The organism is Phycicoccus avicenniae, from assembly GCF_018139485.1.
In the GTDB taxonomy this organism is placed as follows: domain Bacteria; phylum Actinomycetota; class Actinomycetes; order Actinomycetales; family Dermatophilaceae; genus Phycicoccus; species Phycicoccus avicenniae.
In genome coordinates, this window is record NZ_JAGSNF010000004.1 from 1 (window position 1) to 113,040 (window position 113,040).

Annotated in this window: 107 protein-coding genes and 1 tRNA gene (1 of these 108 only partly in view); 54 read left to right on the forward strand and 54 right to left on the reverse strand. The window is 74.5% G+C overall.

All coding sequences use genetic code 11. The features are described 5' to 3' along the window. Both KC207_RS04015 and KC207_RS04020 read right to left on the reverse strand, forming a co-directional pair. The coding region (locus KC207_RS04015) for a chaplin family protein (protein WP_249138547.1) at positions 1 to 408 on the reverse strand (408 nt) is incomplete at its 3' end. Between the two features lie 84 nt (positions 409 to 492). Beyond that, complete coding sequence (locus tag KC207_RS04020; protein ID WP_211601629.1) at positions 493 to 1,692, reverse strand: hypothetical protein; 1,200 nt, start codon at positions 1,690 to 1,692, stop codon at positions 493 to 495. Between the two features lie 367 nt (positions 1,693 to 2,059). Here KC207_RS04020 and KC207_RS04025 point away from each other — a divergent pair, with 367 nt between their 5' ends. Beyond that, complete coding sequence (locus KC207_RS04025; protein ID WP_211601630.1) at positions 2,060 to 2,758, forward strand: dienelactone hydrolase family protein; 699 nt, start codon at positions 2,060 to 2,062, stop codon at positions 2,756 to 2,758. A gap of 24 nt (positions 2,759 to 2,782) precedes the next feature. Here the strand turns inward: KC207_RS04025 and KC207_RS04030 are convergent, their stop codons facing one another. Genes KC207_RS04030 through KC207_RS04040 form a run of 3 tightly spaced genes read right to left on the reverse strand, consistent with a single transcriptional unit; the run spans position 2,783 to position 4,758 of the window. After that, positions 2,783 to 3,064, reverse strand: a complete 282-nt coding sequence (locus KC207_RS04030) for a MazG nucleotide pyrophosphohydrolase domain-containing protein (RefSeq protein ID WP_211601631.1) — start codon at positions 3,062 to 3,064, stop codon at positions 2,783 to 2,785. 41 nt (positions 3,065 to 3,105) lie between these two features. Continuing rightward, complete coding sequence (locus tag KC207_RS04035) at positions 3,106 to 3,771, reverse strand: LON peptidase substrate-binding domain-containing protein (RefSeq protein ID WP_211601632.1); 666 nt, start codon at positions 3,769 to 3,771, stop codon at positions 3,106 to 3,108. A gap of 36 nt (positions 3,772 to 3,807) precedes the next feature. Next, positions 3,808 to 4,758, reverse strand: a complete 951-nt coding sequence (locus tag KC207_RS04040) for an N-acetylglucosamine-6-phosphate deacetylase (RefSeq protein WP_249138548.1) — start codon at positions 4,756 to 4,758, stop codon at positions 3,808 to 3,810. A 72-nt stretch (positions 4,759 to 4,830) separates the two neighbouring features. On the opposite strand from KC207_RS04040, the gene KC207_RS04045 reads away from it, so the two are divergent. Together KC207_RS04045 and KC207_RS04050 are read left to right on the forward strand one after the other, a co-directional pair. Beyond that, positions 4,831 to 5,538, forward strand: a complete 708-nt coding sequence (locus KC207_RS04045) for a M50 family metallopeptidase (RefSeq protein ID WP_211601633.1) — start codon at positions 4,831 to 4,833, stop codon at positions 5,536 to 5,538. A gap of 234 nt (positions 5,539 to 5,772) precedes the next feature. Beyond that, positions 5,773 to 7,311 carry a DEAD/DEAH box helicase gene (locus KC207_RS04050; RefSeq protein ID WP_211601634.1) on the forward strand — a complete coding sequence of 513 codons (1,539 nt, stop codon included), beginning with the start codon at positions 5,773 to 5,775 and terminating at the stop codon, positions 7,309 to 7,311. A 62-nt stretch (positions 7,312 to 7,373) separates the two neighbouring features. Here the strand turns inward: KC207_RS04050 and KC207_RS04055 are convergent, their stop codons facing one another. Then, positions 7,374 to 10,433: an ExeM/NucH family extracellular endonuclease gene (locus KC207_RS04055; protein WP_249138549.1), complete on the reverse strand. Its 3,060-nt coding sequence runs from the start codon at positions 10,431 to 10,433 to the stop codon at positions 7,374 to 7,376. A 269-nt stretch (positions 10,434 to 10,702) separates the two neighbouring features. Between KC207_RS04055 and KC207_RS04060 the strand changes: the two genes are divergently transcribed. Both KC207_RS04060 and KC207_RS04065 read left to right on the forward strand, forming a co-directional pair. Further along, positions 10,703 to 10,909 carry a hypervirulence associated TUDOR domain-containing protein gene (locus KC207_RS04060; RefSeq protein WP_211601635.1) on the forward strand — a complete coding sequence of 69 codons (207 nt, stop codon included), beginning with the start codon at positions 10,703 to 10,705 and terminating at the stop codon, positions 10,907 to 10,909. Then, positions 10,906 to 11,217, forward strand: a complete 312-nt coding sequence (locus KC207_RS04065; protein ID WP_211601636.1) for a hypothetical protein — start codon at positions 10,906 to 10,908, stop codon at positions 11,215 to 11,217. The genes KC207_RS04060 and KC207_RS04065 overlap by 4 nt, the downstream gene beginning before the upstream one ends. Positions 11,218 to 11,230: 13 nt before the next feature. Here the strand turns inward: KC207_RS04065 and KC207_RS04070 are convergent, their stop codons facing one another. Beyond that, positions 11,231 to 12,043, reverse strand: coding sequence for an alpha/beta fold hydrolase (locus KC207_RS04070; protein ID WP_211601637.1), 813 nt, complete (start codon positions 12,041 to 12,043; stop codon positions 11,231 to 11,233). Between the two features lie 83 nt (positions 12,044 to 12,126). Here KC207_RS04070 and KC207_RS04075 point away from each other — a divergent pair, with 83 nt between their 5' ends. Then, positions 12,127 to 12,744 carry a TetR/AcrR family transcriptional regulator gene (locus tag KC207_RS04075; RefSeq protein WP_249138550.1) on the forward strand — a complete coding sequence of 206 codons (618 nt, stop codon included), beginning with the start codon at positions 12,127 to 12,129 and terminating at the stop codon, positions 12,742 to 12,744. Between the two features lie 9 nt (positions 12,745 to 12,753). Here KC207_RS04075 and KC207_RS04080 read toward each other — a convergent pair whose 3' ends face one another. Further along, positions 12,754 to 13,653 carry a DeoR/GlpR family DNA-binding transcription regulator gene (locus KC207_RS04080; RefSeq protein WP_249138551.1) on the reverse strand — a complete coding sequence of 300 codons (900 nt, stop codon included), beginning with the start codon at positions 13,651 to 13,653 and terminating at the stop codon, positions 12,754 to 12,756. Between the two features lie 21 nt (positions 13,654 to 13,674). Here KC207_RS04080 and KC207_RS04085 point away from each other — a divergent pair, with 21 nt between their 5' ends. The 6 genes from KC207_RS04085 (at position 13,675) to KC207_RS04110 (ending at position 18,982) form a co-directional block, all read left to right on the forward strand. Then, positions 13,675 to 14,550, forward strand: coding sequence for an SIS domain-containing protein (locus tag KC207_RS04085; RefSeq protein ID WP_211601638.1), 876 nt, complete (start codon positions 13,675 to 13,677; stop codon positions 14,548 to 14,550). Next, on the forward strand, positions 14,550 to 15,452 hold the full coding sequence (locus tag KC207_RS04090) for an ROK family protein (protein ID WP_211601639.1): 903 nt from the start codon (positions 14,550 to 14,552) through the stop codon (positions 15,450 to 15,452). Before KC207_RS04085 ends, KC207_RS04090 begins: the two co-directional genes overlap by 1 nt. Then, positions 15,449 to 16,411, forward strand: a complete 963-nt coding sequence (locus KC207_RS04095; RefSeq protein WP_211601640.1) for a 1-phosphofructokinase family hexose kinase — start codon at positions 15,449 to 15,451, stop codon at positions 16,409 to 16,411. Before KC207_RS04090 ends, KC207_RS04095 begins: the two co-directional genes overlap by 4 nt. Continuing rightward, complete coding sequence (locus tag KC207_RS04100; RefSeq protein WP_211601641.1) at positions 16,408 to 17,253, forward strand: class II fructose-bisphosphate aldolase; 846 nt, start codon at positions 16,408 to 16,410, stop codon at positions 17,251 to 17,253. Before KC207_RS04095 ends, KC207_RS04100 begins: the two co-directional genes overlap by 4 nt. Next, the gene (locus KC207_RS04105) at positions 17,250 to 17,981 is read left to right on the forward strand and encodes a hypothetical protein (protein WP_211601642.1); all 732 of its coding nucleotides are present in this window, start codon (positions 17,250 to 17,252) and stop codon (positions 17,979 to 17,981) included. The genes KC207_RS04100 and KC207_RS04105 overlap by 4 nt, the downstream gene beginning before the upstream one ends. 134 nt (positions 17,982 to 18,115) lie before the next feature. Next, positions 18,116 to 18,982 (forward strand): aldo/keto reductase, encoded by an 867-nt coding sequence (locus KC207_RS04110; RefSeq protein WP_211601643.1) that lies wholly within the window; start codon positions 18,116 to 18,118, stop codon positions 18,980 to 18,982. Between the two features lie 6 nt (positions 18,983 to 18,988). On the opposite strand, the gene KC207_RS04115 is transcribed toward KC207_RS04110, so the two are convergent. The 5 genes from KC207_RS04115 to KC207_RS04135 are packed head-to-tail and all read right to left on the reverse strand — an operon-like array spanning position 18,989 to position 24,202. After that, a complete protein-coding gene (locus KC207_RS04115; protein WP_211601644.1) occupies positions 18,989 to 20,083 on the reverse strand; it encodes an ABC transporter ATP-binding protein in 1,095 nt (364 codons plus the stop codon). After that, positions 20,080 to 20,928 (reverse strand): carbohydrate ABC transporter permease, encoded by an 849-nt coding sequence (locus KC207_RS04120; protein WP_211601645.1) that lies wholly within the window; start codon positions 20,926 to 20,928, stop codon positions 20,080 to 20,082. Before KC207_RS04120 ends, KC207_RS04115 begins: the two co-directional genes overlap by 4 nt. Next, a complete protein-coding gene (locus KC207_RS04125; protein ID WP_211601646.1) occupies positions 20,925 to 21,845 on the reverse strand; it encodes a carbohydrate ABC transporter permease in 921 nt (306 codons plus the stop codon). The genes KC207_RS04120 and KC207_RS04125 overlap by 4 nt, the downstream gene beginning before the upstream one ends. A gap of 3 nt (positions 21,846 to 21,848) precedes the next feature. Continuing rightward, positions 21,849 to 23,174 carry an ABC transporter substrate-binding protein gene (locus tag KC207_RS04130; RefSeq protein ID WP_211601647.1) on the reverse strand — a complete coding sequence of 442 codons (1,326 nt, stop codon included), beginning with the start codon at positions 23,172 to 23,174 and terminating at the stop codon, positions 21,849 to 21,851. 11 nt (positions 23,175 to 23,185) lie between these two features. Further along, positions 23,186 to 24,202, reverse strand: a complete 1,017-nt coding sequence (locus KC207_RS04135) for a Gfo/Idh/MocA family protein (RefSeq protein ID WP_211601648.1) — start codon at positions 24,200 to 24,202, stop codon at positions 23,186 to 23,188. A gap of 184 nt (positions 24,203 to 24,386) precedes the next feature. On the opposite strand from KC207_RS04135, the gene KC207_RS04140 reads away from it, so the two are divergent. Beyond that, on the forward strand, positions 24,387 to 25,556 hold the full coding sequence (locus KC207_RS04140; protein WP_211601649.1) for an ROK family transcriptional regulator: 1,170 nt from the start codon (positions 24,387 to 24,389) through the stop codon (positions 25,554 to 25,556). Here the strand turns inward: KC207_RS04140 and KC207_RS04145 are convergent. The 7 genes from KC207_RS04145 to KC207_RS04175 all read right to left on the reverse strand — a co-directional run bounded on the left by KC207_RS04145 (position 25,530) and on the right by KC207_RS04175 (position 33,433). Next, complete coding sequence (locus tag KC207_RS04145; RefSeq protein ID WP_211601650.1) at positions 25,530 to 26,828, reverse strand: acyl-CoA dehydrogenase family protein; 1,299 nt, start codon at positions 26,826 to 26,828, stop codon at positions 25,530 to 25,532. The genes KC207_RS04140 and KC207_RS04145 overlap by 27 nt on opposite strands. 2 nt (positions 26,829 to 26,830) lie before the next feature. After that, the gene (locus tag KC207_RS04150; RefSeq protein ID WP_211601651.1) at positions 26,831 to 28,390 is read right to left on the reverse strand and encodes a long-chain-fatty-acid--CoA ligase; all 1,560 of its coding nucleotides are present in this window, start codon (positions 28,388 to 28,390) and stop codon (positions 26,831 to 26,833) included. Between the two features lie 100 nt (positions 28,391 to 28,490). After that, positions 28,491 to 29,831 carry an ABC transporter substrate-binding protein gene (locus KC207_RS04155; protein ID WP_211601652.1) on the reverse strand — a complete coding sequence of 447 codons (1,341 nt, stop codon included), beginning with the start codon at positions 29,829 to 29,831 and terminating at the stop codon, positions 28,491 to 28,493. Further along, a complete protein-coding gene (locus KC207_RS04160; RefSeq protein ID WP_211601653.1) occupies positions 29,828 to 31,036 on the reverse strand; it encodes a branched-chain amino acid ABC transporter permease in 1,209 nt (402 codons plus the stop codon). The genes KC207_RS04155 and KC207_RS04160 overlap by 4 nt, the downstream gene beginning before the upstream one ends. 1 nt (position 31,037) lies before the next feature. Further along, positions 31,038 to 31,916, reverse strand: a complete 879-nt coding sequence (locus KC207_RS04165; RefSeq protein WP_211601654.1) for a branched-chain amino acid ABC transporter permease — start codon at positions 31,914 to 31,916, stop codon at positions 31,038 to 31,040. A 1-nt stretch (position 31,917) separates the two neighbouring features. Next, on the reverse strand, positions 31,918 to 32,622 hold the full coding sequence (locus KC207_RS04170) for an ABC transporter ATP-binding protein (RefSeq protein WP_211601655.1): 705 nt from the start codon (positions 32,620 to 32,622) through the stop codon (positions 31,918 to 31,920). A 1-nt stretch (position 32,623) separates the two neighbouring features. Next, complete coding sequence (locus KC207_RS04175) at positions 32,624 to 33,433, reverse strand: ABC transporter ATP-binding protein (RefSeq protein WP_249138552.1); 810 nt, start codon at positions 33,431 to 33,433, stop codon at positions 32,624 to 32,626. A gap of 158 nt (positions 33,434 to 33,591) precedes the next feature. Between KC207_RS04175 and KC207_RS04180 the strand changes: the two genes are divergently transcribed. Further along, positions 33,592 to 34,857, forward strand: coding sequence for a PucR family transcriptional regulator (locus tag KC207_RS04180; RefSeq protein ID WP_211601656.1), 1,266 nt, complete (start codon positions 33,592 to 33,594; stop codon positions 34,855 to 34,857). Between the two features lie 145 nt (positions 34,858 to 35,002). Beyond that, complete coding sequence (locus KC207_RS04185) at positions 35,003 to 36,421, forward strand: L,D-transpeptidase family protein (protein WP_211601657.1); 1,419 nt, start codon at positions 35,003 to 35,005, stop codon at positions 36,419 to 36,421. A gap of 97 nt (positions 36,422 to 36,518) precedes the next feature. On the opposite strand, the gene KC207_RS04190 is transcribed toward KC207_RS04185, so the two are convergent. Beyond that, a complete protein-coding gene (locus tag KC207_RS04190) occupies positions 36,519 to 36,893 on the reverse strand; it encodes a PH domain-containing protein (protein WP_211601658.1) in 375 nt (124 codons plus the stop codon). 67 nt (positions 36,894 to 36,960) lie between these two features. On the opposite strand from KC207_RS04190, the gene KC207_RS04195 reads away from it, so the two are divergent. Further along, positions 36,961 to 37,515, forward strand: coding sequence for a YdeI/OmpD-associated family protein (locus tag KC207_RS04195; protein WP_211601659.1), 555 nt, complete (start codon positions 36,961 to 36,963; stop codon positions 37,513 to 37,515). A 6-nt stretch (positions 37,516 to 37,521) separates the two neighbouring features. On the opposite strand, the gene KC207_RS04200 is transcribed toward KC207_RS04195, so the two are convergent. From KC207_RS04200 to KC207_RS04220, 5 genes are all read right to left on the reverse strand, one after another. Next, positions 37,522 to 38,301: a MerR family transcriptional regulator gene (locus tag KC207_RS04200; RefSeq protein ID WP_211601660.1), complete on the reverse strand. Its 780-nt coding sequence runs from the start codon at positions 38,299 to 38,301 to the stop codon at positions 37,522 to 37,524. Positions 38,302 to 38,318: 17 nt separating this feature from the next. Continuing rightward, a complete protein-coding gene (locus KC207_RS04205; RefSeq protein WP_211601661.1) occupies positions 38,319 to 39,080 on the reverse strand; it encodes an ABC transporter permease in 762 nt (253 codons plus the stop codon). Next, entirely contained in the window at positions 39,077 to 39,874 is a 798-nt protein-coding gene (locus tag KC207_RS04210; RefSeq protein WP_282958950.1) for an ABC transporter ATP-binding protein, read from the reverse strand. Before KC207_RS04210 ends, KC207_RS04205 begins: the two co-directional genes overlap by 4 nt. 109 nt (positions 39,875 to 39,983) lie before the next feature. After that, positions 39,984 to 40,328: a YtxH domain-containing protein gene (locus tag KC207_RS04215; RefSeq protein WP_211601662.1), complete on the reverse strand. Its 345-nt coding sequence runs from the start codon at positions 40,326 to 40,328 to the stop codon at positions 39,984 to 39,986. A gap of 103 nt (positions 40,329 to 40,431) precedes the next feature. Further along, on the reverse strand, positions 40,432 to 41,256 hold the full coding sequence (locus tag KC207_RS04220) for an arginase family protein (protein ID WP_211601663.1): 825 nt from the start codon (positions 41,254 to 41,256) through the stop codon (positions 40,432 to 40,434). A gap of 106 nt (positions 41,257 to 41,362) precedes the next feature. Between KC207_RS04220 and KC207_RS04225 the strand changes: the two genes are divergently transcribed. Next, on the forward strand, positions 41,363 to 43,009 hold the full coding sequence (locus KC207_RS04225; RefSeq protein WP_211601664.1) for an ABC-F family ATP-binding cassette domain-containing protein: 1,647 nt from the start codon (positions 41,363 to 41,365) through the stop codon (positions 43,007 to 43,009). 14 nt (positions 43,010 to 43,023) lie between these two features. On the opposite strand, the gene KC207_RS04230 is transcribed toward KC207_RS04225, so the two are convergent. Further along, positions 43,024 to 43,956: an NAD-dependent epimerase/dehydratase family protein gene (locus KC207_RS04230; RefSeq protein WP_211601665.1), complete on the reverse strand. Its 933-nt coding sequence runs from the start codon at positions 43,954 to 43,956 to the stop codon at positions 43,024 to 43,026. A 198-nt stretch (positions 43,957 to 44,154) separates the two neighbouring features. Here KC207_RS04230 and KC207_RS04235 point away from each other — a divergent pair, with 198 nt between their 5' ends. Then, positions 44,155 to 44,799 (forward strand): GPP34 family phosphoprotein, encoded by a 645-nt coding sequence (locus tag KC207_RS04235; protein WP_211601666.1) that lies wholly within the window; start codon positions 44,155 to 44,157, stop codon positions 44,797 to 44,799. 38 nt (positions 44,800 to 44,837) lie between these two features. Here the strand turns inward: KC207_RS04235 and KC207_RS04240 are convergent, their stop codons facing one another. The 8 genes from KC207_RS04240 to KC207_RS04275 form a co-directional block, all read right to left on the reverse strand. Then, entirely contained in the window at positions 44,838 to 46,070 is a 1,233-nt protein-coding gene (locus KC207_RS04240) for an acyl-CoA dehydrogenase family protein (RefSeq protein ID WP_211601667.1), read from the reverse strand. Positions 46,071 to 46,286: 216 nt separating this feature from the next. Continuing rightward, complete coding sequence (locus KC207_RS04245; RefSeq protein WP_211601668.1) at positions 46,287 to 47,384, reverse strand: phosphotransferase family protein; 1,098 nt, start codon at positions 47,382 to 47,384, stop codon at positions 46,287 to 46,289. Beyond that, positions 47,381 to 47,833, reverse strand: coding sequence for a MaoC family dehydratase (locus tag KC207_RS04250; RefSeq protein ID WP_211601669.1), 453 nt, complete (start codon positions 47,831 to 47,833; stop codon positions 47,381 to 47,383). Before KC207_RS04250 ends, KC207_RS04245 begins: the two co-directional genes overlap by 4 nt. A 58-nt stretch (positions 47,834 to 47,891) precedes the next feature. Next, positions 47,892 to 48,647: a 3-oxoacyl-ACP reductase FabG gene (gene fabG / locus KC207_RS04255; RefSeq protein WP_211601670.1), complete on the reverse strand. Its 756-nt coding sequence runs from the start codon at positions 48,645 to 48,647 to the stop codon at positions 47,892 to 47,894. A 65-nt stretch (positions 48,648 to 48,712) separates the two neighbouring features. After that, positions 48,713 to 49,708: an NADPH:quinone oxidoreductase family protein gene (locus KC207_RS04260; protein ID WP_211601671.1), complete on the reverse strand. Its 996-nt coding sequence runs from the start codon at positions 49,706 to 49,708 to the stop codon at positions 48,713 to 48,715. Further along, a complete protein-coding gene (locus tag KC207_RS04265; protein ID WP_211601672.1) occupies positions 49,708 to 50,505 on the reverse strand; it encodes an SDR family oxidoreductase in 798 nt (265 codons plus the stop codon). The genes KC207_RS04260 and KC207_RS04265 overlap by 1 nt, the downstream gene beginning before the upstream one ends. Further along, entirely contained in the window at positions 50,505 to 51,284 is a 780-nt protein-coding gene (locus KC207_RS04270) for an SDR family oxidoreductase (protein WP_211601673.1), read from the reverse strand. The genes KC207_RS04265 and KC207_RS04270 overlap by 1 nt, the downstream gene beginning before the upstream one ends. Beyond that, positions 51,281 to 52,501: an acetyl-CoA C-acetyltransferase gene (locus KC207_RS04275; RefSeq protein ID WP_211601674.1), complete on the reverse strand. Its 1,221-nt coding sequence runs from the start codon at positions 52,499 to 52,501 to the stop codon at positions 51,281 to 51,283. The genes KC207_RS04270 and KC207_RS04275 overlap by 4 nt, the downstream gene beginning before the upstream one ends. Before the next feature lie 170 nt (positions 52,502 to 52,671). Between KC207_RS04275 and KC207_RS04280 the strand changes: the two genes are divergently transcribed. From KC207_RS04280 to KC207_RS04360, 16 genes are all read left to right on the forward strand, one after another. Then, on the forward strand, positions 52,672 to 53,280 hold the full coding sequence (locus tag KC207_RS04280; RefSeq protein ID WP_249138553.1) for a TetR/AcrR family transcriptional regulator: 609 nt from the start codon (positions 52,672 to 52,674) through the stop codon (positions 53,278 to 53,280). Between the two features lie 60 nt (positions 53,281 to 53,340). After that, on the forward strand, positions 53,341 to 54,369 hold the full coding sequence (locus KC207_RS04285; protein ID WP_249138554.1) for an RNA polymerase subunit sigma-70: 1,029 nt from the start codon (positions 53,341 to 53,343) through the stop codon (positions 54,367 to 54,369). A 95-nt stretch (positions 54,370 to 54,464) separates the two neighbouring features. Next, complete coding sequence (locus KC207_RS04290; protein ID WP_211601677.1) at positions 54,465 to 54,890, forward strand: DUF1801 domain-containing protein; 426 nt, start codon at positions 54,465 to 54,467, stop codon at positions 54,888 to 54,890. Then, a complete protein-coding gene (locus KC207_RS04295) occupies positions 54,887 to 55,549 on the forward strand; it encodes a DUF2461 domain-containing protein (RefSeq protein WP_211601678.1) in 663 nt (220 codons plus the stop codon). Before KC207_RS04290 ends, KC207_RS04295 begins: the two co-directional genes overlap by 4 nt. Before the next feature lie 35 nt (positions 55,550 to 55,584). Beyond that, entirely contained in the window at positions 55,585 to 58,419 is a 2,835-nt protein-coding gene (locus tag KC207_RS16850; RefSeq protein WP_249138555.1) for a DEAD/DEAH box helicase, read from the forward strand. Between the two features lie 204 nt (positions 58,420 to 58,623). After that, positions 58,624 to 61,215 carry a class III lanthionine synthetase LanKC N-terminal domain-containing protein gene (locus KC207_RS04310; protein ID WP_211601679.1) on the forward strand — a complete coding sequence of 864 codons (2,592 nt, stop codon included), beginning with the start codon at positions 58,624 to 58,626 and terminating at the stop codon, positions 61,213 to 61,215. A 205-nt stretch (positions 61,216 to 61,420) separates the two neighbouring features. Next, positions 61,421 to 62,107, forward strand: a complete 687-nt coding sequence (locus KC207_RS04315) for a P-loop NTPase family protein (protein WP_211601680.1) — start codon at positions 61,421 to 61,423, stop codon at positions 62,105 to 62,107. A gap of 60 nt (positions 62,108 to 62,167) precedes the next feature. Beyond that, a complete protein-coding gene (locus KC207_RS04320) occupies positions 62,168 to 63,322 on the forward strand; it encodes a sensor histidine kinase (protein WP_211601681.1) in 1,155 nt (384 codons plus the stop codon). Beyond that, positions 63,319 to 63,927, forward strand: coding sequence for a response regulator (locus KC207_RS04325; RefSeq protein ID WP_211601682.1), 609 nt, complete (start codon positions 63,319 to 63,321; stop codon positions 63,925 to 63,927). Before KC207_RS04320 ends, KC207_RS04325 begins: the two co-directional genes overlap by 4 nt. A gap of 201 nt (positions 63,928 to 64,128) precedes the next feature. After that, positions 64,129 to 65,091, forward strand: coding sequence for an ABC transporter ATP-binding protein (locus KC207_RS04330; protein ID WP_249138556.1), 963 nt, complete (start codon positions 64,129 to 64,131; stop codon positions 65,089 to 65,091). 14 nt (positions 65,092 to 65,105) lie between these two features. After that, positions 65,106 to 65,861: an ABC transporter permease gene (locus KC207_RS04335; protein WP_211601683.1), complete on the forward strand. Its 756-nt coding sequence runs from the start codon at positions 65,106 to 65,108 to the stop codon at positions 65,859 to 65,861. A 233-nt stretch (positions 65,862 to 66,094) separates the two neighbouring features. After that, complete coding sequence (locus KC207_RS04340) at positions 66,095 to 67,606, forward strand: multicopper oxidase family protein (protein WP_211601684.1); 1,512 nt, start codon at positions 66,095 to 66,097, stop codon at positions 67,604 to 67,606. 3 nt (positions 67,607 to 67,609) lie between these two features. Beyond that, complete coding sequence (locus KC207_RS04345) at positions 67,610 to 69,190, forward strand: ANL family adenylate-forming protein (RefSeq protein WP_211601685.1); 1,581 nt, start codon at positions 67,610 to 67,612, stop codon at positions 69,188 to 69,190. Positions 69,191 to 69,192: 2 nt separating this feature from the next. Continuing rightward, on the forward strand, positions 69,193 to 70,041 hold the full coding sequence (locus KC207_RS04350; RefSeq protein ID WP_211601686.1) for a 2-amino-3,7-dideoxy-D-threo-hept-6-ulosonate synthase: 849 nt from the start codon (positions 69,193 to 69,195) through the stop codon (positions 70,039 to 70,041). Continuing rightward, positions 70,010 to 71,122, forward strand: a complete 1,113-nt coding sequence (locus KC207_RS04355) for a 3-dehydroquinate synthase II family protein (protein WP_211601687.1) — start codon at positions 70,010 to 70,012, stop codon at positions 71,120 to 71,122. Before KC207_RS04350 ends, KC207_RS04355 begins: the two co-directional genes overlap by 32 nt. A 47-nt stretch (positions 71,123 to 71,169) precedes the next feature. Then, positions 71,170 to 71,604, forward strand: coding sequence for a DUF6069 family protein (locus KC207_RS04360; protein ID WP_211601688.1), 435 nt, complete (start codon positions 71,170 to 71,172; stop codon positions 71,602 to 71,604). Between the two features lie 67 nt (positions 71,605 to 71,671). On the opposite strand, the gene KC207_RS04365 is transcribed toward KC207_RS04360, so the two are convergent. The 3 genes from KC207_RS04365 to KC207_RS04375 all read right to left on the reverse strand — a co-directional run bounded on the left by KC207_RS04365 (position 71,672) and on the right by KC207_RS04375 (position 74,093). Next, a complete protein-coding gene (locus KC207_RS04365) occupies positions 71,672 to 72,844 on the reverse strand; it encodes an FAD-dependent monooxygenase (protein WP_211601689.1) in 1,173 nt (390 codons plus the stop codon). A 1-nt stretch (position 72,845) separates the two neighbouring features. Continuing rightward, entirely contained in the window at positions 72,846 to 73,589 is a 744-nt protein-coding gene (locus tag KC207_RS04370) for a response regulator transcription factor (RefSeq protein ID WP_211601690.1), read from the reverse strand. A 345-nt stretch (positions 73,590 to 73,934) separates the two neighbouring features. Then, on the reverse strand, positions 73,935 to 74,093 hold the full coding sequence (locus KC207_RS04375) for a thiazolylpeptide-type bacteriocin (RefSeq protein ID WP_211601691.1): 159 nt from the start codon (positions 74,091 to 74,093) through the stop codon (positions 73,935 to 73,937). A gap of 471 nt (positions 74,094 to 74,564) precedes the next feature. Here KC207_RS04375 and KC207_RS04380 point away from each other — a divergent pair, with 471 nt between their 5' ends. Genes KC207_RS04380 through KC207_RS04400 form a run of 5 tightly spaced genes read left to right on the forward strand, consistent with a single transcriptional unit; the run spans position 74,565 to position 84,168 of the window. Next, positions 74,565 to 75,686 (forward strand): hypothetical protein, encoded by a 1,122-nt coding sequence (locus KC207_RS04380; protein WP_211601692.1) that lies wholly within the window; start codon positions 74,565 to 74,567, stop codon positions 75,684 to 75,686. Beyond that, entirely contained in the window at positions 75,683 to 78,262 is a 2,580-nt protein-coding gene (locus tag KC207_RS04385; protein WP_211601693.1) for a lantibiotic dehydratase family protein, read from the forward strand. Before KC207_RS04380 ends, KC207_RS04385 begins: the two co-directional genes overlap by 4 nt. Beyond that, positions 78,259 to 81,693, forward strand: coding sequence for a TOMM precursor leader peptide-binding protein (locus tag KC207_RS04390; protein ID WP_211601694.1), 3,435 nt, complete (start codon positions 78,259 to 78,261; stop codon positions 81,691 to 81,693). The genes KC207_RS04385 and KC207_RS04390 overlap by 4 nt, the downstream gene beginning before the upstream one ends. After that, entirely contained in the window at positions 81,690 to 83,258 is a 1,569-nt protein-coding gene (locus KC207_RS04395) for a nitroreductase family protein (protein WP_211601695.1), read from the forward strand. The genes KC207_RS04390 and KC207_RS04395 overlap by 4 nt, the downstream gene beginning before the upstream one ends. Before the next feature lie 4 nt (positions 83,259 to 83,262). Further along, entirely contained in the window at positions 83,263 to 84,168 is a 906-nt protein-coding gene (locus KC207_RS04400) for a thiopeptide-type bacteriocin biosynthesis protein (RefSeq protein ID WP_211601696.1), read from the forward strand. A gap of 47 nt (positions 84,169 to 84,215) precedes the next feature. Here the strand turns inward: KC207_RS04400 and KC207_RS04405 are convergent, their stop codons facing one another. Then, a complete protein-coding gene (locus KC207_RS04405) occupies positions 84,216 to 85,673 on the reverse strand; it encodes a SagB/ThcOx family dehydrogenase (protein ID WP_211601697.1) in 1,458 nt (485 codons plus the stop codon). Then, a complete protein-coding gene (locus KC207_RS04410; RefSeq protein ID WP_211601698.1) occupies positions 85,670 to 86,302 on the reverse strand; it encodes a hypothetical protein in 633 nt (210 codons plus the stop codon). Before KC207_RS04410 ends, KC207_RS04405 begins: the two co-directional genes overlap by 4 nt. Before the next feature lie 343 nt (positions 86,303 to 86,645). Between KC207_RS04410 and egtB the strand changes: the two genes are divergently transcribed. The 4 genes from egtB to KC207_RS04430 all read left to right on the forward strand — a co-directional run bounded on the left by egtB (position 86,646) and on the right by KC207_RS04430 (position 90,653). Further along, complete coding sequence (gene egtB, locus KC207_RS04415; RefSeq protein ID WP_211601699.1) at positions 86,646 to 87,953, forward strand: ergothioneine biosynthesis protein EgtB; 1,308 nt, start codon at positions 86,646 to 86,648, stop codon at positions 87,951 to 87,953. Then, complete coding sequence (egtD, locus tag KC207_RS04420; protein ID WP_211601700.1) at positions 87,950 to 88,945, forward strand: L-histidine N(alpha)-methyltransferase; 996 nt, start codon at positions 87,950 to 87,952, stop codon at positions 88,943 to 88,945. Before egtB ends, egtD begins: the two co-directional genes overlap by 4 nt. A gap of 77 nt (positions 88,946 to 89,022) precedes the next feature. Continuing rightward, on the forward strand, positions 89,023 to 89,865 hold the full coding sequence (locus KC207_RS04425) for an SDR family NAD(P)-dependent oxidoreductase (RefSeq protein WP_211601701.1): 843 nt from the start codon (positions 89,023 to 89,025) through the stop codon (positions 89,863 to 89,865). Beyond that, positions 89,862 to 90,653, forward strand: a complete 792-nt coding sequence (locus KC207_RS04430) for a 2-oxo acid dehydrogenase subunit E2 (RefSeq protein WP_211601702.1) — start codon at positions 89,862 to 89,864, stop codon at positions 90,651 to 90,653. Before KC207_RS04425 ends, KC207_RS04430 begins: the two co-directional genes overlap by 4 nt. Positions 90,654 to 90,739: 86 nt before the next feature. Here KC207_RS04430 and bfr read toward each other — a convergent pair whose 3' ends face one another. Together bfr and KC207_RS04440 are read right to left on the reverse strand one after the other, a co-directional pair. After that, on the reverse strand, positions 90,740 to 91,234 hold the full coding sequence (gene bfr / locus KC207_RS04435; protein WP_211601703.1) for a bacterioferritin: 495 nt from the start codon (positions 91,232 to 91,234) through the stop codon (positions 90,740 to 90,742). Continuing rightward, a complete protein-coding gene (locus KC207_RS04440; protein ID WP_211601704.1) occupies positions 91,221 to 91,454 on the reverse strand; it encodes a (2Fe-2S)-binding protein in 234 nt (77 codons plus the stop codon). The genes bfr and KC207_RS04440 overlap by 14 nt, the downstream gene beginning before the upstream one ends. Before the next feature lie 358 nt (positions 91,455 to 91,812). Here KC207_RS04440 and KC207_RS04445 point away from each other — a divergent pair, with 358 nt between their 5' ends. Continuing rightward, positions 91,813 to 92,886: an alpha/beta hydrolase gene (locus KC207_RS04445; RefSeq protein WP_211601705.1), complete on the forward strand. Its 1,074-nt coding sequence runs from the start codon at positions 91,813 to 91,815 to the stop codon at positions 92,884 to 92,886. Between the two features lie 12 nt (positions 92,887 to 92,898). On the opposite strand, the gene KC207_RS04450 is transcribed toward KC207_RS04445, so the two are convergent. Beyond that, positions 92,899 to 94,221 carry a condensation domain-containing protein gene (locus KC207_RS04450; RefSeq protein WP_211601706.1) on the reverse strand — a complete coding sequence of 441 codons (1,323 nt, stop codon included), beginning with the start codon at positions 94,219 to 94,221 and terminating at the stop codon, positions 92,899 to 92,901. 48 nt (positions 94,222 to 94,269) lie between these two features. Between KC207_RS04450 and KC207_RS04455 the strand changes: the two genes are divergently transcribed. After that, positions 94,270 to 95,211 (forward strand): alpha/beta fold hydrolase, encoded by a 942-nt coding sequence (locus KC207_RS04455; protein ID WP_211601707.1) that lies wholly within the window; start codon positions 94,270 to 94,272, stop codon positions 95,209 to 95,211. On the opposite strand, the gene KC207_RS04460 is transcribed toward KC207_RS04455, so the two are convergent. Beyond that, positions 95,143 to 96,594 (reverse strand): DNA polymerase IV, encoded by a 1,452-nt coding sequence (locus tag KC207_RS04460; protein WP_211601708.1) that lies wholly within the window; start codon positions 96,592 to 96,594, stop codon positions 95,143 to 95,145. The genes KC207_RS04455 and KC207_RS04460 overlap by 69 nt on opposite strands. A gap of 89 nt (positions 96,595 to 96,683) precedes the next feature. Between KC207_RS04460 and KC207_RS04465 the strand changes: the two genes are divergently transcribed. Continuing rightward, positions 96,684 to 98,150 (forward strand): hypothetical protein, encoded by a 1,467-nt coding sequence (locus KC207_RS04465; protein WP_211601709.1) that lies wholly within the window; start codon positions 96,684 to 96,686, stop codon positions 98,148 to 98,150. A 39-nt stretch (positions 98,151 to 98,189) separates the two neighbouring features. Here the strand turns inward: KC207_RS04465 and KC207_RS04470 are convergent, their stop codons facing one another. From KC207_RS04470 to KC207_RS04490, 5 genes are all read right to left on the reverse strand, one after another. Continuing rightward, positions 98,190 to 99,050: a DUF427 domain-containing protein gene (locus KC207_RS04470; RefSeq protein ID WP_211601710.1), complete on the reverse strand. Its 861-nt coding sequence runs from the start codon at positions 99,048 to 99,050 to the stop codon at positions 98,190 to 98,192. Positions 99,051 to 99,156: 106 nt separating this feature from the next. After that, positions 99,157 to 99,606 (reverse strand): DoxX family protein, encoded by a 450-nt coding sequence (locus tag KC207_RS04475; RefSeq protein ID WP_211601711.1) that lies wholly within the window; start codon positions 99,604 to 99,606, stop codon positions 99,157 to 99,159. 23 nt (positions 99,607 to 99,629) lie between these two features. Next, positions 99,630 to 99,878, reverse strand: coding sequence for a hypothetical protein (locus KC207_RS04480; RefSeq protein WP_211601712.1), 249 nt, complete (start codon positions 99,876 to 99,878; stop codon positions 99,630 to 99,632). Positions 99,879 to 100,124: 246 nt separating this feature from the next. After that, positions 100,125 to 100,207, reverse strand: a tRNA-Leu gene (locus tag KC207_RS04485). A 78-nt stretch (positions 100,208 to 100,285) separates the two neighbouring features. After that, positions 100,286 to 101,281 carry a pirin family protein gene (locus KC207_RS04490; protein WP_211601713.1) on the reverse strand — a complete coding sequence of 332 codons (996 nt, stop codon included), beginning with the start codon at positions 101,279 to 101,281 and terminating at the stop codon, positions 100,286 to 100,288. Between the two features lie 109 nt (positions 101,282 to 101,390). On the opposite strand from KC207_RS04490, the gene KC207_RS04495 reads away from it, so the two are divergent. From KC207_RS04495 to KC207_RS04525, 7 genes are all read left to right on the forward strand, one after another. Continuing rightward, the gene (locus KC207_RS04495; RefSeq protein WP_211601714.1) at positions 101,391 to 102,251 is read left to right on the forward strand and encodes an FHA domain-containing protein; all 861 of its coding nucleotides are present in this window, start codon (positions 101,391 to 101,393) and stop codon (positions 102,249 to 102,251) included. A 10-nt stretch (positions 102,252 to 102,261) separates the two neighbouring features. Then, a complete protein-coding gene (locus tag KC207_RS04500; protein ID WP_211601896.1) occupies positions 102,262 to 102,762 on the forward strand; it encodes an FHA domain-containing protein FhaB/FipA in 501 nt (166 codons plus the stop codon). A gap of 3 nt (positions 102,763 to 102,765) precedes the next feature. Then, positions 102,766 to 104,139 carry a PP2C family protein-serine/threonine phosphatase gene (locus tag KC207_RS04505; RefSeq protein ID WP_211601715.1) on the forward strand — a complete coding sequence of 458 codons (1,374 nt, stop codon included), beginning with the start codon at positions 102,766 to 102,768 and terminating at the stop codon, positions 104,137 to 104,139. Then, positions 104,136 to 105,518, forward strand: a complete 1,383-nt coding sequence (locus tag KC207_RS04510; RefSeq protein WP_211601897.1) for an FtsW/RodA/SpoVE family cell cycle protein — start codon at positions 104,136 to 104,138, stop codon at positions 105,516 to 105,518. The genes KC207_RS04505 and KC207_RS04510 overlap by 4 nt, the downstream gene beginning before the upstream one ends. Next, a complete protein-coding gene (locus tag KC207_RS04515) occupies positions 105,515 to 106,969 on the forward strand; it encodes a peptidoglycan D,D-transpeptidase FtsI family protein (RefSeq protein WP_211601716.1) in 1,455 nt (484 codons plus the stop codon). Before KC207_RS04510 ends, KC207_RS04515 begins: the two co-directional genes overlap by 4 nt. Before the next feature lie 12 nt (positions 106,970 to 106,981). After that, positions 106,982 to 108,898, forward strand: coding sequence for a Stk1 family PASTA domain-containing Ser/Thr kinase (gene pknB / locus KC207_RS04520; protein WP_211601717.1), 1,917 nt, complete (start codon positions 106,982 to 106,984; stop codon positions 108,896 to 108,898). A gap of 73 nt (positions 108,899 to 108,971) precedes the next feature. After that, complete coding sequence (locus KC207_RS04525) at positions 108,972 to 109,628, forward strand: aminodeoxychorismate/anthranilate synthase component II (RefSeq protein ID WP_211601718.1); 657 nt, start codon at positions 108,972 to 108,974, stop codon at positions 109,626 to 109,628. Positions 109,629 to 109,656: 28 nt separating this feature from the next. Here the strand turns inward: KC207_RS04525 and KC207_RS04530 are convergent, their stop codons facing one another. The 3 genes from KC207_RS04530 to KC207_RS04540 are packed head-to-tail and all read right to left on the reverse strand — an operon-like array spanning position 109,657 to position 111,267. Continuing rightward, positions 109,657 to 109,812, reverse strand: coding sequence for a hypothetical protein (locus KC207_RS04530; RefSeq protein WP_211601719.1), 156 nt, complete (start codon positions 109,810 to 109,812; stop codon positions 109,657 to 109,659). 4 nt (positions 109,813 to 109,816) lie between these two features. Then, complete coding sequence (locus KC207_RS04535; protein ID WP_211601720.1) at positions 109,817 to 110,518, reverse strand: class E sortase; 702 nt, start codon at positions 110,516 to 110,518, stop codon at positions 109,817 to 109,819. Then, a complete protein-coding gene (locus KC207_RS04540) occupies positions 110,515 to 111,267 on the reverse strand; it encodes a DUF881 domain-containing protein (protein ID WP_211601721.1) in 753 nt (250 codons plus the stop codon). The genes KC207_RS04535 and KC207_RS04540 overlap by 4 nt, the downstream gene beginning before the upstream one ends. Before the next feature lie 72 nt (positions 111,268 to 111,339). Here KC207_RS04540 and KC207_RS04545 point away from each other — a divergent pair, with 72 nt between their 5' ends. Then, positions 111,340 to 111,594, forward strand: a complete 255-nt coding sequence (locus tag KC207_RS04545; protein WP_211601722.1) for a cell division protein CrgA — start codon at positions 111,340 to 111,342, stop codon at positions 111,592 to 111,594. Between the two features lie 115 nt (positions 111,595 to 111,709). On the opposite strand, the gene KC207_RS04550 is transcribed toward KC207_RS04545, so the two are convergent. Together KC207_RS04550 and KC207_RS04555 are read right to left on the reverse strand one after the other, a co-directional pair. Continuing rightward, positions 111,710 to 112,630: a rhomboid family intramembrane serine protease gene (locus tag KC207_RS04550; RefSeq protein ID WP_249138557.1), complete on the reverse strand. Its 921-nt coding sequence runs from the start codon at positions 112,628 to 112,630 to the stop codon at positions 111,710 to 111,712. 25 nt (positions 112,631 to 112,655) lie between these two features. After that, positions 112,656 to 113,040: the 3' portion of a peptidylprolyl isomerase gene (locus KC207_RS04555; RefSeq protein WP_211601723.1), read on the reverse strand. It continues 137 nt past the right edge of the window; the window shows 385 of its 522 coding nt (coding positions 138–522); its start codon lies beyond the right edge, outside the window — the gene reads right to left on this strand; its stop codon occupies positions 112,656 to 112,658.

Genomic DNA, 113,040 nt, shown 5'->3' on the forward strand with positions numbered 1-113,040 from the left:
CGAGCCGGAACCCGTCGACGCAGCAGCCTGCGAGTCCGAGCTCTTCGAGTCACCGACCACGGACACGGCGTTCCCACCGGCCGTCACCGGCGCCTGGACGACCGCGTCGGCATCGTTCCCGCCGGCCACGCTGTCCTCACCCGAGGTGGCGTCACCACCGGACGACCCCGAGCCGGAACCCGTCGACGCAGCAGCCTGCGAGTCCGAGCTCTTCGAGTCACCGACCACGGACACGGCGTTCCCACCGGCCGTCACCGGCGCCTCCACGACGGCTTCGACGACATTCCCTCCGAGGAGGCTGTCCGTTCCCGACATGGACTCGTCGGCCCACGCCGATGCGGAGAAGAACACTCCGCTTCCGATCACGAGGGCTGCGGTTCCGAGCCCTCTGCGAATGCATGCACGCATGATTCGACGTCCTTTCCTGACTGAATGTGTCCCGCGACGACCGCGGGTGGGCGCCCACGCACCTCGACGGTGCGCAGGGGCCGTTCAACCAGGGCTGGTGCCGGGGATGAGGGCAGGGGACGGTGCAGGGCGCACCGTCAGCTCCCGCACGAGGTCGCTGAGCGCCTCGGGGAGCGCCGGCCAGACGACGGGGAGGGCCGCGACGTCCGGACCCGGTCCGGCGCCCCCCTTCCCGCGGTTCGCGCCGGACGAGGAACCCAGGGCCCCCGCGGCCGCGGCGACTCCGAGGAGCGACAGCGGCTGCAGGGGAGCGGGGGCCCCGGGAAGCTGAGGACGAACGCCGTCGGCGACAGCCGCGGCGACGACCGCCGAGGTCGCGGCGGCGGCAGCGACCACGGTGGCCGGCTGCACGACGGACCGAGCATGCTCGGCGAGGCGGAGGCTCGCGGCCTCCGCACGGAGGACCCCGGGCGCTGCACCGAGCACCGGACGGGCCGAGGGATCGAGGTCACGAAGGACGCCCGGAGCCGGGTCGACGACGTCACGGCCCGAGGTCGGCGCCCCGACCGGGTCGAGCACGTCGCCCACCGGCTCGTCGACGACGTCGTGGGCGGCGCCCGGGGCGCCGCCGGCCACACCGTCGACGACGTCGGTCACAGGGTCCACGCCGCCGACGACGGTCTCGACGACCTCCGTGACATCACCCACGGCCCCGTCGGCGACGTCCGTGACGGGGTCGAGGGTGCCGGTCACCGCCCCGCCGAGTGCCTCGTCGGCCACGTCGGTGACCGACGTGACGGCGCGGTCCGCGACGCGGGTCACCGTCCGGGCCGACTCGGTCGCCGTCGAGGTGGTGCTCCGGACGGCGGTCGTCGCGCTCTTGCCGGTGCGCTGGACGGTGGTGGTCGTGGTCTCGACGGTGTCAGCGGTCTTCGTCGTCGTCGACCGGACGGTGGCATCGACCGCGGTGGACGCCGAGTCGACCACCGGCTCGACGACCGGCGCGGCGGGCGTCGCCGCCTTCACGGTCTCGGTGGTCTTCGTGACCGTCGCGGCCACGTCGTCGGTCGTCGTCCGCGCGGTCGAGGCCACGGCCGCGGTCGTCGACTCGACGACCTCGTCGACCGGCTCGGTCACGGCCTTCTCGACGACGGTGTCGGCGTTCTCGAGGACCTTCCCCGCGCTCCCGAGGAGACCCTCGTCGGCCGATGCGGAGCTCGCGAAGGCGACGGTGAGGAGGAACCAGGTGAGCCCGAGGACGGCAGCGCCGAGCACGACCCTCACGGGCCCCCTCAGCACCACACGGTCGTCCACCACGGCTCCCATCGGTTCTCTCACCTGGAACTTCGTTTCACTAGACCACGCCGGATTGCATTCCCTCAAGCATTTCTCCGAATTCGTTCGCGCAACTATTCGCCGACTGAGGAATAGCGCAATTCGCCGCCCGGAGAGCCGTGTCGACCGGACGGTCGGTCATTGCCATTTCAATCACAGGTGTCTACGCCGGAAATGACAACGTTGACGTCGGTCCGTCGCCGTCGCCGGGCTCGCCTCCCGGGCGTCGCCGCTGATCGGTTGCGACACAGCGGATCCCGGGCGCTCAGCGCGTGACGTTCGGACCCTGCGCGGCAGGGTGCGCGATACTGGCCGGATGAGCACCGTGATCGAGGTCGCGACCCCTGACGGACCCATGCCGACGCACCTGTGGACCCCCGCCTCGGGCACCGGTCCGGGCGTGCTCCTGCTCCAGGAGATCTTCGGTGTCAGCCCCTACGTCCGACGCCGGGCCCAGGACCTCGCCGACCTCGGATACGCCGTCCTCGCCCCCGAGATCTACTGGCGGATCGGCGTCGGCGAGGTGGCCGACGGCCCCTCGATGCTCGACGAGGGACTCGCCGCCGCCGGCCGGCTGGACTGGGACCTCGCCGTCGCCGATGCGCGCACGGCCCTGGACGCGCTGGCCGCCCGCGACGACGTCACGGGCGGCGTCGCGGTCGTCGGGTTCTGCTTCGGTGGGGGCCTGGGGTACGCGGCCGTCGCCGAGCGCCCGGCCGACGCCCTCGTCTCGTTCTACGGCTCGGCCCTGCCCGACCTCGTGCAGGCGGTCCCGTCGGTGTCCACCCCCTCGCTCCACGTCTTCGGTGAGGCGGACTCCTACATCCCCATGGACGTCGTCGCCCGCATCCGGGACAGCGTGACCTCCGGTCCCGCCCCGGCCGACGTCGTGACCTACCCCGGCGCCGACCACGCCTTCGACAACCCGGACTTCGTCAACCACGACCCGGACGCGAGCCGCGACGCCTGGGCCACGGCGACGCGCTGGCTCGGCCAGCGGCTCCCGACCGGCTGACCGCCCCGTCGCTCAGGGCGGACGTCAGGGGCAGGCGCACGGGGCGCAGCCGCACCGCGGACACCCCTGGGCGTAGCGGGCGACCGCGGCGTCGAGGTCGACGCCCATCTGGTTCGCGAGCGAGGCGACCCAGGCCACGACGTCGCCGAACTCGTGCTCGCGCTGCTCGTGGGTGCCCTTGCGCACCGCCTGCGCGAGCTCACCGACCTCCTCGGCCAGCCACGCGACGGTGCTCGGCACCCCTCGGGCTCGGTCCCGCTCGCCGTAGGTGTCCTCGATGACCCGCTGCAGGTGTGCCAGCTCCATCCCCGCAACGTACCCGCGAGGCGACGCGGGGCCCCGCGCCGTCAGTTGAGCGACGGCCCCTCGGGCTCCGGCACCGACGGCAGCGCCCCGAACTCGCCCACGATCGCGGTCTCCCGGCGCAGCAGCGACAGCACCGTCCGCAGGCGCGTCGCGGGGTCGGGGCCGTCGAGGACCCGCTGGCGGTCGGCGACGTCGAGGACCATCCGTTCCGCCACGCGGTACGGCACGTCCTTCGCGAGCGCCTCGAGCGGCTCGGCCGTCGCGCCGACGGTGTCGAGGTACTGCTCGTGCGCCAGGCGCACCCGCGCCGCGAGGGCCTCGAGGGGCGCGTCCTCGGGAACGGGCTCGTCCTCGAGCCAGGTGACGTCTCCGGTGACGTACGGGGTGCCCGCGGCGTCGTCGACCCGGTCGAGACGGAACCGCCGCGCACCGCGTCCGACGAGGTGCACCACCGTCCCGGAGGGTCCCTCCGCGAGCGCCATCGCGTCGACGACGGCCTCGCACCCGATGCCCTGGAGGTCGGCGGCACGTCCGTCGCCGACCTCGTGCCCCTGACGGATGAGGAGGACCCCGAACCGCCGCTCGCCCTCGGGCAGCTCGGCGAGGTCCTGCGCGAGCCGCAGGTAGCGCGGCTCGAACAGCTGCAGCGGCAGCCTGCCCCCGGGCAGCAGGACGGTGCCGAGCGGGAACAGCGGCAACGGACTCACCCCGCCACTGTAGGCGCGGCGGCCGAGGGCCAGGAGTCAGCCGAGCCCGACGGCGCGGGCGGGGGTGAGGGTCGCGGCCCGTAGGGCGTCCGCCCTGTCGATGCCGGCGACCTCGACGGCCCAGCGGACGGCGCCGGGCAGCGTCGTCGTGCTCCCCGCGATCGACCCGCCGTCGACGAGGCGGGCCGTCCCCTCGGACACGGTGACGGCCAGCCCCCCGAGCTCGTAGTCACCGTCACCGAGTCCGGTCGCCGTCATCGCGTCGGAGACGAGCGCCACGTGGTCGGGTCCGACGACGTCGAAGACCATCCGGACCACCTCCGGGGCGACGTGCACGCCGTCGGCGATGAGCTCGACGACCGCCTCACCGCGCGCCGCGGCGGCGAGCGCCGCCGCCACCGGGCCGCCCGCGCGGTGGTGCATCGGGGGCATCCCGTTGAAGAGGTGCGTCACGAGGGCCGGGGTGCCCTGCAGGTCGGCCACCGCCGCGAGGGTCCGCGCCGTCGTCTCCGCGTCGGCGTCGGTGTGGCCGACGGACGGGCGGATGCCGTGTGCGACGAGGGTCCGCACGAGGGCGTCCGCCCCCGGCAGCTCGGGGGCGAACGTGAGGTGGCGCAGCGCCCGGGGCGCTCCGCCGGCCGCGGCGGCCTCGACGAGCCGCTCGACGAGGGCCGGGTCGGGTGCGCGGAGGGCATCCGGGTCGTGCGCCCCACGGCGCTCGACGGACAGGAATGGTCCCTCGAGGTGGATGCCGGCGAGGACGCCCTCCGCGACGAGGGGCGCGAGGACCCCGACCTGGGCCACGAGGTCGTCCGGACGGGCGGAGACCAGGCTCGCGACGAGTGTCCCGACACCGTCGGCGGCGTGGTGGGAGGCCGCGCGGCGGCTGCCGTCCGCGCTCGTCCCGAAGGCGTCCCCGACGGCACCGTGGCAGTGGACGTCGACGAGCCCTCCGGGTGGCAGCAGGTCGGTGGGTGGGGCGCTCACGACGGGTGACGCTACCGGGGTCGGCCGGGGCGGTGGGGTCCGGGCACAGGTCGCGCCAGTAGCGTCGCGCCCGTGGACCGGCTCGACCAGGCGTGGGACCGGGTGCAGCCCGTGGGCGAGGTGACCCTGAGCGGCACCCCGCTCCTCGTCGTGCTCGGCGCCGCCCTCGTCGTCGTCGGGGTCCGTCCGCTCTGGTCGGTGCTGCGGCTCGCGGTCACCCTGGTCCACGAGCTGGGGCACGCGGGCGTGGGCGTGCTCTCCGGGCGGCGCTTCACCGGGTTCGTGCTGCGCGGGGACATGTCGGGCCACGCCGTGACGGTCGGCCCGGCGCGGGGGTTCGGCCGGGTCGCCACGACGTGGGCCGGCTACCCCGCTCCCGCCGTCGTCGGTGCGCTGCTCGTCGTGCTGGCCGTCGCGGGCTGGGGTCCCGCCGTGCTCGCCGTCGTGCTCCTCGTCCTCGTGCTCTCCCTCGTGCGGGCCCGCTCGGTGCTCACCGCCGCCGTCGTCCTCGCCGTCGGCGCCGCGACGGCCACCCTGTGGTGGTCCGCGGGCGACCTGCTCCAGGCACAGGTGCTCGTCGGCACCGGCCTCGTGCTCCTCGTCGGGGCCTGGCGCCACCTCGGCGCCGTGGCCGGCAGCCGGGACGGGCAGAGCGACGCGGCCGTGCTCGCCCGGCTCACCCCGCTGCCTCGGACCGTCTGGCTGCTCAGCTTCGTCGTCGTGTGCGCCGGGGCGACGTGGGTCGTCGCGGGCGCCGTCCTGCCGGCGCTGCGCGGCTGACCCGCGGCCACACCGGGCGGCACGTCCCCCGCGGTGTCGGGTCGGGCCCCGGGGGTGCCGTAGTCTTGACCCATCGGGCCGTCCAGTTCTGCCCCGGACCCGATCCTTTGATGTCGATGCCGATGTGACGAGCACGTCACGGCGCCGCGGCCCCGAAGCCCGCCCGGCAGAACATCCGACGCCGACGCCGGTGACCGCACCCGCGTCGAGCCAGACCGCCTTGGAGAACCCTCCGTGTCCGACGACACCTTCGGCACGCTCGGCGTGCCCCCCGTCCTCGTCGACGTCCTCGCCTCCGCGGGGATCTCGACGCCCACCCCCATCCAGCAGGCCACCCTGCCCGACTCTCTCGCCGGCCGGGACGTCCTCGGCCGGGGACGCACCGGCTCGGGCAAGACGCTCGCGTTCGTGCTGCCGCTGCTCTCCCGGGTCGCCGCCGACAAGGGAGGCCGCGCCCCGAGGCGCCCCCGCGCCCTCGTCCTCGCCCCCACCCGCGAGCTCGCGGCGCAGATCGACGAGGTGGCCGCACCCCTGGCGGCCGCTCTCGGGCTGCGGACGACGACGGTGTTCGGCGGCGTCGGCCAGGGCCCCCAGGTGTCCGCGCTACGGCGCGGGATCGACCTCCTCGTCGCCTGCCCCGGCCGGCTCGAGGACCTCATCGGCCAGGGCCACGCCGACCTGTCCCGCGTGGAGGTCACCGTCATCGACGAGGCCGACCACATGTCGGACCTCGGGTTCCTCCCCCAGGTCAAGCGCCTCCTGGACGCCACCCCGCCGGGGGGCCAGCGGATGCTGTTCTCCGCGACCCTCGACTCCGGGATCGGCGTGCTCGCGAAGCGGTACCTGCACGACCCGGTGAAGCACGAGGCCGACTCGGACCGCTCGCCGGTGTCCGCGATGGCCCACCACGTGCTGCACGTCGCGCCGACCGCCCACCTCGCCGTCCTCACCGACCTCGCCGCCGCGCCGGGACGCACGGTCGTGTTCACCCGGACCAAGCACCGCGCCAAGCGGATCGCCCGGCAGCTCAACGCCGCCGGGGTCGCCGCGGTCGAGCTGCACGGCAACCTCAGCCAGGGCCAGCGGACCCGCACGATGGAGGCCTTCCACAGCGGTGCCGCGGGGACCCTCGTCGCGACCGACATCGCGGCGCGGGGCATCCACGTCGACGACGTCGCCCTCGTCGTCCACGCGGACCCGCCGGTCGAGCACAAGGCGTACCTGCACCGCTCCGGGCGCACCGCCCGGGCCGGCGCCTCCGGCACCGTCGTCACGCTCATGACCGACGACCAGGTCCGTGACGTGCGCGACCTCACCCGCAAGGCCGGGATCCGCCCCACCGTCACCCGCGCGCACGAGACCCACCCCGTCCTCCTCGAGCTCGCTCCCGGGGACCGCTCGTTCGAGGGCGGGCTGGTCCCGTCCGGGCCGGGCGGCTCGCGTGGCGGTTCCGGTGGCGGCGGCCGGTCCGACGGCGGCCGGTCCGGTGGCCGTTCCGGCGGCGGCCGATCCGGTGGTCGCGCCGGCGGCGGCCGATCCGGCGGCGGCCGGTCCGGCGGTGGCCGGTCCGACGGTGGCTCTGCGGGCGGTCGACGGTCCGGTGGGACACGCTCGACGGGCGTCCCCGCCGCCGCGGCCTCCGGTGACGGGGGCGGTCGGCGCGGGAACGGTCGCCGCCGCGGCTCGCGTAGGGGTGGCGCCGCGTCGCCGACGTCCCGCCCCGGCGGTGCCGCGGCCTTCTCCGAGCGCGCGGGCGGACGCCGCACCCGCTGAGCCACCGCCACGACGAGGGCCCCACGGCAGGATGCCGTGGGGCCCTCGTCGTGGCTCGCCGGTCAGCGCAGGACGAAGCCGCTCGTCAGCGTCTGACCGTTCCACGGCACGACGACGGTGACCTCGTAGGTGGCGCCCCGCTCGGGGAGGCCCCGCGTGCGGAGGAGGTAGACCCACTCGCCGTCCTCGAGGCGCATCTCGCCCTCCGCGACGACGTCCCCGTCGAGGGTGACGACGACCTCGGGCTGCAGGCCCTCGGGCACCGAGCCGTCGGCCAGGGTGAAGGAGGCCTTCACCGGGACCGTCGAGTTCTGCTTCACCGAGCGCCCGGCCTTGGCGAGCGGGCCGGTGATGCCGTCCGTCTCCAGGGTCGCGTTCGGCGCGAGACCGACCATGACGGGGTCGTGGTCGGAGACCCGGAACTCGTCCGGCGCGAAGAGGGTGTCGATCTGGCCCGCGGACTTGAAGTCGGTGTTGTAGTCGAGCACCGACGGCTCGTCCGCGTTGACGTGGTAGTCCGCGACCCCGGTGACCTGCCCGAGCAGCGTCTCCGAGGAGAGCGCGTGGTCGAGGTAGCCCCACTGTCCGTCGAAGACGTAGGAGTAGGCGTCCTCACCGAGGTACTCCCGGACGAGGTTGGTGAAGCCACCCTCCTCGAGCGTCGTGATCGGTGTCTCCATCGCGTAGGAGTTGTAGTCGCCGACCATGAGGACGTCGAGGTCGCCGGTGCCCGTCGGGTCGGTGCCGAACCAGTCGAGCAGGTCCCGCACCGCGTTCGTCCGCACGACCGCGCAGTTGCCCTGGCCGTCACCGAGGTCCGGCGTCTCGCACGCCGAGCCCTTGGACTTCAGGTGGTTGACGTTCGTCGAGAAGACACCACCGGTCGCATCGACCTCCCACGCCTGGAGCAGCGAGGCGCGGTTCTTCGGGGACGCATCGCCGCCGGTGATGAACTCGTCGGTGTTGAGCACCGCGGTCTCACCGACCGGCGTGACGGTGCCGGGCCGGTAGATGGCCCCGACCTTGATGGCGTCGGCCCCGAGGGCGTCGACCTGCCCGGTCAGCGCGTCGACGTCGAGCACCTCGTAGGTGCCGGCTCCCATCTCGGCGTTCACGGCGTCGACGAGGTACTGCAGGGCGCTGTCGGCGCCGTAGCCGTCGTTCTCGACCTCGTTGACCCCGACGACGTCGGCGTCCATCTCGACGATAGCGGCGACGGTCTTCACGGTCTGGCGGTCGAGCTCGGTCTGGTCGCCGGCGCCGCGGCAGTCGAGCGGCGGGCCGCTCACGCCTCCCGTACAGCCGGTGAAGGTGTCGAAGTAGTTGAGCAGGTTCATCCCGACGGCGGTGACGTCACCGCCGACCTCCGGGGCGCCCTCGGGGCGGGGGTTGGCCGCCTCGAAGGTGATGCCCTCCCCGGTCTGCTCGAGAGGGCGAAGGCGCCACGTGTTGGGGCTCGCCCCGTTGCCACCCCAGCCGTACGTCATGACACCGGTCGCGTCGGTGACGGTGTCGCCACCACGCAGGGTGTTCTCGGCACTGAGCGGCTGCCCGCCCCGGCCCCAGATGATCGGCTCGGGGTTCTGGTTCTGCAGCGTGTCGTCGATGACGAGGCGGTTGAGGTCGTTCTGCGCCTGGAGGGCGAGAGCCTCCTCGCCGGGGGCGACGACGTTCGTCGGCTGCTGGAGGCGGCCGCCCGAGGACACCGTCACCTGGCCGAACCGGCCGAGCTGGAAGTGCTCGGTGACCGACAGGTCCTGCGGGAAGGTCACCGACATGCCCTCGTACCGCTCCGGCTCGTCGGGCGAGGAGAAGGGCAGGGTCACCTCGGTCGGCTCGACCGAGCCGGTGCCGCAGAGCTCGATGCTCGTGACGCCCGAGACCTGGGTCTGGTCCTGGAAGTCACCGGCCGTGCCCGTGACGACGACGAGGTCGCCGACCGAGACGGAGTCGTTGCTGCCGTTGAAGACGAAGAGCGCGTCGGAGGTGGCGGGGTCGCCGTCACCCTCCGGGTCCTGGATGTAGAAGCCGCGCAGGGCCGGCGACGGGCCCTCGTAGTCGGCGACGACGACGCCGCGCGTCGTGACCGGACCGGTGACCGCGGCGCTCGCGCCGTAGCCCTGGATCTCGTACGTCGGGGTGACCGCGACCGAGCAGGCGTCGGCCACGCCGAAGGTGACGACGTGGTCGGCCTCCATCGTGTCCGGCGGGTCGTTCGCGTCGAGGTCGGCGACCCCGTCCGCGGCGACGGTGAGCGTGCAGTCCTGACCGGTGGCCGGGGCGGACGCGGGGTCGACGGTGAAGGTCTCGGCGCCACCGGAGACGGTGACGTCGACGGCCCCGTCCTGGGTGCAGACGAGCGAGACGGCGCCGTCGGCGAGCGCGACCGGCTCGCTGAAGGTCACCGAGTACGACTGCGACGGGGTTGCCGTGCCGCCGTCCTCGGGGGTGCTGGACACGACGATCGGGGACTCGTCGGGGGCCGGCTCGCCGTCGCAGTCCGCGGTGTGCGACCCCAGCCCGTCGAACGTGTTGTTCGGGAAGGCGTCCCACTCGAGGGCGGGGTCGAACGCGTCGTCCGGGGTCGTGTCGCCGGCGCACACGCTCGCCATCCGGCGCAGCGTGCTGTCCTGCGTCGTCACGTCACCGGTGCCCCACCGGGTGCCGGGGTCGACGCCGACCTGGCCGAAGGAGTCGACGACCGACCCCGTCGCCCCGCCCTTGCGCAGGACCACCGCGTCGTCGCCGTTGAAGTTGACGACCCCGCCGTTCGTCACGTCGGCCTGGGCGAGGATCGCCGGGTCGGCGCTGGGGTGGGCAGCGACGAAGACGTCGCCCGCGGCCACCGTGCCGGTCAACGCCAGCGACGAGGTGACGCCCGACGAGCCGTTGCTGTAGAGCTCGAGACGGTAGCCACCGCCGGAGAGGTCGATGTCCGCCCCGGTGCCGTTGTAGATCTCGAGCGCCTTGTTGAAGCTCGAGCCCTCGACGTACTCCGAGACGACGAGGTCGGTGGCGGGGTCGGCCGACGCGGGGGTGGGCGTCAGGGCGACGGGGGTGGCCAGGGCGAGGGCGCCGACGGCGACCCTTCCCACGAGCCGACGCAGCGGCGTCCGGTGCATGCATCCTCCAGAGGTATCGCGGGGGGCCGCCGACCTGTCCTCGGTGCCTCGACCCGCAGTGGTGCGCGGCGAACCTAACACCGTCGTCAGACAGGGAACAGGGCTGCAGCGTGACCTGCGGGTAAGGACTGGGTAAAGCCTCGGACCGTCCACCCGCGCGCCTCCTCCCACCGTGCGTCGGGTTTGTCGAACCTGCAGGTCACAGCCGGTCCCGGGCGGCGCGCAGCGGCTAGCGTCGAGGGCGTCCGACCGACGAAGGAGCATCGACGATGGCGTACAGCAAGGGCGACGAGGTCAGCTGGAAGACCTCGCAGGGCACGACGCACGGCACGGTCAAGGAGAAGCGGGTGAAGGAGTTCCAGCACGACGGGCAGACCTTCAAGCCCGAGGACGACGACCCGTACTACCTCGTGGAGTCCGAGAAGACGGGGTCGGTCGCCGCCCACAAGGAGTCGGCCCTGAGGAAGAAGTCGTGAGCCCCGTCCCGCCGAAGGACGTCCAGGAGGCCGCCGCCCGCGCGGTCCGCTGGATCGAGGACGGCAAGGCCGGCAAGAACTTCACCGACACCGGACGGAGGCGGGCGCACCAGCTCGCCGACGGCGACGACGTGAGCGAGCAGGTCGTGAAGAAGATGCACGCCTACTTCGCGCGACACTCCGTCGACAAGGACGCCGACGGCTTCAAGCACGGGACCGACGGCTTCCCGAGCCCCGGCCGCGTCGCGTGGGACGCCTGGGGCGGCGACCCCGGCGAGCGGTGGGCGAACAGCCAGGTCGACGGCTGACCCGACGGCCGGGTCAGTCGGACTGGGCACCGGGGACGGAGACCTCCCGGAGGAACCGGGCGAGCACCGGCGCCATCGCCTCGGGGTCCCAGGCGTGGCCGGCGCCGGGCAGCTCTGCCACCGTCGCCCGGGGCAGGACCTCGGCGAGACGAGCCGCGGCCGCCGGCATCTCCGGGAAGGTCTCCGACCCGAAGCACGTGAGCACCGGGAGGTCGACGGTCGACCCGAGGGACCGGTCCTCCAGCGCCGCCGTCGCCCACGCCAACGCCTGAGCGTCCGCCCGCTGCGTCCGTGTGGCCGCGGCGAGCCGGGGCCAGGCCGGCGAGGACCTCATGCCGTCCAGCCACTCGGGCGGCATGTCCCGCATGTACTGCTCCGTCGCCGCCTCGAGGTCGCCGGCGTCGAGGTGCCGCTCCACGTCGGCGGCCCACGCCGCCGTGTCCGCCGCTGGGCCCGCGAGCGGCGCCTCCCAGAGCACGAGCCCCTCCGCTCGCACCCCGTCGGCCACCGCCCGGAGCGCCAGCGAGCACCCGGAGGAGTGCCCGACGAGGACGACGGGTTCCCCGACGTGGTCGACGACCGCACGGAGCGCCGCGACCTCCCGGGCGAGGTCCAGCACCCCGTGGGCCACCGACTCGTTCCGCCCGAGGCGGTCCGGGACGAGCGCGCGGCAGCCGCCGTCGGCGAGGAGGCGGGCGGTCGACGCGGTCATCTCGTCGTCCGCCCTCGACGGGCCGGCTCCGGCGACGAACACGACGGCCGGACCGGACCCGAGGTCGTCGAGGGCGACGCGGTCGCCGCGGCTGCTCGTCACGAAGGTGGTCATCGTCACTCCCTGATATTGGACTAGTGAGTACAGAAAGTGACACTAGACTGAGTCGTCCAGAGTCGCAAGAGGAAGGACGTCCCGTGCCGGCCGCACTCCGCCCCAGCTCCGCGCGCAAGCGCGCCGCCGTGCTCGCTGCCGCCGAGCAGGTGTTCCTCCGCGACGGCTACCGCGCGGCGACGATGGACGAGGTGGCGTCGATCTCCGGGGTGTCGAAGCAGACGGCCTACGCGCACTTCGGCTCGAAGGAGGCACTGTTCGTCGCCCTCGTCACGTCGATGACCGAGGACGCCGGCGAACGGACCGAGCCGGAGCCGCCCGACGCGGTGGGCGGGGTCGAGGCGTTCCTCCTCGAGCACGCCCGGGCCCTCCTCGAGGCGGTCCTCGCGCCGCGGATCGTCCGGCTGCGACGGCTCGTCGTCGGGGAGGCGATGCACTTCCCCGGGCTCGGCGAGGCGCTGTGGACCCACGGCCCGGCGGCGTCGATGGCGTGGGTCGCGCAGCACCTGCGGGACTTCGCCGACCGGGGGTGGCTGCACGTCCCGGACCCCGACCGGTCCGCCGCGACGTGGAACTGGCTCGTCATGGCGGCCCCCCTCGAGGAGGCGATGCTCCGCGGCGGCCCGGACGAGGGGGCAGACGGCCTCGAAGCCCACTGCCGGGAGGCGGTCCGGGTCTTCCTCGCCGCGCACGCCGCCTGAGCACCGGCGTCAGGGGGCCGGGGCCACCACCGTCTCGACCTCGGCGGCCTCCAGCGCGTGGGCCGTCTCGTCGTCGACCGGACGGTCCGTGACGAGCACGTCGACGGCCGACAGCGGCAGGATCCGCGCGAACGTGCCACGCCCGATCTTCGTCGCGTCGGCCGCCACGACGACCCTGCGGGCCACCGCCGCGAGGTCGCGGCTGGCCTGGGCCTCGCCCTCGTGCACCGTCGTCGCCCCGAAGCGACCGCTCAGCCCGTCGACGCCGAGGACCGCGAGGTCGAGGGCGACGTCCTGCAGCGAGGCCGTGACCATCGGGCCGACGAGCTCGTAGGACTGCCGGCGCGGCACGCCTCCGGTGACGACGATCTTCACGTGCTCCCGCACCGACAGCTCGTAGGCGATGTTGAGGGCGTTCGTCACGACGGTGACCCCGGGCGCCCCGTCGGCCGGGCGCAGGGCGTCGTCGCGGCCGAGCCGCCGGGCGACCTCGGTCGTCGTCGTCCCCCCGTTGAGGCCGACGGCGTCCCCCGGGCGGACGAGACAGGCGACGGCGTCGGCGATGGCGACCTTGGCCGACGCCTGCCGAGCCGCCTTGTACTGCAGTGGCAGCTCGTACCCCGAGCCGCGCGCCGTCGCCCCGCCGTGGGTGCGGGTGACGAGGCCCTGCTCGGCGAGCGTCGTGAGATCCCGGCGCACCGTGGCGCCCGAGACGCCGAGCGCGCGCTCCACGTCCGCCACCGTCACCGTGCCGCGCTCGCTCACGAGGTCGAGGAGGGCGGCGAGCCGCTGTTGGGGGGTCATCCGGTCTCCTGTCCGGTCGGTGCGGACAGTGTTGCACGCGCTGATCGTTTCTGATCGAATGAAGATCGTTCGATCATTCTCGTGCAGCACCGTCGTGGTGCGCACCCCACCACTGGAGACCGCCCCATGCCCCGCTTCCACGTCGAGGACGAGATCGCCTCGCAGCCCGAGACCTGGGCGGCGGCCCTCGCGCTCGCGCCGACCGTCGCCGACCACCTGCCCGCCCCCGGGGAGCGGGTCGCCGTCGTCGGGTGCGGCACGAGCTGGTTCGTCGCGATGGCCTACGCGGTCCTGCGCGAGCAGGCGGACCACGGCCTCACGGACGCCTTCGCCGGCAGCGAGTTCCCCACGACCCGGGACTACGACCGCGTCGTCGCGATCTCGCGGTCCGGCACGACGACCGAGATCGTGACGCTGCTCGAGCGTCTCCACGGCCGGCCGACGACCCTGCTCACCGCGGTGCCCGACGCCCCGGCGGCCGCGGTCGCCGGGGCGGTCGTCGACCTGTCCTTCGCCGACGAGCGGTCCGTCGTCCAGACCCGGTTCGCGACGAGCGCCCTCGCGCTCCTGCGGGCGCACACCGGTGAGGACCTCGACCGGGCCGTCGCCGACGCCCGCACCGCGCTCACGACCCCGCTCCCGGACGCCGGGACCGACCAGTGCACCTTCCTCGGCCAGGGCTGGACCGTCGGCCTCGCGGCCGAGGCCGCCCTGAAGACCCGTGAGGCCGCGCAGTTCTGGGCCGAGTCCTACCCGGCGATGGACTACCGCCACGGACCCGTCGCCATCGCCCAGCCGGGCCGCCTCGTCTGGAGCCTCGGCGAGGTCCCCGAGGGCCTCGACGAGGAGGTCGCCGCCACCGGCGCGACGTTCGTGCACCACGACCTCGACCCGATGGCGGGCCTCGTCGTCGCCCAGCGCTTCGCCGTCGCGCTCGCCGTGGCGCGCGGGCTCGACCCCGACAACCCCCGATCCCTCACCCGGTCCGTCATCCTCACGTGATGGACACCTCCGTCCCCGTGTGGGGGGTCGACGTCGGCGGGACGACGACCAAGGCCCTCCGGCTCGACGCCGCGGGCGCCGTGCTCGACGAGCGCCGCGCGCCGACGACGGGACCGGACCCCGACGGCACGCTCGTCACGGCGACGGTGGCCCGGCTGCTCGACGGACGGGACCCGCGCGAGCCGGTGGGGGTCGTCGTGCCCGGCATCGTCGACGACGAGGCGGGGGTCGCGCGCTGGTCGGCGAACCTCGGCTTCCGCGACGCCCCGCTGCTGCGCCACCTCACCGACCGGCTGCGCGGGCCGGTGGCCTTCGGGCACGACGTCCGCGCGGGCGCCCTCGCGGAGGCCGCCGACGGCGCGGCGGCCGGCGTCGAGGGCCCGGTCGTCTTCCTCCCGGTCGGGACGGGCATCGCCGCGGCGACGCTCGTCGACGGCCGGCCGGTCGTCTCCGAGGGCTGGGCGGGCGAGGTCGGCCAGCTCGTCCTGCCCGGCGGCCGCTGCGCCGGGCACCGGGTCGAGGAGGTCGGGTCGGCCGCGGCCCTCGCGCGGCGAGCCGGCGAGCCGGACGCCCTGAGCGTCGCCCGCCGGGTCGAGGCGGGCGACCCCGACGCCCGCGCGCTGTGGGACGACGCGGTCGAGGCCCTCGCCGTCGCGACCGCCGCGCTCGTCGTGTCGGTCGCCCCGACCGTGGTCGTCCTCGGGGGCGGGCTCTCCCGGTCCGGTCGCCTGCTCCTCGACCCGCTGGGGGACGCGCTCGCCGCACTCGTGCCGGGCCTGCGCGTCCCGCGTCTCGTCACCGCGAGCCACGGCGACCTCGCCGCGGCCCGCGGTGCCGCCGTCCTCGCGCGCCGGGCCGATGCGAGGACCTCGCCCGACGGCGGGGACGGAGCCCTCCGGTGACCACGCCGTCCCGGGTCGTCGTCGTGACCCCCAACCCGGCCGTCGACGTCACGTACCGGGTCGACGAGCAGCGCCTCGGGGAGACCGTCCGGGTCCGCGACGTCGTCCGGCGCCCGGGCGGCAAGGGGGTCAACGTCACCCGCGTCCTCACCGCGCTCGGCGTCCCCGCGGTCGCGGTCCAGCCCGTCGGCGGCGCCGCGGGGGCCTGGTTCGCCGAGTCGCTCGGCGCGGACGTCGACGCCGTCTGCGTCCCGAGCCCCGTCGGCACCCGCACGACGGTCGCCGTGGACGACCGTGCGACCCACCCGACGCTCTTCGCCGAGCCGGGTGACCCGCAGCCGGCCGAGGTCTGGGACCGGGTCGTCGGCGAGGTGGACCGGCTCGCCGTCCCCGGCGGCTGGGTGGTCGTGTCGGGGTCCCTGCCACCGGAAACCCCGGTCGACCTCGTGGCCCGGCTCGTCGCGGCGTCGCACGGCGCCGGAGCCCGGGTGCTCGTCGACACCTCCGGGGCACCCCTCCTCGCCGCCGCCGAGGCCCGCGCCGACCTCCTGACCCCCAACGCCGACGAGGCCCGCTCCGCCACCGGCGCGGACGACGTCCGGCTCGCCGTCGACGACCTCCTCGCCTGCGGGGCGGGTGCGGTCGTCGTCTCGCGAGGGGCGGACGGACTCCTCGCCCGGACCGCGACCGGTGCCGAGGCCGAGCAAGCCGCCGTCCCCGGGGTCTCGGGCAACCCGACCGGCGCGGGCGACGCCGCGACCGCGGGGCTGCTCGAGGCTCTCGGCGCTGACGCCGTCTCCGCCGCCAGCCTGGCGCCCGCCCTTCGCCGGGCAGCCGTCGTGGCGGCTGCCGCCGTGCTGTCGGCGGTCGCGGGCGACGCCGACCCGGCCGTCCTCGACGGGCTCGACGCCCGTCTCGCCCCACCACCGCCCACCCGTCCCCGCGAGGAGAGCCCGTGACCCCGTCCACCCCCCGGCAGCAGGCCCGGCCCGACCTCGTCGGCGAGTCCCGGTCCGCCGGCCGCGGCCTCGGCGCCTTCAACGTCGTCCTCCTCGAGCACGCCGAGGGCATCGTGTCCGGTGCCGAGGACGCCGGCCTGCCGGTCGTGCTCCAGGTGAGCCAGAACACCGCGCGCTACCACGGCGCCTTCGAGCCGGTCGGCGTCGCGAGCATCGCCCTCGCCAGGGCCGCGACGGTCCCGGTCCTCGTCCACCTCGACCACGCCGAGGACGTCGACCTCGTCCAGCGCGCCGTGGCCCTCGGGGTCGACAGCGTCATGTACGACGGGTCCGCCCTGCCCTACGACGAGAACGTCGCGACGACCCGTGCCGTCGTCGAGCACTGCCACGCCCACGGCGTCCGGGTCGAGGCCGAGCTCGGCGAGGTCGGCGGCAAGGACGGCGTCCACGCCCCCGGGGCGCGGACCGACCCCGACGAGGCGGCGGCCTTCGTCGCCGCCACGGGCGTCGACTCGCTCGCGGTCGCCGTCGGCACCTCGCACGCGATGACGACGCGGACGGCGGCCGTCGACCACGACCTCATCGCGCGACTCGCCGCGACCGTGCCGGTCCCGCTCGTGCTCCACGGCTCGTCGGGGCTCGACGACGCCGGTCTCGCCGCGGCCGTCGCCGCCGGGATGACGAAGGTCAACATCTCGACCCACCTCAACGCGCTCTTCACCGCCGCCGTCCGCGACGCCCTGACCGACGACGCGGTCGTCGACCCCAGGAAGTACGTCGGCCCGGGCCGGGACGCCCTCGCCGCCGAGGTCACGCGCCTGCTGCGGCTGCTCCACGGATGACCTCGCTCCTCGGCCTGCCACCGTCGTCCGCCCCGCCGGACGCGGGCCTCCTCGAGCGGGTGCGCGACGCCCTCGGGGCGGACCGGCCACCGGGCGAGGCCGCCGACCTGCCGCACCCCGACCTGCCCGCCCTCGTCGCGACCCTGCGGGCGCTCGAGGACGACGCCGTGCGACGGCACCGCTCGCTCGGGCTGTCGGAGGGGCGGACCGCGGCGACGCTCGCCGACGTCGGACGCAAGGTCGCGACGTACGGCGCGGACGCGCCCCTGTGGTGGCTCGTCGAGATCCTCCGCGGCGACGTCGTCGCCGCCGGCCGGCTCCAGGTGCAGCGGGTGCCGGCCGCGGACGGGGCCGCGCTCCACGTCCCGGAAGGCGGCCCGCTCACCCCGGACGCGGTCGACGAGGCCCTCGCCGAGGTCCGACGCGTCGTCGGGCCGGTCCCCCTGCACTGCACGACGTGGCTCTTCGACCCGGTGCTCGACGGGCTCGCCCCGACGTCGAACATCCGCCGTCTCCGCGCCCGCTTCGACGTCGCGCCCGCCGCGCCGTCGCCGGAGGGGGACGAGGACGCCTGCCGGTTCGTCTTCCGGCGCACCGTCGCGGAGGTGCTCGACGTCGAGACCGTCCACCCCCGCACCTCCCTCGAGCGGCTCGTCGCCGGTCACCTGCGCGCGGGCGGTCACTGGTCGGTCCCCCGCGGGACCGTGCGCGCGTCGGTCGCCGCCTGACCTGCCCGGAACCCTCGACGGCTGCACCGGCGCCGGGAACATCACACCGGTCGGGGACCTTGGCACGGAGGTAGCAGGACGACGCCCTCCGGGCCCCGGAGCGGTGTCCTTCGCCCATCAGCAGGAGTGATGACATGAAGCAGCGTGCGCTCGGAGACGTCCAGGTCGGTGCCGTCGGTCTCGGCGGGATGCCGATGTCCATCGAGGGCCGCCCCGACGAGGCGCGCTCGGTCTCCACGATCCACGCCGCCCTCGACGCGGGCGTGACGCTCGTCGACACCGCCGACGCGTACCACCGGGACGCCGGCGAGGTCGGCCACAACGAGTCCCTCATCGCCAAGGCCCTCGCGACCTACGGCGGGGACACCTCCGCGGTCGTCGTCGCGACGAAGGGCGGGCACCTGCGCCCCGGCGACGGCTCGTGGACCCAGAACGGCCGTCCCGAGTACCTCCAGGAGGCGGCTCGCGCCTCGGCGCGTCGTCTCGGGGTCGAGTCCATCGGTCTCTACCAGTTCCACCGGCCGGACCCGGAGGTCCCCTACGCCGAGTCGATCGGGGCGCTCGTGCAGCTGCTCGACGACGGCGTCATCCAGCGGGCCGGCATCTCGAACGCCTCCGTGGCGCAGATCGACGAGGCGAACGAGGTCCTCGGCGGCCGGCTCGTGTCGGTGCAGAACCAGTTCTCCCCGGCGTTCCGGTCCTCGCGCGCCGAGCTCGACCGGTGCGCGGAGCTCGGGATCGCCTTCCTGCCGTGGAGCCCGCTCGGCGGCATCAAGAGCGCGGCCGACCTCGGCGGCAACCACTCGGCGTTCGGCACGATCGCACAGGAGCGCGGCGTGAGCCCGCAGCAGGTCGCCCTCGCGTGGGAGCTGGCCCTGTCCGACGTCGTCCTGCCGATCCCCGGGTCCTCGCGTCCGGCGTCGATCGAGGACTCGGTGCGTGCGGCCGACCTCGAGCTGACCGCCGAGGAGCTCGCGGCGCTCGAGGCCGACCCCGCCTGACGGCCCTCAGACGCCCACGGCGACGGGGTCGGGCAGACGCGCTCCCGTCTCCGCGTCGAACAGGTGCCGGGTGGCCCCGTCGACCGTGACGTCGACGGGGTCACCTGCGCGGAGGTCCGTGAAGCCAGGTACTCGCACCCGGAACGCACCGACCGCCGTGTCCAGGGCGATGTCGGTGTGGCTCCCGAGAGGCTCGGTCACCCGGACCCGCCCGAGCCCACCGCCGTCGCTCGCCCGCCGCACGGAGCACTCGCTGGGGCGCAGCCCGAGGCGGACGGTACGTCCTTCTCCCAGGGTGTGCGGGTGGGTGATCTCCCAGCCGTCGGCGATCCGCAGGCCCCCGCCGGTCGTCGTCACGGTCTGGAGGTTCATCTGCGGCTTGCCGACGAACGAGGCGACGAACTCGGTGGCCGGCCGCTCGTAGATCTCTCCCGGGGTACCGAACTGCTCGAGCCGTCCCTTGCTCATGACGGCGATCTCGTCCGAGAGGGACATCGCCTCCTCCTGGTCGTGCGTGACGTAGACCGTCGTCGCCCCGACCTCGGCGTGGAGGACCTTCAGCTCCTCACGGGTCCGGTCGCGCAGCAGCGCGTCGAGGTTCGACAGCGGCTCGTCGAAGAGCAGCACCGCCGGGCGTCGGGCGATGGCGCGGGCCAGGGCGACGCGCTGGCGCTGCCCACCCGAGAGCGCCCGGGGCCTCTTGCCGAGCTGCGAGGTGATCTCGAGACGCTCGGCGGCGTCGCGGACCCGCTGATCGAGCTCGGCGCGGTCCATCTTGCGCATCCGCAGGCCGAAGGCGATGTTGTCGTACACGTCGAGGTGCGGGTAGAGCGCGTAGTCCTGGAAGACGAACGCGAGGTCCCGCTTGTGCGGCTCGACGTCCTGGACCGGACGACCGCCGATGCTGATCGACCCCTCGGTGACCCCCTCGAGGCCGGCGATCATGTTGAGGGTCGTCGACTTCCCGCACCCCGACGGACCGAGCAAGGACACGAAGTGTCCGCCCTCGATCGTGTAGGAGAGCGCTTTGACGGCCGGCTCGGTGTCCTTGGCGCCGTACCGCTTGCTGACGTTGTCGAACGTGATGTCTGCCGAGGTCATCCCTTGACGGCTCCTTCGGTGATCCCCTGGACGATCCAGCGCTGGGCCACGAGGGCCAGCGCCAGCACGGGGAGGGCGGTGATCACCCCGGCCGTCGCGGCCGCGGTGTAGTCGGTGGCGAAGAGACCCTGGAACGCGGCGGTGCGCACCGGGAGGGTCTCGGCGTTCGGTCCGGTGAGGATCTTGGCCAGGAAGAAGTCGCTCCACGCGGTGATGAAGGCGAAGATCGCGGTGGCCGCGAACCCCGGCCCGGACAGCGGGATGACGACGCGCCGCAGGACCCCGAGGTGGCTGCAGCCGTCGATCCGTGCGGCCCGCTCGAGGTTGACCGGGATGGAGTCGAAGAAGCTCACCATCATCCAGATGACGAGCGGCAGGATGAAGGCCGCGTACGTGAGCACGAGCCCCGTGAGGCTGTCGTAGAGCCCGAAGTCGCGCATGAGCACGAACAGCGGCACCGCGAGCACGATCGCCGGGATGGCCTGCACGGTCATCATCGCCAGGAGCAGCGTCTGGCTGCCCCGGAAGCGGAATCGCGAGATCGAGTACGCCGCGAGGCTGCCGAGCAGCATGCAGATGACGGTCGTGGCCACGCCGACCACGACGGAGTTGGTCATCGAGCGCACGAACCCCGAGTCCCCGAACAGCTCGCCGTACTTGGCGAGGGTCAGGTCCGTGGGGGCGAAGCTCATCGGCGAGGAACGGAGGTTCTCCGACGGGTAGACGCTGTACACGACCATCCACAGGAACGGGACGACGAGGTACACGACGAGCAGGGCCACGGCGACACGGTGCGCGACGCGGCCCACGTCGACGCGGCGACGGGGTCCGGCAGTGTCGTTCATCGGCGGGTCTCCTTGTCACGTCGGCCGAGCAGCAGGACCCAGAACGCCGCCACGAGGATGACGATGACCATGATCGCGATCGACATGGACGCGCCGTAGCCGCGGTCGAGGTAGCTGAAGGTCGTGAGGTAGGCGAGGAAGTTCACCGTCGTCGTGGCGCCCGCCGGCCCACCGGAGCCGCCCGTCAGGACGTAGATGCTGTCGAACACCTTGATGCTCCACATCGACTGCACGATGAGCAGGAACATGATGGTGCCGCGCAGGTTCGGCAGGGTCATCCGCCAGAACCGCTGCCACGACCCCGCCCCGTCGATGCTCGCCGCCCGGTAGATGTTCGCCGGGATCGACTGCAGCGACGCGATCGTCATGAGCGCGAGGAAGGGGGTGAGCTTCCACACCTCGGCGAAGATGAGGACGCCGAGGGTGAGGTCCGGTACCGCGAGCCACTGCACCGGCCGGTCGACGATGCCGAGGGTCATGAGGATGCTGTTCGCGACGCCGTAGGTGCCGTCGAAGATGAGCTTCCACATGATGCCGTTGACCACCGGCGGGACCGCCCACGGCACGAGGAGCAGGACCCGGGCGACGGCACGGCCACGGAAGCGCTGGTTGAGGAGCACCCCCATGCCGACGGCGAAGGCCACGCCGCCGAACACCGTGAAGAGGCAGAACACCCCGGTCCGTGCGAGTGACGCGAGGAACGCGTCGTCGCCGAGCAGGCGGACGTAGTTCGCCAACCCGACGACGCGCGTCGCCTCGGGTCGCTTGTCGTTGAGCTCGTAGAGGCTGAGGACGAACGCGTAGACCAGCGGGTAGAGGAACAGGGCGGCGATGGTCAGCCCCGCCGGGGTGGCCGCGAAGATCGCGAACCGCCGGTCCTTGCGCTCGACCGCCGACAGCGTGGTTCGTCCCAGCACGCGTCAGCCCAGGTACTTCTCGACGACGGGCAGGAGCTCCTGCTGCGAGGCGCGCATCGCCGCCGCGGGCTCCTCGTCGCCGTTCATCGCGCGGTTGACGTGGACGCTGAGCAGCTGGTCGAGCTCGTTCGACCAAGGAGTGCCGTAGCGCCTCGTGACGTACTCGGTCGACTGCTCGTAGGTCGCGACGACCGGAAGCGCCTCCTCGGTCGCGGGGTCGTCGAGGATCTCCTGCGAGACCGGGAACCACCCCTCCTTCTCGACGATCTCCCGCTGGGAGGTGGCGCTCGCGGCGAACTCCAGCCACTTCAGGGCGGCGGACTTGTTCTCGGAGAACGCGCTGATCGCGTAGCCCTCGGACCCGTCGATCGAGGCCGAGCGGACGTTGATGCCCGGGATCAGCCCGTTCCCGACGGTCGCCGCACTCGTCGTCGCCGCGTCGGAGGTCGCCACCGACCACTGGAAGGGCCAGTTGAAGACGATCGAGGTGTTGCCCTGCGAGAACACCTCGACGAGGTCGGAGGCGTTCGTGATCTGCAGGGACGCGGGGTTCATCACCTCGTGGTCGCGGTACAGCTCGACGAGCTTGGTCATCGCCTCGACGCCCGCCTCGCTGTCGAGCTGCGGGGTGTAGTCGGCGTCGTACAGCTCGCCACCGCACAGCAGCATCGTGCGCAGGAAGTTCTGGTACGCGCCGGCGGGGTTGCCCATGTCGCAGGTGTACCCGTAGCGGCCGTCGGTCGTGAGCTTCTTCGCCGCGGCGACGAACTCGTCCCAGCTCTCCGGGGCGGCGTCCGGGTCGAGGCCGGCGCGCTCGAAGTGCTCCTTGTTCCAGAACATCGTCTGGACGCTGGCGAACTTCGGCAGTCCGTACACCGTGTCGTCCCAGGAGACGGCGTCCAGGGCCGGGCGGATGACGTCGGCGGGGAGGGAGTCCTGGGCGAGCGGCTGCAGCCAGCCGGCCTGACCGAACTCCGCCGACCACCCGGCCCACGTCATGATGACGTCGTAGGACGTGTCCTGACCGGCGAACATCGTCGCGAAGCGGTCGTGCAGGTCGTTGAAGTTGGCCATCTCGTAGTTGCGGACGGTGATGCCGGTCTGCTCCTGGAAGGTCTCGATGAGGCCGTTCTGGAACACCTGGTTCGTGTTGTCGTCGAGGATCGAGATCTCGCCGCCGGCCTCGCCGCCGGAGGACAGGGCGCTCGGGCTCGCGGAGGACCCCGCGGAGCCGCCGGGGCTCACGCACCCGGCGAGGGCGGTGCCCCCGAGGACGAGGCCACCCCCGAGGAGGGAGCGACGGGTGAGGATCGACTGGTGTCTGGGCATGGCGCGGTCCTTCAGTGGGTGATGGGGGTGTTCTGACCGGTCTCGAGGGAGTCATGGAGGGCGGCGACCGCCCGGGTGACGAGGAGGCCGTGGTCGGCGTCCGGGACGTCGACGGGGTCCCCCAGGCAGAGGTCGACGAAGTCGCGCGTCATCTCGACCGGCGCCCCCCTGAGCCGTCCGCGGGGGTCCGTCCCGGACTCGCCGACGTAGCTGAGCCGGTCGCTCCCCACCCGGACGACGCCGGACCGGTCGACGTCGACGAGGTAGTGGTCGGTCGCGGTCTCGACCTCGAAGCGGAAGTCGAAGACCGCGGGCCGCCCCGTGGGCAGCGCCCACCCGGAGTCGAGGGTGACGACCGAGTCGTCCGACATCCGGAACGAGGCGGAGACCCGGTCCCACGTGTCGATCCCGTCGGCGCTCAGCACCTTGCGCACCCCCCGGGCGAAGACCTCGACGGGACGGGCCCCGGACAGCCACATCGCCATGTCGAGGCTGTGCGGCACGAGGAACCAGCCGGGGGTGGACCGAGCGCTCCAGGACAGCATCTCGCGGGGCACCCAGGCGGTGTCCTGCAACGAGGCCCGCTGGGCGACGAAGACCTGGTCCGTGGCCCGGAGCGCGCTGCGCACGGTCTGGAACCGCGGGTTCCACCGGTTCTCGAAGCCGAGCATGACGTGGGTCCCGGGCGACGCGGCGCCCGCCAGGGCCTCGGCGTCCTCGACGGTCGTCGCGAGCGGCTTCTCGAAGAGGGTGTGCAGCCCGTGGCCGAGGGCGACGAGCCCCGGCTCGCGGTGGGCGAAGTCGGGGGTCGCCACGATGACGGCGTCGACCCGGTCGAGGCCGGACAGCAGGTCCTCGAGCGACTCCCGCACGGGCACCCCGAAGTCGGACCCCAGGGCCTCCGCCGTCATGGGAGCCGTCTCGACGAAGCCCACGACCTCGCCGCGCGGGTGCTCACGGACGACCTCGCCGTACATCCGTCCGCGGATCCCTCCGCCGACGACCACGACGTCCAGTCGTTCGCCCATGCTGGTCCTCCACCTGTTCGGTCCGTCCCTCGCGGCTGCTCCGACGAGGTATGTTGGGGAACCCTACAAACCTCCTGACCTGGTGTCCAGGGGTTCCGTCGGACGAGTTGGACCGGAGACGCGACAAGATGGGCACATCCGGGGTCCCGCGGACCCACCGCCCGCACCACGGAGAGGAACGGCCATGACCGACTCGTTGTCGACGCTCGTGACGAGCGCCGACGTCGGCGGCGTGAACCGGGCCAGGGTGATGCGGGCGCTCTACCGCCACGGCCCACTGAGCCGCTCCGACCTGGCGAAGCAGCTCGACGTCAGCCGGGCCACGATCACGGCCGTCGTCCAGCCCCTCATCAGCGCGACCGCGCTGCGCGAGCTCCCGGCGAGGTCCACGACGGCGGCCGGCGGCAAGCCTCCGCGACCATTGTGGTTCGGGTCCGACCGGTGCATCGGCGCCGTCTACCTCGGGGCCGACGAGATCACGGTGGCCACGGTCGCGAAGGACGGCACCGTCCTTCAGCGGCACGACGTCGCGCTGCCGCGCACGTCGGACCCGGAGGCCTTCCTCGAGGCGCTGCGCTCGGCCCTCGTCCCCTTGCGCGACCAGCCGCTCCTCGGCATCGGGATCGGCCTCGCCGGCATGGTGGACACCGACGAGGGGAGGGTCCTGCTGAGCTTCCGCGCCCCGGTCCTCAGCGGCATGCCCGTCGGGGCGCACGTCGCCTCGTGGTTCGACGTCCCCGTCCACATCGACCACCACCCGAGGGTCCAGGCGATCGGCGACCAGTGGTTCGGGCTGGGTCGGGACCTCACCGACTTCGTCTCCGTCTTCACGGGGGAGGTCCTGGGCGCCGGCGTCGTCATGGCCGGCCGTGTCGTGCGGGGCCCGCGCGGCGCGGGCGGCGAGGCCGGACACATGATGGTCGACGCACGCGGATCACAGTGCGAGTGCGGACGACGAGGATGCTGGGAGACGGTCGCCACGCTGCCCTGGCTCCGGGCCGAGGCGGTGCGGACGCGACTGACCGACGGTGACCTGGCCACGAGCCGTCGCCTCAGCGACCTGGCCGACGAGGGGTCGGAGGAGGCGGAACGCCTGCTCGACCGGTACGCACGCAACCTCGCCGAGGGGATGGGGAATCTCGACCAGCTGTTGGGGCTGCACCACTACATCGTCCACGGTGACGCCGTCGGCGGCGGTGAGCGGATGCGGGCACGCATCGCCGGTCACCTGGCGGCGGCGTCTCCCGACCGGGGCGGGCCGCCGGTCGTGACCCTCGCCGAGCCGTCGGACGACGCCACGATCCTCGGCGCCGCGGGGCTCGTCCTCTCACACGTCTACGCCTGCAGCCTCTGAGGCGCGCGCCGCCCGGGTGGGCGAGCGACCCCGCCTGACGAGTGCACGGCGACCGACGGCGCGACCGCCCCGGTCGCGCCGGCGGTGGTCTAAGCCGAGGTGGCCGCGGACGCTCGCGTGCCCCTTGAGGAGGTTGCGGGCGATGGTCCGGCGCTGGATCTCGTCGGTGCCCTCGTAGATCCGCAGCAGCCGCAGCTCGCGGTACCACCGCTCGAGCGGCAGCTCGCGGGTGTAGCCCATCCCGCCGTGCACCTGGAGCATCCGGTCGACGATCTCGTTGCAGTGCACGCCGCCGTACAGCTTGGCCATCGACTGCGCCTGCCGGGAGTCGTCGCCCCGGTCCACCTGCCACGCCGCGGCCAGCACGAGCCACCGCAGCGCCTCGATGTCGACGGCGGAGTCCGCGACCATCCACTGGATGGCCTGCCGCTCGGCGATCGGCTTGCCGAAGGTCTCGCGGTTGCGGGCCCACTCCATGCCCATCTCGACCATCCGCTCGCACCCGCCGAGCGCGCGGGCCGGCAGCAGGTACCGGCCGCGGCCGATCCACTGCATCGCGAGCGCGAAGCCCTTGCCCTCCTCGCCGAGGATCGCCGACGACGGCACCCGGACGCCGTCGAACGTCAGCGCCGCCGGGCCCCACTCGCCCATCGTGTCGATCTGGTCCGAGGTCCAGCCCTGGTCGCGGTCGACGATGAAGCACGTCACCGACTCCCCGGTCCGGCCCTCCTTGTGCTTCTCGGCATCGGTGACGGCGAAGACCATGACGAAGTCCGCCTCCGTCCCGCCGGTGATGAACGTCTTCTCGCCGGTGATGACCCAGTCGTCTCCGTCCTGCTTCGCCGAGGTACGGATGGCCCGCGCGTCGGACCCCGCCCCTGGCTCGGTGATCGCGAAGCACGACTTCTTCGTGCCCTCGATCGTCGGGACGAGGTACTCCTCCTTCTGCGCGTCGTTGGCGTGGAAGAGGATGTTGTCGGCGTACCCGCCGAAGCGGAACGGGACGAACGAGCGCCCCAGCTCGACCTCGACGAGGGCCGCCATGACGGCCGACAGCCCCATCCCGCCGTACTCCTCGGGCGTCTGCACCCCGAAGAACCCGGACTCTCGGGCCAGGTCCTGCAGCCGCTTCAGCTCCTCCGGCGGCAGGCCACGCTCACCGCGCCGCTCCCGGGCCAGCACGTCCTGCTCGAGCGGCAGGATCTCCTTCTCGACGAAGGTGCGCACCCACTGCCGGATGTCCTTCTCGTCCTCGGTCAGGTCCAGGTCCATCGTCAGCTCTCCGTTCCGCGGGGGGTCGCGCCGGCGGTGCCGCCGGCGGTGGGGGTCGTGTCGTGCGGGTCGCCGAACCGGGCCCGCAGCTCACGCTTGAGGACCTTCATGCTCGGGCCGAGCGGCAGGGCGTCGACGACCTCGACCCGCCGCGGGTACTTGTGCTTGCCCAGCTGCTCGCGCGACCACGCGACGAGCGCCTCGGGGTCGAAGGCGTCGGAGGCCGGCACGACGACGGCGACGACCTCCTCGCCGTAGGTGTCGTCGGGGACGCCGATGACGGCGACCTGCGCGACGTCCTCGTGCCGGGACAGGACGTCCTCGACGTCGCGGGGGTAGACATTGAAGCCGCCCCGGATGACGAGGTCCTTCGTCCGGTCGACGATCCGGACGAACCCGTCCTCGTCCTTGACGCCGATGTCCCCGGTCCGGAACCAGCCGTCGACCATGACCTGCTCCGTGGCGGCCGGGTCGTCGAGGTAGCCGGCGAAGACGTTGTGCCCCCGGACGACGACCTCGCCCCGCTCGCCGGTCGGGCGCAGCAGGATCGCGTCGGGCACCGTCTCGTCGGCGATCTCGACGTCGACGCCCCAGATCGGGTGGCCGATCGTGCCGGCGCGGGTGCCGAACTGCTTCTGGTTCGCCGTCGCCGTGGGTGAGGTCTCGGACAGCCCGTACCCCTCGTAGATCGGCGCCCCGAACGTCGCCTCGAACCGCTCGAGGACGACGACCGGCAGCGACGCCCCGCCGGACACGCAGTCCCGCAGCCGGGGCAGCGCGGCGGCCTGCGGGGCCGCCTCGAGCAGCTGGACGTACATCGTCGGCACGCCCATGAAGATCGTCGCGCCCTCGCGGACCATGAGGTCGATGGCGCCGGCGGCGTCGAACCGCGGCTGGAAGACGACGGTCGTCCCGAGCCGGAACGTCGTGTTCATCGCCACCGACTGCCCGTAGACATGGAAGAGCGGCAGGCTGCCCATGACGACGTCGTCGCGGCGGATCTCGTTGCCGTCGAACGCGTTCGTCGTGGCGTTCATGACGAGGTTGAGGTGGGTGAGCAGGGCGCCCTTGGGCAGCCCCGTCGTCCCGGAGGTGTAGAAGATGACGGCGGCGTCGCCGGGGTCGCGCGAGACGTAGGTCGGCAGCGGGTCGGCGTCGGCGGCCGCGAGGTCCGACGTCGACAGCGCCGGCACCCCCGTGCCCTCGGACACCGGTCCGGCGAGCGCGGCGAGGGCGTCGTGGTGCACGAGCAGCTCGGCGCCGCTGTGCTGGACGAGGTAGGAGATCTCTCGGGCCCCGAGCAGCGTCGGGACCGGGACGACGACCCCGCCCGCGGCGAGGATGCCGTAGTAGGACGTGACGAACTCGGTGACGTTCGGGGCGAGCAGCGCCACCCGGGAGCCCGGTCCGACGCCACGGGCTCGGAGCGCACCGGCCGCGGCGAGCGAGCGGTCCCACAGCTCGCGGTAGGTCGTGCGCCGATCGCCCTCGACGACGGCGACGTGGTCCGGCCGGCGCCGGGCCTGCTCGGCGACGAGGACGGCGAGGGAGAGGGTGGTCATCGGGCTCCTCGGGGTCACGGGGTCGTGGACGACGGCGGCGACGGGCCGCCGACGGGGCCGACCGGCCCGGCGGGTGGTCCGCCGGGCCGGTCGGGTGCGGTCACCCCGCGGACGGGACGCCGTTCTCCGGCGGCGCGTCGCCCGCGGCGGAGGCGTCCTCGGTGATCTCGGCGTCGCCGAGGTCGGTGACGAGGACGTCGGTCAGCTCCTCGCCGACCCCGCCCTGCAGCTCGACGACCTTGAGGCCGGACAGGCCGAGGTGGCTGTCGGCGGAGTACCGGAACGGGCCGTAGCCCGGCCCGACGAACCCGGCGCCACCGGACTCCAGCGCCTCGACGATGCCGTCGCGGCTCAGGTCGTCGCCCGCGGCCATCGCGGCCTGGACGAAGGTGTAGGCCCACGACATCCCGTAGATGCGGTAGTTCGTCAGCTCGCCCTCCTCGCCGTGGGCGTCCCAGACCTCCTGCCACAGCTGGACCCACGGGTTGTCCGGGCTGTCGACGCCGGGGATGTACTCGGAGGTCATGACGCCGTCGAGGAGCGAGGCGTCGTCCTCCACCGCGCCCTCGGAGAACCGCGCGAGGAGCGAGCCGACGAGGTTGGGGTCCGAGCCGACGTTGCTGTAGTACCACTGCGGCTCGTAGCCCAGCCGCAGCGCGACGAGCTGCGACAGCGCCGTGTAGGACGGCACGTTGAAGCCGAGGACGAGGTCGGCGCCGGCCGCCTGGAGCGCCGCCACCTGCGGGCCGACGTCGGTGTTGCCGGGCGTGTACCGGACCGTCTCGACGATCTGGTCGTCGATGAACTGGCGGACGCCCATCTCCCCGTCCTCGCCGAAGTCGTCGTCCTGGAGGAAGAGACCGACCTGGGCGTCGGGCATGTTCTCGGCGATGTACTGGCCGATGACCTTGCCCTCGATGACGTAGTCCGGCTGCCAGCCGAAGGTGTACGGGTACTCCTCCGGCGTCTCGCCCCACTTGCGGGCCCCGGAGCTGACGAACAGGTCGGGCACGCCCTCCTCGTTGAGGAAGTCGATGACCGCGCTGTGCGTCGGGGTCCCGAGACCGCCGACGATGCCGAAGACCTCGTCCTGCTGGACGAGCTCGTTCGTCACCTGCGTCGTGTTCGTCGGGTTGTACGCGTCGTCCTTGATGACGAGCTCGATGTCCCGCCCGCCGATGCCGCCGTTCTCGTTGACGTAGTCGAAGTACGCCTGGGCGCCGCCGGGGATCTCGGAGTAGCCGGGGGCGGCGACGCCGGTGAGCGGCCAGTGGCCGCCGATGGTGATCGTGTCCTCGGTGATGCCGGGGACGTCCTCCGCGGGCTCCGGTGCCGCGTCCTCCCTGCTCTCCCCGGCGCCGCACGCGGTGACCAGCGTGCAGGCCGCCGCGGCGAGGGCGACGACGACCGTGCGCCCCCTTCTCGTGGTGGTGCTCCTCATGACGACCTCTTCCTCTCGGTGCTGGGTGGTGCGTCGTGCTGGGGGTCCTCGGGACCGGTGGTGGCGCCCGTCCCCGAAGCGGCCCGGGTCCTCTCGTCGGCGGACGTCGGCGCGCCGGTGGACGCCGTCGCGCCGGCCGCGGCGGCCCGCCGCGCGGCGCGCTCGGCCCGCTTGAGGCGGATCGTCCCGACGAGCCCGCCGGGTGCGAGCAGGATGACGAGGACCATGACGAGGCCGTAGACGAGCGGGGCGAGCTCGGCGGACTGGACGTCGCTGAGGCCGACGTCGCCGCCGACCGAGGTGACGACCTGCGGCAGGAAGGTGAGCAGGCCCGCACCGATGAGCGCCCCGGTGAGGCTGCCGAGACCGCCGAGGACGATCGCGGTGAGCAGGGTGAGCGACAGGGTGAGGGTGAAGCCGCTCGGTGCGGTGAGCCGGACGACGAACGCCATGAAGCCGCCGGCCAGCCCCGCGCAGGCGGCGCTGACCACGAAGGCCAGGACCCGCGCCCGGCCGAGGTCGATCCCCGCGAGCTGTGCCGCGACCTCGTCGTCGCGCACGGCCTGCCAGCGCCGACCGGTGCGGCTTCGGGCGACGTTGGCGAGCAGGACGAGGACGGCGACGAGCGCCAGCCCGGCGAGGTAGGCGACGTACCGGCTCGAGGACGGGTCGGTCGCGGTGAGGAAGAAGACCGCGTCGGCGAACCACGCCGGGACGTCCGGGAGCGGGACGGTGAGCCCCTGCTCGCCACCGAGCAGGTCGCGCCAGAAGATCGCCAGCCCGGGGACGGCGATGGCGAGCGCGAGCGTCGCGCCGGCGATGTACGGCCCGTGCAGCCGGGCGGCGGCCAGCCCGACGACGACGCCGACGGCACCCGCGACGAGGACCGCGGCCACGAGGACGACGACGAGGGGCAGCCCGAGCTCGGTCCGCTGGAGCACCGCCGTCGTGTAGGCGCCGATCGCCATGAAGGCGCCGTGCCCGAGCGAGAGCTGGCCGTTGAGCCCGGTGAGGACGGTGAGCCCGGCGGCGGCGATCGCCAGGTAGGAGAAGGACGCGAGCTGCGAGACCCGGAAGCCGCCGAGGAAGGACAGCAGGAGCACGACGACGACGGCGCCGACGAGGCCGGCGAGCAGGTGCCGGCCGAGGGTGTCGTCGGTGACCCGACGCAACCGGTCCGGCAGGGCGAGGGTGCGCTCGGCCATGTCAGACCCTCCGCTCGTGGACGGTCGAGAAGAGCCCGCCGGGCCTGACGAGCAGGACGACGACGAGGACGAGCAGCGCGGCGAGCGGCACCACCTCGGACCCGACGTACCCGCTGACGACGCTGAGGGTGAGACCGAGGGACAGGCCGCCGACGACGGCCCCGCCGGGACTCTCGAGCCCGCCGAGCACCGCGGCGACGAAGCCGTAGACGACGACCGAGTCCATGTAGCCGGGGTGGACGAGCCCGCCGCCGGCGATGAGCAGCCCGGACAGCGAGCCGACGACCGATGCGAGCGCCCAGCCGAGCGTGAGCATCCGGCCGACCTTGACCCCGAGCAGCCGGGCGACCTCGGGGCCGAAGGCCGCCGCCCGCATCCGCAGCCCGATGTCGGTGCCGCGGAAGAGCGCGACGAGCAGACCCATGACCACGAGCACGGAGACGAGGGTGAAGATGCCGAACCCGGTGAGCGGGATCGTGCTGTCGCCGACGGTGAGCCCGCGGACCCCGAAGGGAGCCGGGAACGAGCGGAACCTCGAGCCGAAGACGAGCGCGGCGGCCGCGTGCAGCACGATGAACAGCCCGAGGGTGAGGATGACGGCGTTGAGCTCGGCCTTGCCCTCGACGTGCCGGACGACGACCCGCTCGATGACGGCGCCGAGGACGAAGCCGCTGAGCAGGGCCGCGACGAAGCCGACCCAGTACGAGGCCCCGGCGTCGATGAGGACGAGCGCGACGTACGTCGTCACCATCGCCATCGGCGCCTGGGCGAAGTTCACGATGCGCGTCGAGCGCCAGATCATCACCAGGGCGAGGGCGAACGCCGAGAACACCGCCCCGAGGGTGAGCCCGGTGAGCAGGGTGGTCGTCAGCTGCTGCATCTCAGAACCCCAGGTAGGCGTGACGGAGGGTGGCGTCGTCGACGAGGACCGCGGCGTCGTCGTGGACGACGACCTTCCCGAGGTCGAGGACGAGGCCGACGTCGCTGATGGACAGGGCGCTGCGGGCGTTCTGCTCGACGAGGACGACGGTGAGGCCGTCGTCGTCGACGAGCCCTCGGAGCAGGTCGAAGATCTGGGTGACGATGCGGGGCGCGAGGCCGAGCGACGGTTCGTCGAGCAGGAGGATGGCCGGGTCGGCGAGGAGGGCGCGGGCGATGACGAGCATCTGCCGCTCGCCCCCGGAGAGGGTGTGCGCCACCTGGTGCCGGCGCTCGCCGAGGACCGGGAAGAGGTCGGTGACCCGGTCGAGGTCGGCCTTGCGGCCGCCGCCCCGCGCGCCGAGCGCCCCGAGCCGCAGGTTCTCCTCGACGGTGAGCTGGGCGATGACCCCGCGACCCTCGGGGACGTGGGCCAGACCCGCGCGGGTCATCTCCTCGGCGGGCGTCGTGAGCAGGTCGGTGTCGCCGAGCCGGGCGCTGCCGGAGGCGGCGGGGACGAGGCCGGACAGGGTCCGCAGCAGCGTCGTCTTCCCGGCGCCGTTCGCGCCGAGGACGGCGGTGATCCTTCCCTGCGGCGCGGTGAAGGTCACTCCGTCGAGGGCGCGCACGGCACCGTAGGTCGTCGTGAGGTCGCGGACGTCGAGCACCTCAGGCCTCCTGTCCGACGTCGTCGCCGAGGTAGGCCGCGACCACCGCAGGGTCCTCGCGCACCACGTCGGGGCTGCCGCGGGCGATGAGCCGGCCGAAGTCGAGGACGGCGATGTCGTCGCAGACGGTCATGACGAGGTCCATGTGGTGCTCGACGAGCATGACCGCCATCCGCGAGGTGAGGCCGCGCACCAGCCCGGCGAGCTCGTCCATCTCCTCCCCGGAGAGCCCGGAGGCGGGCTCGTCGAGCAGGACGAGCTCCGGCTCCGCGACGAGGGCCCGGGCCAGGGCGACCTTCTTCCGGACGGCGTACGGCAGGCTCGCCGGGTAGCGGGGAGCGGTGTGCGCGATCCCGAGCTCCTCGAGGGCGGCCATCGCCCGCTCCCGCAGCGCCGCCTCCTCCCGGGCGCTCCGCGGCAGGGCCAGCAGCCCGGACCAGAAGCCCGCCCGGCCGTGCCGGTCGGCGCCGACGGTGACGTTGTCCAGGACGGTCATCCGCTCGAAGAGGCCGAGCCCCTGGAGGGTGCGGGCGATGCCGAGACCGGCGAGGTCGTGCGGGCGCAGCCGGTCCAGCCGCTCGCCCTTCCACGTGATCGTCCCCTCGTCGGGGCGCTGGAAGCCGCACGCGACGTTGAAGAGGGTCGTCTTGCCGGCGCCGTTCGGCCCGATGACGCCCAGGACGCGTCCGGGACCGACGTCGAGGCCGACCTCGGACAGGGCCATGATACCGCCGAAGCGCACCGTGACGCCCTCGAGCGCCAGCAGGGGGCTGCCGCTCGGCGCGGTCGCGTCGGGACGGGTGTCCGGCACGGTGGCTCCTCGACTCTGGGGAACACCTGGTGCGACGTCACGATGGTCGATGTGCACAAAGCACGGATATGGGCGCGCTGCACAGAAAGGGTGGTGCAGAACGCCCCGAACGGGCCGCGGGGGGTGACGGATCTGTGCTCCGGTGCCACGCTGGGGCCATGGCAGCAGCGGGGCCGCACCGGCTCCTCGCCCCGGCACCGACGCCCGTGGAGCCCGACGACGAGCTCGACGCGACGGTCCGGCGCGCCTGGGCGGCGCTGCTGCCGCAGGCCGACATGATCGCCGACGTCATCACCGCGACGATCTTCGACCGGGACCCCGACTGGTACGAGGCGGCCTCGGAGGCGCTGCTCGCCGACGTGCGGATGAGCACCCGCGAGCACATCACCGAGGGCATCCGGACGATGGCCGGGCGCTCCGACCCCGAGCACCGGCCGCCGGACATCTGGCGCGACACGGGGCGGCGCCGGGCCCGGCAGGGCGTCCCCCTCGAGCTCGTGCTCAACTCGTACACCCTCGGCACCCGGCTGCTGTGGGAGGCGCTCGTCGCCCTCGAGCCCCGCGAGGAGCTGGGGCTGGACGACCACGTCCTCCTCGTCGCCGGACGTCGGCTGTGGCACTCGCTCCAGGTGCAGAACGCCGTCCTCATCGACGCCCACCGCCGCGAGAGCGCCCGGCTGGAGCGCCGCGACCTCCAACGGCAGCAGGGCGTCCTCGACGGGCTCGTCGACGGCCGCGGGTCGGACCCGGCCTTCGCGGGCGACGCCGCACAGGTGCTCGGGATCGCCGCCGACGAACCGCTGGCCTGCGTCGTCGCCTCGCTCGACGAGTCGCTCGACGAGCCGCTGCGGGCCCCCGACGACCGGCTCGAACGCGCCGGCCGGATGTCGTTCTGGCACGTCCGCGGTGGGGTGCGGTTCGGCCTCGTGCCGATGGGCGGGCTCGACGAGCCGGGGCTCGTCGAGCTGCTGCGCCCGGCCGTCACCGGGCGCGTCGGCGTCGCCTCGACCCCCGAGGGTCTCGGCGGCTTCGGGAGCGCCTACCAGCTCGCGGTGCGCGCCGTGCAGACGCTGCCCCGCGGTGCCGCGGAGATCGCCCGGGTCACCGAACGGCTGCCGGAGGTGCTGCTCAGCGCGAACCCCGACATCACGGCGCTGCTCGTCGAACAGTCGATCGGCCCGCTGCTCGGCCAGCCCGAGGCCCACCGCGAGGTCCTCCTCGACACCCTCGCCGCGCTCATCCGCTGCAACGTGTCGCACTCCCGCGCGGCGGAGGAGCTGTACTGCCACCGCAACACCGTCATCTACCGGCAGCGCCAGATCGAGCAGCTCATCGGCCGGGACCTGCGGGTCCCGCGGGACCGGCTGCTCCTCGCGCTCGGCCTCATGGCGACCGGCCGCACCGTCAACCCGCACGGGGGCTGAGCCCGGCCGGGGGTCGTCGGCATGTCACGAAACGGCGTCGATGCCGCTCACGGTGCGGTCCCGATGTGCAATTCCACGCCGTCGACCCCCATCATGGGCGTCGTCCGTCTGCGCACGCAGGCACCGGGGAAGGATGAGGACGACGATGACGAAGCGGACGAAGGCGCTCCTCGCCGCCGCCGTCGCCCTGCCCATGGCGCTGGGGGGCGTCGGCACGGCGTACGCGACGCACTACCAGGACCGGGCCCTGCCCGGCAGCACGCTCGCCGGCACGTCCGTGTCCGGGTTGGCGCGCGCCGACCTCGTCACGGCGATCCGGGACCGGGCCGACGCCGTGACCGTCGAGGTCACCGCGGGCGACTCGCAGCGGACCGCGAGCCTCGCCGACCTCGGGTACGGCGTCGACGCGGAGGCGACGGCGGACGCCGTCCTCGCCGCCAACGGCTCGTGGTCCTCCTACGCCACCTCGCTGTACTCCGAGCGCGATCTCCCGGCCGTCGTGACGAGCGACGACGCGGTCGTCGCCGAGGTCGCGACCCGGCTCGTCGAGGACGCCGACCGGGTCGGCCGCGACGCCGCCGTCCGGCTGTCGGAGGACGAGGACTCCTTCACCGTGCGCAAGGCGGTCCCCGGCTTCACCGTCGACCCGGCGACCTTCCAGGACGCCGTCCGGGCCGCCGCCGCCTCGCTGTCCTCGACGAGCACCGTCGTCGAGTTCGTCGAGCGCGACCCGGCCGTGACGACCGCGGACGCGAGGAAGGTCGCGAAGGCCGCCAACGCCATGGTCGGGCGCTCGGTCGTCGTCTCCGACGGCTCCGAGGACCACGAGGCGGACGCGGCGACGAAGGCGTCCTGGGTGACCGTCCCCCTCACCGACGGCGTCCCGGGGATGCCGACCGTCGACGCCAAGGCCGTCACCGCCTGGGTCGACGGTCTCGCCGACGAGGCCCACCGCGACCCGTCGGACGGGCTGCGGAACGTCAGCCCCAGCGGCGACGTGCTCTCCGTCGTCACCGAGGCCGTCGACGGACGGTCGGTGAACAACGCCGAGGGCGTGACCGAGGCGGTCGTCGCGGCGATGGGCGGTGGCAGGAAGTACGCCGGGTCGTTCGAGTACGACGTCGCCGAGGGCGGCTACACCGACCGGACCGTCGCCGTCGGCGCCGAGAACCTCGCCTACCCCGCGGCCCCCGGTGAGAAGTGGGTCGACGTGAACCTGTCGAACTACACGATCACCGGCTACGTCGGCGCGGACGTCGTCCAGGGCCCGATCAAGATGGTCGACGGCGCCCCGGACACCCCCACCGTCACCGGGGTCTACCGCGTCTACCACAAGACGCCGATGATGACGATGCGCGGGCAGAACGCCGACGGCTCGGACTACGAGACCGAGGACGTCCCCTGGGTGTCGTTCTTCCACCGCGGGTACGCCCTGCACGGCGCGTACTGGCGGGACTCGTTCGGCTACTCCGGCTCGCACGGGTGCATCAACCTGCCCGTCGAGGTCGCGAAGTGGTTCTACGACTTCGCCCCGATCGGCACCCCGGTCGCCAGCCACCACTGAGCCCCCGAGCCTCACCTTCTGACCCCAGCCCAGGTCCCCGACTCACCCGGGCGACGTGCAGCTCACCCTTGCGAGGCACTTCGCGACCGTCCTCAGGTCACAACACGTGATGTGCGATGAGCCGGTTGAGGTACGCCACGTCCGTGTTGCCCTTGAACTCGAACCGCACGCGTCCGAGCCCCGAGAACCACAGCTCGAGCTCGGCGTCGAGGTCGAAGGTGCCCGCCGTCTCGAGTGAGAAGGCTTGCACCTTGGCGAACGGCAGAGAGGTGTAGTCCTTCTTCTTACCCGTGATCCCCTGGATGTTGACCGCGATGATGCGCTTGCTCGTGAAGACGATGTAGTCCCGCATACCGCGGAACGCGAGGTAGCCCTGTTCTCCCTCGATGAGGAGTGGGTCGATCTGAGCGGCGACCTGCCCGTAGTCGATGCGCCCCAGCTTGACGTAGCTCGCGTTCTGGAAGTCGATCATCACGGCACCCTAGGACGGCAGTCGTGACCCGGTGACGGAGGGTGCCGGCCGGTCGTACGCTGAGCCCATGGCGACGACCGCACCCGAGACGACCGAGGTCCGCTTCGGCGGCGAGCTCGAGGTCCTCGGGTCCACGACCCTCCTGCGCCTGCCGGCCGACGCGAGCGCGGCGCTGCCCTCCCGCGGCCAGGTCGCGACTCAGGGGACCCTCGACGGGCACCCGCTGACGACGGTCGTCGAGCCGGACGGGCGACGCGGCCACTGGCTGCGCGTCGACGACGACCTCGCCCGCACGGCCGGCGTCGGCGCGGGCGACCACGTCGACGTCGTCCTCACCGTCGCCGAGTCGTGGCCCGAGCCGGAGGTCCCCGACGACCTCGCCGGCGCCCTCGCCGACGCCCCGGAGCACATCCGGGACGTTTGGGACGACATCACCCCGATGGCCCGCTGGGAGTGGGTCCGCTGGGTGGGGGCGACGAAGAACCCGGACACCCGCGCCAAGCGGGTCGGCGTGAGCCTCGACAAGATGGACCACGGCAAGCGGCGGCCGTGCTGCTTCGACCTCGCCTCGTGCACCGACCCCGACGTCGCCCGCAGCGCCAAGCTGCCCGAGCGCGCCTGAGCCCGCTCAGCTCCCTCGGTCGGGGTCGCGCTCGATGCGGGTCCAGCCACGCCACCCCCGCTCGTGCAGGATCTCGGTGAGGCGCGACGCCGCCGGCGCAGCCTGCTCGGCCGATGCGTCCATGACCTGGACGACGACGTCGTCGAGGCCGTCGCCGAGCGGAGGTCCTCCCGCCCCGCCGTCGATCGCCGCCTCCACGAGCTTCTCGAGGAGGTCGGCGACCTCGACGACGCGGGGGTCGTCCGCGTCCCAGTCGACGGCGTCACCGAGGTACCCGTAGAGACGCTGCATGTCGGGGTCGTCGAGCTGGGTGTGCTTGTCTTCGATGATGGCGTCGATCCGCTCCGGTACCTGCGAGGCCAGCATGATCCAGGCGTCCCGCTCGAGCGTCACGTACCGCTCGTCGACCCCGAGGGCACGCAGCCGGTCGAGGTAGCCGACGACGCTGGGTGGCAGGGTCAACCGCTCACCGGAGCCCAGGAGAGCGATCCGACGCCGGTGCTCCCGCAACCGTCGGATCTCCGCCCGCAACGACGCGTCGACCTCGCCGACCGCGCGGTCGAACTCCCCCGGGCCGGCGTCGAGGAGCTCGCCGACCCGGAGCAGGGGCACGCCGGCTTCGGCCAGGGTCCGGATCCGGACGAGCCGGACGACCGCCGCGGCGTCGTAGGTGCGGTAGCCGGACCGGTCCCGCTCCGGCTCGGGCAGCAGTCCGACCTGGTGGTAGTGCCGCACCGCCCGCACCGTGACCCCGGCGTACCGCGCCAGCTGGCTGATCGTGAGCATCGCGGGTCCATCCTCGCTCAGGCGGCCGTGCGCGCGTAGACGCTGCGCGCGGCGAGGAAGGCGACGACGAGGAGTCCCGTGCACCAGGCGAGCGCGACCCACAGGTCGGCGCCGACCGGCTGTCCGGCGAACAGCGAGCGGATCGCGTCGACGATCGCGGTCACCGGTTGGTGCTCGGCGAAGAACCGGACCGGGCCGGGCATGGAGTCGGTCGGGACGAACGCCGAGCTGACGAACGGCAGGAAGACGAGCGGGTACGAGAACGCGCTCGCCCCGTCGACGGTCGTCGCCGTGAGCCCCGGGACGACGGCGAGCCAGGTGAGGGCCAGCGTGAAGAGGGCGAGGATGCCGGCGATGCCCAGCCACGCGAGGAGCCCCGCGTCGGAGCGGAACCCCATCAGGAGGGCCACCGCGACGACGAGGACGAGCGAGACCGCCGTCGCGACGACCGAGGTGAGGACGTGGGCCCACAGGACCGACGTCCGAGCGATCGGCAACGAGCGGAAGCGCTCGAGGATCCCGCCTTGGAGGTCGAGGAAGAGCCGGTAGGCCGTGTAGGCGACGCCGGAGGCGATCGTGACGACGAGGATGCCCGGCAACAGGTAGTCGACGTAGCTGCCACCGCCGGTCTCGATGGCGCCGCCGAGGACGTAGACGAACACCAGGAGCAGGGCGACCGGGGTCACGGCCGTCGTGACGACGGTGTCCGGACTGCGCAGGACGTGACGCAGGGACCGGCCGAGCAGGGCCGTGGTGTCAGCGAGGGGACGGGCGCTCATCGGGCGTCCCCCGTCGGGGTGTCGTGGGTGCCCCCGCCGACGACGGCGAGGAAGACGTCCTCGAGCGTCGGCTGCTTCTCGACGTACTCGACGGTCGCCGGCGGCATGAGGGCCTTGAGCTCGGCGAGAGTGCCCTCGGTGATGACCCGGCCCTCGTGGAGGATCGAGATCCGGTCGGCGAGCTGCTCGGCCTCCTCCAGGTACTGCGTCGTGAGCAGGACGGTCGTGCCACCGCGGGACAGCTCGCGGACGGCGTCCCACACCTCGATCCGGGACCGGGGGTCCAGACCCGTCGTCGGCTCGTCGAGGACCACGACCGGCGGCTCGCCGACGAGGCTCATCGCGAGGTCGAGCCGCCGCCGCATCCCACCGCTGTAGGTCCCGGCCCTGCGGTCCGCGGCGTCGGTGAGCGAGAAGCGGTCGAGCATCCGGTCCGCGAGGGTCCCGGGACCGGACAGGTGCCGCAACCGCGCGACGAGGACGAGGTTCTCGCGTCCGGTGAGGACGTCGTCGACCGCAGCGAACTGACCGGTCAGGCTCAGCGACTCGCGCACGCCCTCGGGGTCGCGGGCGACGTCGTGACCGTCGACCGTCGCCGTCCCGGCGTCGGCACGCAGCAGCGTCGCCAGGATGCGCACGAGCGTCGTCTTACCCGCGCCGTTGGAGCCCAGCAGGGCGTGGATGCTGCCGCGAGAGACCTCCAGGTCGACGCCGCGCAGGACCTCGAGGTCCCCGAAGGACCGCGTGAGGCCGGCGACGCGTATCGCAGGATCGGGGATGCGTGGGGCCGGCACTGGCCCTCCTTCGTGTCGTGTCGGGTGGGGCACGGCACGAGCGTGGAGGGTTGACCCTGCGTCAATGTCAAGCACCCGGCCGTGGCGTCCCCACCGGCCGGGCCCGGGATCAGATCGCCGGGTCGTCCGTCGCCGGACGGGCGGCGGCGCCGTCCGGGTCGGGCTCCACGCCCGGCGACGCGTCGGACCCGTTCGAGCGGACCCGGTCCACCGCGTCGCTCGCGGTGTCGCCGACCTTGCGCCCGGCCTCGGCCGCCTTGGCCCCGAAGACGCGTCCCGCCTCCCGTCCCTTGCGGACGGCGGCATCCTGGGTGCGGTCCTTCTGGCGCTGCACGGTGGGGTTCGACCAGAGGTCCCGGGCGGCCCCGGCGATCTCGTCGTACCGCTCACGGCCGGCCCGGGCGCCCAGCACGTAGCCCACGGCCGCGGCGGCCAGGATCGTCAGCTTCGACATGTCTCGTCCTCTCGCGCGGGCCGCGGCGGCGACCCGGTCGTCGTCCGGTCCGACCCTTCCTACCCCGTCGGGAGCGGCTCCACACCGCAGGACACTCCCGTGCTCACTGCATGACCGCGGCGAGGAGGGGCTCGAGGGCCTCGATCAGTGCCGTGACGTACCCGGGCGGGTCGGCGTCGTCGGGTGCCGACTCGAGCTCACCGACCTCGATGCCGACGACCTCACCCCCGGCGAGCACGGCCGCACACCGACGTAGGTCCTCGAGGGTCATCCCGCCCGGGACGCGGTAGTCGGTCGGCACGGTCCCGGGCTCGAGGACGTCGCAGTCGACGTGGACGAACACCGGACGGCCGGCGACGACGCGGCCCAGGTCCTCCGCCGTGCCCGGGCCGACCTCGACAAGAGTCACGATGTCGTCCTCGATCCGCGCCCGCTCGGGCGGGTCGACGTCCCGGGCACCGACGAGCACCGCGTTCCGGGACGCGAGCCCCGCGCCGAGCCCCGAGTCCCACAGTCCGAGCGGACCGCTGAACGCCAGCCCGCCGAGGTAGCCGGTCGTCGTGTCGTCGGGGGTGTTGAGGTCGGCGTGGGCGTCGAACCACACGACGACGGCGTCGGGCCGGTGCCGGGCGAGCACCGGGAGGGTGGCGAGCGCGACGGCGCAGCGGCTCGAGGCGAGGACGGGCGTCCGGCCGGCGACGAGGGCCGTGTCGAGCGCGTGGGCCGTCGCCTCGAGCGTCGGGCGGGCCGCGGCCAGCTCCTCGGCCCAGCCCGTCGACAGCGCGGGCTCGGGCCACCCGACGACCTCGGGGCGGACCCCCAGACGGTCGCCGAGGGCGGCGGCCAGCTGCCCGGAGCCGACCATCGCGAGGTCGTTGTAGTCGCCGGCGCGACCGGCGTGGTGGATGAGGGTGACGCTGTCGGGCACGGGACCTCCTCGGTGTCGGGCCGCCGGAGGGACGCCCCGCCAGCGTCGTCCACGCTAGGAACGGGCGGATCCCGCGGCAACCGGGTTCGGCGCCTACGATCGCCCGGTGAGCGCCGACCTCGTCGTCAAGGACCTCGCCGGTGGGTACGCGCACCGGACCCTCTTCGAGGCCCTCGACCTCACGGTGGCGCCGGGCGACGTCGTCGGCGTCGTGGGGGCGAACGGGGCCGGCAAGAGCACCCTCCTGCGCATCCTCGCGGGAGACCTCGATCCCCTCGCCGGGTCGGTCGCCACCGCGCCGGCGGACGCCTTCGTCGGCTGGCTCCCCCAGGAGCACGAGCGGGTCGAGGGCGAGACGGTGGCCGGGTACGTCGCTCGCCGGACCGGGGCCGCCGACGCCACGGCCTCGATGGAGTCGGCCGCCGCCGCGCTGGGCGGCGGGTCGGCCGCGGCCGACGACGCGTTCGCCCTGGCGCTCGACCACTGGCAGGCCAGCGGGGCCCCGGACCTCGACGACCGGCTGCCGACGGTGCTCGCCGACCTCGGCCTCGACGTCGGTCCCGAGGCCGCGATGACGACGCTGTCCGGAGGGCAGGCCGCCCGGGTCGCACTCGCGGCGCTGCTGCTCAGCCGGTTCGACGTCGTCCTCCTCGACGAGCCGACGAACGACCTGGACCTGCTCGGGCTGCAGCGCCTCGAGGACGTCGTCCGTGGGCAGCGCGCCGGGGTCGTTCTCGTCTCGCACGACCGCGAGTTCCTGTCCCGGGTCGTGACGCGGGTCGTCGAGCTCGACCTCGCGCAGCACCGGGTCGCGGTGTACGACGGCGGGTACGACGCCTACCTCGAGGAGCGGGCCGTCGCCCGTCGGCACGCCCGGGAGGCCTACGAGGAGTTCGCCGACCGCAAGGCCGACCTCGTCGCCCGGGCCCGGGTGCAGCGCGAGTGGAGCAGCCAGGGCGTGCGCAACGCGATGCGCAAGAGCCCCGACAACGACAAGATCCGGCGTCGCGCGCAGACCGAGTCCTCGGAGAAGCAGGGCCGCAAGGTCCGTCAGATGGAGTCGCGCATCGCCCGCCTCGAGGAGGTCGATGAGCCCCGCAAGGAGTGGGAGCTGCGGTTCTCCATCGGGCGGGCACCACGGTCCAGCACGGTCGTCGCGACGCTCGACGCCGCGACGGTGCGGCGGGGGACGTTCGCGTTCGGGCCCGCGTCGCTCCAGGTGAGCGCGGGCGACCGGATCGGGGTCACGGGACCGAACGGTGCCGGGAAGACGACCCTCCTGCGGCTGCTCACCGGGGCCCTCGCCCCGGACGCCGGACGCGCCGGGCTGGGGTCCTCGGTCGCGGTGGGCGAGATCGACCAGGCCCGCACCGGCCTGGCCGAGGACCTGCCGCTCCTCGCGGCGTTCGAGGCGGCGCTGCCGAGCACGACCCCGGCGGACCTGCGGACCCTCCTCGCGAAGTTCGGCCTGCGGGCCGGGCAGGTGACGAGTCTGGTCGGCCGGCTCTCACCCGGGGAGCGGACCCGCGCGGCGATGGCCCTCCTCCAGGCCCGCGGCGTCAACGTGCTCGTCCTCGACGAGCCGACCAACCACCTCGACCTCCCGGCCATCGAGCAGCTGGAGTCCGCGCTGGAGTCCTACGACGGGACGCTGCTGCTCGTCTCGCACGACCGGCGTCTGCTCGACGCCGTCCGGCTCGACCAGCGCTGGCACGTCGACGACGGCCGGGTCACCGTCGAGCACGTCGGCTGAGGACGCGCGACCGCTCAGTCCTCGCGTGCGGCGACCCAGGCGTCGAGCGCCTCGAGGACGGTGTCGGTGACCGAGTGCGCCGGGACGAAGCCCAGCACGTCGCGGGCCTTGTCCATCGAGAACATCGGGGCCCGGGCGACGTGGTCGAGGGTGATCGCCGCGTTCTCGGGTCCGGCCCGCTCGGCGAACTCGGCCCAGGGCACGTACTCGAGCCGGGGCTCGTGGCCGAAGTGCCGTGCGACGAGCTCGGCGTAGCCGCGCAGGGTCAGCGCCTCGGTGCAGACGCTGTTGAAGCTCTCACCGGTCGCGGCCTCGGGGTTCTCGACGCACGCGAGGTGCAGCCCGGCGACGTCCTCGGCGTGGACGTGATGGATCGTCTCGCCGCCGCGGTCGGGCAGCAGGCAGGACCCGTCGGCGCGCAGCCGCTCGACGACGGCCGGGTCGAGGTTGCCGGAGGGGCCGATGGGCATCCATCCCGGTCCGCTGATGTGGCCCGGGTGGACGACCGAGGCGCGCACCCGGTCCTGCCCCACGAGGTACCGCTCGATCGCGAGCTTCGCGACGCCGTAGTCGCCGTACGGATGCTTCGGTGCGGCCTCGGTCGTCGGGACGAGCGTGCTCGGCCCGTAGGACCACACGGACCCGGTGTGCACGACGTGCTGACCGTCGAGCGCCTCGACGAGGTGGCGTGCCTGGTCGGTCGTGAAGCAGGTGAGGTCGACGACGGCGTCGGGCGACAGGCCGGCGACCGTGTCGCCGAACGTCCCGTCGGCCTCGGCGACCTCCCGGTCGACGGTGACCGGACGCGCCTCGCCCCACGCGGGGTCGCGGGTGTAGGGCTGCTGCCGTCCGCGGCTGACGACCGACACCTCGTGCCCGGCCCGCACGAGCTGCGGGACGAGGTAGGTGCCGACGTGCCCGGTTCCTCCGATGACGGTGACGCGCATGGTCCCGACGCTACGCGCCCACCGGGGTCGGGATGCTGCCGAGGGCCGGCACGCGTCGGGCGTCGCCTCGTCCTCGGGGTGGAGCCCGCCTCAGCCTCCGTGGTGAGGACGTCCGGGACGTCCCGGCCTAGCGTCGAGGACAGCACGCGCGGCCCCGGACCTCCCGGGACGACGTCCGCGCCGGACCGAGGAGACACGATGAGTCCGCTGCTCGACGACCTCACCCTCCCCGAGACCCTCATGGCCTTCCTGCACACCGACGACGGCCAGGTCCGGCAGTCGGTCCGGCCGGTGCACCTGACGGCCGCCGCCGAGCTCGGCGAGCTGGCGCTCGACGGGCACGTCGACATCGAGGACGACGGGTCGGTCACGCTGCTCGAGAGCGAGCACGCTCCGTCCCGCCCCTGGGTCGAGGTGGCGCTCGCCGAGCTGTCCGAGCACCCCACGACGGTGGAGCGCTGGGTGCGCGGTCGCCGCGACGCCGTGCAGGTCCAGCAGCGGGCCGCGCTCGAGCGGGGCGTGCTGTCCAAGGACCGCGGCCGCTTCCTGGGGTTCATCGGGTACGACCGGCACCTCGTCGCGCCGCAGCTCCGCGAGGACCTGCTGGGCGATCTGGAGGCGCCCGGGGCCGAGGAGGTGCCCCGCGCCGCCGCGCTGGCCGCGCTCCTCACGACCCCCGCGATGCGCCGTGCCCTGCGGTTCGACGGGGACCGGGTCGAGCGGCTCACCGCCCTCGCGAGCACGGCCGAGGACGCGGTCGACCCCGGGCCGATGTTCCGCACGATGGACTACGCGATCGCCACGGCGGTGGCGGGCGTCGTCCTCGGCGGCTCGGGCGACTGAGCCCGGCCGAGTCGGCCCGTCCCCGGCGGGAGACCGGCTCAGCGGGCCTGGCGGCGGAGCTCGGCCTTCGCGAGGGCGTTCTTGTGCACCTCGTCCGGGCCGTCCGCGAAGCGCAGCGTGCGGTTGCCCGCCCAGGCCGCGGCGAGGTCGAAGTCCTGGGAGATGCCGCCGGCCCCGTGCACCTGGATGGCCTTGTCGAGGATCCACTCGACGGTCGCCGGGGTGGCGATCTTGATGGCCTGGATCTCGGTGTGCGCGCCTTTGTTGCCGACGGTGTCCATGAGCCAGGCCGCCTTGAGGACGAGGAGGCGCAGCTGCTCGATCCGCACCCGGGACTCGGCGATCCAGTCGCGGACCACGCCCTGCTCGGACAGCGTCCGGCCGAAGGCGACCCGTTCCGAGGCGCGGGTGCACATCATCTCGAGGGCCTTCTCGGCCACCCCGATGGCCCGCATGCAGTGGTGGATGCGGCCCGGGCCGAGCCGGGCCTGGGCGATGGCGAACCCGGCCCCCTCCTCGCCGACGAGCGCCGACGCCGGCACCCGGACGTCGTGGAACGCGAGCTCCGCGTGCCCACCGTGGTCGCGGTCGTCGTAGCCGAAGACCTCCATCGGCCGGACGACCTCGACGCCCTCGGCGTCCCGCGGGACGAGGATCATCGAATGCTGCCGGTGCCGGTCGGCCGACGGGTCGGTCTTGCCCATGACGACGAAGACCTCGCACTGCGGGTTCATCGCCCCGGTGATCCACCACTTGCGCCCCGACACGACGTACTCGTCGCCCTCTCGGCGGATGGACGTCGAGACGTTCGTCGCGTCGGACGAGGCGACGTCGGGTTCGGTCATCGCGAACGCGGAGCGAATGCGCCCGTCGAGCAGCGGTCGAAGCCACCGGTCCTTCTGCTCGGGGGTACCGAACATCGCGAGGACCTCCATGTTCCCCGTGTCCGGCGCGGCGCAGTTGAGCGCCGCGGGGGCGAGACGGCCCATGCGGCCGGTGACCTCGGCGAGCGGGGCGTACTGGAGGTTCGTCAGACCGGCGCCGTACCGCTCACCCCCCGTCTCGCCGGGGAGGAAGAGGTTCCACAGCCCGCGGTCGCGCGCCTCGGCCCGCAGCTCGTCGAGCACCGGGACGCTCGACCAGGCCCACGGGTCGTCGAGAGCGGCGAGCTGCTCGTCGAACACCGGGCCGGCGGGGGCGATCCGGGTGTCGAGGAAGTCGAGCAGCGCGGTGCGCAGCTCCTCGGTGCGGGCATCGGGCGCGAAGTCCATGGGTGCTCCTCGGGTGGCGGTCGGGTGGGCGGTCGGGACGCGGGGCGAGTCAGGTGGTCGTTCGGCGGGGAGGCCGGGACAGGGGTGTGCTGCGAGATGCTCCGGATCCGGCGGAGATACTCCGGATCCGGAGGGTTCCGGCGCCACACCCCCTCCGGCGGAGCGCTGGGCGTGTGACGCGCGGCGCGGGGCGCGTCACGCGGAGCGCGGGGCGCGTCACGCGGACCGACCCCCGAGCGCGGCGAGACCGGCCTCGAGGAGCGGGTCGACGACGGCGCCGACCCCTTCGAAGCCGTCGCCGACGGTCTGCCCGGCGAGGTAGCGGTGGTGGATGCCCTCGAGGATGGCCGCGAGCTTGTAGGCGGCGAGCGCCACGCGGAAGCCGAGGTCGAGGTCGTCGACCCCGATGCCGCACGCCGCCGCGTACCGCTGGAGCATCTCCGCCTCGCTGAGGTGCCCGGGCGCCCGGACGGCGTCCGCGACCGCCCCGGGCGCGACGTCCGCGAGCCGCCCGTAGAGGACGAGGAGCGCGACGTCGGTGAGGGTGTCGCCGAGGGTGGCCATCTCCCAGTCGATGACGGCGGCGATGCGGTCCCCGTCGTCGGTGAGGCAGTTGTCGAGCCGGTAGTCGCCGTGGACGATGCCCGGACGGGCCTGCGCTTGGGCCTGCTCGACCCCGGCCGCGAGTGCCTCCCCGAGCCGCGCCTCGAGCGGGCGCTCGGTCGTCAAGGACCGCTCCATCTGGCCTCGCCACCGTCGGACCTGCCGCTCGAGGAAGCCGTCCGGGCGCCCGAAGTCGGCGAGCCCGACCGCGGTCGGGTCGACCCGGTGCAGCGCGGCGAGGGTGTCGACCATCCGCTCGCTCACGACCCGGGTGCGCTCCGGGCCGAGGGCGGACAACTCGCGGGCCGTGCGGTAGGGGCGGCCCGACACGTCGGCCATGACGTAGAAGGGTGCGCCGACGACGGACTCGTCCTCGCACAGGGCGTACGTCGCGGGGACGTGGACGTCCGTGCCCGCGAGCGCGGCCATGACCCGGTGCTCGCGCGGCATGTCGTGGGCGGTCGCGAGGACGTGCCCGAGCGGGGGCCGACGGACGACCCAGGTCCGCGCACCGTCACCGACGCGGTACGTGAGGTTCGACTTGCCGCCCGCGATGTGGGCGACCGCGAGGTCCCGGTCACCGGCGAGCGCGGTCGCCGGGTCGTCGCCGAGGGTGCGTCGCCACCAGGCGGTGAGCGCCGCCGGGTCGAGCCCGGGGACGGCCGACCCGTCGTCCGGGCCGGGGCCGTCGGCGGCCGGCCGGTCGCTCACGGCACCACGACGCTGATGACCTCGGCGACGCAGCCCGGCTTGGCCCCGTCCTCGATCTCGACGGTGACCTTCGTGCGCACCTGGTAGCCACCCCCGCCGGGCTCGACGGAGAGCAGCTCGACACCGGCCCGCACCCGCGCCCCGACCGGCACCGGCGCCGGGTAGCGGACCTTGTCCGAGCCGTAGTTGACACCCATGGAGATGCCATCGACGGCGTAGACCTGCCAGACGAGCATCGGGACGAGCGACAGCGTGAGGTAGCCGTGGGCGATCGTCCCGCCGAACGGCCCGTGCTTCGCCCGCTCGACGTCGACGTGGATCCACTGGTGGTCCCCCGTCGCGTCGGCGAAGGTGTCGACCTGCTCCTGGGTCACGGTGTGCCAGGGCGAGTGCCCGAGGTGCTCGCCGGCGGCGGCCATGAGCTCCTCGACGCCGTGGAAGGTGCGCATCGTCTACTCCTGTCGTCGATATCGGTGTGCTGCGGGTCGTACCCGGTGCGTCCCGGCCTCAGTCCCGAGGCCCGCCGGCGACGTAGAGCACCTGACCCGAGACGAACCCGGCGCCCTCGCTGCAGAAGAACGACGCCGCGTGGGCGATGTCCTCGGGCCGGCCGGTCCTCGCGACGGGGATCTGCGACGCGGCGGCCGCCTTGAACTCCTCGAAGCCCATCCCGACGCGCTCGGCCGTCGCGGCCGTCATGTCGGTCTCGATGAAGCCGGGGGCGATGGCGTTGGCCGTGACGTCGTACCGACCGAGCTCGAAGGCCAGCGTCTTCGTGAACCCCTGCATCCCGGCCTTGGCGGCGGAGTAGTTCGCCTGGCCGCGGTTGCCGAGCGCCGAGGTGCTCGAGAGGTTGACGATGCGGCCGTGCTTCGCCTCGACCATGTGCGCCTGGCACGCCCGGCTCATGAGGAACGCACCGCGGAGGTGGACGTTCATCACGGCGTCCCAGTCGTCGGTCGTCATCTTGAAGAGCAGGTTGTCCCGGATGATGCCGGCGTTGTTGACGAGCACCGTCGGCGGGCCGAGCTCGCCCGCGATGCGCTCGACGGCGGCGGCGACGGCGGCCTCGTCGGACACGTCGCAGCCGACGGCGAGCGCGCGACCCCCGGCGTGCGTGATGTCGTCGACGACGCCCTGGCAGGCCGACTCGTCGAGGTCGACGACGGCGACGGCCATCCCGTCCGACGCGAGACGGCGGGCGACCTCGGCGCCGATGCCGCGGGCGGATCCGGTGACGACGGCGGTGCGGGGGGTGCTCATCGGGTGGTGCTCCTTCGGGGGTTCGGGGTCGGTGGTGCGGGATCGGGTGGCGCCGTCGACGCCGGTCAGGCGTCGGCGACGTACGCGACGCGGCCGACGGTGTCGCCGTCGGCGAGCCGCTGGATGCCGTCGGCGACGGCGGTGAGGGCGAGCCGCTCGCTGACGAGCGGAGCGACGACACCCTCGGCGGCGAGCCGGACGAGGTCGTCGTGGCAGCGGCGGACGGCGGCGGGATCCATCCGCTGGTAGAGCCCCCAGTGCAGGCCGAGGACGGAGTAGTTCTTCACGAGGGCGTGGCCGAGCGCGGGCGCCTGGATCTCGCCGCCGGCGAACCCGACGACGACGATGCGGCCCTCGAAGGCGATGCACTTCGTCGAGCGGCGGTAGGTCTCACCGCCGACCGGGTCGTAGACGACGTCCGCGCCGCGGCCTCCGGTCTCGGCCTTGACGACCTCGACGAAGTCCTCGGTGTGCCGGTCGACGACGACGTCGGCGCCGAGCGTGCGGGCGACCTCGGCCTTCGCCGGTCCGCCGACGACGCCGATGACCCGCGCCCCCGCCGCCTTGCCGAGCTGGATCGCGGCGGAGCCGACGCCCCCGGCGGCGGCGTGGACGAGCAGCGTCTCGCCCTCGCGCAGCGCCGCGCGGCGGTGCAGGCCGAACCAGCCGGTCTGGTAGCCGATGAAGAGCGAGGACGCCTGGGCGTCGTCGAGGGCGTCCGGCGCGGGGAAGGTCGAGGCGACGTCCATGACGGCGAGCTCGGCGAACCCGCCCCGGGGCAGGACCGTGCCGCCGACGACGCGGTCGCCGACCGCCGGTCCGTCGGGACCGACGCCCTCACCGAGCGCGACGACCTCGCCGCACACCTCGACGCCGGGGGTGAACGGCAGGTCGGGCTTGACCTGGTACTCCCCGCGGCACATGAGGACGTCGGGGAAGTTCGCCGGCGTCGCGAGGACGCGGACGACGACCTGCCCCGGCCCGGGGGTGGGGTCGGGGACGTCGGCGAGCGTGAGGACGTCGCGAGGCGCGCCGAGCTCGGAGACCAGCCAGCCGCGCATCAGACGCTCGCCCCCGTGCCGGGTCCGGCGAGCACGCCGGCGTCCTCGAGCTTGCGCTGGAGCCGGTTCATCCCGCCGAGCCACCGGTCGCTGTCGTGCGCCCGGGCCTCGTAGTAGCCGGCGACCTCGGGGTGCGGCAGGACGAGGAAGCGGTCGTCGGCGAGCGCCTCGACGGCGAGGTCGGCGACCTCCTCGGGGGTGCGGGCGGAGTCGCGGCTCAGCAGGCCCGCGAGGCCCGAGGCGTTCTCGAGCATCCGGGTGCGGACCCCCTGCGGGCAGATCGCCTGGCTCACGATCCCGCGGTGCCGGTAGGTGACGGACAGCCACTCCGCGAGGGCGACGGCGCCGTGCTTCGTCACGGAGTACGTCGGGCTGCCGAGCATCGTGAGCAGGCCCGCGGCCGACGCGGTGACGACGTACCGTCCGGAGCCGCGCTCGAGCCACCGCGGGACGAGCAGCCGGGCCGTGCGCACGTGCGCCATGACGTTGACGTCGTGGACCGCCCGCCAGTCGTCCTCCGAGGAGTCGAGACCGCCGATCCGGTCGATACCGGCGTTGCCGAACCACACGTCGACCTCGCCGAGCGCGTCGTGGGCGGCGGCGACGAGCGCCTCGACGCCCGCGACGGTCCCGACGTCGGCGGTCACCGGGGTGGCGCCGGTCGTCCCGGCGACGTCGGTGAGCGCGTCGCCGTCGACGTCCGCGGCGACGACCCGCAGGCCCTCGGCGGCGAGCCGGGCGGTGAGGGCGGCGCCGATGCCGTGCGCGGCGCCGGTGACGACGGCGGTCGCGACCATCAGACGCCGCCGGTGAGGGTGACCCCGCCGTCGACGACGAGCGTCTGACCGGTGAGCCAGCCCGCGTCGTCGGAGAGGAGGAAGGCGACGACCGACCCGATGTCCTCGGGGACGCCGAGCCGCTTCAGCGGGTACTGCGCGGCGACCTGCTCCTCACGGCCCTCGTAGAGGGCGCGGGCGAACTGGGTCTTGACGACGGCCGGGGCGACGGCGTTGACCCGCACCGTCGGCCCGAGCTCGACGGCGAGCGACTCGGTGAGGCTGACGAGCGCGGCCTTGCTCGCGCCGTACATCGAGATCCCGGGCGCGGGCTTCGTGCCGGCGACCGAGGCGACGTTGACGACGGACCCGCCGTGCTCGCCCATCCACGCGGCGTGCGCGGCCTGGGTCCAACCGAGCGCGGCGACGACGTTGACCTCGAGGATCTTGCGCGCCGCGTCGAGGTCGAGCTCGACGAGCGGACCGTACGCCGGGTTGATGCCCGCGTTGTTGACGAGCAGGTCGAGGCTGCCGAACGTGTCGACCGCCGTGGCGACGGCGGCCGCACGGTGCTCGGCGTCGTCCGCCTTGCCGGCGACGGCGACCGCGTGGTCCGCACCGCCGAGCGCGCTGACAGCCTCGTCGAGCGCCTCCTGCTTGCGCGCGGTGAGGACGACGCGTCCGCCCTCGGCGACGACCCGCTCGGCGATCCCGAGGCCGATGCCCCGACTCGCCCCGGTGACGAGGGCGACCTTGCCCTCGAGCCGGCGGCCGGTGGGCTCGGACGGGGTGGCGGTCACGACAGCCGCTCCAGGACCATCGCCATGCCCTGGCCACCGCCGACGCACATCGTCTCGAGCCCGATCTGGCCGTCGGTGCGGCGCAGCCCGTTGAGCAGGGTCGAGGTGATCCGGGCGCCGGTCATCCCGAACGGGTGGCCGACGGCGATCGCGCCGCCGTGGACGTTGAGCTTGTCCTCGTCGAGCCCGAGCTCGCGGGCGGACCCGATGACCTGCGCGGCGAACGCCTCGTTGAGCTCGACGAGGTCGAGGTCGGCGACGGACATCCCGGCGCGGGCGAGCGCCTGGCGGGTCGCGTCGACGGGGCCGAGGCCCATGATCTCGGGCGAGAGCCCGGAGACGCCGGTCGAGACGATCCGGGCGAGCGGGGTGATGCCCAGCTCCTTCGCCTTCGTGTCGGACATGACGACGACCGCGGCAGCGCCGTCGTTGAGCGGGCAGCAGTTGCCGGCCGTCACCGTGCCGTCGGGCCGGAAGACCGGTTGCAGCTGGGAGACACCCTCGTAGGTGACGCCGGCGCGGGGGCCGTCGTCGCGGTCGACGACGGTGCCGTCCGGGAGGGTGACGGGGGTGATGTCGGTGGCCCAGAAGCCGTCGGCGATGGCCTGCTCGGCGCGGTTCTGGCTGCGCACGCCCCAGCGGTCCTGGTCCTCGCGGGAGACCCCGTTCCGCTGCGCGACGTTCTCGGCGGTCTGGCCCATCGCGATAAAGACGTCGGGCAGCTCGCCGGACTCGCGCGGGTCTGTCCAGGTGTCGGCACCACCCTGGGCGCGGCGCTCGGTGCGGGCCTCGGCGTCGGCGACCCTCGGGTTGTGGCTGCCGGGCAGGCCGTCGGAGCGGCCGGTGCCGTAGCGGCTCACGGTCTCGACACCCATGGAGACGAAGACGTCGCCCTCCCCGGCGCGGATCGCGTGCATCGCCATCCGCGTCGTCTGGAGCGAGGAGGAGCAGTACCGGTTGACGGTGACCCCGGGCAGGTGGTCCATCCCGGCGAGGACGGCGACGGCACGGCCGAGGTTGTGCCCCGACTCCCCGGCCGGCTGGCCGACGCCGAGCATGAGGTCGTCGATCTCGCGGCGGTCCAGCTGGGGGACCTGGGCGAGTGCGGCCTCGAGCATCTGGACCGACAGGTCGTCCGGTCGGGCGTCGACGAGCGAGCCCTTCCCGGCGCGGCCGATCGGGGATCGTGCGGTCGCGACGATGACGGCGTCCGGCATCGAGCACCTCCCTGTGCTTGACTAAGCGCTTGTTCAGCCACAGCATGGTGCGGCGACCCGACGGTCGTCAACCCCGGGCAGGACCGGCCCGGTGGGACGTCCGTCACGGTCGGACCCGGCCGACGGTCCGGCCTGCAGCGATGACGGGTGACGACGTGAGGAGGCGACCGGTGACGACGACCCCCCGCCGTGCCGCGCGCCCGGAGGAGACCCGGGACCGGCTCTACGCCGCCGCCGTCGAGGCGTTCGCGACGAAGGGCTTCCACGGCACGACGACCCGGGACATCGCGGCGGCCGCCGGCATGTCGCCCGCGGCGCTGTACGTCCACCACCGGTCGAAGGAGGAGATCCTCTACCGGATCTCCCGCCGAGGGCACGAGACGACGCTCGGCATCGTCCGCTCGGCCCGGGCCACGCCGGGGGACCAGGTCGACCGGCTGCGCGCGGTCGTCCGGGAGTTCGTGACGTACCACGCCCGCGCGCACACCTCGGCGCGCATCGTGAACTACGAGCTCGCCGCCCTCGCCCCGGAGCACCGCGAGGAGATCGAGACGCTGCGGCACGCCATCGACGTCGAGATGCAGGGGGTCGTGCGGGACGGTGTCGACGCGGGGCTCTTCACGTGCCCCGAGCCCCGGGTCGCGGCGGCGGCGCTGCTGTCGCTCGGGGTCGACGTCGCCCGGTGGTACCGGGACGGCGGGGCGTGGAGCCCCGAGACGCTCGCCGAGCACTACGCCGACGTCGCCGTCCGCGTCGTCGGAGCCCCCGCCGGTCGGTGATGAGTTCCCGGGCCCGCGGCCGTCATAACCCGTGACCGCACACGACACGGGAGGATGACGATGACGACGGACACATCGACGAGGGAGGGGGCTGTGGACCCGCTGGCCGAGGTTGACGAGGCGGGGTTCGCCGCGCTCACCGAGCCGCACCGGCGCGAGCTGCACGTCCACTGCTACCGGATGCTCGGCTCGTTCGAGGACGCCGAGGACACCGTCCAGGAGACGTTCCTGCGCGCCTGGCGTCGCCGCGCGACGTACGAGGGCCGGGCCAGCGTCCGCGCCTGGCTCTACCGCATCGCGACGAACGCCTGCCTCGACCTCCTCGCCCGGCGCCGGCCGGACCCCGCGACCGGCGGCGAGGTGCGCTGGCTGCAGCCCTATCCCGACGTCCTCCTCGACGAGCTGCCCGCCGACGCTGCGCAGGAGCCGGAGAGCCGGGCCCTGTCCCGGGAGACCATCGAGCTCGCCTACGTCGTCGCCGTCCAGCACCTGGCGCCGCGGCCACGAGCGGTACTCGTCCTCCGCGACGTCCTCGGTTGGCCGGCGAAGGACGTCGCCGACCTCCTCGGCGACTCCGTGCACTCGGTGAACAGCGCCCTCCAGCGCGCCCGCGCCCGGATGCGCGAACACCTGCCGGCCGACCGGCAGTCGTGGACCGGGCCCGACGGCGACGCCACGGCCCAGGACCTCGTGCGGCGCTACACGGAGGCGAGCGTCGCGGCCGACGTCGGCGCCCTCGCCCGGATGCTCCGCGACGACGTCCGGTTCGCGATGCCGCCGTCGCACGGCCTCGTCGTCGGCCGGGACGCCGTCATCGCGGACTGGACGGCGGAGGGCTTCCCGCAGATGTCCGGCCTGCGGGCGGTGCCCACGGCCGTCAACCGGCAGCCCGCCGTCGCGTTCTACCTGTGGAGCGAGAGCGAGGGCCTGCACCGCCCGCTGACCGTCGACGTGCTGCGGATCTCGGACGGGACGGTCGCCGAGGTGACGATCTTCGACGCGGACCGGTTCGCCGGCCTCGGGCTCCCGCCGAACCTGCCGCGCGGCGAGGTCCGCGTCGACCCCCGACGCGACGCACGGCGACGGTGAGCGGGTGGGCTCCTCGGCCGGGCCTTCCGCACGACCCCTGGCGGGGTGTCGGCGCTCCGGCCTACCGTCGGGGCAGCACCGTCAGGAGGACCGCGATGACCGACCACGGCGACCGCACGACCCGGCCGGGCGGCGGGGACGTCGACGCCCACCTCGCCGCCGTCGCCGATGACCGACGGCGTGCGGACGCGCAGGCCGTCCTCGTCCTCATGCGCGAGGTCACCGGCGCCGAGCCACGGATGTGGGGTGCGTCGACGATCGGCTTCGGCCGCCAGCCGTACCGCACCGCCGACGGCAAGGACCGGGAGTGGTTCGCGGTCGGCCTCGCGGCCCGCACGGCGGCGCTCACCCTCTACGGGCTGACGTACTACGGCTCGAACGACGACCTGCTGGCCCGGCTCGGCCCGCACACGACGGGCAAGGGGTGCCTCTACGTCAAGAGACTCTCCGACGTCGACCCCGCCGTCCTGCGCGACCTCGTCGCCCGCGCCTGGGCGACGAACTACGAGGAGCAGCCGTGAGCGACGCAGCGGGGCACGGCATCCCGGTCGACGCCCTCGACTTCTACGACGACCTCGCCGCGGACAACTCCCGCGACTGGTGGCACGCCCACAAGGCCCGGTGGGAGTCCTCCGTCCGCGAGCCGATGGAGCGACTGTGCGACGCGCTCGCCGACGAGTTCGGGCAGGCCCACCTCTTCCGCCCTCAGCGCGACGTGCGGTTCAGCGCCGACAAGTCCCCCTACAAGGACCACCAGGGCGCCCTCGTCTCGCTGGAGGCCGGCATCGGGTGGTACGTCCAGGTCTCGGCGGCCGGGCTCTTCGCCGGCGGCGGCTTCTACCCGACCGGCCCCGACCAGACCCGCCGGTACCGGGCCGCGGTCGACCGCCCCATGGCCGGCCAGGAGCTCGAGCGGCTCACGGCGGCGCTCGTCGCCGACGGCTTCGTCCTCGGCGGCGAACGGGTCAGGACCCGACCGCGGGACGTCCCGGCCGACCACCCCCGCCTCGAGCTGCTGCGCCACAAGCACCTCACCGCGGCCCGGGACCACGGTGCACCGGCGTGGCTGCCGACCGCCGAGGTCGTCGACCGGGTCCGCGCGGACTGGCGGGCCGTCCGGCCGCTCGTCGAGTGGGTCGCGGCGGAGGTCGGCCCGAGCGAGGAGCCGCGGCGGCGCTGACGCCCGCGCCACACCGCGTGGAAGGATCGGCGGCGATGACGCTCACCGAACGACTCACCGGCTCCGCGGCCCCCGACCTCGGGGACGTCGACGCCCGCGGGTCCGGTGACGGCATCGGCGCCGACGCCGCCCTCGACGTGTTCGTCGAGTGGGCCGGGGAGCGCGGGTTCGTGCTCTACCCGGCGCAGGAGGAGGCCGTGCTCGCCCTCGCCGACGACGCGCACGTCGTCCTCGCGACCCCCACCGGGTCCGGCAAGTCGCTCGTCGCCGTCGCCGCGCACGCCCAGGCCCTCGCCACCGGGCGCCGGTCGTGGTACACCGCCCCGATCAAGGCCCTCGTGTCCGAGAAGTTCTTCGCCCTCGTCGAGACCTTCGGCGCCGAGAACGTCGGGATGCTCACCGGCGACGCCGCCGTGAACCCCGGCGCCCCGATCGTCTGCGCGACCGCCGAGGTCCTCGCCAACCACGCCCTGCGCGAGCGGGACGCCACCGACGTCGGCCTCGTCGTCATGGACGAGTTCCACTTCTACGGCGAGCCGGACCGCGGCTGGGCCTGGCAGGTCCCGCTCCTTCTCATGCCCGACACCCAGCACCTCCTCATGTCGGCGACCCTCGGCGACACGAGCGACCTCGAGCGCGACCTGCACCGCCGCACCGGCCGCGACGTCGTCGCCGTCACCGGTGCCGAGCGCCCCGTGCCGCTGGAGTTCGAGTGGGTCCTCACCCCGGTCCACGACACGATCGAGCTGCTCCTGCGCGACGGCCGGGCCCCCGTCTACGTCGTGTCCTTCACCCAGGCCGCCGCCGTCGAGCAGGCGCAGGCCCTCATGTCCGTCGAGGTCGTCTCCCAGGAGCGGAAGAAGGCAATCAAGGAGGCCGTCGGCGGCTTCCGGTTCGGCAAGGGGTTCGGCCACACCCTGCGCCGGCTCGTCCTCCACGGCATCGGCGTCCACCACGCCGGGATGCTGCCGAAGTACCGGCGCCTCGTCGAGACACTGGCCCAGGCCGGGCTGCTCGCCGTCGTCAGCGGCACCGACACCCTCGGCGTCGGCATCAACGTGCCGATCCGCACGGTCCTGCTCACCTCGCTCACGAAGTACGACGGCCGCAAGCAGCGGGTCCTGCGGGCGCGGGAGTTCCACCAGATCGCCGGGCGGGCGGGGCGGGCAGGCTTCGACACCGTCGGGTACGTCGTCGTCCAGGCGCCGGACCACGTCATCGAGAACTCCAAGGCCCTCGCGAAGGCCGGCGGCGACCCGAAGAAGGAGCGTCGCATCGTCCGCAAGAAGCCGCCCGAGGGCGTGCTCACGTACAACGAGGCGGCGTACGACAAGCTCGTCGCTGGCGAGCCGGAGCCGCTGCGGTCCCGGATGCGGGTGACCCACGCGATGGTCCTGGGCGTCCTCGACCAGTGGGAGGTGCAGCAGGACGGTCTGTGGACCCTGCTGCTGGACAACCACGAGGACGACGAGCGCCGCGAGCGGCTCGTCGAGCGGGCCGTCCAGGTGCTCGGGTCGCTGCTGCGCTCCGGTGTCGTCGAGCCCGACGACGGGTCCGGCGTCGACGACTGGCTGCCGCCCGTCGAGGAGCACGACGCGCCGGCCACTCCCGAGGATGCCACCGAGGACGCACGGCCCGCCCAGGACGACCCACCGCGCGCCGTCGACCCCGCCCCGGGCGGGTCCTCGCTCGGCGCGCTCGGCGAGGCGCTCGCCGCGGCCGGCCTCGCTCCGGCGTCCGACGACGGGCCGGACGCACCCGCCGACGACCCGGACGAGACACCCGAGCCCGAGCCGGCGGAGCCGACCGCCCTCGAGCGCTTCCTCCGCCGCGACGGTCGCCGCTACGAGGAGGGCCCGTTCCAGGTGGCGATGGACCTCCACGAGGGGTTCGCGCTCAACCAGTCGCTGTCGGCGTTCGCCCTCGCGGTGCTCGACGTGCTGGACCCCGAGCACCCGGACTACGCGCTCGACGTCCTCAGCGTCATCGAGGCCACCCTCGACGACCCCCGCCCGGTCCTCTCCGCCCAGCAGTACGAGGCGCGGGGTGAGGCGGTCGCGGCGATGAAGGCCGACGGGATGGAGTACGAGGAGCGGATGGACGCCCTCGAGGACGTCACGTGGCCCAAGCCCCTCGCCGACCTCCTCGAGCAGTCGCTGCGGACCTACCGGCAGAGCCACCCGTGGGTCGACCCGCGGGACCTGTCGCCGAAGTCCGTCGTGCGCGAGATGTTCGAGCGGGCCATGTCGTTCGGCGAGTTCACCGCCCACCACAAGCTCGCCCGGGCCGAGGGCGTCGTCCTGCGCTACCTCACCGACGCCTACCGGGCGCTGCGCTCGACCGTCCCGACGTCGGCCCGCACCGAGGACGTCGACGACCTCGTCGAGTGGCTCGGCGAGATCGTCCGGCACACCGACTCCAGCCTCCTCGACGAGTGGGAGGCGCTGACGAACCCGACCGACGAACCGGGCACCGAGGTGCGGCCGACGACCGAGGGTCGGGCCCTGTCGGCGAACCCCCGGGCGCTGCGGGTCATGGTCCGCCAGAGCATGTTCCGCCGCGTCGAGCTGCTGTCGCTCGGGCGGTACGAGGCGCTCGCCGCGCTCGACGGCGGGCTCACGGCCGACGCGTGGCAGGACGCCGCCGCCGAGTACGCGAGCGAGTACGACGGCATCGGGACCGGGCCGAGCGCCCGCGGCCCGGCGTTCTTCGGCGTCGAGACCGGCGACGGGGCGTGGACGGTGACCCAGATCGTCGAGGACCCGGAGGGCGACCACGACTGGCGGATCACCGCCGAGCTCGACCTCGCCGCGACGGACGAGGCCGGCGAGCCCGCGCTCGTCGTCACCGCTTTCGCCCCGGCGACCTGACCCCGTCGGCCACGGCGCGCATCCCAGGGCACGGGCACGAGGTCCCGCAACCCCTGGCGCCCCGATCGTTGCCGACCCGTGACCCCCGATGACGGGCGTCATCCAGACGGATGACACCTGTCACTGACGGGTGTGATCCGCGCCTCGACAGGATCGGCGCGGGGATCCGACCGGGCCCCGTGAGCCGCAGCAGGAGACCCCGCGATGGACCATCGCCACCTCGCCCACCTCGACGCCGACCCCGACTTCTACGACGACGTGTGGCAGGTGGCCCCGGCGCCGGGCGACGTGCTCGGTCCCGCCGCGGTCCCCGACCGGGTCGAGGTCACCGACCACGGACCGTGGCGGATCTACCGCACCCCGGTCATGCTCCCCGACTCCGGGTGGAAGGTGCACGTCTCGTGCGTCCCCACCCGCGCCCGGGACGTGGTCGCGACCGTCGTCGCCGAGGCCCTGGCGGAGGACCTCACGTGCAAGCACCTGCGCAGCCGCCGGCTCGTCGCCGCGAGCCAGGCGAAGTACGCCGACCCCTCAGCGGCCGGGAAGGTCGTGACGATCTACACGGCGGAGGAGACCGCGCTCGCGCGGATCGTGGCGCGGCTCACCGCCCGGCTCGCCGGCGAACCGGGAGCACGCATCCTCAGCGACATCCCCGTGGACGGGGCGCCGGTGTCGGTCCGCTTCGGTGCCTTCCGGGGGGTCCACCACGTCGACGCGCTCGGCCGGTGCGCGGTCGGTCGGAGGGGTGCCGCCGGGTCGGCCGACCCGGTGGCCGACGACCGCTCACCGCACAGCGGTGCTCGCGCCGCGGGGTACGTGCCCGAGGTCGTCGCGATCCTGCGCGAGGCCGCGGCGGCACGCGACGCCGACGCGGTGCTGCCGGTCACCGACGTCCGGCTGATGCACCGCTCGAACGCCGGCGGGGTGTACTCCGCCACGTGGGAGGACGGACGCCGCGTCGTCCTCAAGGAGGCACGTCGGCACACCGGCTTCGACGCCTCCGGGTCGGACGCGGTGACCCGGCTGCGGCACGAGCGCCGTGCGCTCGAGCGGCTCGCCGGGACCGGCGTCGTCCCGGAGGTCGTGCGCCACCACGTCGCGGGCGACAGCGAGTTCCTCGTCCTCGAGCACGTCGACGGCCCGGTCCTCACCTCCGGGCTCGCGACGAGGCACCCGGCCGCCGTCCCCGGGGCGGACGGACCCGCCTACCGGCACTGGGTCGAGCGCGTCGTCTCGGGGACGCGGGCCTCGCTCGAGGTGCTCCACGCGCACGGCGTCACGCACCGCGACGTGCACAGCGGGAACGTCATCGACCGCGACGGACGGATGGTGCTCGTCGACCTCGAGTCCGCGGCCGTCGACGGGGTCGCCGTCGCCGAGGGCGTCGGCACCGTCCTGTCCAGCCCCGGAGCCGACGTCACGCCGCAGGGTGACCTCGACGCCCTCGAGCGGATGCGCGCCGTGCTCGTCAACCCGCAGTACTCGCTCACCTCCCGCCGCCCCGACCTCGCGGCCGCTCTCGTGCGGGCGGGGGAGTCCGACCTCGACGACGCCGAGCAGCCGGTCGGCGCCGACGACACCGAGCCGACCGGCCCGGACCCGGCCCGCCTCCTCGCAGGCCTGCGTGTCGCGGCGGACCCGACCCGGACCGACCGCCTCCTGCCCTCGGACGTCGCGGGCTTCGCGGTGCCGGGGGGCGGGCTGGGACTGCTGCACGGCGCCGGGGGCGTCCTCGCGACCTTGGCCCGCACGGGGGCACAGGTCCCGGACGAGTGGCGCGCCTGGCTCGTGGCCCGCGCGCTCGAGGCGCCCTACCTCGCCCCGGGGCTCGGCGACGGCGCCGAAGGTGTCGCCCTGTGCCTCTCGATGCTCGGCGAGGACGACGCGTCACGCACCGTCCTCGAACGGTGGGCCGACCGGTCGGGGGCCTGTCCCTGGTGGTCGCGCGGTGCCGCGGGTCGGGCCGTCGCCCTCGCCGAGCTCTCCGCCCGACTCGACGACCCGTCCCTCGCCGCGACCGCGCTCGGCCTCGCCACGGAGGTGCTGGAGGCGGTCGAGACCGACGTTCCGCCGCCCGGACACCGCGCCGGGCTGCTCGACGGGTGGGCCGGGGTGGGCCTCGCCCTGCTCCGGGTCGCCGAGCTCACCGCCGGCGCCCCGCCCGGTCCCGGCGCCGACCTCACCGGGCCCGGCGGCGCCCCGCTCGGGCCCGACGGGGTCGCCGCGCGCCTGCGCGCCGGCGCCCGCGCCGCCCTGCGCCGCGAGACCGGCGCCGTCCGGGTCAGCGCCGGGGCCTGGCTCACCGGTGACGGCCGGCGCGTCATGCCCTACCTCGGCACCGGGTCCGCCGCCCTCGGCCTGCTCGCCGCGGCCCTCGGCGAGGACGGGGACCCCGAGGCGGTCCGCGGGGTGCGGCTCGCGTGCTCGCTGCGCTCGGTGGCGGGTGCCGGCCTGCTGCACGGCCGGGCCGGACTCCTCGCCACCCTCACACTGCTCGCGCCCGACGACCCGGTCGTCGCCACCCACCGGCGCCGGCTGGCCTGGTACACCGTCCCCGCCCACGCGACGGGTCGCCGCGAGCACCCCGAGGCCGCGGAGGCCGACCTCGTCCTGGGCGACCAGAACATGCGCTGCGCGGCCGACGTCGGCTCGGGGGCCGCGGGCGTCCTGCTCGTGGCCGACCCCGACCCGCGACGGGCGGCGGGGGCCTTCTCGGACCTGCTCTGCCTGCCCCGGGCCGGCACCGGATGGCACGACGTCACGGATGCCATGACACCCGTCACGACAGGTCGCTGACCGCGGCTACTACTGCGGCTCCCCGGGGCCGACGAGAGTGGAACCAGTCGAGCGGGAAGGCCGCCGGCACCACGTAGGGAGAGGACGAACCACCATGAGCGTCAACGAGATGCAGACCCTGACCACCGTCGACGAGGTCATCGACGGGCCGATGGACTGGCCCTTCAGCACGATCTCGATCGTCTACTGCTGAGTCGTGGTCGTCATGACGTCCCCGGCCCCCGGGGGTCGACGCGAGCGGCCGGCCCTGCCCCGGGCCGGGGTGGTGGCACTCCGGGTCGACGGCCTCTCGGCCGACGGGGACGCGACCCGGGACTCCGCGACGGTCACGGACGTCGGGTTCGGGGTCGAGGCGGGCAGCGTCGTCCTCCTCACCCCGGCCGGCGCCGGCCGCACCGTCGTCCTGTGCCTCACCGGCGAGCTGCCCCGCCGTTCGGGTCGGGTCGAGAGCGGCTCGGGTGCGGCGCGTCGAGAGGTCGACGACACGGCCTGGCGCGCGGTCCTCGGCCGGGTGCCCGGCCCGCCGGAGACCCCCGCCGACACCCCGGTGGGCACCGTGCTCGACGAGCGGGGTGAGGCCGCCCGTCGGATGGCGGCGCGCCTCGGGGTCACGGTCGACGCCGGGACCCACGTCGGCGACCTCGACCCGGCCGACGGGATCCTGCTCGGCGTCGCCGTCGCCCTCGCCGACGACCCGGACGTCGTCGCCGTCGACCTCCGGGGTCCGACCCGCGTCGTCGCCCACGCGGCCACCGTCCTCGACGCCGTCCGCGACGTCGTCGACGTCGACGGGCGGACCGTGCTCGTCGTCGCCGACGCCGGCGCCCTCGACGCGGCCGCGCTCCGTCTCGTCGACGAGGTCGTCGAGCTCGTCCCCGCCGACGGGCCGTGACGCGTGGGCGCTGTTACAGTCGCGACGAGCACCCAGGGGGCAGGAACGAGGCTGGTACCGGTGAAGAGCCAAGGCGGCGGTGACGCCCGCATCGCCCTCGTCGCCTCGTGGGGCGTCGTCGTCGTGGTCGTCGTCCAGGGCACCCTGTCGATGCTCACCCAGGAGAGCGACGACCTCACGCTCCTGACCCGGGCCGTCGCCGTCGTCACCGGCGCGCTCGCCGCGGTCCTCTTCACCGTCGTCCAGCTGCGCTCGGTCCGGGACCGCGACGTCCCCGCCTGGATGCCCTGGCTCGTCGTCCTGTTCGCCACGGTCGCCTTCGTCATCGGCGCCTGGCTGGCCGCGTCCCTGTCGTTGGGCGTGTTCGCGCTGCTCCTCACGCGGTGGCGGCTGCTCGCCGTCGGGGCCACCTACCTCGTCGCGCTCGCGGCGTTCATGGTGTCCCAGGAGGTCAACGCCTTCCTCGTCTTCTTCTTCGCGGTCGTCCTCGCGGCGATCGCCCTCATGCTCTACGTCCTCACCCGGCTCGCCATCACCGTCGGCGAGCTCGCCCGGGCCCGCGAGACCGTGGCCCGGCTCCGCGTCGACGAGGAGCGGCACCGCATCTCGCGCGACCTGCACGACATCCTCGGACGCAGCCTCGTGGCCGTCGGCCTGCGCGTGCAGACCGCCATCCGGCTCCTCGAGCGCGACCCCGCCCGCTGCGGCGAGCAGCTCGAGGAGGTCGGTCGCATGGTCTCGGAGGGCCAGGCGCAGCTGCGCGGACTCACCAGGGGCGAGACGGTGCTCGGCTTCGCCGACGAGCTCGAGTCCGCCCAGGAGCTCTTCGCCCGGCTCGGCATCCGGTGCGAGGCCGACGTCACGACCGCCGGTCCGATGGGGGAGGTCGTCGACTCCCTCGGGTCCCGGGTGCTGCGCGAGAGCGTGACGAACCTGCTCAAGCACTCCCGGCCGTCCTGGGTCGAGATCCGCCTGCGCCAGGAGGCCACCACCGCCGTGCTCGTCGTCGTCAACGACGGCGCCTCCGACGACGGCCGGGCGCGGGGGACGGGGCTCACCGACCTCGCGAGCCGGGCCGGCGACCTCGGCGGATCGCTCGAGGCCGGCCACCTCTCCGACGGCCGCTTCCGGGTCATCGCCCGGCTGCCCCGGGTCGAGGGGTCCGACGCCGCCACGCCCAGCACCCACGAGAGTCCCTTGGGAGCCCGTCCGTGACCGACACCGACCGCCTGCGCATCCTCATCGCCGACGACGTCGACCTCGTCGCGGAGGCCTTCCAGGCGCTCCTCGACACCGAGCCCACCTTCGAGGTCGTCGGACGGGTGAGCCGCGGCGACGAGGTGGCCGCGGCCGTCGAGCGGCTCTCCCCCGACGTCGCCGTCCTCGACGTCGACATGCCGGGGATGAGCGGCATCGAGGCCGCCGCCGGCGTCAGCGGCTGCAAGGTCCTCCTGCTCACGGCCCTCGAGGGTCCCGGGCACATGCACAAGGCGCTCGCCGCGGGCGCCAACGGCTACATCCTCAAGTCGACGACCGGCAGCCGGCTCGTCGAGGCCATCCGCACCGTCGCGTCCGGTGGGACGGCGATCGACCCCGAGCTCGCCGCCGAAGCACTGCGCAGCGGACCGTGCCCGCTCACCGACCGGGAGATCGACATCCTCCGGCTCGTCGGGCAGGGTCGCAGCACGGAGGCGATCGCCGGTGAGCTCTACCTGTCCCGGGGCACGGTGCGGAACTACCTGAGCAACGCCATGGTCAAGCTCGACGCCGAGTCCCGGGCCGAGGCCTTCGCCAAGGCCGAGCGACGCGGCTGGCTCTGACCCCGCGGCCGGCTCGCGGCCCGCGGCCGGCTCCGAGGCCCCGTCCGGTCCCGACCACCGACCGGCACCCCTGACACACGTCATCCGCCCGGTGTAGCGGGTCACCGCCCGTGCGGACCTCCGTTGTCCGGCAGCCTCCCCCGTGCGTCGATGGGAGCATCCGCGGAGGCACCCGGCCCCCGCCCGCCGAAGGGGACGTTCGTGATCCAGACCCGAGACCTGCGGATGTCGTTCGACTCCGGGAGGGGCCGGCGACGCCGGACCGTCGAGGCGGTCCGGGGGATCGACCTCGACATCGGCCGCGGCGAGATCGTCGGCCTGCTCGGGCCGAACGGCGCCGGCAAGACGACGACCCTCCGGATCCTCTCGACCCTGCTGCGCCCCACGTCCGGCGAGGTCCTCGTCTGCGGGCGCGACGTCCGCGCCGACCCCCGCGAGGTCCGCCGCCGCCTCGGCTACGTCTCCCAGGGAGGGTCGACCTCCCGTCGGGCCCGGGCCGGCGACGAGGCGACCGACCGCGGCATGCTCTACGGACTGACCCGGCGGGCGGCCCGTACCCGGGCCCGCGACCTCTTCGACCGGCTCGACCTCGGCGACCTGTGGGACCGGCCCGCCGGGTCGCTCTCCGGCGGCCAGCGGCGGCGGCTGGAGATCGCCACCGCCCTCGTCCACGACCCCGAGCTCGTCGTCCTCGACGAGCCGACGACCGGGCTCGACCCGCAGTCCCGCGCCAACCTCTGGGACCACATCCGCGACCTGCGCGCCTCCCGCGGTGCGACCGTGCTCGTGACGACCCACTACCTCGACGAGGCGGACGCCCTGTCGGACCGGCTCGTCGTCGTCGACCACGGCAGCGTCGTCGCGACCGGGACGAGCGAGGACCTCAAGGCAGACCTCGACGACGACGTCCTCACCGTCCGGCTCGCCGACCCCGCCGACGCCGGCCGGGCCGCGCTGTGCGCCGGGGCGGCGACCGGGGACGTGTTCACGCCGGGCGACGGCGTCGTGACCGGCCCGCTCCGCGCCGGGTCCGGCGGGCTCGCCGTCGTCGTCCGAGAGCTCGACCGGCACGACGTCGCCGTCGCCGGCCTCGACGTGCGTCGGCCCACCCTCGACGACGTGTTCCTCACCCTCACCGGCCGCTCGCTCCGCGACGCCGCCTGACCCCGGGAGACCCCATGACCCTGCTCCGCGACGCCACCGTCGTCCTCCGCCGCCAGGTGCGGCTCAACCTGCGCAACCCCGCGTGGGTGCTGCTCGGCGTGGCCCAGCCGATCCTGTACCTCGTCCTCTTCGCCCCACTCCTCGGGCCCATCGCCGACCAGATCGGGGTGGAGAACGCCTACACCTTCTTCGTCCCGGGGCTCGTCGTCCAGATGGGGCTCTTCGGAGCCCTCTACGTCGGGTTCAACCTCCTCGCCGAGTGGCGGGAGGGGGTCGTCGAGGCCGAGCGGGTGACCCCGGCGAGCCGCGGCGCCCTCCTGCTCGGCCGGCTCGGGCGCGACGTCCTCCAGCTGGGCATCCAGTGCCTGATCCTCGTCGGCGCCGGCTACGTCATGGGGATGGACGCGCCGGTCGCCGGCGCTCTCGCGGGGGTCGGGATCGCCCTGCTCCTCGGCGCCGCGGGGTCGGCGCTGTCGAACGCCGTCGCGTTGCGCACCCGCAGCGAGGAGGTCATGGCCCCGCTCGTCAACGTCGTGACGATGCCGGTCCTCCTGCTGTCCGGGATCCTCCTGCCGATGACGCTCGGACCGGGATGGCTGCGGACCGTCAGCGACGTCATGCCGGTGCGTCACGTCGTCGACGCGGTCCGCGACGTCTTCTCCGGCACCCCGTCGGCCCCGACCGTCGGGCTGGGCGTCGGCGTGACCTGCGCGATGCTCGTCGCCGGCCTCACGGTCGGTGTGCTCGCCTTCCGCCGAGAGGACGCCTGACCCGGCGTCGCCCCTGTCGAACACCCGGTGGTCGTGTCCTGTTCCCGACCACCGGGTGTCGGCGTGCCCGGGTCCGGGCCGCCGCAGGACGGCCGGTCCGCCGGGCCGCCGGTGACCGATGTCACCGCCCGCGTGATGGCTGCCGCCGGTCCCCGCCCCACCCCTTCCTGCGCTGCGGCACAAGCCGTTCGATGGCTGCAGACCGACCGTCCGACCCGCCCCGAGAGGCCACCATGAACCGTCGCACCGCCCTCCGCCTCGCCGGAGCCGGCCTCGCCACCACCGTCGGCGGGCACCAGCTCGCCGCCCGGGCCGGCACCGCCGAGCTGCCCCCCGGTCTCGCCCTCGGCCGGGGCCTGACCCACGACCACGGCCCGGCGATGCCGACCGAGCGCCCCGCCGACGCCGGCACCCGGCCGGCCCTGGAGAAGTTCTCGCTCCCGCTGCCGATCCTGCCCGACGCGGTCCCGGTCGTGAGCAGCCGAGGACTCGACGTCTTCGAGAGCCGGATCCGCGAGGTGCGGGCCGAGATCTTCCCCGGCCACCCCACGTCGGTCTACGGCTACTTCAGCAGCTGGGTCCCACCCGTCGTGCGGGCCCGTCGCGGCCGCCGGACCATCGTCCGGCAGCGGAACGAGACCGACGTCCCGGTCTCGGTGCACCTGCACGGCGGGGTGAACCGTGAGGTCTTCGACGGCCGGATGTCGCACCCGGTCCTCCCCGGCGGCAGCTTCGCCTACGTCTACGACAACGACCAGCCGGCGAGCACGCTGTGGCTGCACGACCACACCCACCACACCGACGCCGAGAACGTCTACCGCGGCATGTCGAGCCCCTACCTCGTGACGAGCGACGAGGAGGAGGCGCTGGGCCTGCCCTCGGGCGAGTTCGAGGTCCCCCTCGTCCTGCGTGACGCGGACGTCGGCTCCGACGGCGGGCTCGTCTTCACGATGGACGACACGGAGCACCGCTCGACGATCCTCGTCAACGGCACGCCGTGGCCCCGCATGGAGGTCCGCCGCCGCAAGTACCGCTTCCGGGTCATCAACTCCTCCGCGATGCGCTTCTTCGTCCTCGGCCTCTCCGACGGCACGCCGATGACCCAGATCGGCGCGGACGCGAGCCTCCTGGAGTCGCCGGTGCCCGCGCCCGTCGTCCTCCTGTCCCCCGGGGAGCGCGCCGACCTCGTCGTCGACTTCTCCCAGTGGCCCACGGGCACCGACGTCGACGTCGTCAACTACACGGGGCCGGGCCCGATGGAGGACGTCGGCCAGGTCATGCGGTTCTCGGTCGGCGCCGACGCGAGCGACGACAGCGTCGTCCCGGACCGACTCACGACGCTGCCCGCGGTGCCGCCGGCGAGCGTCGAGCGGCACGTGACGATGCGGATGAGCGAGCCCGGGACGACCCCGATGATCGCGACGATCGACGACCGCTCCTTCGACATGAGCCGGGTCGACACCCGGGTCGACTTCGGCACGACCGAGGAGTGGACGGTGACGAACGAGAGCGCCACGATCCCGCACAACTTCCACTGCCACCTCGCGCACATGCGGGTCCTGGACCGCAGCACCGGCCCGGCCGCACCGAACGAGCTCGGCCTCAAGGACACCGTCGCGATCTTCCCCGGCGAGAGCGTCCGGGTCCGGATGACCTTCGACCGGCACCGGGGCCTCTACCCCTACCACTGCCACATGCTCGACCACGGCGCGATGGGCATGATGGCCCAGCTGAGGGTGGTGTGACCGATGACGGTCCAGGCCATCCCGCGCCTCGCCGCCCCGCAGGCGACCGCCGGCACCTCCGGCACCCCGGAGGCCCGGGCGGCGACGGTCCTCACCCGCACCCTCGAGCGCCTCGCGTGCTCCGACGACGCGGCCCTGCTCACCCCCGACCGGGCGCTCACCGGCCGCGAGGTCGTCGCCCGGGTCCGCGCGACCGCGGGAGCGCTCGCCGACGCGGGCGCCGGGCCCGGCACGGTCGTCGCCGTCCTCACCGGACCCAACGACCCCGACGTCGTCGTCGGTCGGTACGCCGCCCGTCTCGTCGGCGCCGGCGTCGTGCACCTGCGCTCGATGAACCCGCGGACCGACGAGGAGGCGTTCGGGGTCGAGGCCCAGCTCGACGTCCTCGATCGCACGGGCGCCGTGGCCGTCGTCGTCGACGCCGCCTCGCTCGAGCGGGCGACCACGCTGCGCTCCCACCGGCCCCTGCTGCGCGTCGTGCCCGTGGGGACGGACGCCGCCACCGACGGGCCGGCCGCGGTCACCGTCGTCCCGGTCCCCACCCCCGACGCCGCGTGCGCGGTCGTCGACGTCACGAGCGGCACGACCGGGGCGCCCCGCCTCGTCCGCCAGAGCCACCGCTCCCGCGAGCGCCTCGTCGAACGGCTCGCCGACGACCTCGGGAGCGCACCGGTCCACCTGCTGTCGGTGACGCCCGCGACCCACACGACGGCCCCGATGCTCGACGCCGTCCTGCTCTCCGGCGGCTCCGTCGTGCTCCACCGCCGGTTCGACCCGGGCGCGGTGCTGGGCGCCGTCGAGGGTGGCGTCACCGACCTGTACCTCGCGGTCCCGCACCTCTGCGCGCTGCTCGACGACCCCCGCACCGCCACCGCCGACCTGCGCTCCCTGCGCCGGGTCGTCTACAGCGGTACCCCCGCGGCGCCGCACCGGGTGGCCGCGGCCCGGCGGGTCCTCGGGCGGACCGTCGTCCAGGTCTACGGGACGACGGAGACCGGCGGGATCAGCGCCCTCACCCCCGAGGACCACGACGAGCCGGTCCTGCACGGCACGGTCGGGCGGCCCTTCCCGTGGGTCGACGTGGAGGTCCGTGACCCGGACACCGGCGAGTCGCTCCCGCGCGGTCACGCCGGTGCCGTGTGGGTGCGGTCGGGCACGACCGCCGACGGCTACTGGGGGGAGGACCCCTCGGCGCTGACCCGGGACGGCTGGGTGGCCACCGGTGACCTCGGCGCGCTCGAGCCGCACGGCCGGCTGCGGCTCGTCGGGCGGCTCGCCGGGGTCATCAAGCTCGGTGGGCTCAAGATCTACCCGGCGGCCATCGAGTCCGCCCTGCGCGAGCACCCGTCGGTCTCCGACGCGGTCGTCCACGGCATCCGGGACGCCGAGCGCCGCGAGGCCGTGCACGCCGTCGTCGTCCCGCGGGCCGGCCAGGTCGTCGACGAGGACGAGCTCGTCGCGCACGTGACGGCCCGGCTCAGCGCCACCCACGCGCCGACCCGCGTCGTCGTGTGGACCGGTGTTCCCCTGACCCGGTCGGGCAAGCCGGACCGGCGGCTCGTCCGAGAGCTGCTGGGAGGATGACGATGACGACCCGGACCGGCCCCCGCGAGACGCGACTGCGACGTCTCTACCGCCACTCCCCGAGCGGGCTCCTCGTGACCCCGCTCGACCACACCCTGGCCTGCGGTCCCGTGACCCGCCCCGGGCGCTCGCTCGACGACCTCGTCGCCGCGCTGGCCGCCGGGGGGTCGGACGCCGTCGTCCTCCACAAGGGCGCCGTGCGGCACGTCGCCCCCGAGCACCTCGCCGCCGTCGGGCTCGTCCTGCACCTCAACGGCAGCACCGCCTCGGCTCCCGACCCCGACGCCAAGGTGCTCCTCACCTCGGTCGAGGAGGCACTGCGGCTCGGCGCCGACGCGGTGAGCGTCCACGTCAACCTCGGGTCGAGGACCGAGGCCGACCAGCTCCGCGACCTCGCCGCCGTCGCGGACGCCTGCGAGCGGTGGCAGCTGCCGCTGCTCGTCATGGCCTACCCGCGCGGTCCCGGCGTGATCGACCCGACGGACCCCGACCTGCTGCTCCGGGCCGTCACCGTCGCGCACGACCTGGGGGCCGACCTCGTCAAGACCTCCGCCCCCCGCGACACCGCGACGACCCGCGACCTCGTCGCGAGCTGTCCGGTCCCCCTGCTGCTCGCGGGAGGCCCCCCACGCGAGGACGAGCGGCGGCTGCTCGCCGACGTCCGCCGTGCGGTCGCCGCCGGCGTCGGCGGGCTCGCCATGGGTCGGGCGCTCTTCGGCGCCGCCGACCCCCGACGCACGACCGCCTGCGTGGCGGCACTCATCCACCGGAGACCGGGTCTCGTCGCGAGCCCGCACCCCATCGAGGAAGGAAAGACCCATGTCGACGACGACCAGGCTGTGCTGGCTTGACCTGCGCGAGGCCCCGTCCCGGGACGCGATCGTCGAGGAGGCCCTGCACCACGGCATCGACGCCCTCGTCACGGCCCACCCCGACGACCTCGCGGACCTGCCCCCGTCCGTGGACCGCGTCCTGCTGTCCGAGGAGCCGATCGACACCACGACCCCGATCGGCGCCGCCGACGTCGTCGTGGCACCGATGACCCCCGAGGAGCGGCAGGCCCTCGAGCGGGCGCACCCGGACGTCCGGTTCGGCGTCTACGTCGACGTCGCGGACGCCCCGACCCTCGAGGACGCCTGCGTCGCGGCCGCCCGCGAGGACCTCACCGTCATCCGCTTCCGCGACCCGACGAAGATCCCGCTGGAGATCGTCCTCGCGGCGGCCTCCGGGGCGTCGGGCTCCGTCGTCACCCTCGCCGGCGACCTCGAGGAGGCGGAGATCGTCTTCACCGTCCTCGAGCACGGCTCCGACGGGGTCGCGCTGCGGGCCCGGGCCGTCGGCGAGGCGGGGGCCCTGCGCTCGGCCGCCCGGGCCGGGAGCGACCCGGTGAAGCTCGAGGAGCTGCGGGTCGTGCGCACGACGCACGTCGGCCTCGGCGAGCGAGCGTGCATCGACACCTGCTCCTATCTCGGCCTCGACGAGGGCATCCTCGTCGGCTCGACGTCGAAGGGGCAGATCCTCTGCGTCAGCGAGACCCACCCGCTGCCGTACATGCCGACCCGACCGTTCCGGGTCAACGCCGGCGCCATCCACTCCTACACCGTGGGGGAGGGAGGCCGGACCCGCTACCTCAGCGAGCTCACCGCCGGCGACCGGGTGACCGCGGTCCGCACCGACGGCAGCACCCGGCTCGTCACGGTCGGCCGGGTCAAGATCGAGAGCCGTCCGCTCATCAGCATCGACGCCGAGAGCGCCGACGGCCGCCCCGTCAACCTCATCCTCCAGCACGACTGGCACGTCCGCGTGCTCGGCCCGGGCGCGGAGGTCCTCAACAGCACCGAGCTGCGCCCGGGACACCTCGTCCTCGGGTACCTCCCGACGGCCGACCGGCACGTCGGGTACCCCATCGAGGAGTACTGCCGCGAGCAGTGACCCCCGTCCACCCCGTGCCGACCGGCACCCCACGAAAGGAACCTCCCATGTCCACCATCACGCCCACCGCCGAGGTCGCCCCGCGGCCCGTGCCCACCGTGTCCACCCTCGTCGCCGTCGTCGTCCGGGCGGCCGTCGTCGCGCTCGTCGCCAACATCGTCCTGCAGACCATCGCCCGGATCGCCGGCGTCGAGACCGTCGTCGTCCCCCCGGGCGCCGCCGCCGTCACCGTCGCCCCGGTCTCCGTCGTCACGATGACCGTCGTGCCCCTCGTCGTCGGCGGCGCCGTCCTCCTGGTCGCCTCCCGCATCTCCGCGGCCGCCGTCACCGCGCTGCCGTGGATCGGTGTCGTCCTCGGGGTCGGCACGGCGCTCATGCCGCTGTCGATGGGTGGCGACCTCGCGGGACGCCTCGTCCTCGCCGCGATGCACGTCGTCGTCGGCGTCGCCTGGTTCGTCTCGGTCCGCCGCAGCCAGGGCTGACGGCCCACGACGAAGGGCCCGCCGGCGACCAGCCGGCGGGCCCTTCGTCGTGCCGTGGGTCGGCGGCTCAGCCCGGGGGCAGCCAGCCGAGCGGGGCGAGGAGCTCGTCCTGGGCGGAGAGCGAGGCGCCCGCGACGAGCTGCGCGTCGCGCACGTCCCGCCACGGGCCGTCCGGGACGTGGAGCGAGGCCGCGAGGTGGCGCGAGGCCACCTGGGCCTGCGCCGCCCGCGGCGCCCGGAGCCGGCTGTAGGCGGCGAGCCGCTCGACGACGCCGGTCGGCTCCGGGGCGGCGAGGCAGCGGCCGAGCACCCAGGCGTCCTCGAGGCCCTGGTTCACCCCCTGCGCGGCGAACGGCAGCATCGGGTGCGCGGCATCACCGACGAGCACCGTGCGTCCCCGCGCCAGGTGGTGCAGCGGCTCCCGGTCGTGCAGCGCCCACGCACTCGTGGCGCCGACCCGGGAGACGATCGCGGCGAGGAGGGTGTCCCAGCCGAGGTAGGCGGCGAGCAGCTCGTCGACCGGCGCCGGCGCGGTCCAGTCCTCGCCGCCGCCGCTCGAGGGGACGACGGCGACGATGTTGAGCATCTCCCCGCCGCGGATCGGGTACACGACGGCGTGCGACCCGGGCCCGACCCAGATCCGCACGACCGGCTCGGCGGCCTCCGGCGGGCACAGCATCGTCGGGACGAGCGCGCGGTACGCGGCGAGACCGCTCGGCGTAGGGGTGTCCGGGACGAGGGTGCCGCGGACGGTCGAGCGGATGCCGTCGGCGCCGACGACGACGTCGCCCTGCTCGACGCTCCCGTCCTCGAGGGTCACGGTGGCGCAGCCGTCGGCCGTGTCGACGTCGGTGACGCAGGCGTCGAGCCGGACCGTGCCCTCCGGGACGGCGCCGAGCAGGGCGTACTGGAGGTCGGCGCGGTGCACGGCGAGGTACGGGGCGCCGTAGCGCTCCTCGCAGGAGTCGCCGAGCTCGGTGCGGCTGATGACCTCCCCGCGCCAGGAGCGGACCTCGCGGGAGGACACCGCGACGGCCCGCTCCAGGACGGCCCCGAGGACACCGGTCTGGCGCAGCAGGTTCACCGAGCGCGGCGAGAGCTGCACCCCGGCCCCGACCTCGTCGAGGGACGACGCGCGCTCCAGGACGGTGCACCGGCGCCCGTGGCCGCCGAGGGTCGCGGCGAGCATGAGACCGGCCATCCCCCCGCCGACGACGACGGGGTCGCAGGGGCCCGTCATCTCAGAGCCACCCCTTGTCGTGCGCCAGCCGCGCCGCCTCGTAGCGGTTGCGCGCGTCGAGCTTGCGGATCGCCGAGGAGCTGATGTTGCGGACCGTCCCCCCGGTGAGGAAGAGGCGGGTCGCGATCTCCTTGACGGGCAGGCCCTCGGTCGTGAGCAGGAGCACGTCCCGCTCCCGGGGGGTGAGCGTGCAGCCGTCGGCGTCGTCCGCCGACGGAGCGAACGAGGTGTCGATCGTCGGGCAGCCCATCGCCGTCCCCCGCACCGCGTGAAGCAGGTGGGAGAGCCCTGCCTGGTGGGACAGGAGGCTGATGTTGCCCTGGCGCAGCGCCGTGTCGACGGCGGCGCGGGAGGGCTCGGTCGCGACGACGACGACACCGCAGCGGTGCGTCTCGGCGATCTCCTTCGCGAGCTCGAGCGACGGGCGGCCGACGACGCCGGCGAGCAGGACGACGTGCGGGTGCCAGCCGGCGACGACGTCGGCGACCTGCTCGAGCCCGTGGACGAGCTTGATGGCGGCGAAGTCGCCCGAGCCGCCGAGGCTCTGGGCCAGGACCTCGCCGGTGAGCCGGCAGGGGTGGCCGACGACCAGCCGCAGGACCGCCTGGCCACCGGGGCGCGGGGCCGATCCGGAGCGGGCGGGGGACCGGGTCGCCTCGGGGTGCGGGGCCGGCAGCGGCGTCGTCGGGGCGACGGTGGCCGTCGCCGTCCGCGGTGCGGGAGCGCGGGTGGGTGTCGTCGTCATGAGCCGGTGCCCCCTGCCAGGTCGTGGCGCGCCGGGGTGCTGCGGCGGGCGGTGGCGGTGTCCTCCATGGCCGTCTCCTCTTCGGGTCGGTGCGGCGACCGGGGTGGTCGTCGGCATGCTCCGACTCTCGTCGCGAGGGGGGTCCCCGCGGCAGTGCGCGAGGACACGGGAGCCACGTGACCGGTGTCACCGGGCGACGGGACGCGGGGTCACGGCGGCCGGGACGGGTGTCATCCTGCGCAGACCCCTCGGGACGGGCGGGTCGCCGACACCGGTCGGCACGCACGACAGGACCCACCCGGTGCACCGGGTGGGTCCTGTGGTCGTGCGCTGCGAACGCGGGGTTCAGCAGGCGGAGCAGGTCGAGCTCGAGGAGGACGAGGTCCCGATCGAGCCGCTCGAGGCGCCCATCTCGGGGAGGGCGGTGCCGTCCGCGGCCTCGAGCACCTCGACGTCCTGGACGTCGAAGCCGTCGAAGGTGATGTCCTGGGTGTCCTTGCTCATGTTCTTCTCCTTCTCGTGGTGGTGATCTGGGATCCGGCGCTACCACCGGATGTCCCAGCGGCTGTTCTTGCGCCACGACGAACGTAGGTCGGTGCCGGTGCCCAGCTGAAGGGTCGAGTGCCGCATCGGTCGTCCCTGTCACCCCGCGGATGACCCACGTCACGGCGGCGGTGCCGGCGAGCCTCCGCTCCCGGCACCACCGTCGGTCACGAGACACATTGTCCTGCAGTCTTTTCCGGGACGATCCCGCGCCGCGCAGCTCGGGAGGCACCTCCCGGTCCGAGGTGGCAGGCACGGCGGGCGGGGTCCCCACGACGAGCCCCACACCCGTGGGTACGCGGCGTCGGGGACGGCCCCGTCACGGGCCGGATGACGGCTGTCACCACCTCGGCCCACGGACCTGTCCGGCGCCCCCACCCGCGTGAGAGGACGGAGGGGACACGAACGGACGGACCCCGAACGGAGCACCCGATGACACGCACGACCACCCCGACCGGCACCCCCGCCGGCCCCCCGGAGCTGGAGGTCGTCGGCCTGCGCGTCCACACCCACGGCGAGGTGACCCCCGCGTGGGTCCGCGACACCGTGCTCCCCGTCTGGGACGAGGTGCGCGACGGCGGCCGGCGGCTCGTCCGCCTCCGCCGCGGCTGGCTCGGCGGACCCCACGTCGACGTCGTCGCCGTCGGGCCGACCCCCGATCGGGACGTGTGGGCCGCCCTCGCCCGGTCGCTCGACGCCGGTCCGCCGCCCGCGACGCCGCTGGACCCGGAGGAGTACCTCGACCGGGCGCGGGTCCGCGGCCGGCTCGAGCGGGTCGACCCGCCCTACCTGCCGCTCCGCGAGCACGGCACGACCCTCCTCCTCGACCGGGCGGCCGCCGAGGCCACGGGCCCGACCGCCGCGCTGCGCGGGCTCGCCGACGCCGTCCTCGCCCCGGCCCTCGTCGGGAACCTCCGCGAGGTCGCCGAGCGACCCGACCGCCTGCCCGCGACCCTTCTGGACGTCCTCACCGTCGTCGCCGACGCCCACGTGCTCGGCGCCGGCTTCGGGACCTTCTCGCTCCGTTCGCACGCCGAGGCGCTGCTCGCCTCCTGGTCCCCGCGGGGCGACCTGCGACCCGAGCTGCACGCCCGCTACGAGCAGCAGCGGGGCCCGATCGTCGAGCGGGTCGCCGAGCTCCTCGGCGGTGACGGCGGCGGCGGGGTCACCGCCTGGCGGACCGCGGTCGCCTACACCAGGGGCGTGCTCGACGAGTCGGTCCGGCGGGGTGACCTCACGAACGCCGCCGTCGACGCCGCGGCGGACCCCGACGCCGCCGCCCGGCCCGCGACGACCACCGACCACCCCGACACCGACTTCCACCGCGCGGTCCACGGGTCCGGCGCCACCGACGGCGCGGGCGAGTGGTTCGCCGCCTACCGCGTGCTCGTCAACTGCGTCTACGGGCAGCTGCCGCTCCTCGGCGTCTCCCCGCTGCACCGGGCCTGGGGCTGCTGGGCCGTGGCGCACGCCGTCGACGAGGTGCTCGGCGAGACCTGGACCGACCGCCTCGCGGCCGCCGCGCCGCGTCCCCGACAGGAGGCCACCCGATGACCGACCTCGCGCCCCCCCGCCACACCGCCGCCCCGGAGCCGTCCGACGCCGGCCCGGTGTGGTTCCACCGGATGAACCCGTTCGCCCGGGCCCTCCTGTCCGACCCGGACCAGGCCGCCCTCCTCGCCCGGCTCGGCGACGCCGACGCCGACGCCGCACGGGCGGCCGAGAGCGCCGGCGCCGAGCTGCACGACCTCGTCGGCGCCACGGAGGACCCGGCCGAGCGCAAGGCCCTCCTCGGGGTCAGCCGCGCCCTGCGCAAGGGGCGCCCCCTGCCCGACGGCCCGCGCCCGGCCTCCGTCGTCGCGTGGGAGCAGGCCGCACGCCGACGGGCGGACGTCGTCGCGCAGGTCCGGGACGGCCACGCCGACGCCCTGGCACGAGAACGCCGTGAGCTCGCCCGGCAGCTCACCGACCCCTCGCTGCGGGCCTCCCTCGAGCTCGTCGCCCCGGAGGTCGCCCGGCAGGCGGGGCGCTACGTCGACGCCGTCGCCGACAGCGGCCGCGCGGCGAGCCGGGTCCTCAAGGCCGAGCGCGGGCTCCTGCAGTACGTCCTGCGGGCCGCGGTCCGCACCAGCCCCCTGTCCCGGCTCACGGCCGTGGGGCTCACCCACGCCGCACCCGGCGGCACCCACCCGGACACCCCCGTCGTCCTCGACGAGCGGTCCGTCTGCTCCCTCGACCGGGTCATGTTCGACCACGTCGTCGGCGGCGCGCTCGAGCGGGACGGCGTCCTCGGCGACGACCCGCACGTCGGCGTCCCCGCGACCGGCGCCGTCGCCGACGGCCGGCTCTACGTCCTGCGCCCCACGAGCGAGGGCTGGCAGCGCGTCGGCGTCCCGCTCACCTCGCCGCTGGCGGAGGTCGTCGACGCCGTCGCCCTCGGTCCGGCGCCGCTCTCGCGCGTCGTGGCCCGCGTCGCGCAGACCCTGCGCACCGACGACCGGGAGGTCGTCGCCGGCGTCGTGCGGTCGGCCGTGGCCCAGGGCCTGCTCTGCACGCTGGAGCCGACGACCGACGCCGACCTGCTCGACCTCGACCCCCGGGGGTCCGCGCTCCTCGCGGAACACCTGCCGGCCGTCGGCCGCGCCCTCGCGGACCTCGCCGAGGCCCCCGCGGAACGACGCCGCGAGATCGTGGAGACGCTCGACACCACGCTCGGCACGCTGAGCCGGGCCGCCGGCCGGCCGGCGCGCGTCGCCGTCGCCGAGGACCGGTTCGTCGAGCTCGCCCCGGTCGACCCGGCGGGGTGGGGGCCGGCGCTGGACGACCTCGGGCCGGCCGTCGACCTGCTCGCCACCTTCGACTGGCTCGCCGACGTCGCCGTCGCGCTCGAGGACGCCTTCCTCGAGCGGCACGGCGCCGGCTCCCGCGTGTCCCTCGTCGAGGAGGCGCCCGCGCTCGTCGCGTCCGTCACGGCCGCCGCGGAGCGGATGACCCGCGTGTACGCCGAGGCCGCCGACGACCCGGCCGTCCTCGACACCATCGGCGGCGCCGACTCCGTCCTCGCGCGGCTCTACGCCGTCCGCCGCGGCATCGAGAACGCCGTCGGGGCCGCCGTCGAGGCCGCCCTGGCCGAGGGCCGGGAGGAGGTCGTGCTCGACGTCGGCACCGTCCACCGGCTCCTCGACGGGCTGCCGGACCGGCTCCGGGCCCGCCCGCTCGGCTACGGCGTGCTCGTGCAGTCCCTCGGGGACCGGCTCGTCGTCAACGACGGGCTGCCGGGCCACGGCATGCTCTTCTCCCGCTTCCTCGGGCCGGACCGCGCCCTCGGGGGCGACGCCCTGCCCCGGCTGCGGGCCGGGCTGCTCGAGCGCTACGCCGAGCCCGGGAGCACCCTCGTCGAGGACCGCACCCACCACGGCATGAACGTCAACGTCCACCCGCCGGTGCTCGACGACACGCTCGAGCCCGCCGACTGGCACCGCCTCGAGCTCCGCCACGACACCGGCACCGGCCGGCTCGACGTCGTCGACGGCGAGCGCCCGCTCAAGGTCCTCCCGATCGGTGGCGGACACCCCGGCCTGTACCCACCGCCGCTGTCGGTCGCCTCGGGTCTCGTCATCGCGGGGCGCCTCTACAACGGCATGCCCGACGCCTGGGCCGAGCGGGACGGCCGGGATGCCACGACGACCCGTCGGGTACCCCGCGTCCTCGTCGGGGACGTCGTCGTGAGCCGGGCGCGCTGGTACCCCGGCGCGGACCTGGAGCAGGCCCTCGCCGAGCCCGACGAGGCCGAGCGCCTGCTCGCCGTCGCCCGCTGGCGTGCGGCGCACGGCGTCCCGCACGAGGTCGTCGTCAAGTCCGTCCCCGCCGACAGCGGCCCGGCGTCGGTGGGCAGCCCCGACGCCCAGGCGGTCCGCTTCCGCAGCAAGCCGCAGTACGTCGACCTCGACAGCGCGCTGTGCGTCCGGGTGCTGCCTCGGATGCTCGAACGGCGCGGCGGCGAGGACGCCCCCGCGCTCTACCTCGAGGAGGCCGCACCGGGTGTGCGGCCGGGCACCCACGCCGCCGAGTGGGTCGTCGAGGTCTCCCGCCCCGCCGGCGGACGGTTCACCCACGGAGGATCCCGATGAGGCTCAAGGCCCGACCCGACCTGCACCACGCACCGCTGCCCGACGGGGTCTACGTCTCGTCGGGCACCGGGGAGTTCGCCCTCTCCGGCTGGTCGGGCTTCGCCGACCTCCTCGGTCGCTGCCTGCCCCTGCTGGGGCGGGGCGCCGACGAGGACGAGCTGGTCACGGCCATCGGCACGGAGAAGGCCCGGCCCGCGGTGCGTCACCTCGTCGGCCAGCTCGAGGCCCACGACATGGTGCTCCGCCTCGACGCCCTCGGCACCGAGGAGCCGGACGGGGAGGACCGGGCCCGGCACGCCGAGCTCCTGGCCTACCTGGAGTGCCGCTCCTCGGAGCCGTACGCGGCGTTCGAGGAGATCCTCTCGGCCCGCGTTCTCCTCGTCGGACCCGACGCCGCCCTGACCGTCGCCGGCAGCGCCCTGCGCGAGCTCGGGATCTCCGGCGACGTCGAGGACACCGGTGGTCGCGACCACGACGTCGCGGTCACCGTCCTGCCGCGGGACCGCGTCGGGGAGATCCCGCCCCGGGCGCGACGCGTCCTGCCGGTCGTCGTGGGCGAGCGGGCTGCTCTCGTCGGTCCGCTCGTCCACGACCTGCACGGCTGGCGCCGGTGGCGCTCCCTCGTCGAGCGCACCCTCGACCGGGACGGCCCGGGGCTCGACGAGGCGGCCGGGACGGCCGTCGCCGTCTCCTCCGCCGTGCACCTGCTGCTCCAGGACCTCGCCTCGGTCGCCGGTCCCGACGCGTACGTCGTCGCCGGCGAGACGCTCGCGGTGCAGGCGCTGGACCTGCCCCGCGAGACCGGTCACGACGGCGACGAGACCACGCTCGACGACGCCGACGACGAGGACCACGACGCCGACCTCGGCGGCTGGCTCGTCCGGCTCACCGACCCCTGGGTCGGCCCGGCCGAACCCCTCGACGAGGACACGCTGCCGCAGATGCCGGTGGCCCTGCGCCGGGTGCGCACCCCCGACGGAGGCGTCGTCGTCGCGGACGGCCCCGACCAACGGACCGCCGCGGCGGCGGCCGTGCTCGCCGTGTCCCGGCGGCTGTGCGGCGGCGGGTCGGCGGGCGCGAGCACGCTGCGGTGGCTCCTCGACGGTGCGCTCCGTGCCCTCGCCGACCGCGCCGTCGGCACGTCGGGCGTCGCCGTCGGAGGAGGCGACGACGCCCGGCTCGCCGCCGCCCTCGAGGCCGCCGGCGCCTCCCCCCGGCTCACCGCCGCCCACGTGCCGGGCCTCACGTGGGTCCTCGTGCGCTGCGCCCTCCCCGACGGCCGGTCGACGACGGCCTGGGGTCCGGACATGGGGACCGCGACCCGGGACGCGCTGTCGCGGGCGGTCGCCGTGCACACCCTCCGCGGACACGGCTCCGCCCTCCTCGGCGCCCCCGGGACCGCCGCGCTGCGCGACGCCACCCCCGAGCAGGCGTCGGCGCTCGCCGAGGAGATCCGGGGCTGGCTCGTGGCGCGCGGCTTCCGGCTCGTCGGACGGCGTCACCCGGCCGACCCCCACGTCGGTGCCGGGCCGGTGCACCACGGCCGCGTCCGTCTCGTCGAGAGCCACGAGGCCGCACGCGGACCGGAGGACCGACGCACCGGGCTGCAGACCCTCACCGCCCTGCTCACCGCCCGGACCGGCGCCGACCCCGTCGTGACGAGCGGCTGGGAGCACGACGTGCTCGAGGAGGCCGTGACCCGCTCGCGCACCTCCGGTCGACCGCTCGTCCCGGTCCGGACGGGCGCGGACGCCGTCGTCGTCGGGCCGCTGTGGTCCGCGGCCTCGGCGGCGGGGTGTCCGGCGTGCGCCGAGACCCGGCGGCGGACCGTCCTCGACCACGTGCTCGGGGTCGACCTGCGGCAGCCCGCGACGCCGGCGGGACCGGCGCCGGCGAGCCTCCTCGACCTCGCGGCGACGACGCTGCGCGGGACGAGCCCGCCCCGCGAGGGTGAGGTCCTCGTCGTCGGCGCGGACGGCGTGAGCCGCCACCACGTGCTGCGGCACCCCACGTGCCCGTGGTGCGCCCCCACCCCCGGGTCGGACGCGCCGCAGGGCCTCGACCTCCTCGACGCGCCGGTCGACCCCGAGGACCCGACCCGGGTCGCGGCGGGGACGCCCCTGCTCGACGCGGACCGGCTCGCCGCCGCCGTCGACGACCGCTACGGACCGGTCCGCGGCATCCTGCGCGAGGAGGCCGTGCCGTACGCCATGAGCATGGCCGTCCTCGCCGGCGGCCCCGTCATGGGGCACGGCCGTGCGCTGTCCTTCGACCGGACCCGCTCGGTCGCGGTCCTCGAGGCGTACGAGCGGCTCGCGGGCTTCCCCTACGAGGCGCCCGTCGTCACCGACCGTACCTACCGCGAGGTCGCCGCGGACGCCGTGGACCCACTGCGGCTGGGCCGGTACTCGCCGGCGCAGCTCGCGCACCCGAGCTCCAAGGTCGAGGCCTACCACCCCGACCTGCCGCTCGACTGGGCCTGGGGCGTCGACCTCGCCTCGGGACGGGCCCGGCTCGTCCCCGCCGAGGTCGGCTTCTACCAGTACGACCACGCCTTCAAGCGTGACCTCCGCGCGTCACGGTCCGCCCCGCCGGAGCAGCGGCGTCGGGTCTTCCTCGAGTCCTCGAGCGGGTGCGCCCTCGGCTCGACGCTCGCCGAGGCGGTCGTCCACGCCCTCTTCGAGGTCGCCGAGCGGGACGCGTTCCTCCTCGCCTGGCACCGGGGCGACCCGCTGCCGGAGGTGCCGGCCCGTGAGCTCGCCGACCCGGTCGTCGACGCCCTCGTCGCCCTCGTCGAGTCCCGGGGACTCGACGTCCACTTCCTCCGGGCGACCCAGGACGTCGACCTCCCCGTCGTGTGGGTCCTCGCCGTGTCCCGGGACGGGACGTTCCCCGCGTCCTTCACGAGCGCCGGCTCGGGCGCCGACCCGGTCTCGGCCGCTCGGTCCGGGCTGCGCGAGGTCGCCCAGCTCGCGACGATGCCGCTGGACTGGGACGAGGACGACGCCCGCGCCCTCGTCGCCGACTCGTGGCGGGTCCGTGAGCTCGAGGACCACGTCCGCTGGTCCTCGGCGCCCGAGGCGCTGGAGCGGGTGACCTCCGTCCTCGGCGGACCGCAGGTCTCGCTCGCCGAGGCCTTCCCGGGCTGGCCCGCGCGGCTGCGACCGCACGACGGCAGCATCCGCACGACCCTGGGGCTCGTCGCCGGCGCCTTCGCCGACGCCGGTCTGGGCGAGGTCGTCGTCGTCGACCAGTCGACGCGCGAGCACCGGGACCAGGAACTGCACGTCGTGAAGACCGTCGTCCCCGGCACCGTCCCGATGGTCTTCGGCCAGGCCCACCAGCGGTTGCTCGGGATCCCGCGGCTCGAGGCGGCCCTCGCCGGCCGTGACCCGGCCGCGCACCCCCACGACCCGCACCCGTTCCCGTGACGTTCGCCCCGACCCGCGTCCCCGGTCCCGGCTGGCTGCCCGGACCGGGACGCCAGGGTGCCGTCGACCGCGAGACCCTCTGGTACGACCACGCCCTCGGGGACGACGCGCCGGTCCCGCCGCCGTGGGCCGGACGGCCGGCGGGGGACGAGGAGCCGGTGCCGGACGACCTCGTCGACCTGGTCGCCCGCCCGGGGAAGGCCCGACCCTGGCCGTCGGGGCTGTGGGGGTCCGCGGTGGCGACGGCCTTCCCGGCTCCCGCCCCGGCGGGACCCGACGCGACGGGATCCGTGGGGCGGGCCTCGCTGCGGCTGGCGGCGCACGCCGTGGCCGCGGTCCGCCGCGACCCCGACGACCCCTACAACGACCACCGCGCCTACGCCTCCCCGCGGTGCGTCTTCCCGGTCAGGGCGGCCGTCGTCACCGACGGCGAGTGGCACGTCCTCGACCCCGACCGACGACGTGTCGTCCCCTCGGGCGTCGACGCCGGCCCGGCGGCCGACGAGGGGACCATCGCGCTCTCCGGGCGGTGGGACGCCGTCCCCGCGGGCTACGGCTGGTTCCGCGGCGGACTCGTCGCGATCGAGACCGGGATCCTCCTGCGTCACCTCGCGGTGCTCGGCCGGCTGCACGGGCTCCCCCTGTCGGTCTCGGCGCCGGGACCCGGGGCCGGCACCACCTCGGCGCGCCGGACGTGGCGCGACCCCGCGCGGTGGTCCCCGCCGTGGGTCCTCACCCCGGACACCGCGGCTCCGGCCACCGGGGGCTCCGCGGTGTCGCCGGACCTGCCGCCCGACCCGTGGGCAGGGGCGTCGGCCCCGGCCGCCGGCCCCGTCCTGCACGGCGACGACGCGGGCGAGGACCTCGCGCGCGTCTACGGCTCGCACGTCGTCCCGGGGCCACCCGCAGCCCTCGGGACCGGCCTCCCGGACCACCCGGGGACCGGTGACGCCGGGTCCTGGGCCGAGGTCCTGTGGCGTCGGAGTGCGGGACGGATGCCCCGGGGCCTCTTCGGCTTCCGGGTCGCGGACCGTGCCGTCGACCGCGGGGACGCCCACGCGCTGGCGCGCTGGGCGCTGCTCCCCCCACCGGGACCGGTCGCCGCGGCCGACGCCGGCCGCCGGGTCCACGCCCTCGTCCGGGACGTGCCGGGACTCGAGCCCGGCGTGCACGAGGTCGTCGACGGGGCGTTCCACCCGCGGGCCACCCTCCCGGACGCCCTCGACCGCTTCGCCGCCGCCTACCTCTACGGGTCGGACGTGATGTCCCGCAACGACATCGCCCACGCCCCCCTCGTCCTCGTGACGACGAGCCGTCCCCGCGCCGCGGTCCGGCGGGCCGGGCCGGGCGGCTGGACCGCGACGCACGTCGCCGCGGGCTGGCTCGCCCACGGGGTGTCGCTCGCCGCGGCGGCCCGCCGGCTCGTCGCCCGCCCGGTCCGTGCGCTCGACGAGCGCGACGTCGCCGCGGCCCTCGACCTCGACGACGACGAGATGGTGGGCCTCGCCGTCGTCGTCTCCCACCACGCCCCCCACGGCGGACTGCAGATCGACCTCAGGAGCTGACGACATGACGCACTGGACCTCCCGGCACCTCCATCTCGCGACCGGCGCGACGAGCGCGCTCGACCGCGTCCTCGCGGAGGTGGCCGCCCCCGCAGCGCGGGACACCGGCCGACCCTGGTTCTTCGTCCGGTACTGGCAGGGCGGCCCGCACCTCCGCCTGCGGGTGGCGGACCTCGACGGCCCGGCCGCCGACCGCCTCACCGCACGCCTGGAGCGGCTCCTCGAGCCGCACCTCGCGCCGCGCGCCGGAGAGCCGCCGGTCGAGGAGGCCGCCTACACCGCCGAGGCGTCCCGGCACGCCCGCGGCGAGACCGGCGAGAACCGCACCGTCTCCGCTCTGCGTCCGGCCGGTGCCCACCCCGCGACGTACGAGCCGGAGCTCGAGCGGTACGGCGGCGCGGACGTCATGGCGGCCTCGGAGCGGCTCTTCGTGCGCTCCTCCGAGCTCGTCGTCGACGTCCTGCCGAGCGTGCCCACCCTCGCCGACCGACGGCGGCTCGCGCTGCGGCTCGCGGCCGCCGCCGCACGTCCGCTCGGCCCGCTGCCCGCGCAGTCGGTCTTCTTCGAGGTCGGTCGTCGGTCGTGGGCGGCCTGGGCCCGGTCGTACGGCACGGACGAGGCCGTGGTCACGGCCACGGCCCGCGTCGACCGTGCGCCGGCGCCCGGGGCCTTCGAACCCCTGCCGGGGGTGCTGGGGACATGGCACGACGACGTCGCGGTCCTCGTCGCCACCCTCGGGCACGCGGGGCACCCGGTACCGGGGGCCGTGGTCTCCTCGCACGTCCACATGACGCACAACCGGCTGGGGCTGGGCATCCTCGACGAGCTGCGGACCTACGCCGTCCTCGCGCGGACGTTCCCGGCCGACCCGGCGGCGGTCCCGGACCTCGGGCTGCCGGTCCCGGCCTGAGCGGTGACGTCCCGACCGCGCCGGGGACGTCCGGGCGAGGCGAGAGGTCAGTCCGGGTCGCCGCTCCCGAGGACCGTCCACCCGGCCAGCGGCTCGCCGGCGACGACGTCCGCGGCGTCCCGGCGGCCGAGGACGAAGTCCCCGACGGAGGACTCGCGCAGCCAGTCCAGGCCGAGGACCCGCGCGGAGAGGTCGGCGTCGCCGTTGCCGAGCGCGCACGGCGCGAGGTCGAGGTCGGTCGCCACGAGGTACATCGTCTGGTAGATCGCGCCGGTCGTGCGCAGCACGTTGGCGTAGGCGATCGAGCGGTACCGCCAGGACATCCGCTGGAACCGGGCCGTCAGGGTGAGGAGCACGTCGGGGCTCGAGGGATGTCCGGTGGCGGCGGCCGCGACGGCGAGCATCGCGCGGGCCGGCTCGGGGTCGTCGTCGACGAGCTCGAGGCGGTGCCGCAGGGCGTCGTAGTGGTAGACGCCGGGGTCGAGCCCGTCGCACCGCCGGACGGTGAGGTACAGCTCGTGCTCGTACAGCCCGCCTCCGCTCGGGTACGGACGGGAGACCTTGGACTCCTCGGCGGAGCCGACCGGGGGGTCGAAGCGCGCCCGGTCACGGAAGCTGCGGTGCAGGAAGGTCGCGAGCTCGACGAGGGTGACCGGCGCGTCGGCGTAGTCGCGCACCGAGCGCCGCTGCCGGACGGCGTCGGCGAGGCTGAGGCCCCCGGACCAGGGCGGCGGGTCGGGCAGGGCGACGACGCGCGCACACTCCGGACGGGGGTCGGTGACGGCGGGTAGCGGGTCGACGAGTCCGCGGTGAGGGCTGAGGGCACCGAGCGGCTCGTCCCACCGGCCGCTGCGACTGCGACTGTGCATGAGCAGGTCGTGGAAGTCCCACTGGCGCAGGACCTCGTCGGTGTCGCTGCGGAACGTCCCGTCGGCGTCCGCGCGCTCGAGCAGGCCCGCGCCGGCCCAGTGACCCAGCAGCTCAGCGGCCGCGAGGCCCCCGGGCAGGGTGGGGAGGTCGCCGACCCGGCGGGGCACGGCCACCTCGGCGGCGAGGGACCGGGCCTCGGGGGAGGTGAGGACGAAGCGGTGGACCGACCGCGGGCACTCGAGGACGAGCTGGTCCTCCCGGCTGCGCAGGAGGGCGAACCGGTCGAGCCGGACGACGTCGTCGTCGCTCGGCGGATGTGGGGTGTACCCGGTCGCCCGGGTCGTCCCCTCGTGCCGCATCACCTCGTGCTCCGCCAGCGTCAGGCGGTTCGTCGCGAGGTGCGCGAGCCGGCCGAGCAGGGCGTCGGCGGCGCGCCGGGCCTCGTCGGGGAGGTCGTCACCGACGGTCGCACCGTTCCCGGCGAGGTGCTCGCGGACCGGGACCGGCAGGCCCCGCAGGCGGGTGACCCTCCCGGCGCCGTCGAGGACGAGGTCCTCGCCGTCGAGGTCCGCAGCGACCGAGGGGCGCAGTCCGGCGCGGCCCTCGAGGAGGCCGACCGCGGGGAGCGGGGTCATCGCGGAGCCGGGGCGGGCCGGAGTGCGTCGACGGCCATGAGGGCGAGCATCGCGACCCCGGTCAGGACCGCGGCGGCCGCGACGGCCTCGGCGCCGACGACCCATCCCAGAGCGAGGCCGAGCACGCCGAGGCCGGCGAGGGTCCAGCCGAGGACCCCGAAGACCGGCGCGTCGAAGGCGGAGGCGAAGGGGACGAAGTGCAGCCCGACGGCGAGGACGACGACCCCGGGCATGAGCTCGGGCCGACCCGCGGCGTCGAGCGCGACGCGGCCGACGGCGAACGCGGCGAGCATGCCGAGCACCGAGCCGGTGTAGACGAGCCCGGCGAACCGACCCGGCGGCTCGAGGTCCCGCAGACGGCGGCGACGCAGGAGGACCGCCCAGGCGCAGAGGGCCAGGGCCAGGGCCCACGCGGCGACGGCGAGCGCCGGCCAGGGGTCCGGCAGCAGCACACGGTTGACGTGGACGAACGCGCTGGCCCCCGACGCGCCGATGATGACGCCGAGCACCTGCGGGTGGAGCAGGTGGTGGATCCCCCGGTGTGGGCGGTCGAGGTCCGATGCGGGGGCGTGCACGGTGGGTCCTGTCGTCGCCGCCATGGCGGTCGTCCTTCCGGCCGGGGTGCTCACCCCACCACTGTCCACCCCCCGCTGCCCCCGGTGCAGTGTCAGGACGCATCGTCAGCGGATGACGGGTGTCATCCGGGACGGCGATGGAGCCGGGGTGATGCCAACGCGCCCCTGCACGCGCCATCACCCCGGCTCGTCCGGCGACGCCCTGCACGTCCCGGCCCGACCGCCACGTCCGAACGGACGCGACAGCCGTGATGCGACATGGGGGGAACGGTGCCGCCCCCCTGCCTATTCCTCGTCCACCGAAAATCGCGTCGTTCACCTGCGAGGAGGTGTGGCTGTCGGAGCGATGGGTAAGGATGGACGGACTGACCGGCTACCTGATGGAAGGACCCCGGCCATGACCACCACGACGACGTGGGACCCCACCACGCTGACCAGCCGCTACGACGCCGTCCGCTCCCACACCGAGCGCCTCGCGTCCCCGCTGTCCCCCGAGGACCAGACCGTCCAGTCGATGCCCGACGTGTCACCCACGAAGTGGCACCGGGCGCACGTGACGTGGTTCTTCGAGACCTTCGTGCTGTCCGAGCACGAACCGGGCTTCGCCCCGTTCCAGGACCAGTACTGGTTCCTCTTCAACAGCTACTACGAGGGCATCGGCCCGCGGTACGCCCGCCCCGACCGCGGCCTCGTCACCCGCCCGGGGGCGCACGAGGTCGGGGACTACCGCGGCAACGTCGACGAGCGGATGCGCGACCTCATGACGACGCTCGACGAGGGCACCCTCGACAAGCTCGCCGCGACGATCGAGCTCGGCTTCCACCACGAGCAGCAGCACCAGGAGCTGCTCCTCATGGACATCAAGCACGTCCTCTCCCGCAACCCGCTCCAGCCGGTGTACGCCGGACGCCCCCGCGCGTCCTGCGAGCCGGACGCGATGGGCTGGGTGGACGTCGAGGGCGGGCTCGTCGAGGTCGGCCACGAGGGCGGCGGCTTCTCGTTCGACAACGAGCTGCCCCGGCACCGACAGTGGCTGGAGCCGTACCGCCTCGCCGACCGGCTCGTGACGAACGGCGAGTGGCTGGAGTTCATGCGCGACGGCGGGTACGCCCGTCCCGACCTGTGGCTCTCCGACGGCTGGGCGACGGTGAGGGCCGAGGACTGGGACGCGCCGTTCTACTGGACCGAGCACGACGGCGTCTGGCTCGAGCACACCCTGCACGGCACCTTCCCCGTCAACCCGGGCCTCCCGGTGAGCCACGTGAGCTTCTACGAGGCCGAGGCCTACGCGACGTGGGCGGGCAAGCGGCTGCCCAGCGAGGCCGAGTGGGAGCACGCCGTCGTCCAGGACGGTCAGGCGGGCGCCGAGGCGACGGCCGGCAACCTCGCCGACGACGAGAGCTACCACCCCTCGCCCGCCCCCGACCACGACGGGAAGCACCGGCTGCGCCAGGTGTACGGCGACTGCTGGGAGTGGACGTCGTCGGCCTACCACCCCTACCCGGGCTTCCACCCGCCCGAGGGCGCCATCGGCGAGTACAACGGGAAGTTCATGTCGAACCAGATGGTGCTGCGCGGCGGCTGCGCCCTCACCCCGGCGGGGCACGCCCGGGCGACGTACCGCAACTTCTTCCCGCACCGCTCGCGATGGGCGCTCTCGGGTGTCCGGCTGGCCGACGGCGGCGTCGCGCGGGACCTCACGTGAGCGCGCGACCGGTCGAGCCGCGCGTCGAGGTCCTCCTCGACCCCGACTGGGCCTCCGGCTCCCTCGTCGAGGACGTCCGACGCGGGCTCGGCGGCCTGCCCCGCCGGCTGCCGCCGAAGTGGTTGTACGACGACGTCGGCGCCCGGCTCTTCGACGAGATCACCCGGCTGCCGGAGTACTACCCGACCGAGGCCGAGCGCTCGATCCTCGCGGAGCACGCCGTCGACATCGCCGCGGCGTGCGACGCCTCCACCCTCGTCGAGCTCGGCAGCGGCACCTCCGACAAGACCCGGACACTGCTCGACGCCTTCCGGGCGCCCGACCGGCCCGGGGGGTCGCTGCGCCGGTTCGTCCCGGTCGACGTCAGCGACGCCACGCTCCGCGAGGCGGCCTCGATGCTCAGCGAGCGGTACCCCGGCCTGGCCGTCGAGGCCGTCGTCGGTGACTTCACGCTGCACCTCGGCCGGCTGCCGCGCGGGGACCGCCGGATGGTCGCCTTCCTCGGCAGCACGATCGGCAACTTCTACCGCGAGGAGCGGGCGGCCTTCCTCGGGGCGCTCGCCGACTCGCTCGACACCGGGGAGTGGCTGCTCCTCGGGACCGACCTCGTCAAGGACGAGGGCCGGCTGCTCGCTGCCTACGACGACTCCGCCGGGGTCACCGAGCGGTTCATCCGCAACTGCCTCACCGTCGTCAACCGCGAGCTCGGGGCCGACTTCGACCCCGGAGCCTTCTCGTACGCGCCGCTGTGGGACCGCCGGATGGAGCGGGTCGACATGCGGCTGCGCGCCGAGGAGGACCAGCACGTCACCGTGCCAGGCGCGGGCCTCGAGATCGACGTCGCCGCCGGTGAGGAGATCCGCGTCGAGATCTCGACGAAGTTCCGCTTCGCCGGGATCCGCGACGAGCTCGCCGAGGCCGGCTTCTCCGTCACGCAGAGCTGGACGGACGCAGCGGGCGACTTCGCCCTCACCCTCGCCCGCCGGGACTGAGCCACCGCCGGGCAACCTTCGACACCCGGCGCCGCCGAGATGCCGCGGGAGGCGGCGCGGTCGACGAGACTGGGGCGATGCTCCTGCGCGGTCGCCACGTCCTGCTCACCGGCGCGACGGGGGCGATCGGGCAGCGGCTCGCGGAGGGCCTCGCCGTGCGGGGCGCCCTCGCGACGCTCGTCGCCCGGTCCGAGGAGGACCTGAGCCGGCTCGCCGAGCGTGTCGGCGGGCGGTCGTTCGCCGCCGACCTCACCGACCGGGCCGCCCGGGACGACCTGGTGCCGCGGGTCGAGGCGGGGCACGGGCCGGTCGACGTCGTCGTCCACAACGCGGGGGTCGAGACCGCGGGCCTCCTCGTCGACCTGGGACCCGACGACGTCGAGCGCACGAGCGCCCTCAACCTCGTGGCCCCGCTCGATCTCACCCGGGCGCTCCTGCCCGGCATGCTCGAGCGGGGCCGTGGGCACGTCGTCATGGTGTCCTCGCTCGCGGGGGTGGCGAGCTTCCCGGGTCTCGCGGTCTACGGCGCGACGAAGGCCGGGCTGACGCAGGCGAGCGCCGCCCTCGCGACAGAGCTCCGCGGGACCGGGGTCCGCACGACCGTCGCCGAGCTGGGCCCCGTCGCCTCGCCGATGATGGACCGGGTCCGTGAGCACCCGACCGTCGCCGCCTCCTTCGCGCGGGCCCGGCTCCTGCGGGTGCTGCGCGACCTCGACCCCGACGAGGCGGCCCGAGCGGTGCTCGACGCCGTGGAGGCCGACCGGTCCGTCGTCCGCCGCCCCCGGCGGGCGGCCCCACTCGCCCTCCTGCCCGCGGCGCCGCGCCGGCTCGTCGGCACCGTGCTGCGGGGGGTCCCCGTCGTCCGTGCGGGCGAGCGACCCGACGGGACGGCCGCTCGCCGCGCCGGGAGCGACGCGTGAGCCCTCGGCCCGTCCGGCGCAAGATCGCCGCCGCCACCTGGCGCGCGCCCGCCGAGGGCCGGATCCACGCCCGCACCGTCGTCGACGTCAGCGCCGCCCTCGCCCACGTGGACCACCTGAGGGAGACGACCGGGGAGCGGGTGACGCTGCTGCACCTCGTCGGCGCCGCCCTCGGGCGGGCCCTGCGCGCCGTCCCCGAGGCCCGGGCCCGGGTCGTCCTCGGGCGGGTCGTGCGCACCGACGACTGCACCGTCGCGTTCGCGGTCGACGTCGCCGACGGGCTCGACCTCGGGCCGGTGCGGGTCCAGCACGCCGACCGGGCCACGACGGTCGAGGTGACCCGGAGCCTGTCGGCCTCGGCGGCCACGCTGCGGCGGGCCGAGGACCGGCACCACCGCCGCACGAGCGCGCTGGTGCGGGTCGCGCCGTGGTGGGTCATGCGACCGGTCATGGCGACGGCGAGCGTGCTCGTCGGCGGCTTCGGCGTCCCCGCGTTCGGCCAGCCCGGCCGACCGCTCGGGACGGCCTTCGTGTCGAACGTCGGCAGCCTGGGCCTGGACGAGGCGTTCCTCGCCCCGGCACCGTTCGCGCGGACGGCGGTCTACCTCGCCGTGGGCGCCGTACGGGACCGGCCCGTGGCCGTCCACGGCGAGGTCGTCGTGCGCCCGACGGTCGTCCTCGTCGCCACGGCGGACCACCGCATTGTCGACGGCGCCCACGCCGGCCGGCTGCAGCGGGTGCTCGTCGACCTGCTCGCCGACCCCGCGGCGCTCGACGTGGCAGGCTGACGAGCGGGTCGACCCCGACCACGGGCGCCGGACACGACGGAGGGCCACCCGGCGTCCGGGTGGCCCTCCGTGCCGTGCGGGATCGGTCAGGACGGGTCGGGACCGGTCCCGGGCTCGATCATCGTCGCGAGGTACTGCTGGACGCTGATCCGCTCGATGGCCTCGAGCTGGGACTCGAAGAAGTCGGCGTGCTTCTCCTCGTCGCGGACCATCTCCTCGAAGATCGCGGCCGAGCCGTGGTCGCCGAGGTCGTGGCACTCCTTGGCCGCGGCGTTGAACTGCGCGACGGCGGCCAGCTCGGAGGCGTGCGCGAGCCGGAGCATCTCCTCGGCGGTCTCGCCGACGGTGATGGAGTTCAGCTTCTGGACGTTGGGGTGGCCCTCGAAGAAGAGGATGCGGTTGATGATCGCGTCGGCGTCGCGCATCTCGTCGATGGACAGGTCGTAGAAGACCTTGCCGAGCCGGGTGAAGCCCCAGTTGTCGAGCATCCTCGCGTGGAGGAAGTACGTGTTGGTCACGGTGAGCTCGAAGGTCAGGGCCTCGTTGAACAGGTCCACGACCCGCCGGTCAACTGGCTGCACGGATGCTCTCCTCGTCGATGCTGATGGCCCGCAGGTCGTCCATCGTGCGGGCTCGGACCACGTCATGGTCGCAGACGATCGCCTTGACCGCGAAGACGCAGCCGCCACAGTCGGTCCCCGCACCGGTCTCGCGGCAGACGGCGGCGAGCGAGGTGGCGCCGGCGTCGACGGCGTCGGTGATCGCCCGGTCGTTGACGACCTTGCAGTGACAGATGATCACGCGGCACCTCCGCTCCCGAGCACGCCCACCCCGTCGGTGGTGAGGACAACCTAACCACACAAAGGTGAGGCTCACCTAACAGACCGCTGAGAGCGGGTCGCGCGTTCCGGGGACCGGGACGCCCGTCGCCCGCGGCGCCGATCCCCTGCCTGTCGCCCGATCTCGAGGTCGGGCAACACGCAGGCGCGCGGCGCCGGCTCCCTGCGTGTTGCCCGATCTCGACGGCGGGTCGACCGGGCCCGGTGCTGCGATGTCGCCGAGCACCACGCACCGGGCCGCCGGGTGGCCTCGGCACACAGGGCGCACGTCCGGCCCGCGGTGCCATCATCGACGGGCCACCCCAGCGAAGGGACCTCCCATGACACCGTCGTCCGCCCCCGCCGGCTTCACCTGCTCGCGCGTCGAGACCTCCCGCCTCACGACGAACGTGTGGACGAGCGGCCCGGAGGACGGCCGCCCCGTCCTCCTCGTCCACGGCAACCTCACGACGGGTGGCTTCTGGGCCTACGTCGCGGCCGCGCTGCCCGACGACGTCCGCGTCCTCGCCCCCGACCTGCGCGGGTTCGGGCTGACCGACCCCGAGCCCGTCGACGCGACCCGCGGGCTCGCCGACATGGCCGACGACGTCCACGCCCTCCTCGAGGCCCTCGACCTCGCCGGGACCGGCCGGGTCACCGCCGCCGGCTGGTCGATGGGAGGTGGGGTCGTCCAGCACCTGCTCGTCGACCACCCCGGGGACCTCGGGGCGGCCGTCCTCGTCGCACCCGTGTCGCCCTACGGCTTCGGCGGGACGACCGGTGTCGATGGGCGGCTGGCCTTCCCCGACGGTGCGAGCACCGGTGGCGGCGCCGCGAACGCCGACTTCGTCCGCCGCCTCGCCGCGAAGGACACCTCCGCGGACGACCCCCAGTCGAGTCCGCGGGTGATCCTGCGGACCTTCTTCGGCGCCGAGGAGAACACCGGCGCCGTCGACGAGGACTTCCTCGTCGACGAGCTCCTCACGACCCGGACGGGCGACGACTTCTACCCCGGCGACGCCGTCCCGTCCGAGCACTGGCCCACCGTCGCCCCCGGCCCGCACGGCATCCTCAACACGATGGCGCCGGTGCACTTCCGTACCGCGGAGGACCTCGTCGCCCTCTCGCCCAAGCCCCCGGTCACCTGGGTCCACGGCCTCGAGGACCAGGTCGTGAGCGACGCCTCGCTCTTCGACCTCGCGACGCTCGGGGCCGCCGGCGCCGTGCCCGGCTGGCCGGGGTCCGACGTCCTGCCGTCCCAGCCGATGGTGGCGCAGACCCGGGCCGTGCTCGCCCGGTACGCCGACCGGGGCGGCGTCACCCGCGAGGTGCCGCTCGAGGGGCGGGGACACGGCATCCCGCTCGCGGCGCCGGACACGGTCGCCGACGAGATCGTCGCCCTCCTGCCCCGCTGAGCCGGCGGACGGTCAGCCGGCGAGGCCCCGCAGCCCCTCCTCGACGGCGTCGAGCCAGCCGCCGACGCTGTCGCGCGCCTGCGGGGTGTCCGGGTAGCGGCAGCGCAGGTGCAGCCCCTCGTCGTTGACGACGAACCAGATCATCACGCCGTCGGTGCGGATGGACGCGGACACGTACTGCGTCGCGAGCCCGGGGTCGAGGCGGACCGGCAGCCGCCGCGTGTCCAGCCACGACACGGCGAACATCCCCGGAGCCTGCGGCATCCCGCCCCACGGCGCGAGGATCGGCCCGAGCGGCCACGACCCCAGCTCCATCGCCTCCTTGACGGCCGCCCGACACGCCCGCGGGTCGGGGTCGGCCGACTCGAGGACGGCGTTGGTGATGAACCAGCCGACGGCGTCGTGCCAGCGCTCGTCGTAGCGGCTGTGGACCGGGAAGACCGCTCGCAGCGGCCGCCCGGCGACCTCCCTCGTCACCCGGGTGAGCGCGGACACCGCGAGCGCGATCATCCGCACGCCGGCCCCCGACGCCGCCTCGGACAGCCGCCCGACGCCCGCCGTGTCGAGGACGTCCCGGACCTCGACGACCTCGTCCCGCGGCACGGACACGTCGCCGAGCGGCAACGGGAAGAGGGGCATGACACCGCCCTCGGCCTCGAGGACGTCGGCCCACCGCCGTCGCACCGGGCCCGGCGCCGGCGGACGGGCCGCGAGCTCGGCGGTGTGCTCGGCGAACGACGGGACGGCCGCGAGCCCGCCGCCGACGGGGCGTCCGGCCGCGACGTCGTCGAGCGTGGCCAGGAGGTCGCGGACGAGGACGACGAGGCTCCACATGTCGACGTGCGCGTGGTCGGCGGCGAGGACGGCGACCGGGCGGCGATCCTCCTGGTCGCAGCCCTGCGGGTCGCCGTCCGGCTCGACGACGACGAGCCGGTGCGACGGGGTCGCGAAGGGGGTGCAGGCGTCGTCGAGCACCTCCCGCACCACCTCCCGGGTGGCCCGCTCGGGGGGTGCGTCGTGCTCGACCCACCCCCGCACGGCGAGGTCGACCTCGTGGAGGGTGACGGCGCCCGACCCGCGGTCGAACGCGGTCGTCAGCGTGCCGTGCCGGGCGACGACCGCGGCCCACGCGACGGCGAGCGCCTCGTCCTCGAAGGGTCCCGGCAGCCGGGCCGCGATCGCCATCCAGGACCCGGGCCGGTCACCCTCGCCGACGTGCCGCCCCTGGTCGAACGACACCGGGCGCGCGGCGCCCGGTGGACCGGTCGGCGCGAGGACGAAGCTGCGGACCCGCCCGTGCGGCAGGGCCATCTGCGTGACGGTGGTCAGCCGCATGCGCCGTACTCTAGGGGCACCCCCGACGACGGCTCCCCTGGAGGAAGCGTGTCCACGTTCGACGTCACCGGTGCCACGCTCGACCACGACGTGGCGGGCGACGGGGGCCCGCTCGTCGTCCAGCTGCACGGCCTGACCTCGAGCCGGGACCGTGACGCGCGCATCGGGCTCGACGTGAGCCGGGCGATCGGGGGCCACCGGATCCTGCGCTACGACGCCCGCGGACACGGGCGCTCGACGGGCACCGCGGACCCGGACCGCTACCGCTGGGACGCCCTCGCCGAGGACCTCCTCGCGCTCCTCGACGACGTCGCCCCCGGCGAGCAGGTGCACGGCGTCGGCCCCTCGATGGGCACCGGCACCCTGCTCCATGCCGCGGTCCGCGACCCGGGACGCTTCGCGACCCTCACCCTCACCGTGCCGCCGACCGCGTGGACGACCCGGCGGGTGCAGGCGCGCACCTATCTCGCGAACGCCGACGTCGTCGAGCGCGAGGGGCTCGCGCACTTCGTCGCCCTGGCGCGCGAGCAGGCCGGGCCTCCGGCCCTCGCCGACGCCCCGCTCACCGAGCCGAGCGTCGCCGAGACGCTGCTGCCCGCCGTCCTCCGCGGCGCCGCGGCGACGGACCTGCCCGAGCCGGAGCTCGTCCGCGAGATCGGCGTGCCCACCCTCGTCCTCGCGTGGAGCGACGACCCCAACCACCCGCTGAGCACCGCCGCCCTGCTCCACGAACTCGTCGACGACAGCGAGCTCGTCGTCGCCCGTACCCCCTACGGGATCATGGCGTGGCCGGGGCTCGTCGCCGACCACGTCCTGACCCACCCCGCTCCGCTGGCGCCTTGGGCCCCGCCGGTCGACCCGACGCCGGCCCTGCGCGGGTTCGGCGCACTCTTCCCCTGGCGCCGCCGGGGCGAGGCCGTCTCACCCGTCCAGGGACCCGCCCCCGCCGGAAAGCCCATCCGCAGCGGGGCCGTCGTCGACGAGGGGTGACCACTCCGGGGGTGGCGCCGGGGCGAGGTCCGGATCGTCCTCGGGGAAGGTGCGGATCCGGCCCGGCGGGGTGTGCGGCCCCTCGAACCGCACGGTGACCCGCCCGACGCCGCTGCCCTGGACCCACCCCAGGCCGTGCTCGGAATGCGCGACGTCCTGGCCGGGCCGCCAGCGCGGTCCCGTCGGCTCGGGGACGGCCTCGACGAGCACCGTGGAGCCGTTCTCCTCCGTCGTCACCTCGCCGGCGTCGGGTCGCGCGAACTCCTCGTCGTCCTCGTCCGGCTCCGGGGCGGGCGCCGGCAGGACGTCGTCGAGCAGGCCGTCGAGCAGGTCGGGCTGGGTGTAGAGCGACAGGCCGGACACCCCGACACCGACGAGCCGCAGCCCGTCGCTCACGTCGAGGGCCGCGAGGAGCCGGTCCGCGTGCCGCCGGACGACGACCGGGTCGTCGGTCGGCTGGTCGAGCGTCGTCGAGCGGGTGAGGGTGCTGAAGTCGTGCCGCCGCGCCTTGAGGACGACGGTGCGGCCGGACAGCCCGTCCGTGCGGAGCCGGTCGGTGACCCGCTCGGTGAGCCGCGAGACGTGGCCGCCGAGCCGACCCCGGTCGGTGACGTCCGTGGGGAACGTCGTCTCGGCCGACACCGACTTCGCCGCCCGTTCGGTGACGACCTCGCGCGGGTCGACGCCGAGCGCGAAGGCGTGCAGCTGGGTGCCGTGCGCCCGACCGAGGAGCGCGACGCACTCGTCGGCGCCGATCTCCGCGAGCCGCCCGACGGTGGACACCCCGTGGGCGGCGAGCCGGGCGGCGGTCGCCGGACCGACGCCGGGGATGGCACGCACCGACATCGGGGCGAGGGTGGCGGCCTCCTCACCGGGCGGGACGAGGGCGAACCCGTCGGGCTTGGCAAGGTCGGAGTGGATCTTCGCGACGAGCTTGCTCGTGCCGGCACCGATCGAGGCGGTGAGGCCGGTGCGCTCGCGGATGGCGGTGCGCAGGTCCTCGGCGAGCGCGGTGACCTCGTCGACCGTGGGGGAGGGGTGGGCGGGGGTGAGGTCGAGGTAGGCCTCGTCGATGGACACCTGCTCCAGGAGGGGGGTGACCTCGCGGGCGAGATCCATCACCTGCACCGAGCAGTGCCGGTAGGCCTCGAAGCGCGGCCCGAGGTAGGCCGCGTTCGGGCACCGGCGCCGGGCGTCGGCCGTCGGCATCGCCGAGCGCACCCCGAAAACCCGGGCCTCGTACGACGCCGTCGAGACGACACCGCGACCCCCCACCCCACCGACGACGACCGGCTTGCCGCGCAGGGACGGCTTGTGCAGCTGCTCGACGGCGGTGAAGAACGCGTCGAGGTCCAGGTGGAGGATCACCGGACGCGCACGCACCCCGCCAGTCTGCCCCCGGCCGCCGACCTGCACGGAATCTCCACACCCCACGCACGCGACGGGCCGCCGCCCCGGTCGAGGATGGCGGCATGACGACCGGGGGACCCCACGACCGACGCCGACCCGCGCCGCCGAGCGCGACGCCGACTGCGTCACCGACCTCGCCACCGAGCGCTGCGTCCGGGCGGCCGCGACGCCACCCGCGACGTCGCACGCGCCGCCTCGCCCTCCCGGGGCTCTCGGCCGCGGTCGCCGCCACCCTCGTCGCTCTCGGTGGCTGCTCGCTCGCCGCACCCGTCGCCGACGACCCCGAGGACGCCTCGACCCTCGAGGGCCTCGTCGCGGCCTGGGACACCGCCCTCGCAGGGACGGCCCCGGCGACGCGCGGCGCGCTGACGCAGGCCCTGCGGGACCTCGAGCCCGAGGTGGCGGAGGGCCGCGGGACGGTGCGGTACGTGCCGGTGCTCGGGCGGGACCAGGACCTCGAGGAGGACGACCCCGTCGCGCTCGTCGTCTGGGAGCAGCGCACCGGCCCCGACCCCTTCACCGACGACGTCCCGCGGTGGGAGTCGATGTGCGCCCAGGTGCACGTCGACCGGTCCGCCGCCTCGCTCGTCGCGACCCAGCGCCGGTGCCCCGGGAGCGTGCCGGACGAGCCGCCGGAGCGGCCCGGCGGCCGGATGCCCGAGGGGATCGACGCGAGCGTCGTGACGGAGGGGTCGCTCCTCCGCGGCGTGGCGACGGCGACCGGCTCCTCCGCGGCCCCCCTGCGTCGGGCGACCAGCGCCCGTTCCCCGGGCGGCGCCGTCGACGCCTCACCCTGCCTCGACGGCGACCTCGTCGCGGCGACGGACCGGCTCACGGTGACGATCGGCGCGCGGGACGAGATGGTCGTCCGGGTCGTCAACGTCTCGGCGATCCCGTGCACCGTGCCGCCGCCGGACGACCTGCGCGCCACCCAGAACGGTTCCACCCCGACGCTCGACGCCCGGACGGCGCCAGGCCCCGACGTCACGCTGCACCCTCGGGAGTCCGCGACGACGACGCTCACCTGGCGACCGAGCCAACGCGTCGACCGGGAGACCCCCCAGCGGCTCGTCCTCGGCGTGGGCGGCCTCGAGCTGCCCGTGCATGCGGGTGTCGGCCTCCCCGTCGCCCCGCTCTCCGCGGAGGTCGGCGCGCGCGTCGACCTCTCGGCCTGGACCGTCCTCGGCTACGGCGCCACCCCCGACGACCGTCCGCTGGCCGTCGACGTCGCCCCGCGCTGCGAGCCGAAGGACCTCGCCGTCCGGACACTGCCACCGGCCGACGGGTCCGGGTCGGGGGCGCCCCCGCGCGCTGAGCTGCGCACCGTCGGTGTCCTCCCGTGCCGGGTCGACCCCGCGGTCCGGTGGCCTCCGCTGCCGGACGGGCTGCCCCCGCTGCTGCCGGGTCCGCCGGTCGTCCTGACCCCGGGGTGGGCGGCGACCGTCGACCTCGCGGCGCCCCTCGACGAGCGTCCGGGCGAGGTCCTCGTCGCCGGTCGCTGGGTCGCGGTGCGGACCGGCTCCGGCTGAGGCGCAGGAAGGACCGGCGGCTCGCACCGCACGCTCGGGTCACTCCACCGTCGTCGTGAGCCCGTCGGCGAGCAGGCAGAGCATCCCCTGGGCAGGGCCCGCCTCGGGCAGCGCGTCGGGGTAGGTCCACGCGACGTCGGCGGGGCCGCCGGCGAGCGAGCGATAGTGCGCGACGCCCTTGTAGGGGCAGACCGTCCGGGTCGGGCTCTCGAGGAGCAGGTCGGTGCGCACGTCCTCCTGCGGCACGTACCAGCGCACCGGCAGAGCGGTCTCGAAGACGCCGACCGCCCGGGTCGTGTCCGCGAGCACGACGTCGTCGCCGTCGTCGCGGTGCCACGTGACGACGACGCGCCGGCTGCTCGGGACGGCGTCGACCCGGTGGTAGGGGTCGCGGGGGTGGCCGAGGAGCACGGCGTCCTCCTCGAGGACCGCGTCGAGCGGGTCGTGGCCGTCGTCGCCCTCCTGGTCCCGGGCGTGCGGCGGCAGGAGGTCGAGGCGGTCGAGGGCGACCCCCGCGAGACCGGCGAGCTCCTCCATCCCCTCGACGGGGTCGCGGTAGAACCAGAACAGGTCCTCGACCACCCGGTCACCGACCCGCACCCCGGCGTACGTCGCGTCGCCCTTGAACGGGCAGTGGGTGCGGGTGTCGCTCGGGACGAGGGCGGCGTCGTCGAGGTCCTCGACCGGCACGTAGTACACGGGGAGAAGGTTCGACTCGTGGAGCAGGACGGCGCCGGTCGAGTCGAGGACGGTGCGGGCGCCTCCGGAGCCGTCCCCGACGCGGACCCGGACCCGCTTGTCGGTCGGGGCCAGCATCACCTTGTGCGCCGGGCCGTCGACGGTGAAGTTACCGGTGCCCGGACGCGAGGACAGGGGGCCAGGGGGGAACGTCAGTGCCATGGGGGGTCAACATCGACCGACCGCGAGGACTTCCGCGCGACCCACCCGACCCGCCCCACCGCGAGGTGACGCGCCGACCGCCGGTACGGACACCCGGCGTGTCAGGTCACCTCGCCGTCGACGCCCCGTCGCGGTCCCCGGCGTAGAGCGCGGCCGCGACCATCGCCGGCTGCCCGAGCAGCCGGCCGGCACGCTTCTCGTCGGTGTCGAGGCCGAAGCCGTCCTTGCGCTCCAGCCACTGCGCGACGTTGCCGGGGAAGACCGCGACGAAGAACGCCGCCCCGAGGCGACCGACGCGCGCCCGCGCCGGCTGCCGCCACGCGAGCAGCGTGGCCGCCCCGAGCGCGATCTCGGCGTAGCCCGACCACACGACGACGTCGTCCGGGTCGAAGGGCACCCACTCGGGCACCTGCGCCTGGAACTCCTCCCGGGCCACCGTCAGGTGCGCCACCCCGGCACCGACGAGGGCGGCCCCGAGCGCGACCTTCGTCAGCCCGCGGGCGACCCGCCCCGTGCGTCCCCGACCGTCCTCGACCTGCGTGTCAGTGCGTCCCATCCCCCGATCATGCCCCGTCCGGCTCAGCGGCCGCGGGCCCGGCGCCACGCCGCCCGGGCGCTGAGAGCGGACACGAGGGCGAGCAGCCCCGCGCAGCCGGTGAGGTACCAGCCCTCCCGGCCGACCGGCCCGTGCGGCTCGGCGACGACGAGCGCCTCGACCTTGGCGGGCATGAGGGCGACCACGACGGTGAGCACCGTGAGGACGAGCGCGAGCGCGGTGTGCGCGATGGCCTGGCGCACCCGATCCCGGCGCACGCTCGACGGCGTCATCCCCAGGCCTCCTCTCCGCGGTACGAGGACACCGGCAGTGTCCTCCGACCAGGAGGCCCGGGTCGACCCCCTGATACCTCGCACCGGGAGCGACCCCGACCCCGCACCGGACGACGACCGGCCGGCGGGCCGGTGAACCGGTGCCGGGACCCCGACTCACCGCCCCGCCGGTACCGCCCACCCCCCGGAAGGGCACCGAACGACCGAACGGCCCCGACCGGTGAGGTCGGGGCCGTTCGGGTTCGGTGCGCAAGGGGGGATTTGAACCCCCACGCCCGTAAGGACACTGCCACCTGAAGACAGCGCGTCTGCCGTTCCGCCACTTGCGCGTGGTGCTCGTGCGAGCCGTACCAGTGTGCCCGATGGAGGCCCGATGCTCCAAAGCGCTCGCGGGTACGGCGTCCGCGTCACGACATCGCGGGCGCCTCGGCCTCCGGGTGCCCCGGTCGGCCGCGATTGCCCCGCGAGCGCAGCCGCACTCCGGGTAGGGCGGGCGCCGGGATGCGCGGTGTCTCCCCCGAGTAGCCGTCGACACGGCCGAAGGGTCCGGCCTCCTCGCCGTCCGCCCCGGACTCCCAGGCCTCCCGGGCGGCGACGACCTCGTCGTGGCTGCGGCCGACGAAGTTCCACCACATGACGATCTCCTCCCCGAACGGCTTGCCCGCGAGGACGAGGACGCGGGCCCCGTCGGACCCGGCCCGCACGACGCGCGGACCCGGCGACGACGCGGCCGCAGGGTCGGCGGCGTCGACGACCCCGAGCTCGGCCCGCTCGAGCGCCTGGCCGCAGAACGTCACGCCACCGTCGTCGACGAGCACCCCGACCTCCCAGTCGTCGGGGACCGGCAGCCCGACCTCGGCGCCCCCGTCGAGGACGACCTCGACGCCGAGCAGCGGCGACTCGGTGCGCACCGGCGACGCCGCCCCCCAGAGCGACCCGACGAACACCTGGGCCGTCACCCCCTCGGCGGGCCGCAGCACCTCGGGCACGTGGTGCTCGAAGCGCGGCTCCACCCCGGCGGCGGCCTCGGGCAGCGCCACCCACAGCTGTGCGCCGTGGAGCACGGTCGTCGCCGACGTCGAGACCTCCGAGTGCGAGATCCCCCGGCCGGCCGTCATGAGGTTGACCTCGCCGGGCCGCACGAGCGCGGTCGTGCCCAGCGAGTCGCGGTGCTCGACCTCGCCGGAGAACAGCCACGACACGGTCGCGAGCCCGCAGTGCGGGTGCGGCGCCACGTCCATCCCCCCGGTGGCGGCGACGTCGTCCGGTCCGTAGTGGTCGGCGAAGCACCAGGCCCCGACGAACGACCGCTCCCGGGCGGGCAGCGTGCGCCGCACCGTCATCGCCCGGGGACCGCCGAGCGGCACCTCCCGCGGGCCCAGCACCTGCACGACGTGCTCCATGGCCCCACGGTACGCACCCGCCCGGACGGGCGTCCTCGGCGGCGTCCGGACGGTCGGCAAGTACGCTGGGCGGACGTCTGCCGACCCGAGACCGTGGAGGAGGTGCGCCGTGGGGCTGCTCGACCGCCTCGAGGCGGGGATCGAACGCGCCGTCCAGGGCACGTTCGCACGTCACCTGCGCTCCACCGTCCACCCCGTCGAGATCGCCAGCACGATCCGGCGGGCGATGGACGACCGCGCCGTCTCCTCCTCCGGACGCGCCATCGTCCCGAACGTCTTCGTCGTCGAGCTGAGCACCACCGACTTCGACCGACTCGCCGCCGACGACCTGCAGGGCGTCGAGGACGACCTCGTCGCCGCGGCCGAGGAGCACTGCGACGGCCAGGGCTACCAGCCGGCCGGCCCCATCGACATCGTCTTCGAGGAGCACGACGACCTCGAGACCGGCGTCTTCCGGCTCCGCCCGTCCAAGGCCTCCCGACCCCGGGCCACGGGGACGACCGGTCAGCACCAGCGGCTCGACCGCTCCGGCTCGGCCGGTCGCTCGTCCGGCCCGGCCGCCGCCGCGGGGGCCGGGGCCGCCGCGGCCGCCTCCGGGGCCGACGACGACGAGGCCACCCGCGCCCACGCGCAGCGTGAGGCCCCGCCGAGCCCCCCGCGCCGCAACAACCCGGCCGACCGGCCGTGGCTCGACGTCGACGGCGAGCGCTACCCGCTCATGGGGGCGATGACGATCCTCGGGCGGGACGACGCCGCCGACATCATCCTCGACGACCCGGGCATCTCCCGGCGGCACAGCGAGCTGCGGGTGACGACCGACGGCCCGCACTTCGTGACGACGGTGCGCGACCTCGGCTCGACGAACGGCACCTTCGTCAACGGCGAGCGGATCTCCAGCGCCCACCTCGACGACGGCGACCGGATCACCGTCGGACGGACGTCGATCACCTTCCGCGCGGGCCGGCGGTGACCACCCGATGCTGAGCGAGCTCACCCTCACCGTGCTCCGGCTCGGTCTCCTCGTCCTCCTGTGGCTCTTCATCTTCGCCGTCGTCGGCGTGCTGCGCGGCGACCTCTACGGCACCCGCGTCAACCGACGGCCCACGACCCCGGCCCGCGGCACCCCCGCGGTGCAGCCGCCGCCCGCGCCCCCGCGCCGGCGCGGCCTGCCGAAGCCGGTGAAGAAGGGGCCCTCCCGCCTCGTCGTCACCGCCGGGCCGCTGTCCGGGACGACGCTGCCGCTGCACCGCAGCGGCACCCTCATCGGCCGCAGCCCGGAGTGCGCGCTCGTCCTCGACGACGACTACGCCTCGGGCCGGCACGCCCGGATCTACCAGGACGACTCCGGGACGTGGATGGTCGAGGACCTCCGCTCGACGAACGGCACCTACCTCGGCGCGACCCGCCTCACCGAGCCGCGGGAGGTCGCCGTCGGCAGCGTCCTGCGCATCGGGCAGACGATGCTCGAGCTGCAGAGGTAGCCGATGCCCTTCGCCTTCCACTACGCAGCCCGGTCCGACGTCGGCATGGTGCGGTCCAAGAACGAGGACTCGGGCTACGCCGGACCCCACCTGCTCGCGATGGCGGACGGGATGGGCGGTCACGCCGGCGGCGACGTGGCCTCCTCGACGGTCGTCGCGGCGCTCGTCGACCTCGACGGCGAGTCCTTCTCCGGCCGGGACGCGAGCCAGGCCCTCCTCGACCGGATCCACGGCGCGAACCGCGACATCGGCGCGCAGATCGGCGACGACTCCGACCTCAGCGGGATGGGGACGACCCTCATCGCGATGCTGCGCACCGGCGAGAAGATCACCCTCGCTCACATCGGCGACTCCCGGGCCTTCCTCGTGCGCGACGGCCAGGTCACCCAGGTGACGAAGGACCACTCCTTCGTGCAGAACCTCGTCGACGAGGGGCGGATCAGCCCCGAGGAGGCCTCGACCCACCCGCAGCGCTCGCTCGTCACCCGGGTCCTCACCGGGGACGACGGGGACGAGCCGGACCTCGTCGTGCGCCAGGGCAAGGCCGGCGACCGGTACCTCATCGCCTCCGACGGCCTCACCGACTACGTTGCCCGCGACACCGTCGACGAGGTCCTCATCGGCACGGCCGACCCCGGCGAGTGCGCCGACCGGCTCGTCTCCCTCGCCCTCAAGGCGGGTGCCCCGGACAACGTGACCGTCGTCATCGGCGACCTCGTCGACATCTCCCGGGTCGACGCCCCGCCGACCCAGCCCCAGGTCGTCGGCGCCGCCGCGGCCGCCCGGCGCGGCACCCGTCCCATCCCCACCTCCCCCGCCGCCAAGGCCGCGGCGCTGACGAAGCAGGCGACGGGTGACGACGAGGACGAGGGGCTGACCCTCGCCGAGGAGGGCCCGCGCGGCACCCGGGGCACCGTCCTGCGCGCCGCCGCGGCCCTCGTCGTCGTCGGCGTCGTCCTCGCCGGCGGCGGGTACGCCGCGTACGCGTGGTCCCAGCAGCAGTACTACCTCGGGGCGGAGGAGGGCCAGGTGACGATCTTCCGCGGCGTCGACCAGGACCTCGGCTGGGTGTCGCTGTCGAGCCCGGAGCTGCGGACCCCCATCGCCGTCGACGACCTGCCGACGTCCTACCAGCAGAGCATCGAGGCCGGCATCGAGGCCACCGACCGCGCGGACGCCGACGAGCGGGTGGAGGAGCTGACCCTCCAGGCGGAGGCGTGCCGCTACGCCCGCTCGCAGGGCGACCCCTGCCGGACCGTCGCGAGCACGTGGACGACGCCGACCCCCACCCCCACCGGGTCGGTGACCGGATCGCCCACGGGCACGGGCACGGCCACACCGACGCGCACGCCCACGCCGACGGGGAGCGCCTCATGAGCATCGTCTCCTCGCTGAGCCCCCGCAGCGGGCGGTCCACCGAGCTCGTCCTGCTCCTCGGGGCCGTCGGCATCGTCGGCGTCGCCTACGTCAACCTCGGCCTCGCGACGACCGGCACCGTCCCGCCGGGGCTCGCCGCGCTCGGCGCCGGCTACCTCGGGGTCACGCTCGCGTTCCACCTCGTCCTGCGCTGGCGGGCCAAGCACGCCGACCCGCTCATGCTGCCGATCGTCACGCTGCTCAACGGGCTCGGCCTCGTGATGATCCACCGCATCGACATCGCCCGCGGCCGCGACCTGTCCGACGGCGTCGCCCTGCGCCAGCTCATGTGGTCGGCGCTGGCCGTCGGCATCGCCACCGCCGTCCTCGTCGTCCTGCGCGACCACCGGCTGCTGCGGCGCTACACCTACATCGCCGGGGTCGGCGGCTTCGCCCTGCTCCTGCTGCCGCTGCTGCCGGTCATCGGGACCGAGGAGTTCGGCTCGCGCATCTGGATCCGCCTCGGGCCGCTGTCCTTCCAGCCGGGCGAGGTCGCCAAGCTCGCCCTCGCCGTCTTCTTCGCCGGCTACCTCGTCCAGACCCGGGACGCCCTCTCGGTCGCCGGGCGCAAGATCCTCGGGCTCACCCTGCCCCGGGCGCGCGACCTCGGGCCGATCCTCCTCGCGTGGGGGGCGAGCCTCGGCGTCCTCGTCTTCGAGCGTGACCTCGGCTCCTCGCTGCTGTTCTTCGGCCTGTTCGTCGCGATGCTCTACGTCGCCACGGAGCGGGTGTCCTGGATCGCCATCGGTCTCGGCCTCTTCGTCGCGGGCGCGTACGTCGCCTACCTCGTCTTCGGCCACGTCCAGACGCGGGTCCTGCTGTGGCTCGACACCTTCAGCCCGGAGGCCCTCGAGACCTCCGACCAGCTGGCCCGCGGGCTCATGGGGATGGCGGCCGGCGGGATGGTCGGCACCGGTCTGGGCCAGGGACGCCCCGACATCACCTACCTCGCGGAGTCCGACTTCATCATCCCCAGCTTCGGCGAGGAGCTCGGGATGATCGGCCTCTTCGCGATCCTCACGCTCTACGCGCTGCTCGTCGAGCGAGGGCTGCGCACCTCGCTCGGCACCCGTGACGGCTTCGGCAAGCTGCTCGCGGCCGGGCTGTCGTTCTCGCTCGCGCTGCAGTGCTTCGTCGTCGTCGGCGGGGTCACCCGGATCATCCCGCTCACCGGCCTCACGGCGCCCTTCCTGTCCTCCGGCGGGTCCTCGCTCCTCGCGAACTGGGCCCTGCTCGCCCTCCTGCTGCGCATCTCCGACCACGCCCGCCGGCCGCTGCCCGACCCCTCGGAGGCCGAGGCCGTCGGGGCGGCCCACACGCAGGTGGTGAAGCTGCCGTGAACGCCCCCGTCCGCCGGCTGTCGCTCCTCGTCGGTGCGCTGTTCGCCGCGTTGCTCGTGTCGACGACGCTCATCCAGTACGTCTTCGCCGCCGACCTCAACGCCCGCGGCGACAACCGGCGCACCCTGCTCGCGACGTACGCCCGCGAGCGCGGCGAGATCCTCGTCGGCCAGGACGCCGTCGCCCGGTCCGTCCCCACCGACGACGAGTTCCGCTTCCAGCGCGAGTACGCGGACGGCGAGCTGTACTCGCACGTCACCGGCTTCTACTCCTTCTACGGGGCGTCGGGCGGTCTCGAGCAGGCCGAGAACGCGCTGCTGTCCGGGGCGAGCGACAAGCTGTTCTACCGCCGCGTCTCCGACCTCTTCACCGGCCGCTCGCCGCAGGGCGCGACGCTCGAGACGACCCTCGACCCCGCCGTCCAGCAGGCCGCCTCCGACGGCATCGGCGACAACCGCGGCGCCGCCGTCGCGCTCGACCCGCGGACCGGCGCCGTCCTCGCGATGGTGAGCAAGCCGACGTACGACCCGAACTCGCTCGCCGGCCACGACCTCGCGGCGCTCGACGAGACCTACCAGCAGCTGCAGGGCGCGGAGAACCGACCGCTCGTCAACCGGGCCATCGGCGGCGACCTCTACCCGCCGGGGTCGGTCTTCAAGGTCGTCACCGCGGCCGCCGCCCTGTCCGACGGGGAGTACACCGCCGACTCCGTGCTGCCCGGCGGCGCGGAGCTCGACCTGCCGCTCACCGACACGCCGCTGCCGAACTTCGGGAACCAGCCGTGCAGCGCCTCCGGCGAGGTGACGCTGCGGCAGGCGCTCATCACCTCGTGCAACCCGGCGTTCGGCGACCTCGGGATGAAGCTCGGCCAGGACACCCTCCGGGAGCAGGCGGCGATGTTCGGCTTCGGCGACGAGCTCTCCGTCCCGATGCGGGTGACGCCGAGCAGCATCGGCGCCGACCTGAACGAGCCGCAGCTCGCGCAGTCGGCCATCGGGCAGTTCGAGGACCGGGTCACCCCGATGCAGATGGCGATGGTCGCCGCGGGCGTCGCGAACGACGGCATCGTCATGCAGCCCTACCTCGTCGAGTCGGTCATCGGCTCGGACCTGTCGGTCATCGAGTCCGCCGACCCGGGCGAGCTGTCCGAGGCGGTGAGCCCGGACGTCGCCGAGACCCTCACCGAGATGATGGTCGCGACCGTCGACGAGGGCACGGGGCGCAACGCGCAGATCGGTGGGGTCCAGGTCGCCGGCAAGACGGGCACGGCCGAGCACGGCGAGGGGCGGCGCGCCCACGCGTGGTTCATCTCCTTCGCGCCGGCCGACGACCCGCAGATCGCGGTCGCGGTCGTCGTCGAGGACGGTGGCGAGTCCGGCGAGCAGACGGGGGGTGGCGCGGTGGCGGCACCGATCGCGCGCCAGATGATGGAAGCACGGCTGAACCGGTGAGGAGTGCACGACATGAGTGACGTCCCTGAGCTGCTCGGGGGACGGTACGAGGTGGGCGACCTCCTCGGCCGGGGCGGCATGGCCGAGGTCCACAAGGGGTTCGACACCCGGTTGGGCCGGCCCGTCGCCGTCAAGATGCTGCGCAGCGACCTCGCCCGGGACGCGACGTTCCTCAGCCGCTTCCGCCGCGAGGCGCAGTCCGCGGCGGCGCTCAACCACGCCTCGATCGTCGCCGTCTACGACCATGGCGAGGACCACGTCGTCACCCAGTCCGGCGGCGCGACGATCAACGTCCCGTACATCGTCATGGAGTTCGTCGACGGTCGGACGCTGCGCGAGGTCCTCACCGAGAAGGGCCAGCTCGAGCCGACCGAGGCCATCCGGGTCACCGAGGGGGTGCTCGACGCCCTCGCCTACAGCCACCGGCAGGGCATCGTGCACCGCGACATCAAGCCCGCGAACGTCATGATCGGCGGGGACGGCGCCGTCAAGGTCATGGACTTCGGCATCGCGCGGGCGATGGCCGACGCGAACGCCACGGTCACCCAGACCCAGGCCGTCATCGGCACCGCGCAGTACCTCTCCCCGGAGCAGGCGCAGGGCCAGTCCGTCGACGCCCGCTCGGACCTGTACTCCGCCGGCTGCATGCTCTTCGAGCTGCTCACCGGCCGGCCGCCCTTCCAGGGCGAGAGCCCGGTCGCCATCGCCTACCAGCACGTCGGCGAGCCGCCACCGCCGCCGTCGCGGTACGCCGACGCCGACCTCGACCCCGACCTCGACGCCGTCGTGCTCCACGCGCTGGAGAAGCCGCGCGAGAGCCGGTACCAGGACGCCGGCGAGTTCCGCGGCGACCTCCAGGCCGTCCGGCTCGGACGTGGGGTCAGCGCGTCCGCGAAGGCGTCGGCCGCGGCGGTGGCCGGTGCAGCCGCGGGCGCGGCGGGCGCGGCCGGCGCCGCGGCGGCGGCGCACGGTGGGGCGACCCAGGCCCTGCCGGCGACCGGGGGCGCGGCGGCCGGGAAGTACGCGCAGGACCGGACCGCCGCCTACCAGATGCCCGGCGAGTCGGGCACGCCCACGCCTCCGCCCCGGGACACCCGGGAGGACCGGTACGACGACGAGCCGCGACGCAGTCCGGCGGCGTGGACCGCGCTCATCGTCGCGGTCGTCGCGGCCCTCGGGCTGCTCGGCTACGGCCTCTACACCCAGCTGCGCGAGGACCCGGTGACGACGGTGGCGGTCCCCGACGTCACGGGGCAGCCGCAGCAGACCGCCGAGCTGAACCTCACCCGCGAGGGCTTCCCCTTCGACGTCCAGGTCGTCGCCGACGACGAGGTCGAGGAGGGGACCGTCATCTCGCAGACCCCTGCGGGCGGGACCCAGGCGGAGCCGGACACGACCGTCCGGCTCACCGTGTCCGGCGGGCCCGACAACGTCTCCGTGCCACCCCTGGAGGGGCGGTCCCTCGACGAGGCGGAGAACCTCCTCGCCGACCTCGGTCTCCAGCTGGGCACGGTGACCCGCACCGACGACCCGGAGGCCGCGGAGGACGAGGTGATCTCCAGCGACCCCGCTGCGGGCGACGAGGTGCAGCCCGGGACCCGGGTCGCGCTCGAGGTCGGCACCGGTCAGGTCGAGGTGCCGAACGTCGTCGGGCTGTCCCAGAACGAGGCCCAACGCGAGCTCGCCGACGCCAACCTGCGGGTCGAGACGGAGTACCGGCAGACGAACGACGCCGACGAGGGCACCGTCATCGAGCAGGACCCCTCGAGCGGCGGCAGCGTCGACACCGGGTCGAGCGTCCAGATCGTCGTCGCCCAGCGGCAGGCGCCGACGGTGACCCCGACGACGGTCACGCCGACCCCCTCGGAGTCGCCGACGCCGAGCGAGAGTCCGAGCCCCAGCCCGTCCCCGAGCGAGGGCGGCGACTGACCCGCGCCCCTGAGCGAGGGCGGCGGCTGGGCCGCCGGTGCGTGGGGCCCGGGCGACGAGGCACGATAGGGGCATGACCCGCGTCCTCGTCGTCGACAACTACGACAGCTTCGTCTTCACGATCGTCGGGTACCTCGAGCAGCTCGGGGCCGACTGCGAGGTCGTCCGCAACGACGCCGTCGCCCCCGCGGACGCCGCCGACTTCGACGGCGTCCTCGTCTCCCCGGGCCCCGGCACCCCCGAGGAGGCCGGGGTGTCGATGGCCATGATCGAGGGCTGCGCCGAGCGGGCCCAGCCGATGCTCGGGGTCTGCCTCGGGCACCAGGCGCTCGGGGTCGTCATGGGCGGCGTCGTCGGACGGGCGCCCGAGCTGCTGCACGGGAAGACCTCGACCGTGCTCCACGATGGGTCGGGCGTCCTCGCCGGGCTGCCGGACCCGTTCACCGCGACCCGGTACCACTCGCTCACCATCGAGCCGGCGTCGATGCCGGACACCCTCGTGGCGAACGGGCACACCGCGTCCGGGGTCGTCATGGCCGCGCGGCACGTCTCCCTGCCGCTGCACGGCGTGCAGTTCCACCCCGAGTCGGTCCTCACCGAGGGCGGGCACCGGATGCTCGCGAACTGGCTGCTGCTCACGGGGATGGACGACGCCGTCGAGCGCTCGGAGGGCCTGTCGCCGCTCGTCCACGACGCCGCCGGCGTGGCCCGAGCCGTCGCCGCCGACTGACCGTCGAGCGAGGCGTCGCCACAGGTCGTCAGCCGACGGTGTTGTCGTTGAAGGGCAGGGAGTCGGCGACGGCGGGGAAGACCCACTGGAAGAGCACGACGACGACGGCCGCGAGCAGCACGAGGGCCTCGATCGCCTTGAACCAGGCCGGCCCCGGCAGGGCGCGCCACAGGGCGGCGTACATCGGGTCAGGCCTCCGGGCTCACGCGCGGACCGGTGACGTCGTTCCAGTCCTCGAGCCGCCACTGCTCCCGCGGCACGGTCTCGACGAGCCGCCCGTGCGTGACGTAGCGGTGCGTCGCCGAGTACTTGGGGTGGCAGGACGTCATCGTGATGAGCGCCTCCTCGGGTGCGGCCCCGGGGTCGTCGGGCACCGGTTGGATGACCTGGGTCTCCCACGGGCGGACGATCTCGGAGCTCTCGATCTCGTAGACGAACACCTCGGGGCGGGTCTCGATGATGACCCGGTCGCCCTCGCGGAGCGCGTCGATGGTGTGGAACGGGCGGCCGTACGTCGTCCGGTGGCCGGCGATCGCGAAGTTGCCGACCTCGCCCGGGTCGGCGCTGCCGTCGTAGTGGCCGACGCCCAGCTCGAGGACCGGCCGACCCGTGCCCTCGATGACCGGGCGAGCGTAGTCCTCGCCGAACCGGGGGACGCGCACGATGGCGAAGGCGGCGTCCTCGTCGAGGTCGGGATAGGCGTCGGCGACCTCCGGGGGCAGACCCGTGCCGCCGCTCGCGAAGTCGTCGGCGAGCGCCTGGACGATGCGCTCCTGGTCCCGTTCGGCGACGACGTCGGTCCACCACAGCTGCCAGGCGACGAAGAGCAGGACGAGCGCGCCGGCCGTGATGAGGAGCTCGCCGAGCCCCCCGACGAGGCGCCGGATCACGACTCGTCCACCTCGGCGTGGGCGAGCGAGATGCTGCCGGAGTACGCGGGGAAGGTCTGCTCGCCGACGTCGGCGACGGAGTAGCCGAGCCCCACGGCGGTCGACCACTGCCGCAGCGTGTAGACCGCCGGGTCGGTGTCGAGCGCCTCCTGCATCGCCGCCGGGTCGCCGATCGCCGTCACCACGTAGGGCGGTGAGTACACGCGGCCCTTGAGGACGAGGGTGTTGCCGACGCAGCGGACGGCACTCGTCGAGACGACGCGCTGGTCCTGGAGCATCATCGCCTCGGCCCCGCCGGACCACAGAGCGTTGACGACGGCCTGGACGTCCTGCTGGTGGATGACGTAGTCGTCGGGGTCGGCGCCCTCCGGGACCTCGCCACCGACGAGCTTCGCGTCGTCGAGGGTCACCCGGACGGCGGGCCCGGCCACCGCGGTGCGTCCGGCGGACGGGGCGATGGCCGCGGCGCGCGACTCGAGCCCGGACGTCGTCGCGTCACCGGGCGCGAGGGCGGCGGTCGCCTCGTCGACCTCGGCCCGCAGGGTGCGGATCTGCTCGGTGCGTGCCGTGTTGACCTGGGTCTGCTCGCGGATGAGGTCGGGCAGGCGCGCGTAGTCCTCGCGCACGTCGCCGCCGTCGGAGACCCGGACGCTCGAGGCGAAGAGGGCGCCGGCGACGAGCGCCGCGACCGGGACGAGCCAGGGCCGCGGCGAGGGTCGCCGCACCGCTCCCGCGTGGGTGCCTGCCACCCCGTCACCTCCGTCCGCGCGTGTCGACGTCTACGCTAGGCCACGACGCTGAACGAATCCGAGGAGTTCCCCGTGCCCGAGTCCAAGGGTCGCCCCAAGCCCGCCTTCACCCCGCCGCGGCGGACGCGGTCCACCGAACCGCAGTCGAACGCCCCGTGGTTCGTGCCGGTGATGCTCGGTCTCATGGTCGTCGGCCTCGTCTGGGTCGTGACCTTCTACATCTCCGGGATCAACCAGTACCCCGTGCCGCAGATCGGCCGGTGGAACCTCGGCGTCGGCTTCGGGCTGATGCTCGCCGGGTTCCTCATGACGACCCGCTGGCGCTGACCCTCGCACGCGTCCCGGCGTTCCCGCGCGGACGGAGTTGTCCACAGGGGATGTCCACACTGGGGACAGAACTACACGCGTGTAATCCACAGGCACCTGTGGACAGGCGGACCGCCTAGGCCAGGGCGTACCGGGCGACGGCGAGCACCACGAGGACGACCCCGATGCCCGCGAGCGCGGCCCAGTGCACGGTCGGCCGACCCCGCTCGGTCATGCTCTTCGCCCGGCCGAGGTAGCCGATGGCCGCCGCGCACGCCGCCCCGACGACGAACCCGCCGAGGTGGGCCTGCCACGCGATGTTCGGGTAGACGAACCCGATGACGGCGTTGATGCCGATGATGACGTACATCCCGGCGGCCGACCGGTTGAGCCGGCGCTGCAGGACGAGGTAGGCGCCGAAGAGCCCGAAGACCGCCCCGGAGGCTCCGACCGCGGGTGTCCACCAGCCGACGCCCTGGCCCGCGACCGCCTCGGCGTACGTCGAGGACGGGCCGGACAGGAGCAGGTAGACGACGGAGCCCCCGACCGCGCTCAGCAGGTAGAGGGCGATGTAGCGGGCGCGGCCCAGCATCGGCTCGAGGTACTGCCCCATGAGGAAGAGCGCGTACATGTTGAACGCGATGTGGAAGATCGGCCCGTGCGCGAAGGCCGAGGTGAGGAAGCGCCACGGCTGGCTCTCGCCGAGCGCCGGGACGAAGGAGATGTCCCCGGTCAGACCGGGCATCACCTGCTGGAAGAGGTAGACGACGACGCACATGCCGATGAGGGTGAAGCTGACGACGGGGCGGCCGTCGGTCACCGTCCCGCCGAACACCGTCCGCGCCTGCCGGACCGACTTCTGCCCCTCCCGGACGCAGTCGACGCACTGGACGCCGACCGCCGCCGGCCGCTGACACTCGGGACAGACGGGCCGGCGGCAGCGCTGGCAGCGGACGTAGGACTCGCGGTCGGGGTGCCGCGGGCACACCGGGACCTCCTGCTCGGCGCTCGGCTCGGCAGGAGGCCCCGTCGGGGGCACCGGGGGTCGGTCGTCCACGGTCTCGTCCAGGGTGAGCGGTGGGTCAGTCCTCGTGAATCTCGACGCGCTCGATGACGACGTCCTCGCGCGGCTTGTCCTGCGGGCCGGTGGGGACGTTACCGAGCTCGTCGACGACGGCGCGGCTGGGGGCGTCGGCGACCTCGCCGAAGATCGTGTGCTTGCCGGTGAGCCAGGTCGTCGGCGCGACGGTGATGAAGAACTGCGAGCCGTTCGTGCCCTTGCCGCCGCGCGAGCCGGCGTTCGCCATCGCGAGCAGGTAAGGACGGTCGAAGCTCTTGTCCGGGTGGATCTCGTCGTCGAACGTGTAGCCGGGGCCGCCCATGCCCTTCCCGAGCGGGCAGCCGCCCTGGATCATGAAGTTCGGGATGATCCGGTGGAAGATCAGGCCGTCGTAGAACGGGGTCGGG

What these genes read in the sequence shown, in the direction of transcription:
- KC207_RS04025 (WP_211601630.1), top strand. Translation starts at nt 2,060, where the DNA reads ATGAGCACCGTGATCGAGGTCGCGACCCCTGACGGACCCATGCCGACG.
- KC207_RS04030 (WP_211601631.1), bottom strand. Translation starts at nt 3,064, where the DNA reads ATGGAGCTGGCACACCTGCAGCGGGTCATCGAGGACACCTACGGCGAG.
- KC207_RS04055 (WP_249138549.1), bottom strand. Translation starts at nt 10,433, where the DNA reads ATGCACCGGACGCCGCTGCGTCGGCTCGTGGGAAGGGTCGCCGTCGGC.
- KC207_RS04060 (WP_211601635.1), top strand. Translation starts at nt 10,703, where the DNA reads ATGGCGTACAGCAAGGGCGACGAGGTCAGCTGGAAGACCTCGCAGGGC.
- KC207_RS04070 (WP_211601637.1), bottom strand. Translation starts at nt 12,043, where the DNA reads ATGACCACCTTCGTGACGAGCAGCCGCGGCGACCGCGTCGCCCTCGAC.
- KC207_RS04085 (WP_211601638.1), top strand. Translation starts at nt 13,675, where the DNA reads ATGCCCCGCTTCCACGTCGAGGACGAGATCGCCTCGCAGCCCGAGACC.
- KC207_RS04090 (WP_211601639.1), top strand. Translation starts at nt 14,550, where the DNA reads ATGGACACCTCCGTCCCCGTGTGGGGGGTCGACGTCGGCGGGACGACG.
- KC207_RS04105 (WP_211601642.1), top strand. Translation starts at nt 17,250, where the DNA reads ATGACCTCGCTCCTCGGCCTGCCACCGTCGTCCGCCCCGCCGGACGCG.
- KC207_RS04110 (WP_211601643.1), top strand. Translation starts at nt 18,116, where the DNA reads ATGAAGCAGCGTGCGCTCGGAGACGTCCAGGTCGGTGCCGTCGGTCTC.
- KC207_RS04115 (WP_211601644.1), bottom strand. Translation starts at nt 20,083, where the DNA reads ATGACCTCGGCAGACATCACGTTCGACAACGTCAGCAAGCGGTACGGC.
- KC207_RS04120 (WP_211601645.1), bottom strand. Translation starts at nt 20,928, where the DNA reads ATGAACGACACTGCCGGACCCCGTCGCCGCGTCGACGTGGGCCGCGTC.
- KC207_RS04130 (WP_211601647.1), bottom strand. Translation starts at nt 23,174, where the DNA reads ATGCCCAGACACCAGTCGATCCTCACCCGTCGCTCCCTCCTCGGGGGT.
- KC207_RS04135 (WP_211601648.1), bottom strand. Translation starts at nt 24,202, where the DNA reads ATGGGCGAACGACTGGACGTCGTGGTCGTCGGCGGAGGGATCCGCGGA.
- KC207_RS04140 (WP_211601649.1), top strand. Translation starts at nt 24,387, where the DNA reads ATGACCGACTCGTTGTCGACGCTCGTGACGAGCGCCGACGTCGGCGGC.
- KC207_RS04145 (WP_211601650.1), bottom strand. Translation starts at nt 26,828, where the DNA reads ATGGACCTGGACCTGACCGAGGACGAGAAGGACATCCGGCAGTGGGTG.
- KC207_RS04150 (WP_211601651.1), bottom strand. Translation starts at nt 28,390, where the DNA reads ATGACCACCCTCTCCCTCGCCGTCCTCGTCGCCGAGCAGGCCCGGCGC.
- KC207_RS04155 (WP_211601652.1), bottom strand. Translation starts at nt 29,831, where the DNA reads ATGAGGAGCACCACCACGAGAAGGGGGCGCACGGTCGTCGTCGCCCTC.
- KC207_RS04160 (WP_211601653.1), bottom strand. Translation starts at nt 31,036, where the DNA reads ATGGCCGAGCGCACCCTCGCCCTGCCGGACCGGTTGCGTCGGGTCACC.
- KC207_RS04165 (WP_211601654.1), bottom strand. Translation starts at nt 31,916, where the DNA reads ATGCAGCAGCTGACGACCACCCTGCTCACCGGGCTCACCCTCGGGGCG.
- KC207_RS04180 (WP_211601656.1), top strand. Translation starts at nt 33,592, where the DNA reads ATGGCAGCAGCGGGGCCGCACCGGCTCCTCGCCCCGGCACCGACGCCC.
- KC207_RS04185 (WP_211601657.1), top strand. Translation starts at nt 35,003, where the DNA reads ATGACGAAGCGGACGAAGGCGCTCCTCGCCGCCGCCGTCGCCCTGCCC.
- KC207_RS04190 (WP_211601658.1), bottom strand. Translation starts at nt 36,893, where the DNA reads ATGATCGACTTCCAGAACGCGAGCTACGTCAAGCTGGGGCGCATCGAC.
- KC207_RS04195 (WP_211601659.1), top strand. Translation starts at nt 36,961, where the DNA reads ATGGCGACGACCGCACCCGAGACGACCGAGGTCCGCTTCGGCGGCGAG.
- KC207_RS04200 (WP_211601660.1), bottom strand. Translation starts at nt 38,301, where the DNA reads ATGCTCACGATCAGCCAGCTGGCGCGGTACGCCGGGGTCACGGTGCGG.
- KC207_RS04205 (WP_211601661.1), bottom strand. Translation starts at nt 39,080, where the DNA reads ATGAGCGCCCGTCCCCTCGCTGACACCACGGCCCTGCTCGGCCGGTCC.
- KC207_RS04215 (WP_211601662.1), bottom strand. Translation starts at nt 40,328, where the DNA reads ATGTCGAAGCTGACGATCCTGGCCGCCGCGGCCGTGGGCTACGTGCTG.
- KC207_RS04230 (WP_211601665.1), bottom strand. Translation starts at nt 43,956, where the DNA reads ATGCGCGTCACCGTCATCGGAGGAACCGGGCACGTCGGCACCTACCTC.
- KC207_RS04235 (WP_211601666.1), top strand. Translation starts at nt 44,155, where the DNA reads ATGAGTCCGCTGCTCGACGACCTCACCCTCCCCGAGACCCTCATGGCC.
- KC207_RS04240 (WP_211601667.1), bottom strand. Translation starts at nt 46,070, where the DNA reads ATGGACTTCGCGCCCGATGCCCGCACCGAGGAGCTGCGCACCGCGCTG.
- KC207_RS04250 (WP_211601669.1), bottom strand. Translation starts at nt 47,833, where the DNA reads ATGCGCACCTTCCACGGCGTCGAGGAGCTCATGGCCGCCGCCGGCGAG.
- fabG (WP_211601670.1), bottom strand. Translation starts at nt 48,647, where the DNA reads ATGAGCACCCCCCGCACCGCCGTCGTCACCGGATCCGCCCGCGGCATC.
- KC207_RS04260 (WP_211601671.1), bottom strand. Translation starts at nt 49,708, where the DNA reads ATGCGCGGCTGGCTGGTCTCCGAGCTCGGCGCGCCTCGCGACGTCCTC.
- KC207_RS04265 (WP_211601672.1), bottom strand. Translation starts at nt 50,505, where the DNA reads ATGGTCGCGACCGCCGTCGTCACCGGCGCCGCGCACGGCATCGGCGCC.
- KC207_RS04275 (WP_211601674.1), bottom strand. Translation starts at nt 52,501, where the DNA reads ATGCCGGACGCCGTCATCGTCGCGACCGCACGATCCCCGATCGGCCGC.
- KC207_RS04285 (WP_249138554.1), top strand. Translation starts at nt 53,341, where the DNA reads ATGACGACGGACACATCGACGAGGGAGGGGGCTGTGGACCCGCTGGCC.
- KC207_RS04290 (WP_211601677.1), top strand. Translation starts at nt 54,465, where the DNA reads ATGACCGACCACGGCGACCGCACGACCCGGCCGGGCGGCGGGGACGTC.
- KC207_RS16850 (WP_249138555.1), top strand. Translation starts at nt 55,585, where the DNA reads ATGACGCTCACCGAACGACTCACCGGCTCCGCGGCCCCCGACCTCGGG.
- KC207_RS04310 (WP_211601679.1), top strand. Translation starts at nt 58,624, where the DNA reads ATGGACCATCGCCACCTCGCCCACCTCGACGCCGACCCCGACTTCTAC.
- KC207_RS04315 (WP_211601680.1), top strand. Translation starts at nt 61,421, where the DNA reads ATGACGTCCCCGGCCCCCGGGGGTCGACGCGAGCGGCCGGCCCTGCCC.
- KC207_RS04335 (WP_211601683.1), top strand. Translation starts at nt 65,106, where the DNA reads ATGACCCTGCTCCGCGACGCCACCGTCGTCCTCCGCCGCCAGGTGCGG.
- KC207_RS04340 (WP_211601684.1), top strand. Translation starts at nt 66,095, where the DNA reads ATGAACCGTCGCACCGCCCTCCGCCTCGCCGGAGCCGGCCTCGCCACC.
- KC207_RS04345 (WP_211601685.1), top strand. Translation starts at nt 67,610, where the DNA reads ATGACGGTCCAGGCCATCCCGCGCCTCGCCGCCCCGCAGGCGACCGCC.
- KC207_RS04350 (WP_211601686.1), top strand. Translation starts at nt 69,193, where the DNA reads ATGACGACCCGGACCGGCCCCCGCGAGACGCGACTGCGACGTCTCTAC.
- KC207_RS04355 (WP_211601687.1), top strand. Translation starts at nt 70,010, where the DNA reads ATGTCGACGACGACCAGGCTGTGCTGGCTTGACCTGCGCGAGGCCCCG.
- KC207_RS04360 (WP_211601688.1), top strand. Translation starts at nt 71,170, where the DNA reads ATGTCCACCATCACGCCCACCGCCGAGGTCGCCCCGCGGCCCGTGCCC.
- KC207_RS04365 (WP_211601689.1), bottom strand. Translation starts at nt 72,844, where the DNA reads ATGACGGGCCCCTGCGACCCCGTCGTCGTCGGCGGGGGGATGGCCGGT.
- KC207_RS04370 (WP_211601690.1), bottom strand. Translation starts at nt 73,589, where the DNA reads ATGACGACGACACCCACCCGCGCTCCCGCACCGCGGACGGCGACGGCC.
- KC207_RS04375 (WP_211601691.1), bottom strand. Translation starts at nt 74,093, where the DNA reads ATGAGCAAGGACACCCAGGACATCACCTTCGACGGCTTCGACGTCCAG.
- KC207_RS04380 (WP_211601692.1), top strand. Translation starts at nt 74,565, where the DNA reads ATGACACGCACGACCACCCCGACCGGCACCCCCGCCGGCCCCCCGGAG.
- KC207_RS04385 (WP_211601693.1), top strand. Translation starts at nt 75,683, where the DNA reads ATGACCGACCTCGCGCCCCCCCGCCACACCGCCGCCCCGGAGCCGTCC.
- KC207_RS04390 (WP_211601694.1), top strand. Translation starts at nt 78,259, where the DNA reads ATGAGGCTCAAGGCCCGACCCGACCTGCACCACGCACCGCTGCCCGAC.
- KC207_RS04400 (WP_211601696.1), top strand. Translation starts at nt 83,263, where the DNA reads ATGACGCACTGGACCTCCCGGCACCTCCATCTCGCGACCGGCGCGACG.
- KC207_RS04405 (WP_211601697.1), bottom strand. Translation starts at nt 85,673, where the DNA reads ATGACCCCGCTCCCCGCGGTCGGCCTCCTCGAGGGCCGCGCCGGACTG.
- egtB (WP_211601699.1), top strand. Translation starts at nt 86,646, where the DNA reads ATGACCACCACGACGACGTGGGACCCCACCACGCTGACCAGCCGCTAC.
- KC207_RS04425 (WP_211601701.1), top strand. Translation starts at nt 89,023, where the DNA reads ATGCTCCTGCGCGGTCGCCACGTCCTGCTCACCGGCGCGACGGGGGCG.
- KC207_RS04445 (WP_211601705.1), top strand. Translation starts at nt 91,813, where the DNA reads ATGACACCGTCGTCCGCCCCCGCCGGCTTCACCTGCTCGCGCGTCGAG.
- KC207_RS04450 (WP_211601706.1), bottom strand. Translation starts at nt 94,221, where the DNA reads ATGCGGCTGACCACCGTCACGCAGATGGCCCTGCCGCACGGGCGGGTC.
- KC207_RS04465 (WP_211601709.1), top strand. Translation starts at nt 96,684, where the DNA reads ATGACGACCGGGGGACCCCACGACCGACGCCGACCCGCGCCGCCGAGC.
- KC207_RS04470 (WP_211601710.1), bottom strand. Translation starts at nt 99,050, where the DNA reads ATGGCACTGACGTTCCCCCCTGGCCCCCTGTCCTCGCGTCCGGGCACC.
- KC207_RS04475 (WP_211601711.1), bottom strand. Translation starts at nt 99,606, where the DNA reads ATGGGACGCACTGACACGCAGGTCGAGGACGGTCGGGGACGCACGGGG.
- KC207_RS04480 (WP_211601712.1), bottom strand. Translation starts at nt 99,878, where the DNA reads ATGACGCCGTCGAGCGTGCGCCGGGATCGGGTGCGCCAGGCCATCGCG.
- KC207_RS04490 (WP_211601713.1), bottom strand. Translation starts at nt 101,281, where the DNA reads ATGGAGCACGTCGTGCAGGTGCTGGGCCCGCGGGAGGTGCCGCTCGGC.
- KC207_RS04505 (WP_211601715.1), top strand. Translation starts at nt 102,766, where the DNA reads ATGCCCTTCGCCTTCCACTACGCAGCCCGGTCCGACGTCGGCATGGTG.
- KC207_RS04510 (WP_211601897.1), top strand. Translation starts at nt 104,136, where the DNA reads ATGAGCATCGTCTCCTCGCTGAGCCCCCGCAGCGGGCGGTCCACCGAG.
- pknB (WP_211601717.1), top strand. Translation starts at nt 106,982, where the DNA reads ATGAGTGACGTCCCTGAGCTGCTCGGGGGACGGTACGAGGTGGGCGAC.
- KC207_RS04525 (WP_211601718.1), top strand. Translation starts at nt 108,972, where the DNA reads ATGACCCGCGTCCTCGTCGTCGACAACTACGACAGCTTCGTCTTCACG.
- KC207_RS04530 (WP_211601719.1), bottom strand. Translation starts at nt 109,812, where the DNA reads ATGTACGCCGCCCTGTGGCGCGCCCTGCCGGGGCCGGCCTGGTTCAAG.